The 112226-nt window shown below is 67.0% G+C and carries 113 protein-coding genes and 6 tRNA genes (1 of these 119 running past the window's edge); 58 read left to right on the top strand and 61 right to left on the bottom strand.

Features of this window, described 5'->3' with window-relative positions; genetic code table 11:
* The 3 genes from IBJ82_RS31575 to IBJ82_RS31565 form a co-directional block, all read right to left on the bottom strand.
* Positions 1-274 carry the 5' portion of a DUF2268 domain-containing protein gene (locus tag IBJ82_RS31575; protein WP_194829626.1) on the bottom strand. It extends 647 nt beyond the left edge of the window, so only the first 274 of its 921 coding nucleotides appear in the window; its start codon is at positions 272-274; its stop codon lies beyond the left edge, outside the window.
* A 35-nt stretch (positions 275-309) separates the two neighbouring features.
* A complete protein-coding gene (locus IBJ82_RS31570; RefSeq protein WP_194829625.1) occupies positions 310-768 on the bottom strand; it encodes an NUDIX hydrolase in 459 nt (152 codons plus the stop codon).
* Positions 769-935: 167 nt separating this feature from the next.
* On the bottom strand, positions 936-1772 hold the full coding sequence (locus tag IBJ82_RS31565) for an alpha/beta fold hydrolase (protein ID WP_194829624.1): 837 nt from the start codon (positions 1770-1772) through the stop codon (positions 936-938).
* A gap of 131 nt (positions 1773-1903) precedes the next feature.
* Between IBJ82_RS31565 and IBJ82_RS31560 the strand changes: the two genes are divergently transcribed.
* From IBJ82_RS31560 to IBJ82_RS31545, 4 genes are all read left to right on the top strand, one after another.
* Entirely contained in the window at positions 1904-2521 is a 618-nt protein-coding gene (locus IBJ82_RS31560) for a TetR/AcrR family transcriptional regulator (RefSeq protein WP_194829623.1), read from the top strand.
* Positions 2522-2701: 180 nt separating this feature from the next.
* Positions 2702-4273, top strand: a complete 1572-nt coding sequence (locus IBJ82_RS31555; RefSeq protein ID WP_194829622.1) for a cellulase family glycosylhydrolase — start codon at positions 2702-2704, stop codon at positions 4271-4273.
* Positions 4274-4681: 408 nt separating this feature from the next.
* Entirely contained in the window at positions 4682-5227 is a 546-nt protein-coding gene (locus IBJ82_RS31550; protein ID WP_228537947.1) for a hypothetical protein, read from the top strand.
* Between the two features lie 146 nt (positions 5228-5373).
* Complete coding sequence (locus tag IBJ82_RS31545; protein WP_228537946.1) at positions 5374-6939, top strand: MFS transporter; 1566 nt, start codon at positions 5374-5376, stop codon at positions 6937-6939.
* Between the two features lie 21 nt (positions 6940-6960).
* Here IBJ82_RS31545 and IBJ82_RS31540 read toward each other — a convergent pair whose 3' ends face one another.
* Both IBJ82_RS31540 and IBJ82_RS31535 read right to left on the bottom strand, forming a co-directional pair.
* Positions 6961-7407 (bottom strand): acetyltransferase, encoded by a 447-nt coding sequence (locus IBJ82_RS31540; protein ID WP_194829619.1) that lies wholly within the window; start codon positions 7405-7407, stop codon positions 6961-6963.
* A 222-nt stretch (positions 7408-7629) separates the two neighbouring features.
* The gene (locus IBJ82_RS31535; RefSeq protein WP_194829618.1) at positions 7630-8040 is read right to left on the bottom strand and encodes a hypothetical protein; all 411 of its coding nucleotides are present in this window, start codon (positions 8038-8040) and stop codon (positions 7630-7632) included.
* A gap of 208 nt (positions 8041-8248) precedes the next feature.
* On the opposite strand from IBJ82_RS31535, the gene IBJ82_RS31530 reads away from it, so the two are divergent.
* Positions 8249-8758, top strand: a complete 510-nt coding sequence (locus IBJ82_RS31530) for a DUF1269 domain-containing protein (protein WP_194829617.1) — start codon at positions 8249-8251, stop codon at positions 8756-8758.
* Here the strand turns inward: IBJ82_RS31530 and IBJ82_RS31525 are convergent, their stop codons facing one another.
* The 3 genes from IBJ82_RS31525 to IBJ82_RS31515 form a co-directional block, all read right to left on the bottom strand.
* On the bottom strand, positions 8759-9028 hold the full coding sequence (locus IBJ82_RS31525; protein WP_194829616.1) for a hypothetical protein: 270 nt from the start codon (positions 9026-9028) through the stop codon (positions 8759-8761). It lies immediately after the preceding gene.
* Between the two features lie 786 nt (positions 9029-9814).
* A complete protein-coding gene (locus IBJ82_RS31520) occupies positions 9815-10081 on the bottom strand; it encodes a hypothetical protein (protein ID WP_194829615.1) in 267 nt (88 codons plus the stop codon).
* Positions 10082-10815: 734 nt separating this feature from the next.
* The gene (locus IBJ82_RS31515) at positions 10816-11064 is read right to left on the bottom strand and encodes a hypothetical protein (protein ID WP_194829614.1); all 249 of its coding nucleotides are present in this window, start codon (positions 11062-11064) and stop codon (positions 10816-10818) included.
* 256 nt (positions 11065-11320) lie between these two features.
* On the opposite strand from IBJ82_RS31515, the gene IBJ82_RS31510 reads away from it, so the two are divergent.
* From IBJ82_RS31510 to IBJ82_RS31500, 3 genes are read left to right on the top strand one after another with little or no spacing between them, the layout of a single operon-like run.
* Complete coding sequence (locus tag IBJ82_RS31510) at positions 11321-11551, top strand: hypothetical protein (protein WP_194829697.1); 231 nt, start codon at positions 11321-11323, stop codon at positions 11549-11551.
* Positions 11535-12053, top strand: a complete 519-nt coding sequence (locus IBJ82_RS31505) for a DUF6879 family protein (protein WP_194829613.1) — start codon at positions 11535-11537, stop codon at positions 12051-12053. The genes IBJ82_RS31510 and IBJ82_RS31505 overlap by 17 nt, the downstream gene beginning before the upstream one ends.
* Entirely contained in the window at positions 12034-12888 is an 855-nt protein-coding gene (locus IBJ82_RS31500; protein WP_194829612.1) for a helix-turn-helix transcriptional regulator, read from the top strand. The genes IBJ82_RS31505 and IBJ82_RS31500 overlap by 20 nt, the downstream gene beginning before the upstream one ends.
* Here the strand turns inward: IBJ82_RS31500 and IBJ82_RS31495 are convergent.
* The 8 genes from IBJ82_RS31495 to IBJ82_RS31460 all read right to left on the bottom strand — a co-directional run bounded on the left by IBJ82_RS31495 (position 12885) and on the right by IBJ82_RS31460 (position 16912).
* Complete coding sequence (locus IBJ82_RS31495) at positions 12885-13193, bottom strand: putative quinol monooxygenase (RefSeq protein ID WP_194829611.1); 309 nt, start codon at positions 13191-13193, stop codon at positions 12885-12887. The genes IBJ82_RS31500 and IBJ82_RS31495 overlap by 4 nt on opposite strands.
* A 160-nt stretch (positions 13194-13353) precedes the next feature.
* Positions 13354-13557, bottom strand: a complete 204-nt coding sequence (locus tag IBJ82_RS31490) for a hypothetical protein (RefSeq protein ID WP_194829610.1) — start codon at positions 13555-13557, stop codon at positions 13354-13356.
* A 530-nt stretch (positions 13558-14087) separates the two neighbouring features.
* Positions 14088-14372, bottom strand: coding sequence for a hypothetical protein (locus IBJ82_RS31485; RefSeq protein WP_194829609.1), 285 nt, complete (start codon positions 14370-14372; stop codon positions 14088-14090).
* A 95-nt stretch (positions 14373-14467) separates the two neighbouring features.
* Positions 14468-14647: a hypothetical protein gene (locus tag IBJ82_RS31480; RefSeq protein ID WP_194829608.1), complete on the bottom strand. Its 180-nt coding sequence runs from the start codon at positions 14645-14647 to the stop codon at positions 14468-14470.
* Positions 14647-14937, bottom strand: coding sequence for a hypothetical protein (locus IBJ82_RS31475; RefSeq protein WP_194829607.1), 291 nt, complete (start codon positions 14935-14937; stop codon positions 14647-14649). The genes IBJ82_RS31480 and IBJ82_RS31475 overlap by 1 nt, the downstream gene beginning before the upstream one ends.
* 435 nt (positions 14938-15372) lie before the next feature.
* Complete coding sequence (locus IBJ82_RS31470; protein ID WP_194829606.1) at positions 15373-16116, bottom strand: hypothetical protein; 744 nt, start codon at positions 16114-16116, stop codon at positions 15373-15375.
* Between the two features lie 71 nt (positions 16117-16187).
* Positions 16188-16595, bottom strand: coding sequence for a hypothetical protein (locus IBJ82_RS31465; protein WP_194829605.1), 408 nt, complete (start codon positions 16593-16595; stop codon positions 16188-16190).
* A 235-nt stretch (positions 16596-16830) separates the two neighbouring features.
* Positions 16831-16912, bottom strand: a tRNA-Leu gene (locus IBJ82_RS31460).
* Positions 16913-17282: 370 nt separating this feature from the next.
* On the opposite strand from IBJ82_RS31460, the gene IBJ82_RS31455 reads away from it, so the two are divergent.
* Positions 17283-26609 carry a type I polyketide synthase gene (locus tag IBJ82_RS31455; RefSeq protein WP_194829604.1) on the top strand — a complete coding sequence of 3109 codons (9327 nt, stop codon included), beginning with the start codon at positions 17283-17285 and terminating at the stop codon, positions 26607-26609.
* A gap of 11 nt (positions 26610-26620) precedes the next feature.
* Entirely contained in the window at positions 26621-27049 is a 429-nt protein-coding gene (locus IBJ82_RS31450) for a holo-ACP synthase (protein ID WP_056821637.1), read from the top strand.
* Positions 27050-27062: 13 nt separating this feature from the next.
* Here IBJ82_RS31450 and IBJ82_RS31445 read toward each other — a convergent pair whose 3' ends face one another.
* Positions 27063-27683 (bottom strand): TetR/AcrR family transcriptional regulator, encoded by a 621-nt coding sequence (locus tag IBJ82_RS31445; protein WP_082844012.1) that lies wholly within the window; start codon positions 27681-27683, stop codon positions 27063-27065.
* A 319-nt stretch (positions 27684-28002) separates the two neighbouring features.
* Here IBJ82_RS31445 and IBJ82_RS31440 point away from each other — a divergent pair, with 319 nt between their 5' ends.
* The gene (locus IBJ82_RS31440) at positions 28003-29193 is read left to right on the top strand and encodes a hypothetical protein (RefSeq protein ID WP_194829603.1); all 1191 of its coding nucleotides are present in this window, start codon (positions 28003-28005) and stop codon (positions 29191-29193) included.
* Between the two features lie 48 nt (positions 29194-29241).
* Here IBJ82_RS31440 and IBJ82_RS31435 read toward each other — a convergent pair whose 3' ends face one another.
* Positions 29242-30030, bottom strand: a complete 789-nt coding sequence (locus IBJ82_RS31435) for an ABC transporter permease (protein ID WP_194829602.1) — start codon at positions 30028-30030, stop codon at positions 29242-29244.
* Positions 30031-30050: 20 nt separating this feature from the next.
* A complete protein-coding gene (locus IBJ82_RS31430) occupies positions 30051-31025 on the bottom strand; it encodes an ATP-binding cassette domain-containing protein (RefSeq protein WP_194829601.1) in 975 nt (324 codons plus the stop codon).
* A 110-nt stretch (positions 31026-31135) separates the two neighbouring features.
* Here IBJ82_RS31430 and IBJ82_RS31425 point away from each other — a divergent pair, with 110 nt between their 5' ends.
* Positions 31136-31861, top strand: a complete 726-nt coding sequence (locus IBJ82_RS31425) for a TetR/AcrR family transcriptional regulator (RefSeq protein WP_194829600.1) — start codon at positions 31136-31138, stop codon at positions 31859-31861.
* On the opposite strand, the gene bcp is transcribed toward IBJ82_RS31425, so the two are convergent.
* Positions 31862-32335, bottom strand: coding sequence for a thioredoxin-dependent thiol peroxidase (gene bcp / locus IBJ82_RS31420; protein ID WP_194829599.1), 474 nt, complete (start codon positions 32333-32335; stop codon positions 31862-31864).
* Positions 32336-32410: 75 nt separating this feature from the next.
* Between bcp and IBJ82_RS31415 the strand changes: the two genes are divergently transcribed.
* Positions 32411-32644: a DUF3618 domain-containing protein gene (locus IBJ82_RS31415; protein ID WP_370585565.1), complete on the top strand. Its 234-nt coding sequence runs from the start codon at positions 32411-32413 to the stop codon at positions 32642-32644.
* Positions 32645-32711: 67 nt separating this feature from the next.
* On the opposite strand, the gene IBJ82_RS31410 is transcribed toward IBJ82_RS31415, so the two are convergent.
* Together IBJ82_RS31410 and IBJ82_RS31405 are read right to left on the bottom strand one after the other, a co-directional pair.
* Positions 32712-33008, bottom strand: coding sequence for an excalibur calcium-binding domain-containing protein (locus tag IBJ82_RS31410; protein WP_194829597.1), 297 nt, complete (start codon positions 33006-33008; stop codon positions 32712-32714).
* Between the two features lie 136 nt (positions 33009-33144).
* A complete protein-coding gene (locus tag IBJ82_RS31405) occupies positions 33145-34122 on the bottom strand; it encodes a pirin family protein (RefSeq protein ID WP_194829596.1) in 978 nt (325 codons plus the stop codon).
* Between the two features lie 71 nt (positions 34123-34193).
* On the opposite strand from IBJ82_RS31405, the gene IBJ82_RS31400 reads away from it, so the two are divergent.
* The 4 genes from IBJ82_RS31400 (at position 34194) to IBJ82_RS31385 (ending at position 36600) form a co-directional block, all read left to right on the top strand.
* Positions 34194-34658: a MarR family transcriptional regulator gene (locus tag IBJ82_RS31400; RefSeq protein ID WP_194829595.1), complete on the top strand. Its 465-nt coding sequence runs from the start codon at positions 34194-34196 to the stop codon at positions 34656-34658.
* A 66-nt stretch (positions 34659-34724) separates the two neighbouring features.
* Positions 34725-35573 carry a hypothetical protein gene (locus tag IBJ82_RS31395; protein WP_228537944.1) on the top strand — a complete coding sequence of 283 codons (849 nt, stop codon included), beginning with the start codon at positions 34725-34727 and terminating at the stop codon, positions 35571-35573.
* Positions 35574-35632: 59 nt separating this feature from the next.
* A complete protein-coding gene (locus IBJ82_RS31390; RefSeq protein WP_194829594.1) occupies positions 35633-36439 on the top strand; it encodes an alpha/beta fold hydrolase in 807 nt (268 codons plus the stop codon).
* A gap of 23 nt (positions 36440-36462) precedes the next feature.
* Positions 36463-36600 (top strand): hypothetical protein, encoded by a 138-nt coding sequence (locus tag IBJ82_RS31385; protein WP_194829593.1) that lies wholly within the window; start codon positions 36463-36465, stop codon positions 36598-36600.
* Positions 36601-36612: 12 nt separating this feature from the next.
* On the opposite strand, the gene IBJ82_RS31380 is transcribed toward IBJ82_RS31385, so the two are convergent.
* On the bottom strand, positions 36613-37509 hold the full coding sequence (locus IBJ82_RS31380; protein WP_194829592.1) for a LysR family transcriptional regulator ArgP: 897 nt from the start codon (positions 37507-37509) through the stop codon (positions 36613-36615).
* A 71-nt stretch (positions 37510-37580) separates the two neighbouring features.
* Here IBJ82_RS31380 and IBJ82_RS31375 point away from each other — a divergent pair, with 71 nt between their 5' ends.
* Entirely contained in the window at positions 37581-38201 is a 621-nt protein-coding gene (locus tag IBJ82_RS31375; RefSeq protein ID WP_370585564.1) for a LysE/ArgO family amino acid transporter, read from the top strand.
* Positions 38202-38211: 10 nt separating this feature from the next.
* On the opposite strand, the gene IBJ82_RS31370 is transcribed toward IBJ82_RS31375, so the two are convergent.
* Complete coding sequence (locus tag IBJ82_RS31370; protein ID WP_194829591.1) at positions 38212-38550, bottom strand: hypothetical protein; 339 nt, start codon at positions 38548-38550, stop codon at positions 38212-38214.
* Positions 38551-38667: 117 nt separating this feature from the next.
* Entirely contained in the window at positions 38668-39300 is a 633-nt protein-coding gene (locus IBJ82_RS31365; protein WP_194829590.1) for a transglycosylase SLT domain-containing protein, read from the bottom strand.
* Positions 39301-39936: 636 nt separating this feature from the next.
* On the opposite strand from IBJ82_RS31365, the gene IBJ82_RS31360 reads away from it, so the two are divergent.
* The gene (locus IBJ82_RS31360; protein ID WP_194829589.1) at positions 39937-40428 is read left to right on the top strand and encodes an SRPBCC family protein; all 492 of its coding nucleotides are present in this window, start codon (positions 39937-39939) and stop codon (positions 40426-40428) included.
* Here the strand turns inward: IBJ82_RS31360 and IBJ82_RS31355 are convergent.
* A complete protein-coding gene (locus tag IBJ82_RS31355) occupies positions 40395-40991 on the bottom strand; it encodes a TetR/AcrR family transcriptional regulator (RefSeq protein ID WP_194829588.1) in 597 nt (198 codons plus the stop codon). The two genes, IBJ82_RS31360 and IBJ82_RS31355, sit on opposite strands and share 34 nt — an antisense overlap.
* Positions 40992-41127: 136 nt before the next feature.
* Positions 41128-41203, bottom strand: a tRNA-Lys gene (locus IBJ82_RS31350).
* A 316-nt stretch (positions 41204-41519) separates the two neighbouring features.
* On the opposite strand from IBJ82_RS31350, the gene IBJ82_RS31345 reads away from it, so the two are divergent.
* Entirely contained in the window at positions 41520-42728 is a 1209-nt protein-coding gene (locus IBJ82_RS31345; RefSeq protein WP_194829587.1) for an Ig-like domain-containing protein, read from the top strand.
* Between the two features lie 70 nt (positions 42729-42798).
* Here the strand turns inward: IBJ82_RS31345 and IBJ82_RS31340 are convergent, their stop codons facing one another.
* Both IBJ82_RS31340 and IBJ82_RS31335 read right to left on the bottom strand, forming a co-directional pair.
* Positions 42799-43140, bottom strand: coding sequence for a hypothetical protein (locus tag IBJ82_RS31340; protein ID WP_194829586.1), 342 nt, complete (start codon positions 43138-43140; stop codon positions 42799-42801).
* 109 nt (positions 43141-43249) lie between these two features.
* The gene (locus tag IBJ82_RS31335; protein ID WP_165610186.1) at positions 43250-43420 is read right to left on the bottom strand and encodes a hypothetical protein; all 171 of its coding nucleotides are present in this window, start codon (positions 43418-43420) and stop codon (positions 43250-43252) included.
* Positions 43421-43445: 25 nt separating this feature from the next.
* Between IBJ82_RS31335 and IBJ82_RS31330 the strand changes: the two genes are divergently transcribed.
* Positions 43446-43997 carry a CGNR zinc finger domain-containing protein gene (locus tag IBJ82_RS31330; RefSeq protein WP_194829585.1) on the top strand — a complete coding sequence of 184 codons (552 nt, stop codon included), beginning with the start codon at positions 43446-43448 and terminating at the stop codon, positions 43995-43997.
* A 94-nt stretch (positions 43998-44091) separates the two neighbouring features.
* Here the strand turns inward: IBJ82_RS31330 and IBJ82_RS31325 are convergent, their stop codons facing one another.
* From IBJ82_RS31325 to orn, 3 genes are all read right to left on the bottom strand, one after another.
* Complete coding sequence (locus tag IBJ82_RS31325) at positions 44092-45402, bottom strand: FAD-binding oxidoreductase (protein ID WP_194829584.1); 1311 nt, start codon at positions 45400-45402, stop codon at positions 44092-44094.
* An 88-nt stretch (positions 45403-45490) separates the two neighbouring features.
* Positions 45491-45563: transfer RNA gene (locus tag IBJ82_RS31320), tRNA-His, on the bottom strand.
* Between the two features lie 55 nt (positions 45564-45618).
* Entirely contained in the window at positions 45619-46257 is a 639-nt protein-coding gene (orn, locus tag IBJ82_RS31315) for an oligoribonuclease (RefSeq protein ID WP_062985152.1), read from the bottom strand.
* A 197-nt stretch (positions 46258-46454) separates the two neighbouring features.
* Here orn and IBJ82_RS31310 point away from each other — a divergent pair, with 197 nt between their 5' ends.
* Positions 46455-48143: a helicase HerA-like domain-containing protein gene (locus IBJ82_RS31310; RefSeq protein WP_194829583.1), complete on the top strand. Its 1689-nt coding sequence runs from the start codon at positions 46455-46457 to the stop codon at positions 48141-48143.
* Between the two features lie 43 nt (positions 48144-48186).
* On the opposite strand, the gene IBJ82_RS31305 is transcribed toward IBJ82_RS31310, so the two are convergent.
* Positions 48187-49494 (bottom strand): diaminopimelate decarboxylase, encoded by a 1308-nt coding sequence (locus IBJ82_RS31305; protein WP_194829582.1) that lies wholly within the window; start codon positions 49492-49494, stop codon positions 48187-48189.
* Positions 49495-49650: 156 nt separating this feature from the next.
* A complete protein-coding gene (gene cmrA, locus IBJ82_RS31300; protein ID WP_194829581.1) occupies positions 49651-50454 on the bottom strand; it encodes a mycolate reductase in 804 nt (267 codons plus the stop codon).
* 98 nt (positions 50455-50552) lie between these two features.
* Between cmrA and IBJ82_RS31295 the strand changes: the two genes are divergently transcribed.
* A complete protein-coding gene (locus IBJ82_RS31295; protein WP_194829580.1) occupies positions 50553-51677 on the top strand; it encodes a phosphotransferase enzyme family protein in 1125 nt (374 codons plus the stop codon).
* A 169-nt stretch (positions 51678-51846) separates the two neighbouring features.
* Here the strand turns inward: IBJ82_RS31295 and IBJ82_RS31290 are convergent, their stop codons facing one another.
* Both IBJ82_RS31290 and IBJ82_RS31285 read right to left on the bottom strand, forming a co-directional pair.
* Positions 51847-53877 (bottom strand): NADPH-dependent 2,4-dienoyl-CoA reductase, encoded by a 2031-nt coding sequence (locus tag IBJ82_RS31290; RefSeq protein WP_194829579.1) that lies wholly within the window; start codon positions 53875-53877, stop codon positions 51847-51849.
* The gene (locus IBJ82_RS31285) at positions 53874-54428 is read right to left on the bottom strand and encodes a PadR family transcriptional regulator (RefSeq protein ID WP_056821580.1); all 555 of its coding nucleotides are present in this window, start codon (positions 54426-54428) and stop codon (positions 53874-53876) included. The genes IBJ82_RS31290 and IBJ82_RS31285 overlap by 4 nt, the downstream gene beginning before the upstream one ends.
* A gap of 132 nt (positions 54429-54560) precedes the next feature.
* Here IBJ82_RS31285 and IBJ82_RS31280 point away from each other — a divergent pair, with 132 nt between their 5' ends.
* Positions 54561-55898, top strand: coding sequence for an MFS transporter (locus IBJ82_RS31280; protein WP_194829578.1), 1338 nt, complete (start codon positions 54561-54563; stop codon positions 55896-55898).
* Positions 55899-55949: 51 nt separating this feature from the next.
* Here the strand turns inward: IBJ82_RS31280 and IBJ82_RS31275 are convergent, their stop codons facing one another.
* Positions 55950-56597, bottom strand: a complete 648-nt coding sequence (locus IBJ82_RS31275; protein WP_056821578.1) for a TetR family transcriptional regulator — start codon at positions 56595-56597, stop codon at positions 55950-55952.
* A gap of 143 nt (positions 56598-56740) precedes the next feature.
* Between IBJ82_RS31275 and IBJ82_RS31270 the strand changes: the two genes are divergently transcribed.
* Genes IBJ82_RS31270 through IBJ82_RS34935 form a run of 3 tightly spaced genes read left to right on the top strand, consistent with a single transcriptional unit; the run spans position 56741 to position 59413 of the window.
* Positions 56741-57832, top strand: a complete 1092-nt coding sequence (locus tag IBJ82_RS31270) for a ferredoxin reductase (RefSeq protein ID WP_194829577.1) — start codon at positions 56741-56743, stop codon at positions 57830-57832.
* Between the two features lie 39 nt (positions 57833-57871).
* Positions 57872-59023, top strand: coding sequence for an acyl-CoA desaturase (locus tag IBJ82_RS31265; protein ID WP_194829576.1), 1152 nt, complete (start codon positions 57872-57874; stop codon positions 59021-59023).
* The gene (locus tag IBJ82_RS34935) at positions 59024-59413 is read left to right on the top strand and encodes a hypothetical protein (protein ID WP_228537943.1); all 390 of its coding nucleotides are present in this window, start codon (positions 59024-59026) and stop codon (positions 59411-59413) included.
* 3 nt (positions 59414-59416) lie between these two features.
* On the opposite strand, the gene IBJ82_RS31255 is transcribed toward IBJ82_RS34935, so the two are convergent.
* Positions 59417-59947, bottom strand: coding sequence for a DUF4254 domain-containing protein (locus IBJ82_RS31255; protein WP_228537942.1), 531 nt, complete (start codon positions 59945-59947; stop codon positions 59417-59419).
* 331 nt (positions 59948-60278) lie between these two features.
* Here IBJ82_RS31255 and IBJ82_RS31250 point away from each other — a divergent pair, with 331 nt between their 5' ends.
* A complete protein-coding gene (locus IBJ82_RS31250) occupies positions 60279-60599 on the top strand; it encodes a hypothetical protein (protein WP_194829575.1) in 321 nt (106 codons plus the stop codon).
* A 2-nt stretch (positions 60600-60601) separates the two neighbouring features.
* Here the strand turns inward: IBJ82_RS31250 and IBJ82_RS31245 are convergent, their stop codons facing one another.
* The 3 genes from IBJ82_RS31245 to IBJ82_RS31235 are packed head-to-tail and all read right to left on the bottom strand — an operon-like array spanning position 60602 to position 63245.
* Positions 60602-61594, bottom strand: coding sequence for an ATP-binding cassette domain-containing protein (locus IBJ82_RS31245; RefSeq protein WP_194829682.1), 993 nt, complete (start codon positions 61592-61594; stop codon positions 60602-60604).
* A gap of 3 nt (positions 61595-61597) precedes the next feature.
* Positions 61598-62431 carry an ABC-2 family transporter protein gene (locus IBJ82_RS31240; protein ID WP_194829574.1) on the bottom strand — a complete coding sequence of 278 codons (834 nt, stop codon included), beginning with the start codon at positions 62429-62431 and terminating at the stop codon, positions 61598-61600.
* A complete protein-coding gene (locus IBJ82_RS31235; RefSeq protein WP_370585563.1) occupies positions 62424-63245 on the bottom strand; it encodes an ABC transporter permease in 822 nt (273 codons plus the stop codon). The genes IBJ82_RS31240 and IBJ82_RS31235 overlap by 8 nt, the downstream gene beginning before the upstream one ends.
* 56 nt (positions 63246-63301) lie before the next feature.
* On the opposite strand from IBJ82_RS31235, the gene IBJ82_RS31230 reads away from it, so the two are divergent.
* Entirely contained in the window at positions 63302-63544 is a 243-nt protein-coding gene (locus IBJ82_RS31230; RefSeq protein WP_194829573.1) for a hypothetical protein, read from the top strand.
* An 8-nt stretch (positions 63545-63552) separates the two neighbouring features.
* Here IBJ82_RS31230 and IBJ82_RS31225 read toward each other — a convergent pair whose 3' ends face one another.
* Positions 63553-64092 carry an OmpA family protein gene (locus tag IBJ82_RS31225; protein WP_194829572.1) on the bottom strand — a complete coding sequence of 180 codons (540 nt, stop codon included), beginning with the start codon at positions 64090-64092 and terminating at the stop codon, positions 63553-63555.
* Positions 64093-64146: 54 nt separating this feature from the next.
* Positions 64147-65790, bottom strand: a complete 1644-nt coding sequence (locus IBJ82_RS31220; protein ID WP_194829571.1) for an MFS transporter — start codon at positions 65788-65790, stop codon at positions 64147-64149.
* Positions 65791-66081: 291 nt separating this feature from the next.
* On the opposite strand from IBJ82_RS31220, the gene IBJ82_RS31215 reads away from it, so the two are divergent.
* Together IBJ82_RS31215 and IBJ82_RS31210 are read left to right on the top strand one after the other, a co-directional pair.
* Positions 66082-66648: a nucleoside deaminase gene (locus IBJ82_RS31215; RefSeq protein ID WP_194829570.1), complete on the top strand. Its 567-nt coding sequence runs from the start codon at positions 66082-66084 to the stop codon at positions 66646-66648.
* A gap of 1 nt (position 66649) precedes the next feature.
* The gene (locus tag IBJ82_RS31210; protein WP_194829569.1) at positions 66650-67594 is read left to right on the top strand and encodes an antibiotic biosynthesis monooxygenase; all 945 of its coding nucleotides are present in this window, start codon (positions 66650-66652) and stop codon (positions 67592-67594) included.
* 100 nt (positions 67595-67694) lie between these two features.
* On the opposite strand, the gene IBJ82_RS31205 is transcribed toward IBJ82_RS31210, so the two are convergent.
* Positions 67695-67768 (bottom strand) — tRNA-Arg (locus IBJ82_RS31205).
* 137 nt (positions 67769-67905) lie between these two features.
* Between IBJ82_RS31205 and IBJ82_RS31200 the strand changes: the two genes are divergently transcribed.
* From IBJ82_RS31200 to IBJ82_RS31170, 7 genes are all read left to right on the top strand, one after another.
* The gene (locus IBJ82_RS31200; RefSeq protein WP_194829568.1) at positions 67906-69954 is read left to right on the top strand and encodes a cytochrome c oxidase assembly protein; all 2049 of its coding nucleotides are present in this window, start codon (positions 67906-67908) and stop codon (positions 69952-69954) included.
* Positions 69951-70928 carry a serine/threonine dehydratase gene (locus IBJ82_RS31195; protein ID WP_370585562.1) on the top strand — a complete coding sequence of 326 codons (978 nt, stop codon included), beginning with the start codon at positions 69951-69953 and terminating at the stop codon, positions 70926-70928. Before IBJ82_RS31200 ends, IBJ82_RS31195 begins: the two co-directional genes overlap by 4 nt.
* A gap of 126 nt (positions 70929-71054) precedes the next feature.
* On the top strand, positions 71055-71621 hold the full coding sequence (locus IBJ82_RS31190; protein WP_194829567.1) for a single-stranded DNA-binding protein: 567 nt from the start codon (positions 71055-71057) through the stop codon (positions 71619-71621).
* 69 nt (positions 71622-71690) lie between these two features.
* Positions 71691-73367 (top strand): energy-dependent translational throttle protein EttA, encoded by a 1677-nt coding sequence (gene ettA / locus IBJ82_RS31185; RefSeq protein ID WP_194829566.1) that lies wholly within the window; start codon positions 71691-71693, stop codon positions 73365-73367.
* Positions 73368-73598: 231 nt separating this feature from the next.
* Positions 73599-78485 (top strand): NAD-glutamate dehydrogenase, encoded by a 4887-nt coding sequence (locus tag IBJ82_RS31180; protein WP_194829565.1) that lies wholly within the window; start codon positions 73599-73601, stop codon positions 78483-78485.
* The gene (locus IBJ82_RS31175) at positions 78482-78952 is read left to right on the top strand and encodes an acyl-CoA thioesterase (RefSeq protein ID WP_370585561.1); all 471 of its coding nucleotides are present in this window, start codon (positions 78482-78484) and stop codon (positions 78950-78952) included. Before IBJ82_RS31180 ends, IBJ82_RS31175 begins: the two co-directional genes overlap by 4 nt.
* 4 nt (positions 78953-78956) lie before the next feature.
* Positions 78957-79628: a hypothetical protein gene (locus IBJ82_RS31170; RefSeq protein WP_194829564.1), complete on the top strand. Its 672-nt coding sequence runs from the start codon at positions 78957-78959 to the stop codon at positions 79626-79628.
* A gap of 15 nt (positions 79629-79643) precedes the next feature.
* Here the strand turns inward: IBJ82_RS31170 and IBJ82_RS31165 are convergent, their stop codons facing one another.
* Positions 79644-79964: an AzlD domain-containing protein gene (locus IBJ82_RS31165; protein WP_056821560.1), complete on the bottom strand. Its 321-nt coding sequence runs from the start codon at positions 79962-79964 to the stop codon at positions 79644-79646.
* Entirely contained in the window at positions 79961-80653 is a 693-nt protein-coding gene (locus IBJ82_RS31160; protein ID WP_194829563.1) for an AzlC family ABC transporter permease, read from the bottom strand. The genes IBJ82_RS31165 and IBJ82_RS31160 overlap by 4 nt, the downstream gene beginning before the upstream one ends.
* Before the next feature lie 67 nt (positions 80654-80720).
* On the opposite strand from IBJ82_RS31160, the gene IBJ82_RS31155 reads away from it, so the two are divergent.
* Positions 80721-81290, top strand: coding sequence for a helix-turn-helix domain-containing protein (locus tag IBJ82_RS31155; RefSeq protein ID WP_194829562.1), 570 nt, complete (start codon positions 80721-80723; stop codon positions 81288-81290).
* Positions 81291-81309: 19 nt separating this feature from the next.
* Here IBJ82_RS31155 and IBJ82_RS31150 read toward each other — a convergent pair whose 3' ends face one another.
* Positions 81310-82023 (bottom strand): HNH endonuclease, encoded by a 714-nt coding sequence (locus tag IBJ82_RS31150; protein WP_228537940.1) that lies wholly within the window; start codon positions 82021-82023, stop codon positions 81310-81312.
* 164 nt (positions 82024-82187) lie between these two features.
* On the opposite strand from IBJ82_RS31150, the gene IBJ82_RS31145 reads away from it, so the two are divergent.
* From IBJ82_RS31145 to IBJ82_RS31115, 7 genes are all read left to right on the top strand, one after another.
* Positions 82188-82601, top strand: a complete 414-nt coding sequence (locus IBJ82_RS31145) for a globin (RefSeq protein ID WP_056821556.1) — start codon at positions 82188-82190, stop codon at positions 82599-82601.
* A gap of 262 nt (positions 82602-82863) precedes the next feature.
* Positions 82864-84465, top strand: a complete 1602-nt coding sequence (locus tag IBJ82_RS31140) for an alpha-amylase family glycosyl hydrolase (RefSeq protein WP_370585560.1) — start codon at positions 82864-82866, stop codon at positions 84463-84465.
* Between the two features lie 75 nt (positions 84466-84540).
* Complete coding sequence (locus IBJ82_RS31135) at positions 84541-84819, top strand: hypothetical protein (RefSeq protein WP_194829561.1); 279 nt, start codon at positions 84541-84543, stop codon at positions 84817-84819.
* Positions 84806-85270, top strand: coding sequence for a DUF5130 domain-containing protein (locus IBJ82_RS31130; RefSeq protein WP_370585559.1), 465 nt, complete (start codon positions 84806-84808; stop codon positions 85268-85270). The genes IBJ82_RS31135 and IBJ82_RS31130 overlap by 14 nt, the downstream gene beginning before the upstream one ends.
* 201 nt (positions 85271-85471) lie before the next feature.
* Positions 85472-86338 (top strand): alpha/beta fold hydrolase, encoded by an 867-nt coding sequence (locus IBJ82_RS31125; RefSeq protein ID WP_194829560.1) that lies wholly within the window; start codon positions 85472-85474, stop codon positions 86336-86338.
* 111 nt (positions 86339-86449) lie between these two features.
* Positions 86450-87649, top strand: a complete 1200-nt coding sequence (locus IBJ82_RS31120; RefSeq protein ID WP_194829559.1) for a S9 family peptidase — start codon at positions 86450-86452, stop codon at positions 87647-87649.
* A gap of 215 nt (positions 87650-87864) precedes the next feature.
* Positions 87865-88266: a helix-turn-helix domain-containing protein gene (locus IBJ82_RS31115; RefSeq protein WP_194829558.1), complete on the top strand. Its 402-nt coding sequence runs from the start codon at positions 87865-87867 to the stop codon at positions 88264-88266.
* 67 nt (positions 88267-88333) lie between these two features.
* On the opposite strand, the gene IBJ82_RS31110 is transcribed toward IBJ82_RS31115, so the two are convergent.
* Positions 88334-88948, bottom strand: a complete 615-nt coding sequence (locus tag IBJ82_RS31110) for a TetR/AcrR family transcriptional regulator (protein ID WP_194829557.1) — start codon at positions 88946-88948, stop codon at positions 88334-88336.
* A gap of 60 nt (positions 88949-89008) precedes the next feature.
* Between IBJ82_RS31110 and IBJ82_RS31105 the strand changes: the two genes are divergently transcribed.
* The 3 genes from IBJ82_RS31105 to IBJ82_RS31095 all read left to right on the top strand — a co-directional run bounded on the left by IBJ82_RS31105 (position 89009) and on the right by IBJ82_RS31095 (position 92505).
* On the top strand, positions 89009-90007 hold the full coding sequence (locus IBJ82_RS31105) for a patatin-like phospholipase family protein (protein ID WP_194829556.1): 999 nt from the start codon (positions 89009-89011) through the stop codon (positions 90005-90007).
* Positions 90008-90161: 154 nt separating this feature from the next.
* A complete protein-coding gene (locus IBJ82_RS31100; RefSeq protein ID WP_194829555.1) occupies positions 90162-91637 on the top strand; it encodes an NAD(P)/FAD-dependent oxidoreductase in 1476 nt (491 codons plus the stop codon).
* A 34-nt stretch (positions 91638-91671) separates the two neighbouring features.
* A complete protein-coding gene (locus tag IBJ82_RS31095; protein WP_194829554.1) occupies positions 91672-92505 on the top strand; it encodes an SDR family oxidoreductase in 834 nt (277 codons plus the stop codon).
* Positions 92506-92615: 110 nt separating this feature from the next.
* Here the strand turns inward: IBJ82_RS31095 and IBJ82_RS31090 are convergent, their stop codons facing one another.
* The 3 genes from IBJ82_RS31090 to pepN all read right to left on the bottom strand — a co-directional run bounded on the left by IBJ82_RS31090 (position 92616) and on the right by pepN (position 96634).
* Entirely contained in the window at positions 92616-93206 is a 591-nt protein-coding gene (locus IBJ82_RS31090) for a ClpP family protease (RefSeq protein ID WP_056821542.1), read from the bottom strand.
* Positions 93207-93273: 67 nt separating this feature from the next.
* Positions 93274-93879, bottom strand: coding sequence for a ClpP family protease (locus IBJ82_RS31085; protein WP_194829553.1), 606 nt, complete (start codon positions 93877-93879; stop codon positions 93274-93276).
* A 163-nt stretch (positions 93880-94042) separates the two neighbouring features.
* Positions 94043-96634 (bottom strand): aminopeptidase N, encoded by a 2592-nt coding sequence (pepN, locus tag IBJ82_RS31080; RefSeq protein WP_194829552.1) that lies wholly within the window; start codon positions 96632-96634, stop codon positions 94043-94045.
* 185 nt (positions 96635-96819) lie between these two features.
* On the opposite strand from pepN, the gene IBJ82_RS31075 reads away from it, so the two are divergent.
* A complete protein-coding gene (locus tag IBJ82_RS31075) occupies positions 96820-97656 on the top strand; it encodes a phosphoribosylaminoimidazolesuccinocarboxamide synthase (RefSeq protein ID WP_194829551.1) in 837 nt (278 codons plus the stop codon).
* A gap of 59 nt (positions 97657-97715) precedes the next feature.
* On the opposite strand, the gene IBJ82_RS31070 is transcribed toward IBJ82_RS31075, so the two are convergent.
* Entirely contained in the window at positions 97716-98072 is a 357-nt protein-coding gene (locus IBJ82_RS31070; RefSeq protein WP_194829550.1) for a helix-turn-helix domain-containing protein, read from the bottom strand.
* Positions 98073-98197: 125 nt separating this feature from the next.
* Between IBJ82_RS31070 and IBJ82_RS31065 the strand changes: the two genes are divergently transcribed.
* Positions 98198-99016: an NAD(P)-binding domain-containing protein gene (locus tag IBJ82_RS31065; RefSeq protein WP_194829549.1), complete on the top strand. Its 819-nt coding sequence runs from the start codon at positions 98198-98200 to the stop codon at positions 99014-99016.
* 96 nt (positions 99017-99112) lie between these two features.
* Here the strand turns inward: IBJ82_RS31065 and IBJ82_RS31060 are convergent, their stop codons facing one another.
* Positions 99113-99853 (bottom strand): NAD(P)H oxidoreductase, encoded by a 741-nt coding sequence (locus IBJ82_RS31060; RefSeq protein WP_194829548.1) that lies wholly within the window; start codon positions 99851-99853, stop codon positions 99113-99115.
* Positions 99854-99976: 123 nt separating this feature from the next.
* Between IBJ82_RS31060 and IBJ82_RS31055 the strand changes: the two genes are divergently transcribed.
* The gene (locus IBJ82_RS31055; protein WP_194829547.1) at positions 99977-100933 is read left to right on the top strand and encodes an AraC family transcriptional regulator; all 957 of its coding nucleotides are present in this window, start codon (positions 99977-99979) and stop codon (positions 100931-100933) included.
* Here the strand turns inward: IBJ82_RS31055 and IBJ82_RS31050 are convergent.
* The 5 genes from IBJ82_RS31050 to IBJ82_RS31030 form a co-directional block, all read right to left on the bottom strand.
* Entirely contained in the window at positions 100917-101348 is a 432-nt protein-coding gene (locus IBJ82_RS31050; RefSeq protein ID WP_194829546.1) for a nitroreductase family deazaflavin-dependent oxidoreductase, read from the bottom strand. The two genes, IBJ82_RS31055 and IBJ82_RS31050, sit on opposite strands and share 17 nt — an antisense overlap.
* A gap of 20 nt (positions 101349-101368) precedes the next feature.
* On the bottom strand, positions 101369-101845 hold the full coding sequence (locus IBJ82_RS31045; protein ID WP_194829545.1) for an NUDIX domain-containing protein: 477 nt from the start codon (positions 101843-101845) through the stop codon (positions 101369-101371).
* Positions 101846-101898: 53 nt separating this feature from the next.
* Entirely contained in the window at positions 101899-103116 is a 1218-nt protein-coding gene (locus IBJ82_RS31040) for a sigma-70 family RNA polymerase sigma factor (RefSeq protein WP_194829544.1), read from the bottom strand.
* Complete coding sequence (locus tag IBJ82_RS31035) at positions 103113-103511, bottom strand: YciI family protein (RefSeq protein ID WP_062985225.1); 399 nt, start codon at positions 103509-103511, stop codon at positions 103113-103115. Before IBJ82_RS31035 ends, IBJ82_RS31040 begins: the two co-directional genes overlap by 4 nt.
* Before the next feature lie 94 nt (positions 103512-103605).
* On the bottom strand, positions 103606-104826 hold the full coding sequence (locus tag IBJ82_RS31030) for an NAD(P)/FAD-dependent oxidoreductase (RefSeq protein WP_194829543.1): 1221 nt from the start codon (positions 104824-104826) through the stop codon (positions 103606-103608).
* A 151-nt stretch (positions 104827-104977) separates the two neighbouring features.
* On the opposite strand from IBJ82_RS31030, the gene IBJ82_RS31025 reads away from it, so the two are divergent.
* The gene (locus IBJ82_RS31025) at positions 104978-105622 is read left to right on the top strand and encodes a DsbA family protein (RefSeq protein WP_194829542.1); all 645 of its coding nucleotides are present in this window, start codon (positions 104978-104980) and stop codon (positions 105620-105622) included.
* A 41-nt stretch (positions 105623-105663) separates the two neighbouring features.
* On the opposite strand, the gene IBJ82_RS31020 is transcribed toward IBJ82_RS31025, so the two are convergent.
* Positions 105664-106881 carry a M48 family metallopeptidase gene (locus tag IBJ82_RS31020; RefSeq protein ID WP_370585558.1) on the bottom strand — a complete coding sequence of 406 codons (1218 nt, stop codon included), beginning with the start codon at positions 106879-106881 and terminating at the stop codon, positions 105664-105666.
* A gap of 36 nt (positions 106882-106917) precedes the next feature.
* Between IBJ82_RS31020 and IBJ82_RS31015 the strand changes: the two genes are divergently transcribed.
* Positions 106918-107391 carry a ribose-5-phosphate isomerase gene (locus tag IBJ82_RS31015; RefSeq protein WP_062985232.1) on the top strand — a complete coding sequence of 158 codons (474 nt, stop codon included), beginning with the start codon at positions 106918-106920 and terminating at the stop codon, positions 107389-107391.
* Positions 107392-107395: 4 nt separating this feature from the next.
* Entirely contained in the window at positions 107396-108202 is an 807-nt protein-coding gene (locus IBJ82_RS31010) for an Fpg/Nei family DNA glycosylase (RefSeq protein ID WP_194829541.1), read from the top strand.
* Positions 108203-108244: 42 nt separating this feature from the next.
* On the opposite strand, the gene IBJ82_RS31005 is transcribed toward IBJ82_RS31010, so the two are convergent.
* The gene (locus IBJ82_RS31005; RefSeq protein ID WP_056821857.1) at positions 108245-109198 is read right to left on the bottom strand and encodes a GGDEF domain-containing protein; all 954 of its coding nucleotides are present in this window, start codon (positions 109196-109198) and stop codon (positions 108245-108247) included.
* Between the two features lie 682 nt (positions 109199-109880).
* Between IBJ82_RS31005 and IBJ82_RS31000 the strand changes: the two genes are divergently transcribed.
* Positions 109881-109951, top strand: a tRNA-Gly gene (locus tag IBJ82_RS31000).
* Positions 109952-109993: 42 nt separating this feature from the next.
* Positions 109994-110070: transfer RNA gene (locus IBJ82_RS30995), tRNA-Pro, on the top strand.
* 589 nt (positions 110071-110659) lie between these two features.
* Here the strand turns inward: IBJ82_RS30995 and IBJ82_RS30990 are convergent.
* Positions 110660-110890 carry a hypothetical protein gene (locus tag IBJ82_RS30990; RefSeq protein ID WP_194829540.1) on the bottom strand — a complete coding sequence of 77 codons (231 nt, stop codon included), beginning with the start codon at positions 110888-110890 and terminating at the stop codon, positions 110660-110662.
* Between the two features lie 865 nt (positions 110891-111755).
* On the opposite strand from IBJ82_RS30990, the gene IBJ82_RS30985 reads away from it, so the two are divergent.
* On the top strand, positions 111756-112115 hold the full coding sequence (locus IBJ82_RS30985; protein ID WP_194829539.1) for a hypothetical protein: 360 nt from the start codon (positions 111756-111758) through the stop codon (positions 112113-112115).
* Positions 112116-112226: the final 111 nt, after the last annotated feature.

Raw genomic sequence — 112226 nt, 5'->3', positions numbered from 1 at the left:
CCTCGACGCCGCGCTCGAGCGCGGACTTCACCCGGTTCCAGGCATCCGCGTCGACGAGCCGCCGGACTGCCTGACGCACTTCCTCGGTCGGCTCGTCCCAGGAGAATCCGAAGCCCTGACTGTGAATCCGAGCCATGTCGACCCCGCCCGGCACGAACCCGTACATGCCGTCCATCGGCGCCCACATCGCGCGCACCAGATCGGCTCGCTCAGATTCAGGCGCATCCAGTACGCCCGTCATCAGCTTCGCCGTGTCGATCACTGCAATTGTCATGATCGGGGACTGTAAACACTGTCGCTACGTCAGGGTCAACAAGCGCGGCCGTCGGACGGCCTTGTTCGCCACAGCTCGATCCCGATGTCCACCAGGTCGACTCGGTCGAGGTGGGCGACATCGTCGATCGGGTGCCAGGCGGCGAGGTCGGTCGAGCCGTTGGTTTCGTGGCGGAGTTCCCCGGCGGTGATCCGACCTTCGTACACGATCCGTAGGCCGTGGAAGTCCACGAATTCATTTCCAGCGCGCGGATATCGATGGTTGACCGAGTTGATGCCGAGAAGCTCGACGACCTCGACGGTGTATCCGGTCTCCTCCTCGACCTCACGCACAGCGGTGGCGATCGGATCCTCGCCGTGGTGCATTCCACCACCCGGCAACGTCCACTGTTTGGCGCCGTCGGGCGACACCCACCTGGCGAGCAGTATCTCGACGACACCGCCGACTTCCCGCACGCAGATGGCGTAGGCAGCGACCCGTAACTGTCTGCTCACTCCGAGAGGCTACTTCGTCCTGGTTCGCGGAGGTCGCGAATCCGGCGACGGCGAATCATGCGGTGGCAGTGGACTTCTCGAAAGCCGTGGTTACAGCGCCACCCTGCGATCGCTCGAGCCACTCGGTCGTGGCCGATGTAGTGACGCTGTGTCCGGCGAGTGCCCGGTCAACATGTGACGGCGCGGGCAGTCGAAGGGTCGAGTTGGTTGAGGATCCATTGTTCGACGACCGGATCCGCGGGCAGACCGTCGTGACCGGTTCGGGCGCCGGGACACAGGTCCTGGACGAACACATTCGTGACGCCGGGTTCGGCGATGAAAGACGCGTCACCAGGGGGCGTGACGGTGGTGTCGTATCGGGTGGCGATGACCGAGTATCGGATGCCCGGTTGGGTGATCGGGCCGTCGTTGAGAGCACGGACGAAGTCCGAGCCGGTTTCCATGTCCGCGCAGGCCGGGCAGGCGAGTGCGGCCATGGCGGCGTTGGCCGGGTCGCGCTGTGGGCTGCCGGGCGGGATCACCGAGACGACGCCGCTCAGGGTGGTTCCGTGGGTCGGTGGCGCGAGCAGTACCTCGGCGCCGATCCGGTCGGCGTTGCCCGATTTGGCGTAGTACTCGGCGATGGCGCCGCCCTGGGATTGCGCGACGATGTCGACCTGTTCGGCCCCGGTCGAGACGAGTACCCGATCGATGAACGCGGCGACCTGGTCCACCGATTCGAGCAGTGGGCCGAGCCCGCCGGATTGCAGGATCGGCCGTGCGAGGTACCCGTAGTCGACGGCGAACGCGCAGTAGCCCGCGGCGACCAGATCCGGTGTCAGTGAGTTCCACTCCGCGGCGGTGTTTTTGGTGCCGTGCACCAGCACCACCGGGTTGGGGTGCGCTGGTGAGGGGCGGCAGTCCCAGTCGTTGGCGATCGCGGTGGGCTGGGCCGCCGCCGCGGGGGCGCCGAGGATCGCCACGATCGCGGCCACGGTGGCCACCGGTGCGAGATGTCGAGGCATCTGTGATTCCTTGCTCATCAACCCTGCGGCGATCGCCCCGCAAGTGCATCGCTGCATTCAGATACATCGATGCATTTACGGTAGTGTGTTGGTCGCGCCCTGCCCTGTCAAGTCCGATGGAGAGATCAACGTTGCCGAGACTCACTCGCGCCGAAAGCGTCCAACGGACCCGTGCCGCGCTGCTGAGTGCGGCCGAGGATGTGTTCGCGGACAAGGGATTCGCCGATGCCGCACTGGACGACATCGCCGAACGTGCCGGATTCTCCCGCGGGGCGGTGTACGCGAACTTCGCGAATAAGACCGATCTGTTCCTGGCGCTGCTCGACGACTGGCTACAACGCGAAATCGACAACGGCACAAGGCTGACCGACCCCGACAACACCGCGCAGCAGGACATCGATGCACTCGACGGGCACGGCGGAAACCGATTCTCCGACCGTAAGCGGTTCCTTCTGTTGATCGAGTTCCGGCTCTACGCTCTGCGTCATCCCGAAGTGGCCCAACGCCTGCGCGACTACGACCGAGCCACGATGGACTGGTTCGGCTCCACCGTGGAACAGGTCGCCGAGGCGTCCGGCATCCGGTTGCCCGCGCCCACCGAGCAGATCGCGCTACTCGTGCTCGCCCTGGAGCACGGCATCGCTACCCTCGCCCACACCGACCCCGAGCGGATCCCGCACGACTCGTTCCTCGATGCGCTGACCCTGCTCAACCGCTCCCTCACTGCGCTGGCCGCCACCGACAACTGACGCCGCCCACGGGCGTTCGGCCGGCTGGTCGAGCCCGCCTCGGCCTCCGGCTGCGGTGATCGTCGGGTCTTGACAACTCGCTCCGACCTGCTCAAACTCATCAGCGATACGCGAGTGTATTCGGATGCCTTGGTGCATATATGCATGTCTCGCACTCATCGACCATTAGGAGTCGTGCAGATGCGCACAGGCCCGAAAGCCATCGATCGTGTCAGGTGCCGTAGCGCTCGTTTGCTGCGTCGGCTCGGGCTCGTCCTGTTCGTGTTTCTGTTGCTCTCGACCGAGGCGCGTGTTGTCACCGCGGCTCCCATGGAGGCCGTGCCTCAACTCCGTCGCGACGGACGGTGGCTGGTCGACAATTACGGTCGGGTCGTCATCGTGCACGGGGTCAACCTGGTCTGGAAGCAGGCGCCGTATGTGCCGCCCGACACCGCCGAGGGCTTCACCGCGGCCGATGCCGCCTGGCTGGCCGAGCACGGTTTCAACGGTGCGCGGATCGGAACCCTGTGGGCTGGAGTCACTCCCACCGCACCCGGGGTGGTCGACGACGACTACCTGGACAGCTGGGACCGCGTCGTCGGACAACTGGCCGCGAACCGGATCTGGACACAATTCGACTTCCACCAGGACCAGTGGCACGAAATCTACGGTGGTGAAGGCGTACCGCAGTGGGCGGTGCAACGGCCGGCTGCCTTCGGTCCCTTTCCGGTGACGACAGCCGAATTCCCCTGGGGTTACTGGATGCCCGAGCAATCCGTGCTCTGGGACGGCTTCTGGGCCAACCGCAACGGTCTGCTCGACGGCTGGGCTCAGGCATGGCAGGCGGTGGCCCAACGCTGGCGAGATCAGCCCTACTCCATGGGATATGACCTGGTGAACGAGCCGTGGGCCGGATCCGAGTTCGCCGAGTGCGCGATCACCGGATGCGCGCAGCACTACCGCACCGAACTACAACCGGCGATGGACCGCGTCCGCGCCGCGATCAGGCAGGTCGATCCGTCCGGCATCGTCTGGTACGAACCCCAGCAGCTCGCGGGCGGACGTGACGTCCCGACCTTCTTCGAGTCGATCGCCGACGATCCGCAGATCGGCTACTCCTGGCACAACTATTGCCCCCAGATCTTCCTGCAATCGCAAGGCCTGCCCGGCGCCGATGCCGAGGGCTGCCTCGCCTACAGCGGTCAGGCGCAAGAACGCGCCCTGCATCAGGCAGACCGCATGGGCGCGGTAGGGCTGATGACCGAATTCGGTGCGACAGACAATATTCGGGCGCTCGCCATCGACGTCGCCGCCGCCGACCAGGCCCTGACCGGTTGGATGCACTGGGCCTACAAACACTGGAACGACCCCACTACGGCCGACACCGCCCAGGGCCTATTCATCGCCGACGGTGATCTCGCCTCGGCCAAGCCCGACAAGCTGCGCACCCTTGTCCGTACCTATCCCCAAGCCACCGCGGGGATTCCGCGCTCGCTGTCCTTCGACGCGGCAACCGGAGAATTCCACTACGCCTACGACCCCGCCCCGATGCGAGCCCCGACCGAGATCTTCATCAGCCCCTTGCACTACCCGAACGGACCGGAGATCACCGTCGAGGGTGGACGCGCGAGCAGGGTCGGCCCGGACCATCTGGTGCGCATCGAGGCCGATACAACGGCGCCGATCTCGGTGACGATCCGCGATCGGGGAGAGGGTCCGCGCCGAGTCGACCAGCCGTCATCTATCGGCCCCACACAGAACAGTCCCCGGTAGTCTCCATCGAAACCATGAGATCAGTCGTCGCTGACAACTCCGGTATTCGACTGGCTTGCCGGGGGCTTAGCCAGATCCTGAAAACGAAGTCACTACGGTCGGCAAACGTCTCCGTCGGCAGTGTGGCTCATTTCCGGTGTTCCGGTATCTCTCCAGTGTTCTCCTATATTCTCTCGATGTCAATACCTTGGCACTACTGAATACGGCCGAAATTATCGGCGCAATGGCGACCATCCATCGCATTGTGCGGATGGTCGCTTCGGAGGACAGTAGATATGTCCGGTGGCGCCCACCGGGGCGCCGCCCTTCCTGAAAGTAGGAGGTGGCCCCGTGTACGCACGTTCCAGCACATTTGCCGCCCAGCGGTCGTCGATCGACCGCGGTATCGCATACCTCCATAATGCGGTGATGCCGAATCTGCCCGAGCTCCACGGGTGGGTGGGCATGTCGCTGATGGTGGACAGGGCGACAGGCCGATGCATCGCCACCACCGCGTGGGAATCCGAGACCGCGATGCACGACAGCAATATGCGCGTCCGATCACTGCGCGATGGTCTGGCCGAGGCGTTGAACGGCTCGGTCGGCAATATCGAGGAATGGGAAGTCGCGGTCATGCACCGCGATCATCTGGCCGGCGCGAGTGCCTGCACCCGGTGTACCTGGATCCAGGTCGACCCGGCCGGAGTCGACTTGGCGATTCAGACGTTCAAGTCCAGCCTGCTGCCGGAGCTGGAGAAGATCGAGGGATTCCGCAGCGCCAGCCTGTTCGTCGACCGGGCAACCGGGAGAGGAGTGGGATCGACCGTCTGGTCGAGCCGCGAGGAATTGGACAACAGTCGCCCCTATGTGGATCGACTGCGGGAAGCGACGACCCGTGCGATGAAAGCCGAAGTCCTCGAGGTGGCGGAGTTCAGACTCGGCTTCGCACACCTTCGGGTTCCCGAGCTGGTGTAAACCGCCAGACATCCGGCCGGGGAGCGGCACCTCCCGGCCGGCCTTCGGGCAATAGATCCGAGTCCGATCGCCGCGGCGGCCGTGGTCGAATTTCCAGGAGTACGTCACGACTGCCGGGACGGCGGGCTTCGATGAGCGATGGGTCGATGAACAACGCTTCGTCTGGTCAGGCGCGCACTCAACGTCTGCTGGCGGCGTTGCTGGCGATGGCGATGTTCGTGCTCGTCGTCGACACATCGCTGATGAACGTGTCGATCTCGGCGGTGGTTCGCGATCTCGACACCACTGTCAGCGGGGTCCAAGCGGCGATCGCGTTGGAAGCGCTGGTTTCGGCCGCGTTCATCCTGATCGGCGGCAAAGTAGGCGATCTGATCGGACGCAAGCGGGCCTATGTGCTCGGTCTGATCGGCTACGCGGTGGGGGCGTCGGCGATGGCGTTCGCGCAGAGCCTGGTAGCGATCGTCATCTTCTGGGCCGTGCTCGGCGGGATCGGCGCGTCGCTGCTGTTGCCCGCCATGCAATCGTTGATCCACGGCAACTTCGAAGGAGCGGCGCAGAAGAAGGTCTATGCCCTCGTCGGCGCCGCGGCTGCGATCGCGGCCGCCATCGGCCCACTACTCGGAGGCTTCATCACCACCTACCTGTCGTGGCGCGTCGGGTTCGTGTTGGAGGTCGTCGTTATCGCGATCGTGCTGTCCGGGATGGGAATTGTGCGCGATGTGTCCTACACCGGCCCCCGCGGCGTCGACATGGTCGGGGCGGCGCTGTCGGTTCTCGGCATGGGCGGGATCGTGCTGGGAATCCTGGTGTGGCAGGAAGGCGGCGAATCCGTCGGTGCGCTCCTGGCTGTCGGCGCGATCGCGCTGGCCGGCCTCGCCTATTGGCTCGTCCGGCGTAAGCGCGCGGGAAAGCCGACATTGCTCGACCCGGACTTGTTCCGATCCAAGATCTTCCGGCTGGGCATCTCGGGGCAGATGCTCCAGCAGATCGCCCTCGGCGGCACGATGATCGCCCTGCCGATCTATTTGCAGATGGTGCTCGAGTACAACGCGATGCAAGCCGGCCTGTCCATCGCACCCCTGTCCTTGAGCATGTTCGCCGTCGCGGTGCTCGCTGGCAGATACGCGGGCGATCGGCCGGCGAGCAACATCATCCGGCGGGGATTCGTGCTCCTCACGGTCGGGATAGTGGTGCTCGTTCCGATCGTTCCGCGAGCGGAATTCGGCTGGGGGCTCGTATTCCCGCTCATCATCGCGGGCTCGGGGTTGGGTCTGCTGGTGTCTCAGCTCAACAACTACACCCTTGCCCCGATCGAGGAGGAGCGGATCAGCGAAGCCGCCGGCGTCAATTCGGCGGCCGGGTCGTTCGGGTTGTCCTTCGGGCTGGCGTTCGCCGGTGCCATCATGCTGGCGACCTTGTCGATCACGTTCACGAGCATGGCGGAATCGAGCACGGTGCTCCCGCAGGCACAGCAACAACAGGTGGCGCAGGCACTAGAGGACGACGCCGAGGTCATGGGCAATACCCAACTCGATCAACTGCTCGTCGACGAACCTCCGGAGATCCGTGACGAGGTCATTCGCATCAACACCGACGCTCGGCCCTTCGCTTTGCAAGTGGCACTGCTGGTTCCGCTCCTGGCCGGTCTCATCGGGTTGTTCAACTCGTTGCGTATGCGGCGCGTTCCGGAAGGCCCGCCGACGCCATCCTGATTCAGGTCGCGATATCGGCCATCACGGCCGACGATGATCCCGAACTGGCTGCCAGGCGGTGACTGCCCAGATGACCACAACGCTCATCGCGATGATCAGGATGGACCACGCCGGATAGTAGGGCAGGGACAAGAAGTTCGCGATCATCACCAGTGCCGCGATACCCACTGCCGAGTATCGGGCCCAAGCGGCGCCCGACATCAAACCGATCGAGCAAATGATCGCGATCACACCGAGGACGACATGGATCCATCCCCAAGTGGTCGCGTCGAATTCGTAGACATAACTGATACCGGCGACATAGAACTCGTCTTCGGCGATCGCGGCGATTCCCTCAAGAATGGATGCTGCCGCGGTGATGAACAGCATGATCGCGGCCAGGATGGAGATCCCCGCGGCGGCGGCTTGCCGCTCGAAAGGCTCTTCCTCGGGGACGGGACGATTCACGGAAGTATTGCGCTGGGTCATGGTAAGCCCCTTGCTGCAGCGAACACCGGATGCGGGCTGTCGCGTTCTCGGGTAGGGACGGCAGATTGCGCGCACGAATCTGCGCAGCGCCGGTTAAAGGGTGGTGCTCGCGATCGGAGTCGATCGCCCACGATCCGTCGATCTCGACACGCAGCGAGCTTATCGGACACATTCCCGTCGACGCCGCGATGTTTCAGGTTCGCAACCGTCCCGAATGGCCGATCAGACCGTGCGCGGATTCCACGTCGTGACGGCCCAGATGACCACCACATCGAGCACGATGATCAGGATCGACCACGCCGGGTAGTAGGGCAGCCACAGGAAATTCGCGATGATCGACAGCGACGCGATGACGACGGCGACAATCCGCGCCCAGGTCGCGCCGGTCATCAGCCCCACCGCGCTCAGCGCGAGGACGATCCCGCCGACGATGTGGATCCAGCCCCATGTCGTGGTGTCGAATTCGTAGACGTAGTCGATGCCGACGACGAACAGATCGTCCTCGGCCACCGCTGCGATGCCCTGCAGAACGGACAACACGCCGACGACCAGAAGCAGGATCGCGGCGCCGATGGAAGTGCCCGCGGCGAAACCCTGCCGGACCGAATGCTCGGTTTCCGATACGTGAGCCATCATGAATCCTTCCGTAGAAGACCGACGTCCAACGTTTCTCACTGGGAGCCGTGATGGCCTCACCCGAAACGGATGAACCGGATCGACATCGACCGGTCCGACGACCGGTTTCGCGATCTCATCCCTTGCGGGTGACGACCGGCCTACGTCGGCGGGGAAGCCTTGCTCTGTGGTCGACCGACCGCGTACGCCGGAAACGGAGGATCCGATGGCAAAGACAGACGACGAAACATTCATCTATCTCGCGACCTATCCGAACGAGGCCGCCGCTCGCGAGGACTACCAGGTCGTCAAGGATCTGCACAGCGAAGGCTTGGTCGGCTCCTATGACGCGGCCGTGGTCACCAAAGACGCCAACGGCAAGGTTCACGAGAACAAGGACGAGACAGCCACCCGCCACGGTGCCTGGGGAGGTATCGCCGCAGGCGCGGTGCTCGGTGTGATCTTCCCGCCCGGGGTCCTGGTATCGGCGGCCGTCGGTGGCGTCATCGGAAGCGTCGGCGGCCACCTTGCCAAGGGCATATCGCGTTCGAAGGTCAAAGAACTCGGCGACTTCATAGATCCCGGCCAGGCGGGCCTCGTCGTCATCGGCGAGCTCAAGGTCAAAGAAGCTATCGAGAAAGCTGTGACCAGGGCAGAGAAGGAAACCGCCGAAGAACTCGGCGTCGCGCCCGAGGACATCGATCGGGTGTTGCGGGATGCTGTGAAGGGGCTGTAGTTACCTGGTCGGTCGCCGCGGGCCCGCCGAGGCGACGTCCACTTTCCCTGAGCTGCTCGCGCACGACACCGCTAGCCGGGTGCCAGGTAGCCAGCCCGGCGCCGGGAGCACCGTGCTCGTCGGCGACATGGCCAGCGTCACCCACGACGCGATGCCGTCGAAGATCTCCGGGTCGGTTGCGCGGGGAATGAAACGCACCGGCAGCAGGCCGTGGATGCGTTCCTGCAGAGGGGTTTGCGGCGGACGCCGGGCTCGATCACCGGCGTTCACCGCACCCTGCACCGAGGGTGCCGAACAAGCTGAAAGTGGCACGTATGCCACAAATCTGTGCGCGAGGGGACTCGCATACGGATCTCGGATCAGAACTCCGGGAATCTGTGATCGAGCACGATCGAATAATGTTGAGTGTACGGACTAAGGATACAAGGCCGGACCAGATGCCAGTCAGGGCGTAGCTAACGATCTTCGTACATGGAGGAGCCTAGGCGCGGGGGTGCTGTGATCTGCCAGCCCAGGGTGAGCTAGCAGTTCGGCGCAGGACGATCTTTGCAGTCACTGACGTTGCGCATGCCAAAATCCGTACCGGACAGTGTAGGCGCGCCGCAATCCCAAGCGTGACGACGAGAGTGATGGCGTGAAGCGGTGGAAGCGCTCGACGATCGCCGCGGCGATGGCCAGCCGCCGTCGGTATTCGCGAGGGTGATTTCCTGCGGGGACGATGTATCGTCGCACTTCACCTTTCACTGCCAGGTCTGAGAAGACGCCATCATTCTGCCGACGTCGACCGAGGCCTGCGACCACCAAAGGCGCGACGGTCGACCCCTACCAAAACTTGACGTTCGACCAGGTGAAACCGGCAGCGCCTCGGCCGCGTCAGAGTAGGTATGGACCTCAAGCCAATCACCCCGCACGAGCCTCCACGAAGACCGAGCACTCGGCCGTGGTCATCAACTATCGCCGACTACCTCGACCGCGTCGCCGAGGACCAGGAAGACACCACGGCGTAGCAGCAGAAAACCCGGCAGGGTCCTCCCTGCCGGGCTTTTCCGTCACTGATCAGCCGATGTCGAGTCGCTCCATCGCCCAGTCGGTCGCGGCGTCCTTGTCGCTGGCCGGGATCTGTCGGGTGTAGTGCAGCGGAGGAGTGATCCAGCGCAACGCCCGCCATCCGCGCTCAGGGCGAATAGCCCAGCCCCCGTACTCGCGACGCAACGGCCACACGCGGGCACCCGGGGAGCTTCGGTGCCGCCGCTGTTCGATCAGCACGTACAGCACGCGATGCCGCAGCCTGTCCCAACGGGTTGCGAGTTGGTCTTGCAGCATGGTGCCCGTCCTCAGCAGCCGATGATCGCGGTATCGGATTCGTCCTGGTACCGAGTGGTTTCCTGGTTCGAATACTCCCACATGTTCGCCACAATCCTCCAGGCTCCGGGCTCGCACGGTGCCCACGCGGCATGTTGAGGCGCGGGTCAGGGACCACGGTGTCGACTGACTCAGTGCCGGCGACCCTCCAGCTTCCTCCGCGAGCCTTGTGCTCCAGCAGGAGTGAGATTCCGAACTGTTCCGGGCGCTTCGAGCAGGTCACATATCCACCGCCGAGGACGGCCGCCGCGCCCTCTTTGAGGTACGGCATGTTGTTGTGGAAGTTCATCTGACAGGTCCGTGCCGCGATCGGTTTGAGTTCCGGTGTGGCAACAGCTATCCCGCTGGCCGAACACAGGAGCGCCGCGGTAGTGACCGGCAAGACGATCGTGTGAAGCTTCATCGTGTCCCCTTCGTAGCGACGCCGGTCGAGCGCGATCTCGACGTGAGCGACATCGACAGATCTGGTGCGAGAGCTTGGGGGAGTTCGTGACCTGCGCGCGCCGACCGCTGTCACTCTGGCAAGGTCGGGCAGCCGACGCGCGCAGGCTTCTATCCGTGACGCCCAGGTGTGCACCCCTGGACCGTCACGTCTGCCCCCGATAAGGTGCCGTCGGCGACGACCGACAGCACTGCGGTCACGTCGGTGTGCAGCTGCTCGAGCTGCGCCAGCACATCGTCGATGTGGTCGCCGTTCACAACTGCCCGAACCCGGGCGCGGGCTGGATCTTCCCAGCGGCGACGAGGATGTTGTAGGCGGAATTCAGGCGCGGGCACGTAGGCCGATCGCACGCGCGGTGGTCCTGCATCACGGTATGAGCGGCACTGACCGACAACAACTCTCGCGGTGCGCTGTGGTCGAGCAACAAGCACCGGCGGCCTTGGTCGGCGTCCTCGCGGGCCAGGCGGGCGATGATGTCGTGCACCGTCAGCGGCAGCGGCACTGGCGGCATCGTTGGTCGGCTGGTGTCCTGCCCCCACATGGCGGCCCCTCTCTCGCTTGAGGTGCCACCCCGCCGACAGATTCGGTGATCGGTATCGGCGGAGCGGCCTGCCACTGACGCTAGAAGCGGTGGTTGCCAAGCTGGAAGGATGTTGCGAAATGTTGCGCGCAGCTGGGCTATTGACCCGATCGCAGTTCGGCAACCAGGATGGGTGAGCAGTCGCAACTTCCCGCAACACGTTAGGCAGGGGGCCATCGTGAGCCGCAAACTCGAATTCGTCGCCAAGGATCCAGGATCCAACCCCAGCGGATCACCGACGCTGTACAAGACCGAGACCGGGTGGATCGTGCAGGGTTGGAACGTCACCGACCCAGAGATCCTCACGCAGATGGACATTCCCGAAGGGGAATCGTGCGTCGAGATCCCCGACCGGCTCGTCCCGTTCTTCTTCGAAGGAGCCCAGCCCGCCAGTGACAGCAATCAGTGACGCCGAATTCGACCGGTTGCTGACCGAGTTCCAGCACAGCGCCGTGCATCTGGAGACCCGCGACGCCTACGGCACCGAGACCGAACTGCCGTACATGGCGAAGTGGGCAGCGGGCGAGCACGACGACCTCACCTGGCTCGACGACTGGTGCGCGAACCTGCGCCGACACGCGGACGCTGGGCGCACGGTACGCCGCGCCCGGATCGTGTCCGAACCACTGTCGGCATACCAACGCTGGTCGCACTCGATCGCACAGCCGATGGTCGACGCGGGCGAGGACATCCGATGGGTACCGCGACGACAGCTCGACTCCGTCGCGATCACCGGCAACGACTTCTATCTCCTCGACGACCAGCTCGTGATCTTCCTGCACTACTCCGGCGCCGGCCTCGGCGTCGACAAGGTCGTCTCGACCGCGCCTGGCGATATCGAGCTATGCCGCAGGGCGTTCGAGGCGGTGTGGCAGTGGGCAATCCCGCACCGTGACTACAAGCCCGTCTAGCTCGGCCCAGGATGCCAGGCGCGCACTCGGTCTCCGGCTGCGCGACCTGCGCACCGGGGCGCGTCTGACGATCCGGGCGTTCGCCGACGCCACCGGGCAGCACTTCACGCGCGTGTCGAAGATCGAGAACGGCCGCCAGGTCCCGACCCCGCGCGACATCACCGACTGGTGCCGTCTCTCCGACGCGGCCGACCAGGAGGCCGACCTGCTCGCCACGCTGCGCGCGGTCGACTCCGCATACATGGAGCACCGGCGCGAGGCGCGCGCCGGAATGAAACGCGTCCTCGGCGCGCACACCCCACAGCGCTACCGCGCGACGAGCGTGTTCCGGATCTACGAACACAACGTGATCCCCGGCCTGTTTCAAACGCCGGAGTACGCGCGGGCGATGCTGCAGTTCTGGATCCGATTCCTCGGAACCCCCAACGACATCGACGACGCGATCGCCGTCCGGATGGAGCGCCAGCAGATCGTGCAGCGTGGCGGCCGCCGGTTCGTCGTCATCCTCGAAGAGCAGGCGCTACGCACCTGGTTCGGCACGGCCGAGGTTCAGGCCGGCCAACTGGGTCGACTGCTGGAAGTGATGGCCCTGCCACAGATCTCGGTGGGCATCGTGCCGCTGATGCGCGAGCGCGGCGGTGTCGGCTCGGCAGGATTCTGGATCTTCGACGATGACCTGGTCGCGCTGGAGACACCGACCGCGAGCATCCAAGTCACCGCACCGAGCGAGATCAATACCTACGCGCGGATGTTCGAGGAACTCAAGCACGCCGCGGTGTATGGGCGCGACGCGCGTCAGCTGATCGTCAGCACTCTCGACGACATCCGCGACTAGAGCGGCAGGCCTTTCGCGGGTCCATCTGACAGGAACTCGACGCGGGTGTCCTTCACGTACAGGTGACGGTTGTCGAGGAATTCGCGGGTCCAGGGTTGGGCTTCGTGCACGTCGAGCGCGGTGCGTGACTCATAGACCTCGTAGAAGATCCGGGCGAGCGGGTCGCCGTCGACGTGGTGTGTGGCGTAGACGAGGGTGCCGCGTTCGTTCGTGGCGATCTTGGTGACGAGCTCGGCGACGACTTTGTCGAACGCATCGGCGGCGGCCTGGTCGTGGAGGCCGAATCGAACGACGAGTGCGAACATGTCCCCGACGGTAGCGTGCGCCGGCCCGCCCGGGGGGAGAGTCGGGCCGGAGCACTGCCCTGGCCGCCTAGGGGCGACCTACCAGGGCAAGGGTTTCGGGCGGTGTACGGACGAAAGTGCCCCGGTCCGAGGGGGACGGACCGGGGCACCTCGCACGCTACTACTTGCGACTGCGGCCGTTCGGGTTCCAGGAAGCGCCCATCACCACGCCCCAGACCGTGACCGCCAGCATGTTGTCGCTGGTGAGCAGCATGGTCAACGTCGATACGCTGAACGCTAGCGCGAGCACCGCGACCAGATCAGTGTTCGGAGGGGTGGGACGGGGCATCGGCTCGGCGTTGTGGGAAGCGACAGGTACGCTCATCAGGCCGAACTCCTTTCGTGGTTGTTGTGAATTCGGTCGCCCCGCCCGACGCAACCGGGCGGGGTTTTTCGTACGTGGATAAGCAAACCATCCGTGTCCGACGCGACCTATACGCGAATCGCACACCTCGGTGCTCTTGCCCAGGTCGCTCGGATGTGCTGTCCACCAGGTGGATACAACCCGACGTGCGCAGGACATGGCTAGCCATGTCACACAGCAGGTGTGGATAGGAGTTGTGGAGAACTTCGCCGCTGTTGATGAACTTGGGGAATTCCGGGGCTGATCTGTGGAATCCACAGGGCACAACCTGGGGATTCCACAGGCGCGAGACCAGATCCTGTGTCCGAGAACACTCCCGAGTGCGGTGTTCTTGAGCGCCGTGTTGTCATACTCGTACGCGATGGAGTTGGTGTGCAGCCTCTCCTGCGGCTTGGTGAGGAAGTTCTTGTTGTAGCGCAGGTTCTTCAGTATGTGGAAGAAGAAGGTGTTCTCCCTGCCGATCTCTTCAGGCCTTGTTCTTGGGCACGCCGTCAGCGCGGATCGTCGGCGAGCTTCGGAACGACGGTGTCGAGCGCCGGCATGGTCGACACGCACGCGCAGGTGTCGACCAACACGGTGACCGACAGTGTCCCGCCATGGATTCCGCCCATCGGGCCGCGTGGCATCCACGACCCGACGACCATCGCGCCGAGCCCTGCGCACATCACGGCCCGGTGCATCGCCGCGGCGTCGTCGAGCGCGTCGCGGGTGTGGGAGTCGAGCACCCCGACAGGCGGCATCGAGTTGTCCTCGGGGGTGTAGTAGCAGCGGTCCACGCCGAGCTAGATCGTCGCGGCGAGCTGCACCTGCCTGCCTAATTGCACTGGTGCGGAAAGGATCTGAGGGAACGCGGTTGTCGAGGCGATCATCATCACCCGCGTCCAGGCCGCGCCGTCGCATCGCAGTCCTCGCCGCACCAGCCGTATTCGGGAGTCATGTTGCCGGGGTGGACAACCGCGGTGCACGCCGCGCCCGCTCGGGTGCCGGCGAGTTCGAGCACCAGGCGGTCGAGCAGTGTGCGGGCGGCGACGTAGACACCGGTGTCGACCATCAGCGCAACCTCGCTGTCCGGGGCGCGTCGGGGGAGTAGACCCGCGATGGTGCGCGGCGCAGCCCGGGATTGACCGAGGCCAGCCACCGGTCGACGGTTTCGACGCCGGTCAGGCCGGACTCGAACAGCGTGGCCGGGTCGATCAGCTCGATCGACACCCCCCTGGCGTGAGATCTGCTGTGCGCGTGACGGGATTGCGCACTTGCCGTTGCCGTTGCGGGCCTTGACAAACCGCACGCCAACTCGCCGAGGGCGGCCTTGCCCGCAGCGGGGATCGGGATGCCGCGCATGTAGGCGACGGTGAACGCGCCCGCGTCATGGTCGGCGATCGTGAGGTCCTGGCAGCGCGACGCGTAGCCGGTCAGCCGAGCAGTCGCACGCCGTGCTGCACCCGCACCCGCCGATGGGCCACCCGGATGTCATCTGCTGAGGCCACCAGCCCGCGTGGGCCACATCTCCTCGCCGTCTTCGTACTCGATGGCGTACTCAACCGAGACGAAGCCGTCGGAGACGAGCGAGTTCTTTGGCGCCAGCGACGGGCGCGGCGCAGGAGTTGTTGTTCTTGGTGTACCGCGCAACCTTGCCGCAGACGGATTCCCAGCAGAGCGTGGTGGGCCATCGGGGACCTCAACCGAAGTTGTGAGCTCGGCCCGAGGCCAGCAGCAGCTACATGCAGGATAGCCGCCCGAAACACGCTCCGGGCGACGCAACCAGCTAGCCGCGCGTCAGTTCGAGTCGCCCGAAGAACCACCGCGCGTGCTGTTCTGTCCGAAGAAGAACCCCAAGATCAATAGGAACCCGCTCGCGATAATGTCGGGCACTGTCGTGTTGGTGAACATCGCGACGATCAGTGCTACCGCGATGCCGAGCAATAGGATCGCACCGACCAACACAGCGGCAGGCTCGCGCTCCAGCATTGCCTTGCGAGCTTCCCATCTTTGCTTCATGAAGTTGATTCGCTTCAGGTCGTCGGCATCTGCGGACGCCTGCGCCTGGATTCTGTCGGCGAGCACTTGCTGCTGTCGCCCGATCTGAGCGACGAGATCAGAGAGTTCTCGACGGACATCCGGGTCAGCAACCTTCTCCTCGACAGCATCTTTGATCTCTGCCATCTGTTCTTGCTGCTTCAAGGTCCTGTAGCGGTCTATGTATTGCGCTCTCACCCTTGTGAGGTGCCGAACTGCAGCGTCCTTGGGTATCTTCGCGAATCGGCCGCCAGGACTGATCTCATCGGAATCAGACGACAGAACGTCGCCGATAACTCGTGCCAGGCGCTCGGCTTGCTCCAAGGCTGCCTCGGCGTCATTTATGGTGTGTGGCATCGGAGTGGCACCAGACATGCGCACAAACTGCCGCAGTGAGTCACGAATGTGGCGATCGAGCTGTACCGGCTGCGGCCCAGGTTGGGCGAAGGACTGCAGCCCTCTGTACGGGCTTTCATCATCGACTTCGTTTGATCCAGTGCTCAATCTGCCCTCCGTAGTTCCTCACCCTGTAGTGCAGCGTACGGCGGCGCAGGTCGGCGCACGACCCGACGACATCAAAGGTCCTGGGCTGTCCAGGAATCGATGGCGTAGCCGCGGGTGGTCTGGTTGATCGCGTTGGTCGAGCCGACGGTCACGATGCCGACACCGCGCGTGCCCGACCCGATCGCGATCAGCCCGCCGGTGTCGGTCCACGTCGCGGCCGCGGTTCCAGATAGCAGACCGACCCGACGATGTTTACGTACCGGAACGCGGAAGAACCCGGCGCGAGTCGCCTGGACAGAGCCATCGGTCGCCTCGCGCACGAGAGTCAGTCGGTCCTCAGGGCACGACACCGTCAGCCGAGTGCCCGGTAGCCAGCCCAGCGCCGAGAGCACCGCGCGGTCGGTGACACGGCCCGCATCACCCACGACAGCGAAGCCGTAGATGATCTCCGGGTCGGTTGTGCGGGGGATGAAACGCACCGGCAGCGGGCCGTGGATGCGTTCCTGAAGAGGGGTCTGCGGTGGGATGACGGGCTCGATCGCCGACGTTCACCGCACCCGGCACCGAGGGTGTCGAACGGGCTGAAAAGTGGCACAGCTGCCACCTGCGCTTTACGTACATACAGGTCAGAGGCGTGCAAGGTGGTTCTCCTTCGTGTGCGAGTGCACTCGAACACGCTGGCGCCCCGAAAGTGGCACATATGCCACAAATCTGTGCGCGAGAGGGGACTTGAACCCCTACGTCCGTGGACACCAGAACCTAAATCTGGCGCGTCTGCCAATTTCGCCACTCGCGCTTATGTGTACGACCGTCCAAACTCTACCGGGCGAATCGGGCTGCGCGAAGCGTTGGGGCGGCGTGGCGTACTCGTGGGTAACACGACCTGGGGTTATAACGATTCAGTAAACCTCAATGTGAGGGGCACTCATGTTTGAGAACTCGGGTAACAGGCCGGACCTGCGCGTTCAAACATGAGGCTGCATCATGTTTCGCACCATTCTGGTACGGACGTACGAAAATACTGGGCGGTAGCTCGCTACCGGGCTGGAAACGTGAGGCTTTCCTCATGATTTTGTGCGAGTGTGGCTTCAACAGGCCCAAAGGGCTGCCGGATACGTGTGCGTGCCGTCGGTGGGCGACACGCCAGGAGAAGGAAGTCGAGCGTCTTGACGATCAACGAGAGCACCGAAATCGGCACGGAAGCGACCACGAAAGCGAATGGTCGCGGCCAGGCCAGGGGTGTCCGCGCGGCGCTGCTGGAGCAGCTGCGCACCGGAGCGGGATACGCGTTGGCGTTCGGCGGACAGGGTGCCCAGTGGCTGCGCGAGCTCGAGGAGATCGGGCGCGACAGCGCGCTGGAGTCCGAGCTGGCCGCGCTGGTCAATGACGCGGCCGCGCTGATCGAGCCGGTTGCGACGCAGTTGCTGGTGGTGCGCCCCGGTGGATTCGACCCGATGGGCTGGGTGCTCGAGAGCGAGCTCGACGAGCCGGAGGAGCCCTCGTCGGCGCCCGCGGACTCGGTGCTGCGGTCGGTGCCCATTTCCATGCCGGGTGTGCTGTTGACCCAGATCGCCGCGACCAGGGCGTTGCGGTTGCAGGGTCTCGACCCGGCCGAGCACGCGCCGGTCGCGATCGTCGGACACTCGCAGGGGCTGTTCGCCGCCGCCGCGGTCGAAGCGGGCGGCACGCGTGACGCGGAGCTGCTGGCCATCTCCCAGCTCGTCGGTGCGGCCGCCGGGCTCGTCGCGCGCAGGCGTGGACTGATGCCGGTGGGCGAGCGCTCGCCGATGGTGGCCGTGTCGAATGTGGATCCGGAACAGCTGCGGGCGATCGTCACCGAGGTCGCCGAGGGAGTCGATCCCGCGATCGCCGCGGTGGTGTCGATCCGCAACGGACGCAGGCGCGTCGTGATCTCGGGTGCGCCCGCGCAGATCGATCGGGTGCGCATTCGTTGCGCGCAGCTGCATGACGAGCAGACCCGTGAGCGCGACAGCAAGGCGCGCGGTGGCGCGGTATTCGCGCCCGTATTCGAAGACATCTCCGTCGACGTCGCCTTCCACCACCCGGCGCTGGCCGAGACCGTCGAACTGGTCGCAGGCTGGGCCCGTCAGTGCGAGATCGACGCCGACCTCGCCGCCGCCCTGACCCAGCAGGTGCTCGTCGACCCGATCGACTGGGTCGCCACCGTCGACGCCGTGGTCGAAGCGGGCGCGCAGTGGATTCTCGACCTCGGCCCCGGCGACCTGCTCTCGCGGGTGACCGGCGGTTCGCTCAAGGGCACCGGTGTCGGCGTGGTCGCCGCCGCAACCCGCGCCGGTCAGCGCAGCCTGCTCACTCCGGGTGCCGCGCCGGAGCCGTCGACGCCGTGGTCGGACTTCGCGCCGAAGCCGGTGCGTCTGCCCAACGGCCGCATCGTCGTCGAGACCGCGTTCACCAAGCTCACCGGCCGTTCGCCGATCCTCCTCGCGGGCATGACCCCGACGACCGTCGACGCGAAAATCGTCGCGGCCGCGGCCAATGCGGGCCACTGGGCCGAGCTGGCCGGTGGCGGACAGGTCACCGAGCAGATCTTCGCCGACCGGGTCACCGAGTTGCGTCAGCTGCTGCAGCCGGGTCGCGCCGTGCAGTTCAACTCGCTGTTCCTCGACCCTTACCTGTGGAAGCTGCAGCTGGGCGGTAAGCGCCTGGTGCAGAAGGCGCGGGCGGCGGGTGCGCCGATCGACGGCGTGATCGTCACCGCGGGCATCCCCGAACTCGACGAGGCCGTCGCGCTGATCGGTGAGCTGTCCGAGGCGGGCATCAGCCACGTCGCGTTCAAGCCGGGCACCGTCGCCCAGATCAAGGCCGTGCTGCGCATCGCCGACGCCGTTCCGGACTACCCGGTGATCATGCACATCGAAGGCGGCAAGGCCGGCGGGCACCACTCCTGGGAAGACCTCGACGACCTGCTGCTGGCCACCTACGCCGAGCTGCGCGGCCACGCCAACGTGGTGATCTGCGTCGGCGGCGGCATCGGCACTCCCGAACGCGCCACCGACTACCTCACCGGCACCTGGTCCACCGGCCACGGCTACCCGCTCATGCCCTTGGACGGCGTGCTCGTCGGCACCGCGGCCATGGCTACCCTCGAGGCGACCACCGCCCCCGCGGTGAAGCAGCTGCTCGTCGATACCCCCGGCACCCCCGACTGGGTCGGTGCGGGCACCGCCAGCGGTGGAATGGCCTCCGGGCGCAGCCAGCTGGGCGCCGATATCCACGAGATCGACAATGCCGCCTCGCGCACCGGCCGTCTGCTCGACGAGGTCGCGGGCGATGCCGACGCCGTGGCGAGCCGTCGCGCCGAGATCATCGCGGCGCTCGACGCCACCGCCAAGCCCTACTTCGGCGATGTCGCCACCATGACCTACCAGCAGTGGCTGGAACGCTATGTCTCCCTGGCCGTGACGAGTGAGGTGCCGATCTCGTTCGATTGCGGCAGCGATATCGGTGACGCGATCCGCGACGCCACCCGCTCGGACTGGCTCGACATCAGCTGGCGCGACCGGTTCGCGGAGATGATGCGCCGCACCGAGTCCCGGCTCAACCCGGCCGACAGCGGTGAGATCGAAACTCTGTTCGCCGACGACGAAGCCTTCGAGCACCCGGTGCAGGCGCTGTGCGCGCTGCAGAAGCAGTACCCGACGATCGCCGACACCGTGCTGCACCCGGCCGACGTGCCGTTCTTCGTCTCGCTGTGCAAGACACCGGGCAAGCCGGTGAACTTCGTGCCCGTCGTCGACGCCGATGTGCGCCGCTGGTGGCGTTCGGATTCGCTGTGGCAGGCCCACGATCCGCGCTACTCGGCCGATCAGGTGTGCGTCATCCCCGGCACCGTCGCCGTCGCCGGTATCACCCGCGTGGACGAGCCCGTAGGTGAGCTGCTCGACCGCTTCGAACAGGACACCGCGTACAGCCTGGTCAGGGCCGGTGTCGTCCCCGAGCCGGTGGACGCGCGCCGCGTCGCCGGTGTGGTGGCGGGACCGATCGACACCGTGCTCGCCGCCCCCGACGTGCAGTGGGCCGGTCGCACCACCGTCAACCCGGTGCATCGCCTCGGTCACATCTCGGAGTGGATCGTCGAGCAGGGGAGTGCGGTGCATCGCGCCACCGGCGCCACCCTGACCGAAACCACCGGTCCCGAAGCCGAATTCGGCTACGTGGAGCTGACGGTGCCGCTGGTCCGTGATTCCGTACGGATCCGCATCACCGTGCCCGCGAGCGTGTATTCCGGCGGCGCGCCGGTGATCACCGACGCCGATGCCGAGACCGCGATGTCGGCCCTGCTCGGCGTCGCCGCCGGGAAGTCGCTGCCCGAGGTGAAAGCCGGTGTGGCGCACCTCAACCTGGCATGGATGCCGGATCTGATCGCCGACCACGCCGGTGTCACGGGCTCGGGCCTGCCCGACACCCTCAGTACTCTCGGCCGCACCGCCCCCGATGTGCTCGTCGGCGCCTGCTGGCCCGCGGTCTTCGCGGTGCTCGGCGCAGCGCGTACGCCGGCCGGCGGTTCCGTTATCGAAGGCATGCTCGACCTGGTCCACCTGGATCACCAGATCGACCTGCTGAACGAATTGCCCTCGGAGACAAGCATTCTTGTCGTTCGGGCCGAAGGCGGCGCGGTGGTCGACACCGACATGGGCCGTGTGGTCGAGGTCGAGGTGAACATCGGCCTGATCCTGGATCAGGGACTCGACGCCACTCCGCTGGCCCGGCTCGTCGAACGCTTCGCCATCCGCGGACGCAACGGCGCGGGCGAGCTCACCGATCCGCCGCGCGCGGCCGGTGCGGTCTCCGACGACGCCACCGACACCCCGCGCCGCCGTCGCCGCGATGTGAGCATGGCCGCCCCGCGCGCCATGCACGCGTTCGCCGCGGTCTCCGGCGACCACAACCCGATCCACACCTCCGATGCCGCCGCCAAGCTGGCCGGCCTCGGCAGCCCGATCGTGCACGGCATGTGGCTCTCGGCCGCCGCCCAGCACGCGGTGGTTGCGGTGGATCCCGAAAGCTCCGCTCCCGCACGCACTCTCACGGCATGGACCACCCGGTTCCTCGGCATGGTGCGCCCCGGCGCGACCGTGGACGTGCGGGTGGAGCGGATCGCGGTGGACGCGGGCGCCGAGATCGTCGAGGTCTCCTGCCGCGTCGACGGTGACCTGGTCATGACCGCGACCGGGCGCACCGCCGCCCCGAAGACCGTGTACGCCTTCCCGGGCCAGGGCATCCAGCGCAAGGGGATGGGCCTGGACGCGCTGACCCGCTCGAAGGCGGCCAAGCGGGTATGGGAGCGTGCCGACGCGCACACCCGCGAAGCCCTCGGTTTCTCGATCCTGGCGGTGGTGCGCGACAACCCGACCTACCTCAAGGCGCGCGGTGTCGAACACCGGCACCCGGACGGCGTGCTGCACCTGACCCAGTTCACCCAGGTCGCGATGGCCACCCTCGGCGTCGCCCAGGTCGCCGAGCTGCGGGAATCGGGCGCGTTCGTCGAAGGCTCGATGCTGGCCGGTCACTCGGTCGGTGAGTACAACGCCCTCGCCGCCGTTGCCGGTGTGCTGCCGCTGGAAGCCGTGCTCGAGGTCGTGTTCCAGCGTGGCTCGGCCATGCACGAACTGGTGCCGCGTGATGCGCAGGGTCGCAGCAACTACCGGATGGCCGCCATCCGCCCGTCGCAGATCGGACTGCCCGACCCCGAGGTGATCGACTTCGTCAACGGGATCGGCGCGGAGACCGGCGAATTCCTCGAGGTGGTGAACCTCAACCTGCGCGGCTCCCAGTACGCCATCGCGGGCACGGTCGCCGGGCTCGAGGCACTCGAAACCGAAATCGACCGTCGCCGTGCAGAGTTCGGCGGCAAGCGGGCCTTCATCCTGGTGCCCGGCATCGACGTGCCGTTCCACTCCTCGGTGCTGCGCGACGGTGTGCCGGAGTTCCGGCACAAGCTCGAGCAGCTGCTGCCCGCCGAGGTGCACCCGGAGGTTCTGGTCGGACGCTACATTCCGAACCTGGTACCCCGTCCGTTCTCGCTGGACCGCGCGTTCCTCACCGAGATCGCCGAACTCGTGCCGTCGGAGCCCCTGGTGGCCGTGCTGGCCGACTTCGACAGCTGGGCCACGCGCGATGCCGAACTGTGCCGTGTGGTGCTGATCGAGCTGCTGGCCTGGCAGTTCGCCAGCCCGGTGCGCTGGATCGAGACCCAGGACCTGCTGTTCGCCGACACCGCCCACGGTGGTCTCGGCGTGGAACGGTTCGTCGAGATCGGCCTCGGCGCCACTCCCACCGTGGCGAACCTGGCCTCGCAAACGCTGAAGCTGCCCGGGTTCGGTGGGGTGACCGTGGAGGTCGTCAACGTCGAACGTGACGCGGCGGTCGTCTACTCCACCGACACCGATCCGGCCCCGGTCGACGACATCGACGACGCCCCGGTCGAAACCGCGGCCGCGCCGACTGCCGCGGCTCCCGTCGCCGCCGCCGCTCCGGTGGCGACCGGTGGCCCGCGACCCGACGACATCGCCTTCAGCGCCGCCGACGCCACCCGCGTGCTCATCGCGCTGTGGACCAAGCTGCGGATGGACCAGATCGGCCCGGTCGACACCATCGAGGGCCTCTGCGACGGTGTCTCCTCGCGGCGTAACCAGCTGCTCGTCGACCTCGGCGCCGAACTCTCCCTCGGAGCCATCGACGGCGCCGCCGACGCCGACATGGGCGCACTGGCCGCCACCGTCGAACGCCTTGCCCGCACCTACAAGCCCTTCGGCACCGTGCTCACCGATGCCATCGGCGACCACCTGCGCAAGGTCTTCGGCCCCTCCGGCAAGCGGCCCGCCGCCATCGCCGACCGGGTCAAGAAGGTCTGGGAACTCGGCGACGGCTGGGCCAGCCACGTCACCGCCGAGGTCTCCCTCGGCACCCGCGAAGGTGCGAGCGTGCGCGGCGGTGACCTCGGCGGTCTCGCCGGCGGTGCGCTCAGCGATGCGGCTTCGGTCGACGCCGCCATCGACGCCGCTGTGCAGGCTGTGGCCGCACGGCGCGGTGTCGCGGTCTCGATGCCCTCGGCGGGTGGCGCTACCGGCGGCACCGTCGACGCTGCCGCGCTCGGCGAGTTCACCGAGCAGATCACCGGACGCGACGGCGTGCTCGCCACCGCGGCCAGGGTCGTGCTCGAACAGCTCGGCCTCAGCGAGAAGATCAGCGCACCCGAGGCGACTCCCGATACGCTCGCCGACCTCGTCTCGGCCGAACTGGGTTCGGACTGGCCGCGTCTGGTCGCTCCGACGTTCGACGCCCGCAAGGCCGTGCTCATCGACGACCGCTGGGCCACCGCCCGTGAAGACCTCGCGAAGATGTGGCTCGGCGACGATGCCGCCACCGCGGAGCAGTCGATCGACGGTTTCGTCGGTGCCGGTGAAGCTGTTGCCGCCCAGGCGAGCTGGTGGCGTCAGCGGGCCATGCACGAGGCCCGTTCGGTGCTGGCCGGGGTGTACGCGCAGATCGCCAAGGCCGCGCTCGACACCACCGAGCCGGGTCTGTGGTCCGACGACCTCGCCGTGATCACCGGCGCCAGCAAGGGTTCCATCGCGGCAGCCGTCACCGGCAAGCTCCTCTCCGGTGGCGCGACCGTGGTGGTCACCACCTCCGGTCTCAACGACGAGCGGCTGCGGTTCTACCGCTCGCTCTACCGCGACAACGCCCGCCACGGTGCGGCGCTGTGGGTGGTCCCGGCCAATATGGCCTCCTACCAGGACCTCGACGCGCTGATCGAGTGGGTCGGCACCGAGCAGGTCGACAACGCGGGTGGCGCCAAGATCAAGGTCAAGGACGCCATGACCCCGACGATGCTGCTGCCGTTCGCGGCACCGCGCGTCGCCGGCGACCTCGCCGACGCGGGCGCCCGCGCCGAAATGGAGATGCGGGTCCTGCTCTGGTCGGTGGAACGGCTGATCGGCGGCCTGTCCGCCCTCAACGCCGACCACGACGTCGACGCGAAACTGCATGTGGTGCTGCCGGGTTCGCCCAACCGTGGCCTCTTCGGCGGCGACGGCGCCTACGGCGAATCCAAGGCCGCGCTCGACGCGGTCGTCACCAAGTGGAAGGCCGAGAAGTCCTGGGCCGCACGGGTGACGCTGGTACACGCGCTGATCGGCTGGGTGCGCGGCACCGGGCTGATGGGTCACAACGACCCCATGGTCGAGGCCGTGGAGAAGGCGGGCGTGCACACCTGGTCGACCACCGAGATGGCCGACGAACTGCTCAAGTGGTGCACCTCGCGTGCTCGTCAGGTGACGCTCACCGGCCCGCAGCAGATCGACCTCACCGGTGGTCTGGCGCGTGCCAAGCTCGACCTGCCCGCGCTCGCCAAGCAGGCGCAGGAGGCCGCGGCCGAGCAGATCGAAGAAGCCGCCACCGCCGCGACCATCGCCGCGCTGCCCGCACCGCCCACCCTGAGTTCGGCGCTGCCCGTTCCTGATTGGGCTCCGGTCACCGCGGAACTGAGCGACATGGTCGTCATCGTCGGCGCCGGTGAGCTCGGCCCGTACGGCTCGTCGCGTACCCGTTTCGAGATGGAGGTCGAAGACCAGCTCTCGGCCGCCGGCGTGCTCGAACTGGCCTGGACCACCGGTCTGATCCGCTGGGAGAACGAGCCGAAGCCCGGCTGGTACGACACCGAATCCGGTGACTTCGTACCCGAGGCCGAGGTCGCGGAGCGCTACCACGACACGGTCGTCGAACGCTGCGGTGTGCGCCGCTACGAAGACGACGGCGCCATGCTCGACAACGCGGCCCCGCTGCTCACCTCGGTGTTCCTCGATCAGGACCTGACGTTCACGGTCGCCAACGAGGCCGAGGCACGGGCATTCGCCACCGCCGATCCCGAGCACACGGTGATCAGCCCGGTCGAGGGCGCAGGCGACTGGACCGTCACCCGTCAGGCGGGCACCGAGATCCGTGTGCCGCGCAAGGCGAAGCTGTCCCGCGTGGTCGGCGGCCAGATCCCGACCGGCTGGGACCCCACCATCTGGGGCGTCTCGGCCGACATGGCCGCCTCGATCGACCGGGTCGCGCTGTGGAACATCGTCTGCACCGTCGACGCGTTCGTCGGCGCGGGCTTCAGCCCCGACGAGCTGATGAGCTGGGTGCACCCGAGCCTGGTGGCCAACACCCAGGGCACCGGTATGGGCGGCATGTCCTCGATGCGCTCGCTCTACGTCGACAACCTGCTCGGCGAACTGCGCCCGAACGACATCCTCCAAGAAGCACTGCCCAACGTCGCCCTTGCGCACGTGGTGCAGTCCTACGTGGGCAGCTACGGCGCCATGGTGCACCCGGTCGCGGCGTGCGCCACGGCGGCGGTATCGGTCGAGGAAGGCGTCGACAAGATCCGGCTCGGCAAGGCCGAAGTCGTGGTCGCCGGTGGTTTCGACGACCTGGGTATCGAAGGCATCGTCGGCTTCGGTGACATGTCGGCCACCGCCGACTCGGCGAGCATGCGCGCCAAGGGAATCAGCGACCGCTACTTCTCCCGCGCCAACGATCGTCGTCGCGGCGGGTTCGTGGAATCGCAGGGTGGCGGCACCGTGCTGCTGGCCCGCGGTGACGTGGCCGTGCAGATGGGTCTGCCGGTGCTCGGCGTCGTCGCCTTCGCCCAGTCCTTCGCCGACGGCGTGCACACCTCCATCCCGGCACCGGGTCTCGGTGCGCTGGGTGCGGGGCGTGGCGGCAGCGAGTCGCGACTGGCGGCCGAACTGCGCAAGCTCGGCGTGACCCCCGACGACATCGCGGTGATCTCCAAGCACGACACCTCCACCGCGGCCAACGACCCCAACGAGTCGGAGCTGCACGAGCGGCTCGCCGGCGCGCTGGGGCGTACCAGCGGCGCACCGCTGTTCGTGGTCTCGCAGAAGAGCCTCACCGGCCACGCCAAGGGCGGCGCGGCGGCATTCCAGCTCATCGGCCTGTGCCAGGTGCTGGAGAACGGTGTGGTGCCGCCGAACCGCAGCCTGGACTGCGTCGACGAGAAGATGGCCGCCTACCCGCACCTGGTGTGGGCGCGCGAGCCACTGCGTTTCGGCGAGAAGTTCGCGCTCAAGGCGGGTCTGGTGACCTCGCTCGGCTTCGGTCACGTGTCCGGTCTGCTCGCGGTGGTCCATCCGCAGGCGTTCCTGGCCGCGATCGACCCGGCCGCGCGGGCGCAGTACCAGGAGCGGGCGCAGACGCGTCAGCTCGCGGGCAGGCAGCGCTTCGCCGAGGCCATGTGCGGCGGCTCGGCACTGTACGAGAAGCCCGCCGATCGTCGCCTCGGCGCCGACGGCACGCCGGCCAAGCAGATCCGTCAGCTCGAGGCCGACATGCTGCTCTCGCCGCAGGCCCGTCTCGACAGCGACGGTGTCTACAGCGCGAACGGATGGGGCTGCGGCACCGGGCAAATCGCCCCGCAGTCGACCGAAGCGTCGTAGGCTGCCGCTTCGTGACGATTCTCGGTATCGGCTTGGACTTGGTGACCATCTCCGAGTTCTCCGAACAGCTGCAACGGCCCGGGTCGACCATGCTCAGGGAGACATTCACCGCTGGTGAACGTCGCTACTGCCAGAGCAAGCAAACCGACCCGGCCCGCAGCTTCGCCGCGCGGTGGGCCGCGAAGGAGGCGGTGCTCAAAGCCTGGGCATCGTCTCGCTTCGCCCGCAGCCCACAGATCGGCGACAATCCGTACCCGCTCATCGAAGTCGTCAACGACGCCTGGGGCAGGCCCAGCATCAAACTCCACGGCCTCGCCGCGGAATTCCTGCCCCGGGTGCGGGTACACCTGTCCCTGACCCACGACGGCGACACCGCCGCTGCGATGGTGGTGCTGGAGGACCCGGGCGAACTGGCCGATTTGATCGAAGGCCGAAACTAGAACTCGCGAACCGTCATTTTTCTTCGGCGGTTCGCGATTCTTTTTCCGCGACAAGCAGATACGCCACCATCAGCCGCTTGAGTTCGGCGACGGCGTCGGTGTTCGATTGATCTTCCTGCACCGAGAAATTCAGCATCGAATACACGACGTGCACCAGCACTTCGGCCATCATCGTGCGCCGGGCGCGCGGTGTGCGCGGTGTCAGCGGACGCAGCATCTGCGAGACGACCGCGGCGAATTCCTTCTCGTGCAGTGCGCCCGTAGCCCGCGTGGAGGGGGTCGACTGCATCGCCAACCACACCTCGCGCCGCGACGGGTCGGTGGTCCACAGGTTCGCCATGTGGTCGACGAACTGGTTCATGTGCCGCAGCCAGTCCAGCGAGGGCACTTCACCGTGGAAGTCGGCCAGCTCGCGGGAAACCGCAACCAGGTCTTGTCGATTGAGTTCGCAGACGATCACGTATTTGTTGGCGAAGAACTGGTACAGGGTGCCGATCGGCACCTCGGCGCGCTGCGCGACCTCTTCACAGGTGAACGATTCGAACCCGACCTCGACCAGCAGCTCGCGCGAAGACGCCAGCAGCGCGTCGAATTTGCGCTTGCTGCGCTCCTGTGTCGGCCGCTTGCGCGGCATCAACTCTTGCGGGTCGTCCTGCAATTCCAGCGCAGGGTCCGGACGGCTCTGCGGTGACCGGGCCTGCGCGTGTACTTCCACCCATTCAGGCTAGCGGTATACGCACATCCGCGACACGCCTCTACCGACAGCGTGTCAACAACTGGTTGAAATCCTGACCCATCCATACCCTGACCGGTGACGAATCATCAGATAAGTGTGCGTCTATCTGCACGCTTATTCGCGGCTAGCCAGCTCACGCCGCACCAGACCTACCGCGAAGTGACGGACCCCGTGTGGTCCCGTCCCGCACCGTTTCGCACAGGGGAAGGCAAGACTTGTGGCAACAGGATCTGTGGTAACCCTCGGCGTCAGCACCGAGCGTGGAGCCGTGCACGCGGTCGCGTTCGCCGAATCGGGCGTCACTCTCACGGATCGGATGCTGCTGCGGCGCACCGTCCGTGCCGGTGGCGACGGCAAGGCCGAAGTGGCGGCGGCGGTGCTCACCGCACTCGACGCGATCGCGGCCGAACTCGACAACGAGCACGAGATCGCCGGGGTGGCAGTGAGTTACCGCGACGCGAACGAGCGGCGCGCGATCGTCACCCGACTGGCGGAGACCGAATGGCGTACCGCCTCGCTGGTTTCGGCGAAGTCGGCGCATCTGTTCGTCGCGGGCGCGATGACCTGGCTGGACGAGTTCGACAACCTGCTCATCGTCGAGGCCGTGCCCGGATACCAGGCGATGACGCTGGTCGACCCGGGTCGCCATCGCGTGCTGGCCGCCTACTCGCAGACCGGCGCGCCGACGCCCGATGCCTTGCGCGCGGGCGTATCGGCAGCGTGGGATCAGTTCGAGGCGGCGTCGGTGAAGCCCGGCGCGGTGGTGCTGGTCGGTTCGTCGTCGGACGCGCCCGCGGTGCGCGACGCGGTCGCCGGGTTCGGTGTGCCGGTGCTGCCCTGCCGGTTGGCGCCGTTCGCGCCCGCCGCCGGTGCCGCGCTGGTCGCGCTCGGTGACACGGTCGTGGTGCCGATCTCCACCGGCGCGCGCTCCAAGCGGGGGACGGCGATGGTCGCCGCGGCGGCGAGTGTGCTGGTCGGCGGGCTCGTGGCCGGTGGTTCGTATGCGGTGATGAACGGCGAGCCGCCGGTGGTCGACAACACCGCCGTGTCGTCGGAGCCCGGCGCCGCGTCGGCACCGGTTATTCCGCAAGCCCCCCAGACACACGAGGCCGCCTCGGTCGAGAGCGAGTCGACCGGCGGTGTGACGGAAGACTCGACCACCTCGCCATACGAGACGGTGTCGCCGAATCCGCAACTGGTGAACCCGGGCGAATTCCCCCTCGACTACCCGACCCAGCTGTACGGAGACGCGCCACAGGAGGATCCGCTGCCGCTCGAGCCTGTCGTGCCTGCGGTGCCGCAGATTCCCGCCGCCGCCCCGACCCTGCCGGGGACGGGCATTCCGCTCAGCATGCAGCCGGCGCAGGCTTTCACGCCGGAAGGTCCGCAGACGGAATCCGCCGACTGATCGTCTCCACACAGAAGGGGCAGCGCGTGCGCTGCCCCTTCTGTGGTTTCAGACGCTGGTGCGACGGCGGAACAAGACTCCCGCCGCGACATATCCGACCAGTGCGATACCCGCGCACCACAGCACCGCGAGCAAACCGCTGTCGCCGATAGGCGTGCCCATCAACAACCCACGCATCGTCTCGATCACTGGGGTTACCGGCTGATTCTCGGCGAACCAGTGCAGCCACACCGGCATCGAATCGGTCGGGACGAACGCGCTGCTCACATACGGCAGGAACATGAACACAAACGTGAAGCCGTTTGCCGCTTCAGGATTTCGCGCGAGCAGACCGAGTGCGGCGGACAGCCACGACAGCGCGAACACGAACATCGCCAGCAACCCGAGGACGCCCAGCCAGCGCAGCGGCTCGGTGGTCGGTCGGAAACCGATCGCGACCGCGAGCCCGATCACGATCCCCGAGGTGAGCAGATTGCGGATCACGCTTTCGGCGACGTGGCCGGTGAGCACCGCCGAGCGGGCGATAGCCATGGCTCTGAACCGGTCGATGATGCCGTCGGCCAGATCGGTAGACAGCGCGACGGCGGTCGTCGACGCACCGAAACCCGCGCACAGCAGAATGATTCCAGGGACCACGTAGTCGATGTAGGCCCCGGGGCCTACATCCATCGCGCCGCCGAAGACGTAGACGAACATCAGCAGGATTATCACGGGCAGCGCGATCGTCATGATCATCGTGTCGGGACTGCGCAAGGTATGCCTGATATTGCGGTCCAGCATCGTGGCCGAATCCTGGACGGTGCGCAGCGTGCGCTGCGCGGGAGACAGGGTGGTCATCGTGTGTCTCGTTTCGATGTTCAGGCGACCGAGGCGGCGCTGCGGGGTTGACCGGTCAGGGCGAAGAAGACGTCGTCGAGGTCGGGGGTGTGCACCGTGAGCTGCTGGATCGCGATGTCGAGGTCGGCGAAGCGGTCGAGCAGCTGCTTGATCTCGGCCGCGCTGCCGTCCGACGGCACCTGCAGGGTCAGCTGCTCGGGATCGACGTGGGAGCCGGTGGCGGAAACCGACACGGCGTCGACGGCCTTCGCGCCGGCCGCGAGCAGGTGGTGGTCAGCGAAGCTCAGCCGGATGTGCCCGCCAGGGACCAGGCGCTTGAGTTCGGCCGGTGTGCCGTCTGCGACGATGTGGCCGTTGTCGAGCACAGCGATCCGGTCGGCCAGCTGATCGGCTTCCTCCAGATACTGGGTAGTGAGGAAGATCGTTGTCCCGTCGGCCGCGAGTTCCCTGATCCCCGTCCACAGGTCGCGTCGGCTGCGTGGATCGAGACCGGTGGTCGGCTCATCGAGGAACACGATGCGCGGTCGGCCCATCAGGCTCATGGCCAGATCAAGTCGCCGCCGCATACCGCCGGAGTAGGCGCTGACCGGTCGATCTGCGGCGTCGACCAGCTCGAAACGGTCGAGTAGCTCAGCGGTGCGGCGCTTGGTCTCGGCCGCACCCAGATGCAGCAATCGGCCGGTCAGGCGCAGGTTCTCGGTGCCGGTCAGCACCAGGTCGACGGCGGCGTATTGGCCGGTGACACCGATCAGCCTGCGCACGGTGTCGCCGGCGTGGACAGGGTCGTGGCCGAAGACGCGCACCTGACCGCCATCCGGTCGGATCAGAGTGGCCAGAATGCGGACCAGTGTCGTCTTGCCCGCACCGTTCGGGCCGAGCAGCGAGAAGACCGTCCCCGCCGGTATGTCGAGTTCGAGGTCGTCGAGGACGACGTGGGTGGCGTAGGCCTTGCGCAACCGGCTGACGGTGAGCGCGGGCACTGAATCGGGTGACATTGATTTCTCCGCTCAAGAAACTGTTTATGGTGTAGATATAGTTTATATGGTAATCAGTTCTTTGGCGCAAGGGCGGGCACCGCTAGAGTCGACGCGAGCGGAGGAGGACGATGACGACATCCGGCGATCCGGCGCTGCCGAAGACTGTCCAGTTGATGTGGGGTCTAGATGAATCGGGCGGTCGTGGGCCCAGGCGGGCGCTCACCATCGACCAGATCCTGGATGCTGCCATCGAGGTGGCCGACGCGGAGGGCTATGCGGCGCTGTCGATGAACAGGGTCGCCAACCAGCTCGGCTTCACGGCCATGTCGCTGTACCGCTACGTCGACAGCAAGACCATGTTGGTGAATCTGCTGGTCGACCGAGTCGTCGGGCAGCCGCCCACCACCGTGGCCGGTGCCACGTGGCGAGCAGGACTGCAACAGTGGGCGCTGGCGGAGTTCGAGGCCATCGGCATACACGAGTGGTGGGTGGACATCCCACAGAGTGGACCTCCGATGGGTCCGAACAACATGGCCTGGGTCGAGGCCGGTCTACGGGTACTCGGTGCGGTGCCGCTGCCGGAACCTGTCAAACTCCAGCTGGTGATGAACCTGTCGATGTTCGTGGTCGGCAGGCGACGAGCGGCCAGGGATCTGCGGATCGGCGAGGGCGACGACTTCGGCGCGATCATGGCCAGGGTGCTCGACCCTGTCCGCTTTCCCGCGATGTCGGCCGCCCTCGCCGGGGCGGCCTTCGAGAACGAGGAAATCGATTGGGAGAAAGCTGATTTCGAGTTCGGCCTGGCGCGGCTGCTCGACGGTTACGAGATCTACATCAGCTCGTTCGGCGACTGACTACACCGACAGATCGCGGCGCAACTTAGCGACGTGGCCGGTGGCTCGGACGTTGTACTGGGCGAGTTCGATCTTGCCCTTTTCGTCGACCAGGAAGGTCGAGCGGATCACGCCCGTCACGGTCTTGCCGTACATCATCTTTTCGCCGAAGGCGCCCCATTCTTTGAGCACCTCGCGCTCGGGATCCGACAACAGCGGGAAGGTCAGGCCCTCGTTGTCGCGGAATTTCGCCAGCTTGGCGGGCTTGTCGGGCGAGATGCCGATGACGTCGAGGCCCGCGCCACCGAGGTCGGCCAGGTTGTCGCGGAAGTCGCACGCCTGCTTGGTGCAGCCGGGGGTGCTGGCGGCCGGGTAGAAATAGACGATCACCTTGCGGCCGCGGTAGTCCGACAGCGATACGTCGTTGCCGTCGGCGTCGGGCAGCGTGAACTCGGGGGCGGTGTCTCCGGGGGAGAGGCGATGGTTGTCGGTCACCACCGCACGGTAACCGACCGGGTCGGCGAGGCGCATGGATAGACTCGGTGACGAGCAGCAGACATATACCTGGAGGTGACGGTGGCCAAGGACGACACCGACCGGATTGAACGCGAGATCGAGATCGCGCGTACCCGGTTGGCGACCACGCTCGACGAACTGGCGGTGCGCGCGGATCCGCAACGGATCGCGGACGACACCAAGAATATGGTGGTCGCCAAGTTGAACGAGCCGAAGGTCAAATACACGCTGATCGGAGCGGGCGCCCTCGTGGCCGGCCTGGTCCTGATCAAGATCTTCCGCGGCTGAATCAGCCGGCCGGACAACAAAAAACACCCGATGTGCCAACGAGTCACATCGGGTGTTTTTTGTGCTTCTACTGCGTGGGGCAGGCCAGGCCGTCGCCGTCGGGATCGAGGTGCGGGGAGTAGCCCGCCTCGCCGCGGAACAACGGCGCGCGGCCGGCGGCCATCGCATCGTCGCAGCTACGGAACGCGCCACCGGCGGAACCGGACTGGACCAGGTTGGCCGAGCCGGTCGCTCCGAGAATGGAGTCGAAGCTGGACGAACCGGTGCCCGCCGAGCCCGCGAACGGGTTGGCATGGGCGACCGGTGCGGCGATCAGGGCGAGCCCTACGGAGGCAAGGCTGACGGTGAGCCGACGAACGTTCATGAATTCCTCTATGTCTGCTGCGGTTCGGGTGTGGTCACGGCCACGATGATGGCCGGTAGGCCCCGTCCACCTTGGTGACGGGGCGACCGATTGTCAACCGCACGCGACCCGAGGATTCGCCGCGAGTAGCGGTCGGTTATTCCCCCAGTCTGCGCCCGGTCAGGTGTTCGGCCGGGATGGTGCCCATGCGACCCGCGTTGAAATCCTCCATCGCCTCGATGATCTCCTTGCGCGTGTTCATCACGAACGGCCCGTATTGAATCACCGGTTCGCGCAACGGGGTTCCGCCGAGCAGCAGTACCTCGAGATCGCCGGTGGTGCTGCGCTGGGTGAGGTCGGCGGTCAGGGTGACGGCGTCGCCCGTGCCGAAGACGGCCAGTTGTCCGGCGCTGATCGGCCTGCGATCGACGCCGACCGTGCCGCTGCCGGAGAGCACGTAGGCCATCGCGGTGAAGTTCTTGGGCCACGGCGTTTCCAGCTGGGCGCCGGGCACGAGCGAGGCGTGGGCGTAGGCGATCGGGGTGTAGGTGGAACCGGGGCCGGTGAAACCGGCGACCTCACCGGCGATGACGCGCACCAGAGCTCCGCCGTCGTGCGAGCTGACCAGGGTCAGTTCGCCGGCGCGCAGGTCCTGGTAGCGCGGGGTGGCGAACTTGTTCGCCCTCGGCAGGTTCACCCACAGCTGGATTCCGTGGAACGTGCCGCCGGAGATGACGAGCTTCTCCTCGGGTAGCTCGTCGTGGAGCATGCCGGAGCCCGCGGTCATCCACTGCGTGTCGCCCTCGCCGATGACACCGCCACCCCCTTGGGAATCGTGGTGGACCATGGTGCCGTCGAGCATGTACGTGACAGTCTCGAAGCCGCGGTGCGGATGCCACGGCGCGCCCTTGGCCGCGTACGGCTCGTAGGCCACCGGGCCCATCTGGTCGAGCAGGATGAACGGGTCGGCCGCGCGCAGGTCGACGCTGGGGAACGGCCGGGTCACCTCGAACCCGGCGCCTTCCTGCTGGCGCGCGGCGGTGACGATCTGGCGAACCGGACGCTGGGTCTCGGTGACATCGGGGCGGGGCAGCCGGGGCAGCACCATGATGTCGTCGACGGTGATAGCTGGCATGGGGTGCCTCCTGGGAGCTTCGCGAGTCAGTTGGTTTCCATGTCAACCAACATGGCCCTAGAATCATTCCCGTGCCCCGATGGTTGTCCGAAGAAGAGCAGAAGACCTGGCAGTCCTACATCCTCATGCGTCAGCGTCTCGACGCCGTCCTAGCCGCGGGCCTGGGCGAACACGGACTATCGATGGCCGACTACGAGCTGTTGGTGCCGCTGTCGGCGGCGCCGAGCGGATGCCTGCGAGCCAAGGACCTGGCCGCCGAGGTCTGCTGGGACAAGTCGAGGTTGTCCAAGCAACTGGCCCGGATGGCGACGCGCGGACTCGTCGATCGAGTACCCGCCGAGGACGACGCGCGCGGAATCGTGGTGTCGCTGACCGAGGCCGGGCGCAAGATCTTGCGCGAGGCCGCGCCCGAGCACGTCGAGCTGGTGCGGGAGTTGTTCATCGACCGGATGACCGACGCGGAAAGCACGGCGATCCGCTCGCTGGCCGAGAAGGTGATAGCGGCAGGCGAGGCCCGAAACGATTCGGCCGGTTAACGATTCGTGCCCGCAGCCCGATGCGTTGTAGACAGGGCTCGAACTTCGCACGCAGGGGGTGGTGGCATGAAGGCAGCCGGGTTCATCGTTTCAGTGGGCATGCTGTGCGCATTGTCGGTCGCGGGATGCTCGACGGACAGCGGCACCGCGCAGCCGGCGACGACCACCGCTCGAGGTGGGTCGTGGGGTTCCGGCACACCCGTCACCGAACTGCCCGGCGCCGGCGGTGCGACGATCGTGCCGGATCAGTCGCCACCGGTCACCGTCGCCCCGACGACGCCGGGCCCGCGCCCGACCGGTTCGGGCGAACCGAGCGGCGCGCCTGCCTCCACCGTGCCCCGACCGCCGGTGGCGACCGATGTCGTCTCGCTGGTCGCCGTCGATGCCGCAGGCCAACCGGCCAACGGCTTCTCCTTGACCAGTCCGACCCCGGTCGGCACCCTCGACTGCTCCTACATGTCGCCGAGCCGCTCGGCGACCACCGCGGGCATCTACGAATGCGGTGCTTCCGCCGACTCGGCCAATGTGTGCTGGGCTGCTCCAGACAGGGCCTCGCTGCTGTGTGCGAATGACCCGTGGCAGCGCGGGCTGCGCCTGTATACCGTCGACCCGCCGGTCACCGACATCGGCAAAACCGCGTCGCCCGAGCCGTGGGCACTCGAACTCGCCGACGGCCGCCACTGCCGTATCCGCGTCGGCGGCGCCTGGGGTGGCCGCTCCGACGGTCTGGTCGGTGCCTACTCCTGCGACGGCGGAAACGACGTGGTCCTGCAGCCGTCCGCCGCCCGCACCGCTATCGATACCTCCACCAGTACCTGGCTGGTCAAGGTCGGTCCGCTGGGCTCCGGCGCACCCGACTTCCCGGCCCCCGCGACAGTCGCAGTTCGCACCGCCTATTTCGCCGCGACGAGCTGAGTCGGCCGCGTGGTTGTCCTCACTGGCGACCCCGTCCTACCGTGGCGGTAGTTTGAGATATGCCCATCGCCTCGCTCAACGGCATTCAGCTCAGCTACGACGTCACCGGTTCGGGACCTCTTGTCCTGCTCGTGATGGGTAGTGGAAGTCCTGGACGTGTCTGGCGCACCTATCAGGTGCCTGCCCTGGTCAAGGCGGGGTTCACCGTCGCCACTGTCGACAACCGGGGGATCGCGCCGTCGTCGGAGTCGGCTGCCGGGATCACCATGGCGCAACTGGTCGGCGATACCGCCGCGCTGATCGAGCACCTCGGTGCCCCGGCGCATGTGGTCGGTACCTCGATGGGGTCGCGGATCGTCGCCGAACTCGCGCTGGTTCGACCGGAGTTGCTGCGCAAGGCAGTGATGTTCGCCGCTACCGCGCGTCCGCATCCGGTGACGAGCACGCTCAGCAAGGGCGAGCAGGCGTTGTTCGACAAGGGAATTCAGTTGCCGCCGGAGTACGCGGCGGCGGTCAAGGCGATGGTGAATCTGTCGCCGCACACCCTGGCCGATCCGGCCAAGGCCCAGGAGTGGCTCGACATCTTCGAATTCACTTCGGGGAAGGGAACTCCCGGCACTCGGGCGCAAGCGGGGATGGATCGGTCGCAGGATCGGCGGGCGGCCTATCGGGCGATCTCGGTGCCCAGCTTGGTGGTCGGATTCGCCGATGATCAGATGGTGCCGCCGCGGTTCTGCCGGGAGGTCGCCGAGGCGATCCCGACGGCCGCCTATACCGAGATCGAGCGGTGCGGGCACTACGGGTATCTGGAGCGGCCCGATGAGGTCAATCGGATCCTCATCGAATTCCTCTCCGCCGCTCGATAATTCACGACTCACAAGGATCTGTCATGAACGATTCGTCGAACTGCCCCGCCTGCGACAACGAGTACACCTACAAGGAGATGAACGGAACGTGGGTGTGTACCAACTGCGCCAATCAGTGGGGGCTGCGAGTGGTTCCGGATCTCGACGAGACGCCCAGCTGACGTGACGGGTATCTAGCCCGGCATCGTCAGTGCCGATGCCGCGGCCGCGCCGATCGCGGCGGCGACCGCAGCGAGCGCGGGGGAGTGCAGTTTCCACTGCTGCCAGTACAGCGGGACATCGATGTGGGAGTCGCCGTCGATGTTCACCAACGTGCCTGCGGTGCGGTCTCTCTCGATTTGCAGGTCGGGCAGCATGCCCCAGCCGAGTCCGAGCCGCACCGCATCGGCGAACGCGCTCGACGACGGCACGTAATGACCGGGCGGGTCGACCCGGCGACGGGTGCGGCGGCGCAGTTGGCGGAGCTGGAGGTCGTCCTTGCGGTCGAAGTGCACCACCGGCGCGTGGGTGTAGGCGGCCGGGGTCGGGCCGTCGGGGAACCAGGTACGGACGAACTGCGGTGTCGCGGTCGGGCGGTAGCGCATCGCGCCCAGCGGAGTGACGGTGCAGCCCTGTACCGGCGTCGCGGTCGCGGTGATCGCGGCCGTCACCGTGCCGTCGCGCAGCAACCGGGTGGTGTGTTCCTCGTCTTCACGGTGCAGGTCGAAGGTGATCCCGGCGGGCACGCGCGCGAGCGCGGGCACCACCCACGATTCGAGGGAGTCGGCGTTGACGGCGATCGGGATGCGGATCGGCCGGTCGGCGGGGCGGTCGGCATCGCCGAGTTCGCGCGCGGTGTCGCCGGCGAGCAACTCCACCTGCCTGGCCAGACGCAGCACCGCGAGCCCGGATTCGGTGGGGCGCACCGGTTTCGAGCGTTGCACGAGCACGCGCCCCGCTGATTCCTCCAGTGCCTTGATCCGCTGACTGATCGCCGACGGGGTGAGGTCGAGTCGGCGCGCGGCCGCGTCGAAGGTGCCCTCGGTGAGGACGGCGTTGAGCGCGCGCAACTGGTCCAACTGGAGATCCACGTAAGTTACTCTAATGGTTGTTAAGAATCATTAGCTGGACTGAAGGTGGATGGGCTCTTAGCGTCGATGGTGTGACGGCATCATCGGCGGCACTGGCCGCCCTCTCCGGATTGGGCTTCGGGCTCTCGCTCATCGTGGCGATCGGCGCGCAGAACGCGTTCGTGCTGCGCCAAGGGGTGCGTGGGCAGCACGTGCTGCCGGTGATCGCGGTGTGCGCGGTGTCCGACATCGTGTTGATCGGCGCGGGAGTGGCCGGGTTCGGCACGGTCGTCGAGTCGTTTCCGGCGGTTCTGACCGTTGCCAGGTACGCGGGGGCGGCCTTTCTGGTCGGCTACGCGCTGCTGGCGGTTCGTCGCGCCCTCGGTTCGTCGACCCTGATCGCCGAAGCGGCGGGCGCCTCGGTGGCCGTCGGCGCCTCCGTGCTCACCTGTCTGGCGCTGACCTGGCTCAATCCGCACGTGTACCTGGACACACTGGTCCTGCTCGGCTCCTTCGCCAGCACCTACGCGACGCCCGACCGCTGGTTCCTCGCCGCGGGCGCCATGCTCGCCAGCGTCGTCTGGTTCGCCGCCCTCGGCTACGGTGCGCGCCGGCTCGGTCCGCTCTTCGCGCGCCCGATCGCGTGGCGGGTCCTGGATTCACTGATCGCCCTGGTCATGCTCGCGCTGGCCATCGGGCTGCTGCTCGCCTGAGGTGCGAGCGCTAGGACTCCCACGGCTTCACCGGGGGCTTGACCCACAGCAGTTTCTCGTCGGCGTGGGTGCGCACCGCGGCGGCGTGCTCGGGGTTGCGGGCTGCCCAGGCGTCCTTCTGGTCGAGCAGGTCGGCGACCACCTGCCAGGTCTCGCCGGTGCTCGGCGGGTTGGTGTCGGCGGCCCGGGCCAGCTTGCGCAGGGTGGTCGTGGGCAGGGCGAGCAGTTCGGCGCTGCGGATATCGCGCGACCAGGCGTAGGCGGCCATGCGGCGGGCCTTGGCGACGCGGCTGGCGGTAGCCGCGTCGGAATGCGCGTGATCGGATGCCTGATCGGCGCTGTCTGGCACGACGGTGATTCTACGACGAAACGCCCGCGCTCCGGTCGGCGATGACCGGGGCGCGGGCGTTCACCCGTCAGGCAGTTCAGAAGGCGCTGTCGACGTCGAGCGCCTGGTGACGGTGGATCAGTACGCGCTGTTGACGTTGTCCATCGAGCCGTAGCGGTTGGCCGCGTAGTTGCAGGCCGCGACGATGTTGGACACCGGGTTCCAGACGTCGAAGGGGGTGCCCTCGACGTGGAAGGAGGCGAAGGTGGGGTCGATCACCTGGAGCAGGCCCTTGGAGGGGATGCCATTGATCGCGTTGATGTCCCAGAGGTTGATCGCCTGGGGGTTACCGGTCGACTCGCGCATGATGTTGCGGTGGATGCCCTCGTAGGAGCCGGGGATGCCCTTCGCCGCCATGATGTCGAGCGCCTCACGGATCCAGCCGTCGAGGTTGTTCTCGTAGGCGCGGGGGGCCGGTGCGGGCTCGGGCATCGGGGCCGGAGCGGCCTCGGGGGCCGGTGCGGGGGCAGGGATGGCTTCCGGCGCGGGCGCCGGGGCAGGGATGGCCTGGATGGCAGGTGCGGCGGCAGCGGGGATGTTCTCCGCCTGCTCGACGACCATGGCGGCACGCTCGGGAACGCTGTCGTCGGCGAACGAGACGGCGGAGGACGCGGCTACGGCGACCAGACCGACCGCGGCGACTGCCACGGTGAACGCCTCACGGCGCGAGCGACGGCCGATAACGGTGCTGAGCTTGTCTTTGTTGAGCATTGCTTTTCTGTTCCTTCATCTCTGTCTGGCGACGCAGGCCCTGGAGTAGGGCGCGATGGATCGCGCAGCGCGCACGGGAGTACACGCCGGTCAGGCGATGCGTTGTTTCTGTCTGTGTATGGGAAGGTGCGACACTGTCGGGGGACGAACGCTCGATGGCAGTTCATCGCTGGCGCCGCACGGTGCTCCACAGCTGGCTGCGGGGAGACCACGCGCTGTTCGGTGCTATCGGAGGTTGGATACTTCCGGGCTAACCAAACCGCAGGTCCGTTTGTGACCTGATGACAGAATGGTCACGACGGGTTAACGCAAGGTAAACGAAACCTGAACAGCAAACGTTGCCGATCTTGGTTCATTGCCGGGCAGTTGCAGAATCGTTATGTATGCAGGAGGTTTACGAGCCTGATCTGCGTGGCGGCCGTCACAAAAAAAGTTTGCCCGAATCAGGTTTCGCGGGGGTTTACGCAGCTCGGGGCAGTTCGAATCGGGGCCTGAGCGCACTAGCACGGCTTTGTCCATGGCGGTCCGATAACGAGACCGTGACCGTTGTCCGGCAGGCGGTCGAGGGGGAGATAGGCCTGGACGCGCTCCGTACGCATGCGTATGGTTGGCGGACGGTTGCTGAGAGGTCGGATCATGATCGAGAACATCCACGAGCGAACGATCGGTGCGCCCGCCGCGCAGGTCGGCGAGCTGATCGACAAGGTCGCTATCGCGGGCAATGCGTTGTGGCCGAGCCCCGCCTGGCCGCCACTCGAGCTGGACGGACCGTTGGCCGCGGGCGCGGCGGGCGGCCACGGCTCTGTGCCGTACACCTGCACCGCCTATCGCCCAGGTGAGTTCGTCGAGTTCACTTTCGCGCCGGGATTCATGCTGGACGGCACCCATGTTTTCGAGGTGATCGACCAGGGTGCGGTCAGTTCCCTGCGCCACGTGATCCGCGCCGAGACGAGGGGTTTGTCAGGTTTGCTCGGCTGGCATCTGGCTGTTCGCCCACTGCACGACGCGCTGCTGGAAGAGCTGCTGGACAACGCGGAGACTGCCGTCGGCACCCCGCCCGAGCCGTATCGCCGGCCGATGCGGGCTCGGCTGCTCTACTGGGTCTCGCTGCGTCTCGGGCTCGACTGATCGGACTCGAGCAGCCGTCCGACGATGTCGTCCACCAGTTCGCCGGTTGCGGGCAAGGTCTCGGGTGCGACACGTGCCAGCTGGTTGATGCCGTGATAAATGCCGACGGCCACCGTCGCCCGCGTACTCGCTTGCGCCGCGGGCACCGCGAGCAGCCGTAACTGGGCGGCCACGTACTCGATCCGCCGCGCCGCGACCCGTCGCATGGCGTCTGCCACCACGGGCTGGTCGATGGCGGCCAGCAGGGCGAGTTCTTCCCTACCCTCGGTCGCGTACTCGATGACTTCGGTGAACAGCAGGCGCAACCGCTCGACGGGGTCCGACAGCTCGTCGAGCCGGGCGATCACCTCGTCGGTGCCCAGCTGTTCCCATCGCGCCAGCACTGCGTCGACGAGGGCGCCGCGGTCTTTGAAGTGCCAGTAGAAACTGCCCTTGGTGGCTCCCAAGCGCTTCGCCAGCGGTTCCACGGCGACCCCGGTGAGCCCGCTCTCGCCGAGCGCCACGATCGCGGCGATGACCCAGTCCTCGGCGTTGAGCCTGCGGGACGGCTTCCCTGTCGACATCACCGCCGTACGCTACCGAATGGTCGTGCTGGGTGTCGGCCTCGATGCGCGGGTAGCGAACTATTGGTAACGGTCCGATCCGGTAGCCGAAACAAACGAGGCCCTTGACCGTGTTACCTGGTCAAGGGCCTCGTTGTGGTGCGCCATCAGGGACTTGAACCCCGAACCCGCTGATTAAGAGTCAGCTGCTCTGCCAATTGAGCTAATGGCGCGTGTTTTTGTTCTTTGCCCCGTCTCCGGTGCGGAACAAACATTAGCAGGCGGTGGGGCGGAAAGTGAAATCGGGCGCTGACCAGCAACAATGCCGCATACTGGGCGTTGTTAACACCGACGACCTCCGCACGTATCTAACGATTGTGACTTGGTCGTGTCGCGGGGGCTTTCCCGTTGGTACCGGCCGGAATAGCTGGCAGAATGGGCGAGACGTCGAGTTCGTAACGCCCCCCGCCTACACGGATGGCTCTAGCGATTCGGGTCGGTGGGATCTGCGGCGCACTGTAATCGCGTCGGTACGGAAACGGGGTTGACATGGGTAAGAAGCGGGGGCGACCTCGGTCGCTACGGACGATCGTTCCGGTGGTGCTGTTGGCGGTGTTCGCGCTCGGCGCGTCGGCGTGCTCGGCCGCGGAGGGCACCGGGGTGGAGGTAGCGATCGATCGCAACCCCCTCGCCGAGCTCATCAAGCCGAAGCTGGTCTCGACCATCAAGGACGGGCAGGTCGGCGTCTCGCCCGGCATGCCGATGGCCTTCCAGGTCGAGGACGGCAAGTTCACCGACGTCACGCTGACCAATCAGCAGGGCACCGCGGTCGCGGGTCAGCTGGCAGCGGACGGGCGTTCCTGGTCGACCGCCGAGGTGCTCGGCTACGGCAAGACCTACAAGCTCACCGCCGCGGCCATCGGGCTCGGTGGCGCGAACTCCTCGACGCTGAGCTTCACCACCAGCTCGCCGAAGAGCCAGACCAAGCCGTACCTGCTGCCCGGCGAGGGTGAGGTGGTCGGTATCGGTCAGCCGGTGGCGATCCAGTTCGACGAGAACATCCCCGACCGTCGTGCCGTGCAAGAGGCCATCAAGATCACCACCGAGCCTGCTGTCGAGGGTGCCTTCTACTGGGTGAACAATCGCGAAGTGCGTTGGCGCCCAGAGCATTACTGGGCACCGGGTACCAAGGTGACCATCGATGTGAACGTCTACGGCAAAGACCTGGGCAAGGGCCTGTACGGCCAGGACAACCTCCATTCGTTCTTCACCATCGGTGACGCGGTGGTCTTCACCGCCGACGACAACACCAAGCAGGTGGTGGTCGAGAAGAACGGTCAGGTGATCATGACCATGCCCACCTCGATGGGTAAGGACAGCACGCCCACCGACAACGGCGTCTACATCGTCAGCGACCGGCACGAGAAGATCGTCATGGACTCCTCGACCTACGGTGTGGCGGTGAACTCGTCCGACGGGTACCGCACGCCGGTCGATTACGCGACGCGAATCTCCTACAGCGGCATCTTCTTCCACTCGGCGCCGTGGTCGGTCGGGCAGCAGGGCTACTCCAACGCGAGCCACGGCTGCCTGAATCTCAGTCCGGCGAACGCGCGCTGGGTGTACGAGAACGCCAAGCGTGGCGACATCACCGTGATCAAGAACACGGTCGGCGGCACCCTGTCCGGTGTCGACGGGCTGGGTGACTGGAACATCGCGTGGCCGGAATGGAAGGCGGGCAACGCCGACGCTCCGTAGTCGCGCAACGCACGAACAACGAAGGGGCACCGGAAGTTTCCGGTGCCCCTTCGTTGTGTCCGTGACTGTCTCAGCGCGGGGTGGGGAGCTGGCTGCAGTCCATCATCGCCTCGCCCGCGACGGCGAGCGCGCTGCCGAGGGCGCCGCACAGGATGCGTCCGCCGAACAGCATGCGGTCGAGGTTGGGTAGGCCGGCCGAGCCGGTGCCGGAGGACCCGGTGGTCTCGAGGCCGGTGGTGGAGCCACTCTGCGCCGAACCGGATTCGGGCTGATCGCTCGGCAGGCCGAAGTCGCCGATCTGGGTCTCCGCCGCGAAGTCGGTGAGGGGCAGGCCGGGCGAGGCTGTCGCGGTACCTGCGACGGGGCCGAGCACGGTGGCGGCGAGGATGGCGACGACGGTGGAACGCTTCATCAAGGGGTCTTTCCGGTCGAGCGCTGACGCGATGGCGAGATCTGCCCCACATCTGGGCAGCGGTCCAAAGTGTAGCGGGCAAACGTGACCTTCGTCATGGTGGTGCGGGTTATCCGGCCTCGGCGAGGTCGGGTTCGTCGCGATGGATCTCGGACGCGACGCTCAGGTGGTCGACGACCACTCTGCGGGCGCCGCAGCGGCAGCGCTGATAGGCCACGAGGCCCTCGCTGGTCCGGTGGCGCGACTCGATCTGCCAGGTGTGTGCGGGGTGGCTGCTCATGGTTCGAGTCTGATGTAATGGCATTGTGCATTACAACCATTACGGCCGGGAGCCGGTGCTGCTGGGCGTCGGTTTGCTCAACGATCCGTGTGCGAGCGCCGCGGAGTTGGCGCGGCGCTGTGTGGACGCCGGTTTGGTGCTCAGTGCGCCGGTGTCCGAGGGTGATCTCGCGGCGGTGACGGCCTTTCTGGGGCGTTGGCGCGGGGTGGTGGAGTGCGCGGACCGCGCCGAGCGGGCGGAGCTGCTCAATGTGTTGTTGGCCGAGTACGCGTCTCCGCCTCGCCTGACCGACCATGTGGGCGACGGCTGGCATCTGCACTTCCGTGATCCCGGGGTGGCGACGGATCGTCAGATCGCCGCGTTGATCACCGTCGGCACCGCACTGCACCTGACCGGGCTCGGGATGGACCGCCTCGGCGCCTGCGCGGCGGACGGTTGCTCGCAGGTGTACGCCGACACCTCGCGCAACGGCAGGCAACGGTTCTGCAGCCCGGCCTGTGCGAACCGGTCCGCGGTTCGAAGGCACCGAGCAAGCCGAGTGGTCGCCGACGGCCGTGCCGCCGAGGTCGGGCCCTAGCCGCAAATCCCTGTTCGTCGCACGCGACGATCTGAGCCGAGTCCGTGGTGGCGGGGGCGTGCCGCCAGGAGGACTCGGCTCGCGCCGCGGTTCGTCAGCCTTGAACGGGAAAATTGGCGCGCAAGATGTTTCGGGGGTCGCGGGCCTGCTTGATCTCGCGCAGGCGGGTCAGCGTGGCCGTGTCGAAGGCGGCTTCAGCGGATTCGCCGGGGGCGAGGAAGGTGTACGGCTTCCTGCCGGTGATGTGGGTGCCCAGGTCGTCGACGATCGTGGCGAAGGCGGTCTTGACGTCGTCGATGAGGTGCGGAAGGCCGAGGCCGAGTAGATACAGGGCGTAGGGCTCGGTGACGGGGCCGCGGGCGCCGTGTTCGCGGGTGGTGTCGGCGAGAGCGCCGCCGAGGCCGCGGATCTGGATGTTGAGCAGGGGCGCCACCGGTGCGTCGATGAGCGTCTTGATGACCACGTCTCCCAGGTCGGTGAGGAGTTCGCCGCGCGACAGTGACGGGCCGGGCTCGGTGGGCTCGGCGGTGATGGTGCCGATCCGGTCGGGGGTCATGGTGGTGCGGGTGTCGGCGAGCACGCCGGTGACGGTGTCGAGGCGGCTGGTGAGCTCGCGGCCCCGCTCCTCCTCGCCGAGGTAGGCGAAGTCGATGGCGACAGTCGGTGCGGCGCCGGGGATCTGGTAGCGCTGCAGCCACACCGAGAGCTCCGGCGGTGCGTCGGTGGTCAGTTCGGTGAACACGTCGAACACGTCGCGGGTGCGCTCGGCCGACCAGCTCACCCGGCCGCCGTAGAGCTGTGGCAGTTCGAACAGGTCGATCTCGAGCGCGGTGACGATCGCGAAGTCGCCACCGCCGCCGCGCAGCGCCCAGAACAGCTCGGGATCGGAGTCGGCGCTCACCCGGCCGCGGCGGCCGTCGACGTCGACGATCTCGAAGGCCCGGACCGCCTGGGCCGCCCAACCGTGTTTGCGGGCCAGCCAGCCGAAGCCGCCGCCCAGGGTGTATCCGGTGACACCGACCACGGGGTTGCTGCCTGCAAGACCGCTCAGGCCGTGCGCGGCGGCGGCGGTCTGGACGGCGCCCCACTGGGCGCCGGAGCCGATGCGGGCCACCCGCTGGGTCGGGTCGACAGCAATGGTGTCGAGGCGGCCGGTGCGCACGAGGATCGCGTCGGCGATGTCGCCGGTCGCGCCGTGGCCGGTCGGCTGGGTGACCACGGTACGGCCCGCGCGGTTCGCGTAGCGCACGACGTTCGCGAGGTCGTCGGCGTCGGCGACCTCGACAACGGCGGCGACGGACTGGGCGATCGCGGTGTTCCAGGGGCGGGCGGCGACGTCGAAAGCGGTATCACCCGGCAGGAGAACGTTTCCCCGGATGTCGGTACGCAGATCGTTGATGCTCATAATCAGTAGACGACGCGGGGGCGGCGAGTGTGACATGTGTCCGGATAGCAAAGAAGGCCCGGTCCTGGGGACCGGGCCTTCTCTTCGGGGTGACCGACGGGACTCGAACCCGCGACATCCAGGATCACAACCTGGTGCTCTACCAACTGAACTACGGTCACCATCACCGGTGAATCACCGGCGCCGTCGATACTAGCGTGACTTTGGCGTCAGGCCCTAATCCGCTGGTAGGTGGCTCGAACCGGTGACATCCACGGCATCGGTGGCGGCCTGTGCGGCGGCGGCGATCTCGGTGGTGGTCGGTCCGGGCAGCGGCACGAACGCGGTACGACGGTAGTACTCGAGCTCGCGGATGGATTCCTTGATATCGGCCAGCGCGCGGTGGGCCAGGCCCTTCTCCGGCTGACCGAAGTAGATGCGCGGATACCAGCGCCTGCACAGTTCCTTGATCGAGCTCACGTCGACCATCCGGTAGTGCAGGTGCGCGTCGAGTTCGGGCATGTCGCGAGCGATGAAGCCGCGATCGGTGCCGATGGAGTTGCCGCACAGCGGCACCGTGCGCGCGGTGGGCGCGTACTCGCGGATGTAGTCGAGTACCTGCTGCTGGGCCTGCTCGAGGGTGACGGTGGAACGCCGAACCTCTTCGGTCAGACCGGATTTCGCGTGCATGGTGGCGACGACCGGTGGCATGCAGGCCAGGGCGGCGTCGTCGGCGTGGATGACGATGTCGACACCGTCACCGAGAATGTTGAGGTCGCTGTCGGTTACGAGCGCGGCGATCTCGATCAGCTTGTCGCTGTCGAGACGGAGCCCCGTCATTTCGCAATCCATCCAGACCAAGAGTTTGTCTGACACGGGAGTCACCCTAATGGTGGGTCCGTGAACCTGGTCGGCAGGTGTGTCGTGTGGGCGAGGCGCACGAGGTTTGCCGACGACATCGGCCGATGTCCGCGACCCTGGTGACCGGCCCGGATACAGTTTGCCTGGAATTGACCGCAGACGTTTCGAGCATTTCTTGCGTACGTGCCAGTGAGCAGACGGAGGACGCGCGAATGACCACCCCCCAGGAGAAGGCGGCAGCGGCACGCAAGGCGGCCGAAGACGCGGCACGGGTCGCCACCGAGGCGATGGCAGCCGCGGAGGCCGCCGAGCAGGAGGCCGCGGCGGCGAGCACGGAATCCGCCTCGAAGCCACCGTCGTCCGGCGAGCCGAGCGCATCCGGTGCGGCCGCGCAGATCGCCGAGGGCTACGCCTTCAGCGGACCCGCGTTGGAACTCGGCACGGTGATGGTCGACGGCACCGCCGATCCTGGTGCGCGCGTGCGTATTCCGCTGCGGATGATGAATCGGCACGGCCTCGTCGCGGGTGCGACCGGCACCGGCAAGACCAAGACCCTGCAGGGCATCGCCGAACACCTGTCCCGCGCGGGCGTTCCCGTGGTGATGGCCGACGTCAAGGGCGATCTGTCGGGCCTGAGCGAGCCCGGTGCCGACACCGAGAAGATCCGGGCGCGCGCGGCCGAGACCGGCGCGACCGACTGGGCTCCGGGAGCGTTCCCCACCGAGTTCGTCTCGCTCGGTACCGGGGGCATCGGGGTGCCGATCCGGGCGACGATCACCTCCTTCGGCCCGATCCTGCTCAGCAAGGTGCTCGGCCTCAACGACACCCAGGAATCGACGCTCGGCCTGATCTTCCACTGGGCCGATCAGCGCGGCCTCGCCCTGCTGGATCTGAAGGACCTGCGCGCGGTCATCACCCACCTGACCAGCCCCGAAGGCAAGGAAGACCTCAAGGGCATCGGTGGCGTGTCCTCGCAGACGGCCGGGGTGATCCTGCGGTCGCTGGTGAATCTGGAAGCCGAAGGAGGCGATACCTTCTTCGGCGAACCCGAACTCGACCCGGCCGATCTGCTGCGCACCGCGGGCGGGCTCGGTGTGATCACGCTGTTCGAGCTCGGTCAGCAGGCGGCGCGACCCGCGCTGTTCTCCACGTTCTTGATGTGGGTGCTGGCCGATCTGTTCCAGACGCTGCCCGAGGTGGGTGACGTCGACAAGCCGAAGCTCGTGTTCATCTTCGATGAGGCGCATCTGCTGTTCGCCGAGGCGTCCAAGGCATTTCTGCAGCAGGTTGAGCAGACGGTGAAGCTGATCCGCTCCAAGGGCGTCGGTGTGTTCTTCTGCACCCAGTTGCCCACCGACATCCCCAACGCGGTGCTCTCCCAGCTCGGCGCCCGCGTCCAGCACGCCTTGCGCGCCTTCACCCCTGACGATCAGAAGGCGCTGTCCAAGACGGTGCGCACCTACCCGAAGTCGTCGGTGTACGACCTCGAAGAGGCGTTGACCTCGCTCGGCACCGGTGAGGCGATCGTCACCGTGCTCTCCGAAACCGGTGCGCCCACACCCGTCGCCTGGACCAAGATCGCGCCGCCGCGCTCGCTGATGGACACCGTCGGCGACGAGGCGATCAAGTCCAAGGCGCTGTCGAGCGTGCTGCAGGGCAGGTACGGGCAGAGCGTCGACCGGGAATCGGCCTACGAGATGCTGCTGGCCAGCGTGGCGGCCGCCGAGCCCGCACCCGAATCCGCGCCGCCGACACCGGGGCGTTCGGCGTCGCAGCAGGAAGAGGACTCGGCCGCCGAGCGGATCATGGCCAACCCAGCGGTGAAGAGTTTCCTGCGTTCGGCGGCGAGTGCGGCCGGGCGCGAGATCAGCCGCAGTATTTTCGGCACCCGCCGCAGGTGATCGGCCGCGGTCCGTGATCCACGACGGGCCGCGTGTCGGCAAGTCAGTCCACGAGCTCACGCATCAGCAGGTCGGCGGTGGTCTCGCGGCGTAACAACTGCTTGGTGCGGCCGTCTGCGACGGCGACGATCGGTGGCCTGCCCGCGGTGCTGTAGGTCGTCGCCAGCCCGTGGTGGTAGGCGCCGGTGCACGGTAGAGCGAGCACTTCGCCGGGGTGCAGATCGGCGGGTAGACGCACCTCGGTGGCGATGAGCGCGCCGGACTCGCTGTGTTTGCCCGCGATGGACGCGGTCATCTGCGGGCCGGTCGGGTGTCGGTTGACCACGAGCGCGCCGCCGCCGTGTCCACGGCCCTGGCCGCCGCAGCCGCCGCCGTCGACGATCACGCGGGTGCCGCCGTCGGCGGTCTCGTTGACGGCGAGCACCCGATACAGGGTGACGCCCGCCCTGGCGACGATCGCGCGCCCGGGTTCCATCGCGAGTACAGGACGAGGGAAGCGGTGGCGCGCGCAACCGGCGTCCAGCGCATCGTCGAGGACATCGGCGAGTTCGCGCAGGTTCAGTTCCGCGTCGCCGCCGCGCAGGGCCACCGCGTGTCCGCCGCCGATGTCGAGGTGGGAGAGCAGCAAGCCGTATTCGTGGTCGATCCAGGACATCTCGCCGATCATCCGGCGGATCGCCTCGCCGTAGTGGTCGGGGTCGTGGATCTGCGAGCCGAGGTGGCAATGCAGGCCGACGAGTTGCAGGTTGCACCGGCCCGCGATCCGGGCGACCGCTGTCTCGAACGATCGACTGCCGAGCGGGAAGCCGAACTGGTCGGCACCGGGAACGTCGATGCCGGTCGCGACCCGGAGCAGCACCTGCTGCGGTTGGGTCGCCAAGGCAGTGAGCAGGGTGATCTCGGTGAGCGAGCCAACCACGACGCGGCCGACGCCGCAGCACACGGCGGTCTTCAGTTCGTCGAGGGTCTTGCCGTTGCCGTGCAACACGATCCGGCGCGGATCGATGCCTGCGGCGAGCGCGACCGACAACTCACCGCTCGAGCCCACTTGCACCGACAGACCCTCGTCGGCGACCCAGCGCGCCACCGCGCCGACCATCAACGCGGTGCCCGCGTAGACGATCTCGGCCTCGGGGAAATGCTTGCGGTAGGCGCGGCAGCGCTCGCGCACTTCGGCTTCGTCCACCACCTGGACCGGGGTGCCGAACTGGTCGGCGACATCGGCGAGCGCCACCGAGCCGAGGGTGATCCGGCCGTCGTAGTCGTAGTGGGTATCTGTCGGCCAGACCGCGGGATCGAGCCGCGGCACGGTGGTCGCGCGCAACGACGGGAAGATGTCGAGCAACGTCACTGTGGTCTCCTGAGGACGCCCCCGCATTTCGGAATGGCGGGGCATACTCCAGGATTACGCTCTGCGCGGCCCGCTGAACTCGGTGTTTACGGGTCCCTGACCGCCTACGAGCTCATCCTGACGGGTTGCTGACGGAGGCGACGCTTCAGGTGGTGCTCAGCTGCCCAGCTTCTTGTAGAACGCGCCCGCGATCGGGGCGGTGAACGAGCGGGGGCCGTAGTTGCCCGCGACGCTCATGCCCTTGCTGATCAAGCCGGGGACGATGCGCATCTTGTTGCGGGCCAACGCGTCGATGGAGACCTTGGCGGTGTATTCGGAGGAGACCCAGAGGAAATCGGGGACCATCCTGTCGACGATCGACTGGTCCTCGGGGGCGGGGGTCTCGGTGCGGACCGGGCCGGGAGCCAACAGGGTGACGTGCACGCCGGTGCCCTTGAGCTCGCCGCGCAGCGACTCCGAGAAGGTATTCGCGAACGCCTTCGACGCCGCGTAGGTCGCGTTGTTCGGGATCGGCATATTGCCCGCGGCCGAACCGCTGATCAGGATCCCACCCGCTTTGCGCTCGATCATGCCGGGCAGCACGGCCAGGGACAGGTCGTGCACGGCGGTGGCGTTGAGCTCCATCTGCATGCGCTCGTAGGCGAAGTCGAGCTCGGCGACCGGGCCGAAGGTCGCGATGCCCGCGTTGTTGCAGAGGACGGCGATATCGCGGGCCGCGAGCTCGCTGACGAGGCCGGCCCGCTGGGTGCGATCGGCCAGGTCGACGGCGCGGACCTCGGCGGTGATGCCGTGGGCCAGGGTCAGCCGCTGGGCCAGCTCGGTGAGGATCTCACCGCGGCGCGCGACCAGGATCAGCGAATAGCCGCGCCCGGCCAGTTCAGCGGCCAGCGCGGTGCCGATGCCGGAGGACGCGCCAGTGACGACGGCACGATTGTCTGCAGTGGGGGAGGGCAAGCTCACGAGGGGGAGCTTAAGGGATCGGCTCAGGCCGTGCGGTGCCCGCGTCGACGGGTGGCAGCGCGGGAAACCGGGCACCCGGCAATAGCATGAGTGGCGATATGGCAACTGACTCGAGGCCGCAGGTGTTCGGCATGGGTGACGACCCGCTGGCCGAGCCGACGTGGCCCGCGCTCACCGAAGACGAGATCGCCCGTGCGATCGCCGCGACCTGGGACGGATCGGCGCTCGCGGAGATCGAATGGCGTGGTGCGCGACCGCTGTCGTCCACGGTGGGGGTGCGCTCGGACGACGGTTCGCGGCTCGTGGTGAAGCGGATGCCGGTGCGATTGCGCGACGAGGTGGCGCTGGGCGAGGAGCATCGGTTCATGGCGCATCTGCGTGACCGGGGGATTCCGGTGCCCGAAGTGCATGCCGCCGTAGGTGACTGGGCGCAGCTCTCTCACGTTGACAATCATCCTGTGCCGGAGTTCGCGTACGAGGTGCATCGCGCAGGGGTGGGGGAGGACCGATATCGCGCGGACTTCTCGTGGTCGCCCTATCGCGATGTCGACGATGCGGTGGGCGCGGGAGTGATGCTGGGTCGATTGCATCAGGCCGCAACGGGTTTCGACGCTCCCGCTCGACCCGCTCGACCGTTGCTGGCGAGCATGCACGGTGACGTGGTGAGCGCGTTCGAGTGGCACATCGCCCGCCGACCGGCCGTCGCTCGGTTCCTCGGGGAAAGAGACTGGCGCACTGAGGTTCCCCAGTTCCGGGCCGAGCTCGCCGATGTCGAACCGCTGTGGACCCATGGGGATTGGCACGGGACCAACCTGCTGTGGGATGACCACGAGGTGACCTCGGTGATCGACTTCGGACTGGCAGATCGGACGACGGCCGTCTTCGACCTCGCCACCGCCATCGAACGCACGGCGGTCGACTGGGTTTCGCTGCGCGACGGCGGACCCGCGCACGTCCGCGCGGACCAGATCGCCGCGCTGATCCAAGGATATCGATCGGTGCGACCCTTGACCGCCGCCGAACAGAACCTGCTCCCAGACCTGCTCCCGCTGGTCCACATCGGCTACGAACTCTCCGAAATCGACTACTTCCTCACCGTTTCCCACGACCCACACAACGCCGAAATCGCCTATCACGACTGGCTTCTCGGACATCTTCGCTGGTACGAAGCAGGGGAGGGCCGCGAACTACGCGCCGCGATACGCGACCTCGCAATGCGCTGACCGCATTCCCAGCCCCGCACGACCCGACCTCGAGGAGGGTCCCGCCGCGCAGCGGCGGCAGCGGCCCGGCCGCGAGTTAGCCGCCGTTGCGTCCGCGGCGCAGCCGCCAGCAACGGTGGCTAACTCGCGGCCCCCAGGGGCCGCGCTCGAGCGCGCCAGCGCTCCAAAATCACATGCGTGCGGCCAGGCGGGTGCCCTGGTCGATGGCGCGCTTAGCGTCGAGCTCGGCGGCCAGGTCGGCGCCGCCGATGAGGTGCAGGTCGACCCCCGCTGCCCGCAGCGGCTCTTCGAGTTCGCGGACGGATTCCTGTCCGGCACAGACGATCACGTTGTCGACCTCGATCACGCGGGGGTTCTCGTGCTTCTCGCCGAAGCTGATGTGCAGGCCCGCGTCGTCGATGCGGTCGTAGTTCACGCCGCCGACGTGCTCGACGCCCTTGGCCTTGAGCGCCGCGCGGTGTACCCACCCGGAGGTCTTACCGAGGTCCTTGCCGAACGGGGTCGACTTACGTTGCAGCAGAACGACATCGCGGGCCGCGGGGGAGGGCTTGGGCTTGCGGAGCTGGCCGGGAACCTGCTCGTTCTCGGAATCGACGCCCCATTCCTCTTTCCACTCGTCGAGCTTGAGCGTGGGATGCCCTTCGACAGTGAGGTATTCGCTCACGTCGTAGCCGATACCGCCCGCGCCGATCACCGCGACCTTCTTGCCGACCGGCTTCTCCTCCTTCACCAGTTCGGCGTAGGACAGCACCATCGGGTGGTCGATACCGGGGATGTTGGGGATGCGCGGGCGCACACCGGTCGCCAGGATCACCGAGTCGTACTTGCCCGCGATCAATTCCTCGGCGCTGACCCGCTTTTCGAGATGCAGGGTGACGCCGGTGAGGTCGATCTTGCGGCGGAAGTAGCGGATCGACTCGTCGAACTCCTCCTTGCCGGGGATGCGGCGGGCGATGTCGAACTGGCCGCCGATCTTGTCGTCGGACTCGAACAGGTCGACGTGGTGGCCACGCTCGGCCAGACTCACCGCCGCCGACAGGCCTGCCGGGCCCGCGCCGACGACGGCGACCCGCTTGGCCCGGCGAGTCGGCAGCAGGTTGAGGGTGGTCTCGCTGCCCGCACGCGGGTTGACCAGGCACGACACCTTCTTGTTGCCGAAGGCGTGGTCGAGGCAGGCCTGATTGCAGGCGATGCAGGTGTTGATCTCGTCGGCGCGGTCGCCCTCGGCCTTGTTGGCCCATTCGGGGTCGGCCAGCAGCGGGCGGGCCATCGAGATCAGCGCCGCGTCGCCGCGGGTGAGGATCTCTTCGGCGATCTCGGGCATATTGATGCGGTTCGACGCGCAGACCGGGATGTTCACCTTGCGCGCGATCTTCGCGGTGAACTCCACGAACGCCGCGCGCGGCACCGAGGTGACGATGGTGGGCACCCGCGCCTCGTGCCAGCCGATATCGGTATTGAGGATATCGACGCCGACGGACTCCAATTCCTGTGCCAGAGCGACGATCTCGTCGAAGGTCTGCCCCTTCTCCACGAGCTCGGCCATCGACAGCCGGAACACGATGATGAAATCGGGACCCACCTCGGCCCGGATGCGCCGGGCGATCTCGACGGGCAGGCGACGCCGGTTCTCCGGGGAGCCGCCCCACTTGTCGGTGCGCTTGTTCACCCGTGGCGCGAGGAACTGGTTGAGGAAGTAGCCCTCACCGCCCATGATCTCGCAGCCGTCGTATCCGGCGAACTTGGCCAGGCCCGCGCAGCGCGCGTAATCGTCGATGGTGCTCTCCACACCCTTCGACGACAGCGCCCTCGGCTTGAACGGGTTGATCGCCGACTTGATCGCCGAAGCCGAAACACTGGTCGGCATATAGGAATAGCGTCCCGCGTGCAGGATCTGGATGGCGATCTTGCCGCCCTCGGCGTGCACTGCCTTGGTGATCGTGCGGTGCCGGTAAGCCTCGGTCTTGTTGGTGAGCTTGCCGCCCAGCGGTAGCAGCCAGCCGGTGCGGTTGGGGGCGTAGCCGCCGGTGATGATCAGGCCGACGCCGCCGCGAGCGCGTTCGGCGAAGTAGGTGGCCAGCTTGTTGGTGTCCCAGGCGCGGTCTTCCAGACCGGTGTGCATGGAGCCCATGACCACGCGGTTGCGCAGCGTGGTGTGGCCGAGGTCGAGTGGCTCGAACAGATGGGGATAGGCAGTCATGGGCGGTCGTCACCTTTTCGCGGTCGCAGGGCCTGCAGTACTTCGTCGCACCATTCGAGGTAGCCGGACTCCGCGCGGATGCCCGCGCGAAGCACCAGATACTGGTGCAGAGCGGTGCCGGAGAGCTGGTCCGGCACCGGGAAGAATTTCTTTTCGCTGAGGCGGTACTCGTCGAGGCGCTGGGCGTGCTGGCCGCGATGGCGCTCTACCTCGGCGCAGATGGCATCGATGTCGCCGTACGCGGCCGCGCGGATCTTTACGCCGAGTTCGTCGCGAGCGGGGGTGGCGTCGGTGGGCTCGGCGAGCCAGCGGGCTATCTCGGCCTGACCGGCCGGAGCCACCGAGTACACCTTCTTGTCGGGTTTTCCCTGCTGGTTCACCGATTCGACGGTGACCCAGCCGGAGGACTCCATCCGCTTGAGAACCCGGTATATCTGCTGGTGGGTGGCACTCCAGAAGTAGCCGATCGACTTGTCGAATCGGCGTGCGAGCTCATACCCCGAGCCGGCCCGCTCGGTGAGCGAAACCAGTAGCGCGTGCTCCAGTGCCATGGTACGAGAGTATCCGGAACGCTGGGTACTATGCAACCAGGTTCATATGCATTGACGGCGCCGATGCGGTGATGGCGTGGGTGCACGCGTTATAGGCGGCGTGTCTGTTCGTTCGCCGTTACTCTTCGGCCTATGACCGAGGTGAACGCGGCCGAGACCGTCGGCGAGGCGGCCGGACGCGGGCAGGTACTGGCATGGGGGCTGTGGGACTGGGGGTCGTCGGCGTTCCAGGCCGTGACGCTGACCTTCGTGTTCTCGGTGTACCTCACCGACAAGGTGGGCAAGGATCTGCCGGGAACGACACCGGCGAGTGCCTGGCTGGGTTGGGCGCTGGCGGGGGCCGGGTTGGTCGTCGCGCTGACGGCGCCGGTCTGCGGGCAGTACTTCGACGCGGTCGGCTCACGTAAACGGGCCTTGGCGACCTTGACAGCGCTGACGGTCGGTGCGATGTCGCTGATGTTCTTCGTCCGCGACGACTACAACGATCTCTGGCTCGGGCTGGCGCTGCTCGCGTTCGCCTCGGCCACTTTCGAGCTCGCCGGCGTGCCCTACAACGCGATGATGCGGCAGGTGTCGACACCGGCCACGGTCGGCCGGGTCTCCGGATTGGGCTGGGCGATGGGCTATTTCGGCGGCATCGTGCTGCTGCTGATCTGCTATGTGGGATTCCTCGCCGGTGACGGCGACACCCGCGGATTGCTCGCGATGCCCACCGATCAAGGCCTCAATGTTCGGCTCGTCATCGTGCTCGCGGCGGTGTGGTTCACCGTGTTCGCGCTGCCGGTGCTGTTCGCGGTGCCCGAGATGCCACGCACCGGCGCCGACCCGGGAGCGGCGAAGGTCGGCTTCCTCGGTTCCTACCGGGTGTTGTGGCGTGACGTGCGGGCGCTGTGGGGTCAGGATCGGCACACGGTGTACTTCCTGCTGGCCAGTGCGGTGTTCCGGGACGGGCTGGCGGGCGTGTTCACCTTCGGCGGGGTGCTCGCGGTGACGGTGTACGGGTTCGCCGACGCCGATGTGCTGCTGTTCGGGATCGCCGCGAATGTCGTGGCCGGGCTGGCCGCGGTGGTGGCCGGACGGTTCGACGACCGGATCGGGCCCAAGCGGGTGATCGTGTCCTCGCTGGTCGGGATGCTCATCTGCGGCGTCGCGCTACTGATGGTGTCGGGCTCGACGATGTTCTGGATCTTCGGGCTCGCGCTCACCGTGTTCGTCGGTCCCGCGCAGGCCTCGGCGCGGTCGTTCCTGGCGCGCCTGGCACCGCCGGGACGGGAAGGTCAGTTGTTCGGCCTGTACACCACGACCGGTCGGGCCGTGTCGTTCCTGGCGCCCGCCCTGTTCGGCGTTTTCGTCTCCGTTTTCCACAGCGACCGCGCCGGAATCGCCGGACTTCTGGTCGTGCTGGCGGTGGGCCTGCTGGTCCTGCTCCCGGTACACGCGCCGTCGCGCGCGGTATCCGCCGATATGTGACGTATCACCGGCGGGATGCCGCCGAGTTGTGTGAACGCCCGTGCTCTGAGTTCAGTCCGCGTTTTTGGGTACCCAGCCAGCGATGCCCAACGCGATCAGGCGCATCTGCATGACGGTGCGCTCCACGATCGCCGATTCCTCACGGGAGGTGGACGCGACGAAAGCGGCAATACCGTCGGTAACAGTGGTAACGAGCAGATCTGCGGCGATCTCCAGCTCGGTGGTGCTCCACGAATCCAGCGCACGCAGGCGAGAGAGATCGGCGACGATCTCGCGCACGATCAGCTGCATCTCCATCGCGATCGCCTGACGTAGTGGGGCAGGCCCACCGTGACGCTCGCGAATCAGGAAACCGAACAGAGCGCGTTTGACGCGTACCTGCTCGAAGACGAAGCGGACCGTATCGGCCAGATGGGCGTCGGGCTTGCGCCTGACCTCTCGCAATGCCAAGCGCAATGCGGTGACACCCTCATCGACGATCGTCGCGCCCAGGTCGTCGAGCGAGGCGAAGTGGCGGTAGAAGGCCGTCGGCACGATGCCGGCCGAACGGGCGATCTCACGCAGGCTCAATGCCGCGAATCCGCGCTCCGAGGCCAAGGCCAAGGTGCCGTCGAGGAGGGCTGCCCGGGTATGCGCTTTGCGCTCGTTGCGGGTTCCTGCCTGCTCAGTCACATCGGTGAGCATACATCCGTTCACCATAGCGGCCTTTGTCATTATGTTGTCCGCCTCACATTATTGCCGGTTGACAGTGGCCCGGGGTCATCGGGCACACTGGTGAGTGTACAGACGTGCACTGAAAATTGAAGCGCACATCGAAGGACTTCTCAAAGGGGCAACGCGACATGGTGGGACTGATCGACCTGGTGCAGACGTTGACGACGCCGCACCCGCTGGACCGGTACCTGGAACTCGTCAACCCCGGGCTCACCGCTCGGGAGCTGCGCGCCGAAGTCACCCATGTCTCGCACGCGGTGCCGGGCTCGGTGACCCTCACCCTGCGCGCCTCACGGCAGTGGCGCGGTCATTCCGCCGGTCAGTACGTGCAGATCGGCGTCTCGATCAACGGCGTGCGCCACACCCGCTGCTACTCGCCGATCGACCCGGAGAGCCGTGGTGAGCGCTACCTGCAGCTCACCGTCAAGGCACACCCGGGTGGGCTGGTGTCGAACTACCTGCACGCCAACGCCAAGCCCGGCATGGTCGTCGACCTGGCGCCCGCATCCGGTGTGTTCCACCTACCACAGCAGCGGCCCGACAAGGTGCTGCTGGTCAGCGGCGGCAGCGGCATCACGCCGGTACTGTCGATGCTGAGGACCCTCGACGCGGAGGGGTACACCGGGCAGGTCACGTTCCTGCACTACGCCCGTCAGCCGGAGATGGTGCCGCACCGGGCAGAGTTGTCCTCCATCGCGCAGCGTCGCGCCAACTTCACTATCGAATACCGCTACCCGGTCGAGCCGGGCACGGTGATCGACGGTGAAACCTCCACCGGCAGTGGTTTCTTCGACTACGACGAGCTCGAGCGGGTCGCACCCTGGTACGCCGATGCGCAGACCTTCGTGTGCGGGCCGCCGCCGCTGATGCGGGCGGTCAAGACGATCTTCGAAGCCGAGGGTCTCGAAGATCGGGTGCTCAGTGAGGAATTCACGCTCACCACGGTCCCGACCGATCCGTCCGAGGCCACCGGCACCATCACCTTCTCCGGCAGCGACGTGGCCGCCGACAACACCGGAGCAACGCTGCTCGAGCAGGCCGAAGCATCCGGCCTGACCCCGGAATACGGCTGCCGCATGGGGATCTGCTTCTCCTGCACCGCGACCAAGGTCTCCGGCTGCACCCGCAACGTCCGTACCGGCGAACTCGACGCCGACCCCGACAAGTCCATCCAGATCTGCATCAACGCCCCTGTCGGCGACGTCGACATCGCGCTCTAGACAACCGATTACCCAGAACCAACAAGGGGAGATACAGCCATGACGATCCTCACCGAAGGCAAAGACGGTCCGGTCATCCTGAGCCCGGATCAGGTCGAAGAACTCGGCGCTGCGCTCGACGCGCTGCGCGCCCGTGTCGTCGACGACCTCGGCGAACGCGACCGTGACTACATCTACAACATCATCAAGACCCAGCGTGGCTTCGAGATCGCCGGCCGCGGTCTGATGTACCTGGGCTTCCTGCCGCCGTTCTGGCTGGCCGGCGTCGCCGCGCTCGGTGTGTCGAAGATCCTCGACAACATGGAGATCGGCCACAACGTCATGCACGGCCAGTACGACTGGATGCGTGAGCGCGGCATCAACTCCCGCGAATTCGACTGGGACACGGTCTGCCCGGCCGACCAGTGGAAGCACTCGCACAACTACATGCACCACACCTACACCAACATCGTCGACATGGACCGCGACATCGGTTACGGCGTCCTGCGCATCGACGAGGCGCAGAAGTGGAACCCCTACTACCTGGGCAACCCGCTCTACGCGTTCCTGCTGATGACCTTCTTCGAGTGGGGCGTGATGCTGCACGACCTCGAGGCCGACAACATCATCAAGGGCAAGCGCAAGTGGTCCGACATCAAGCCCCTGCTCAAGGGCCAGGGCAAGAAGGCGGGCAAGCAGGTCCTCAAGGACTACGTGATGTTCCCGGCGCTGACCGGCCCGCTGTTCGTCTCCACCCTGGCGGGCAACGTGGCGGCCAACCTGGTGCGCAACGTGTGGACCTACTCGATCATCTTCTGCGGCCACTTCCCCTCGGGCGTGCAGACGTTCTCCAAGGAGGAGACCGAGGTCGAGACCCGCGGTGAGTGGTACGTGCGCCAGATGCTCGGCTCGGCCAACATCACCGGCTCGCGGCTGTTCCACATCATGTCGGGCAACCTGTCGCACCAGATCGAGCACCACCTGTTCCCCGATATCCCGGCCAACCGGTACCCGGAGATCGCGCCCGAGGTGAAGGCGCTGGCAGAGAAGTACGGCCTGCCCTACAACACCGGTCCTTTCTTCAAGCAGATCGGCTCGGTCTGGGGCAAGATCTTCAAGCTCGCGCTGCCTGATCGTTTCACGAATAGTGACCCCAAGCCCGGTGTTATCGTTATGCGTAATCAGCCGGAATCCTCCACTGTGAGCGGGTAAATGGTCGGGAAATTCGAAAGCAACAAGGATCTGGTCCAGGACTTGACGGCTTCCGGTGCGCAGCGGGTAGGCAAAATCGCCTCGCTGATCACCGGGACCGTCGCCGAGGTTGCTCGTGAGATCGGTGAGTTCGTCACCGATGTGATCGAGATGCGTGAAGCCGCGGCGGCCGCTCGTCGAGATGCCGAGCGGGATGCGGCTTTCGTCGAAACCGAGACCGAGTTCGTCGATCTCGACGCTCCGGTAGCGGACGACTTCGGCGCGCGGGCCTCGTTCACGGAGCCGGCCGCAGGCGACAAAGCCCCGGTTGACGACGACGAAGCCCCGGCTACAGATAACAAAGCCCCGGCTACAGACAACAAGACCCCGGTTACGGGCGAACAGGCCTGATCCTCACCACACCGGCAATCGCCTGCGGTGCTCGGTGACATCGGTGATCAGATCTCGATAGCCGTCGGTCAGTTCGGCAAGACGACACCATTGCAGATGGGTGCGAGCCTCCCGCTGCCGTGGTGTCGTCTTCGTTTGTGCCGGTCCGGCCATGGCCTGCTGGGCGGCGATCCATTTCGCGGCCATCCGGTCGATCACCGCGCCGAGGGTCTCGGTATGCAGCGAAGCGCCGACGCGGTGTTCGACGTGAGTGGCGACCCACTCGTCGATGTGGGCGATCAGCGCGATGCGGTCGTTGTCGATGTCGTCGACGAGGCGTCCGCACGCCGCGCCGGTGCTGCTCGACGCGGCGGGGTCGCGTGCCTGCTCCAGGGCTCGGCGGCGGCGATCGTGGCAGCTCGCGAGGTCTCGGGCTGCGTCGAGAACGCGGTGTCGCGTCGGGTCGGGGTGGTCGGTTCCGAGGAAAGCCCGCATGAGTGCCGAGGGTGTCGGTAACTGCGTGGCGTCCATACGGTGGCCGTGATCGATCGGCATGGTGGCTGCCCCTGACAACGCTGTGTACATGGATACGCCAGGGCCGAGGAGGAGGTGTTGGGGTGCTCTCCCCGGCACCGGCGTAGCCCCGCCCGGACGTCGACAGATATCCGCGACGCTGCGGGTGGAGAAGACGGCCCGGGGAAAATCGGGACCCTCTCAGGAAAGCGCGATCCGGCGGCGACGCGCAATAGCACGGTGGACAAACCCGGCCGTCGGCAGAAATTGTTATCCACCATTACGGCCGGGTCTCCCCGTGAGTACTCCCCGATAACCCCGGGGCACATTTCCGGCAATCATTTCGGCGCTGCATGCACTAACCTCGATAATTGTGCCCGCCTACGTGTCCTCGCCTGAATTGACCTTCGGGTTCCTGTTCGCCCTGGAGGCACCGGAGCGCATCGCCGATGTCGTGCGCGGCCTCATGGAACGTCGTGCGGTGTCGGTGTTCCGGCTCGCTCGCCTGTCCGACGACGACGGCCCACCCGAGCGCTACGTCGTGAACTGGGCGGCCATCCCGCAGATTTCGATCACCACCGGAGCCCCCGCCGACGAGGAACTACGCGCGCAGCGGATCATGCTGGTCAACGCCTTCCTGGGGGAGGGCGGCGAGGTGAGCATGTACGCGGGAAACCCGGACGGGCCGAGCTGAATTCAGCGGGTCGACTCGTAGATCCGGCGGACCACGTCCTCTATATCGGGTTCCTCGATCGACAGATCGCGCACCTGCGCCCGGTCCGACACCGCCGCCAGTAAAGCCGCCGCGGTGGTCTTCTCGGCGTCGAAGGCCAGGCGCTGGCGCATGCCGCCAGCCTCGCTGGACAGCAACTGTGCCCCGCACGGCAGATCATCGAGATCCGGTGTGGGAGCGGCCAAGTCGACCACAAGTACCCGGCGCGCGCCGACGGTGGCGCCGAGCCCGGCCAGTGAACCGTCGTACACCAACCTGCCGTAATCGACGACGAGCACCCGATCGCAGAGTCGTTCGATATCGCCCATATCGTGGGTGGTGAGCAGCAGCGTGGTGCCGCGCTCGATCCGTTCGGCGCGCAAGAACTCACGTAATCGTTGTTTGGACAGCACATCCAGGCCGATCGTCGGCTCGTCCAGGATCACCAGCTCGGGCGAATGCAACAGTGCGGCCGCCACTTCCGCGCGCATCCGCTGACCGAGCGAGAGCTGGCGGACCGGGGTGTGGAGGGTGTCGGCCATTTCCAGCTGTTCCACCAGTTCGTGGGTCCGCTTGTCGGCGATATCGGGATCGAGGCGGTGGATCGCCGCCAGGATCGAAAACGACTCGTGCAGTGGCAGATCCCACCACAGTTGCGATCGCTGCCCGAACACGACCCCGATGCGCGAGGCGAGTTCCTTTCGCTGACGCACCGGCTCCAGACCGCAGGTGCGCACGGTTCCGGTGGTCGGCACGAGGATGCCGGTGAGCATCTTGATGGTCGTCGACTTGCCCGCGCCGTTGGCGCCGATATAGCCGACCGCCGAGCCGCGTTCGATCCGGAAACTCATGCGGTCGACGGCAGTGATGGTGTCGCGATGTCGGCGCCAGCGCCGGCCGTTCTTGCGGTAGACGGTGAATTGCCGGGTGAGGTCATCGATGTCGATGATCGGTTCCCGGTTCTCGTGCTCGTCCATCATCTATCCCCCTCCTCCCTGATAGTGCCTCGTACCGATCCGCCATGCCGCCGATGCGAGCAGCCACACCCACGCCGCGGCGAGTGGCGTGAGCCACGCCGACCACGCGGGCAGCAGCGGCGGCCCCGGCAGTCCGAGTAGGGCGATGGTCGGCACGTACGCCGTGAACGCGACGGGAATCGCGAACCCGAACAACAGTTTCAGCGGTGTCGGGAACACAGAGGCCGGCTGCATCGCGGCGAACGAACCGCCGTAGGTGAAACTGTTGGTGAGCTCGGCACCGTCGATCAGGAAGAACTGTAGTCCGGCTGCGCATACGAAAAGGCCACAGAACAGCGCAATTCCACTGAGCAGGGTGATCACGATCAAGGTAACCGGGGCGATGCCCCAGTCGATATCGTTGCGCCACAGCCCGATCCCGAGCACGATCACCGCGACCGCGGCCCGCGCGAGTCTGCGTAACGAGATGTCACTGGTCACCAGCTGCAACAGCAGTGGTTGCGGGCGAAGGTGATACGCGTCGAGGGTGCCCATCCGAATCATCGACGGCAGCGAGTCCAGGTGCCCGACCGCGACCTGGGCCAGCGCGAACGAGGTGTTGGACAACCCGAACAGCAGCAGCGCCGCGTCGACATCGAGGCCGCCGAGGGTGCCGACATTGTGGAAGATCACCCACACCTCACCGAACTCCACCAGCCCGATCAGGAAGGCGCTGAACACCTCGGTGGCGAACGAGAGTCGGTACACCTGCTGGGCTTTCACACGCGAACGCAATACTGCGAGATAGGGCGTGAACCAGGTCCCGGCAACAACGCGCGCGGAAACCGGTTCAGCCACCCTGTACCTCCAGCCTGCGTTGTCCCGCCCGCAGCAACACCCTGCCGAGCAGTCCGATCACCAGCACCCAGAAGCCTTGTATCGCAACGATGATCAAGGCCTCCCACCCAGCGGCCCGCCCTGACAGCGTATCGATCGGGGCCTGCAGGATGGAGGGAAACGGCGTAGACATGGCGACGACACGCAGCCAGTCGGGGAACATGTGCACCGGGACGAAAAGCCCGGCCAGGAACGTTCCGACGATCTGGTACAGCACCCGGATGCCGCGGATCTCGACCACCCAGAACCCGATCAGCGCCACCGCGAACAGACAGAGGAACGACAACGCCACCGCCAGCAGCACACTGATCAGACCGAGTATGTAGGCCACCGGCGTGCTCGGCATCGACAGGCCGAAGGTGGCAGCGCCGATGACGATGCTCGGTACTCCACGCGGCAGGATCGTGCAGGCGGCGCGGCCCATATCGGTGGCCAGGTAGCCGAGTTGCACATCGATCGGGCGCAGGAAATCGATCGCCACGTCACCGGACTTGATCCGGTCGACCAGGTCGATCTGCGGCCCCATGAACTGGGTGGCGCCCAGCAGCGCCTGCGACAACCACACATAGGCGCCGATGGTTCCCTCGTCGTACCCGCCGAAATCACCGGCGGCACGCACCGCCGCGACCATCACGGCCGCACGAACGAACCCGAACACACAATTGGTGAACAGCCCGGCGAACATCGCCAGTTTGTATTGCGCCTGTCGCTTGAACCCCGCCCGCGCCAGCGTCCAATACACCCGGAAAGCCCCGGGCTTGCGACGACGCCGCACTGCGAAAGCAAGCCCACCATCCCCCACCACATTGCCCCGCACAATCAGTCAATTCTATGCCGATCGCCACGACCCAGGACGAAAACGGCACGGATCACTGGCGCTCGCCGCGCGTGGGGCTATCGGGACATGCTCAGTCCTTGGGGAAGCCCGTCGCGAACAAGATCGCGATGGCGACCGAGCTGACCACGGAGATGGCAAGGATGATCCACATGGGGCCAAAGATTACCCGGCCCCGGACCCTGTCCCGGCATCGCACCACCGTGGCCGGCATCGGTGCAGGTCACGACGATATGTGAGGGTGCGGCTATTCGTCGACCACCGTGATCGTGGCCTCGTTGGCATCGACCTCCGGGTCGGAGGGATTCGCGTCGGACTTCACCGTGATGCGCGACTTGTCGACGCCGGCGCCCTCGAGCGCGGCCGCGATGTTGTCACCGCGGGCCTCGGCCAGGGTTTTGGCCGCCGCGACATTCGAATCCTGGGCGTAGGTCGTGATCTGGATCTCGGTGTCGTTGCCCTGCAACGGGAGCGCTACAGCTTGGAGGGTCGCGGCAGCGACTGCGCCGAGGTCGGAACTGCCCTCGTCGAAGGTGATCGGTGCGGCGGACAAGACCGTGTTGATCGCGTCTTGAACCGCTTGTTGCGCGGTGGCGCGCACGGAGCTGACGACCGAGGACGCGGTCGAGGCGATGCTGCTGCGCATGGGGTCGGTGTCGGTCGTCGTCGAGGTGACTGTCGAGGTGGTTGCCGGGGCGGATGCGTCATCGTCGGAGCTGCACGCCGCGGTCATCAACACGACCACCGCGATCGATGCGATCCCACAGATGCTGTTTCTGACGTTCATCGGATTCTCCTGGTCTGTGAATGGCGGACAAGTGGGCCTTGCGTTGTGCTTCGATCAACCGCCCGGAGCATGCGGCTGCGAACTCGCGGGAGCGGATCCGACTTGCGGGTGCCGGGGGATCCGCCCGGTGCCGAACAGTGCCGCGATCGCGAGAAGGGCGGTCAGGGAGAACGCGACGCGCAGCGCATCCAGTCGGGCCTGCTCGTTGACCTCGAGGATCTCGGTGGCCTGCGGCTCGGGGACTGCGTTGTCGCGCAACGCCTCCCGCAGTTGGGTGTCGGACAGGAAAGGGACGCCTGCGGCCAATTCGGTGGTGGCTTGTTGTTTCACCGAGGGCGGCACATCGGGGTCGTCGTTGATCCCGGCGACGACCGAGGTACTCAGCGTCGCGATGAGAACCGATCCGACCAACGCCGTTCCCAGGGACGCACCGAGATTGGACGCCGTGTTCTGCAACCCGCCCACCTCGGGGCTCTGCTCGTCCGGCACGGCCGACACGGTGACCGCGCCGAGCTGGGATGCCAAGGCCCCCAATCCGATTCCCATCAACACCATGGGAATGGCGACCACACCCGCGTCGGCGCCTGGATCCATGCCTGCTACGAGGAAGAGGATGCCGACGATCATGGCGGCCATTCCGGCCCGGACGACGCGGCGAGGGTTGGCGCGCGGCCAGATCTTCGGTATTCCGGCCGCGGACAGCAGCAATGCCACCGACAGCGGAACCAGGCGCAGTCCGGTCTGCAAAGCGCTGAGTTCCAGGACAACGGTCAAGAACAGCGGGACGGTGAAGAACACCCCGGCTTGCACCGTGTATTGGCCGAGGAACATCGTGAGCCCGCCGGTGAGCTGCCGATTGCGGAACAGCGCCGGGTCGACCAACGGCTCGCCACCGGTCTCGGCGAGGTGGCTCTGCCAGCGCGCGAACACGTACAGCAGCAGCATTCCGCCCAGCAACAGCCAGACGACAGGCGAGAGCCCGGCGAGGGCGGCGCCACCGGGTTTGGGTTGGACCCAACCCCACTCACTCGACCGCAGCACGCCGAAGACGAGCATGCCGAGACTGAGGACGGACAGCACGGAACCGAGCAGGTCGATCCGTACCTTCGCCGGCTCGACGTCGTTGATCCGGCGTAGCGCCAAGAGGATGATCACGACCAGGACCGACTCGCCGGCGAACACATACCGCCACGACGCGAACGTGGTCACGGCGCCACCGATCAGCGGCCCCGCGGCGACGGCCATCGCACCGGCCGCCGCGACCAGGCCGTAGGCGGCGCTGCGGCGCTCGGGCGGAAAGTTGCCCGCGACCAGGGCGACGATCGCGGGCATGATCAAGGCGGCGCCGATGCCCTCCAATAGTGACCAGCCCAGCAGCAACACGGGCAGGCTCGGCGCCAACGAGGTGGTCAGCGAACCCACCCCGTAGATGACGAGACCGATCGCGAACGCTCGACGTCGGCCGATGATGGTGCCCACCTTGCCGCCGGTGATCATCAAGGTCGCCATGACGAGCGTGTACAGGGTCATGGCCGTCTGGATGCCGGTGATGGTGGTGTCCAGGTCGTCGGCGACCTGCGCCATCGACACGTTCATCACCGAGGTGTCCAGCGTCATCAGGAACTGACCGGACGCCAGCACCAACAGCACCACCCCGGATCCGGCGGCCACCGCACGCGACGGGCCGCTCGAACTCATGAGCCGGGGCTCTCGGGCATCAGGGCCTCGCTTCTGTGACCAGAGGGCCGAAGGTAGGGACGATGCCCAGATTCACACACCGGCAGCGTGCGCGACTCACCCGAAAAGGGTGAGTCGGCAGAACCCGACGTCAAAGCCTCGCTAATTCACGGCTATTCCGCAGCGGTCCGGCCGGAGGTAGATTCGATGTGCGGCAGAGGCCGAATTATGTGTGTGTGGTCGGAGCCGCGACGGCATCGAACAGCCGTCAGGTCAATGACGTCCGAACCACACTGCGAGGTGCAATGTCCGATGACACCGGATCAACTCATGGAAGAGGCCTGCAGACTGGCCAAAGAGTCTGTCGACAACGATTGGGGCGGACCGTTCGGCGCCGTCATCGCGAAGGACGGCGTGATCGTCGCGCGAGGGCAGAATCGAGTGTTACTCACTGGTGACGCCACCGCGCACGCCGAGATAGAGACCATCCGCAAGGCTGCCCTGGTACTCAACGACGAGGCCCCGACCATTTCCAAGGACCACCAGAACGAGGCGACCCTAGAATTGGTCCCGCGACCCGAGGGATCGGCCGACAAGGTTCCGGAACGCGCGAAAATGTTGATGGGGATGGAGATATTCATCAGCGGCGCACCCTGTCCCATGTGTATGAGCGCAATCTATTGGGCGCGACTCGATGCCGTGCATTTCGCCAGCGATCTGGCCGACACCAGCGAAATCGGCTTCGACGACGCGTATCAATACGAGGACTTCACGAGGCCGCTGCCCGCGCGGTCTGTGAAAATCGAGCAGTTCCGCAGGGATCTGGGCGCCGAAGCGTACAAGACCTGGGCCGAAAAACCCGATAAGCACCCGTACTGACATGTCGGCCTCGGCGACGGTGGTCATCACTCAGCAGCCTCGAGTCGGCCGCGAGGTCGAGTTTCGACGGTGGCAGGCGGAGGTCAACGACGCCGCGGCGGCCTTCCCGGGATTCCTCGGCGCCGAGGTGACGCCACCGGGTGACGCTCAGTCCGACTGGTCGGTCGTGTATCGGTTCGACGGCATCATCAACCTCGAGCGCTGGCTCGCCAGCGATACGCGCGACGAACTCATCGCGAGGGGAACGGCGCTGTTCGAGCAGCCGTCGACGCAGCATGTGCTGGTCGACGAGCCGGACGACGAGGTAGTGACCGTCGTCGTCTCGCATCCCGTGGCGGCCGAACGTGAGACGGAATTCATCGCCTGGCAGGACCGCGTGACCGAGGTCGAGCGGACCTTCCGAGGCTTTCGCGGATCCGGGCTGCATCGGCCGATTCCCGGTGTCCAGAGTGACTGGACGATCATCTATTCCTTCGCATCGGCCGAGCATCTCGACCATTGGCTCGAATCGCCCCAGCGCAAGGCGCTGCTCGAGGAAGCGCCTGACTTCAGCGAATTCGAGGTTCACCGAATCGCCAACCCCTACGGGTCGTGGTTTCCGCCGAGCCAGACCGGCGAGGAAGGCGGTCCCGCGGCGTGGAAGACGGCGCTCTCGGTCCTGGTAGGGCTGTATCCGACGGTCGTGATCCTGACCGTGGTCATCGCCGAGATCTGGCCGGGCGCACAGCTGTGGATCAGCCTGTTGGTCGGGAACATCCTGTCGGTCAGCCTGCTGACCTGGGTGGTGATGCCGATCGTCACCCGCGCGCTGGGATTCTGGATGCGATCGAGCCCACGCCCCGATCCCCGCACCGACATGGTCGGGCTCGCCTGTTCGGTGGGTTTCCTGACCTTCGCCGCGATTTTCTTCTACTTGGTGACGAGGGTGTTCTGGACGCTTCCATGAAGTCGTCTCCGCTGATGCGATAGTTCCTTGCTGGTAGCGCGTCGCGCGCGGAACCTGCGGCGGCCCTGACCTCATGTTCATGCAGGTCAGGGCCGCTGTGCGCCCCCGGCAGGAATCGAACCTGCGACCTAGGGATTAGAAGGCCCTTGCTCTATCCAACTGAGCTACGGAGGCAGTCGCATCCACCTTGGCCGAAGTCGGCCATGCTGTCCAGCTCGAAAAGTATAGCGACTGACCGGATCGTCGAGCGGGGGCTCGGGTGTGACGCCCCATGAGGGCGTGGTCGGGCACACCGAACTACCCTCGTTGTCATGTCGTTATCGCAGGACTCCTCCGCGGGACCCGCCGTCGACGGCGGACCACCGGCGGAAGCGGGTCCGGCGGCGTCGTTCGGTGTGCTCAGCGTTGTGGCCGGGTGTATCGCCGCGGTGGTCGCGGCCATGGTGGTCGGACTGTCGGCGGCGCACGCGCTCAGTTTGCTCGGTATACCCGATCCGGGGGCGTTGACAACATATGGACTGCCCGCGTTGCGCGCGGTGGCCGATCTGGCCGCCGCGGTGACCGTCGGGTCCCTGTTGTTCGCGGCGTTTCTGCTGCCCCCGCGGGACGGGGGTCTGCTCGACGTCGGTGGATATCGGGCGGTTCGGCGGGCCTCGGACGCCGCGCTGGTGTGGGCCGCGTGTGCTGCGCTGCTGGTGCCGTTAACGGTGTCGGATACGACCGGTCAGCCGGTGAGCGCCCTCTGGCGACCCGAAGTGTTGTGGCCGGTGATCACGCAGGTCGAGGTGGCGGGCGCCTGGCGGACAACGGTGTTGTTCGCGCTGATCGTGGCGATCGGCTGCCGCTGCGCGCTGCGGTGGGGCTGGACGCCGGTGCTGCTGGTCGGCGCGTTCGTGACCATGATGCCGCTGGCGCTGACCGGGCATTCGTCCTCCGGTGGGTCCCACGATGTGGCGACCAATTCGCTGATCCTGCACATGGTGTCGGCCTCGGTCTGGGTGGGCGGCCTGGTCGCGGTCCTGGCCCACGCGATGCGCGGTGGCGCGAATACCGATATCGCCGCCCGGCGATTCTCGGTGGCCGCGACCATCTCGATCGTGGTGATCGGCATCAGCGGCGTGGTCAACGCCTGGGTGCGAGTGCCGGTGTCGGACCTGTTCACCACCACCTACGGCAGGCTGGTCCTCGCGAAAGCGGCCGCGCTGTTGGTGCTCGGCGCCATCGGCTACCTGCAGCGCCGGGCCTCGCTGCCCGCGCTGGCCGCCGACCCGCGCGACCGCGGCGCGCTCATCCGTTTCGCGGGCGTGGAGATGCTGATCTTCGCCGCGACCATCGGGCTGGCCGTGGGCCTCGGCCGTACTCCGCCGCCGCCACCGACCACGGTGCCGACGCCGGTCGAAGTGGAACTCGGCTACAACCTCGCGGGCCCGCCCACGGTGAGCCGCCTGCTGTTCGACTGGCGCTTCGACCTGATCTTCGGAACCTTGGCGATCGTGCTCGCCGCGCTCTACCTGCTCGGTGTCCATCGGCTGCGCAAGCGCGGGGACGCCTGGCCGGTCGGACGCACCATCGCCTGGTGCAGCGGCTGCCTGGTGCTGTTGCTGGCCACGTCGTCGGGGGTCGGGCGCTACGCACCGGCGATGTTCAGCGTGCACATGGGCGCGCACATGGCGCTGTCGATGCTGGGACCGATCCTGCTCGCCCTCGGTGGCGCGGTGACCTTGGCACTGCGCGCGCTCCCACCCGCCGGACGCGGCGGTGTGCCGGGCCCGCGCGAGTGGATTCTGGCGGCCGTGCACAACCCGGTCTCGCGCTTTCTCACCCAGCCCGTGGTGGCCTCGGTGATCTTCGTCGCCGGGTTCTATGCGCTGTACCTGGGCGGCATCTTCGACACCTATGTCGACTCGCACGCCGCCCATCTGATGATGAACACGCATTTCCTGCTCAGCGGCTACCTGTTCTACTGGGTGGTGATCGGCATCGATCCCAAGCCGCGCGAGGTGGCGCCGCTGACCAAGCTCGCGATGGTGTTCGGCACGCTGCCGTTCCACGCGTTCTTCGGCATCGCGCTGATGAGCATGACGACCGTGCTCGGCGACTGGTTCTATCGCACCCTCGACCTGGGCTGGAACATCGACCTGCTCGCCGATCAGCGCAACGGCGGCAGTTTCGCCTGGGCCAGCGGTGAGGTGCCGCTGGTAGTGGTGATGCTCGCGCTGCTGATCCAGTGGTCACGCAGCGACAGCAAGCTGGCCAAGCGCACCGACCGGGCCGCCGACCGCGACAACGACGCCGACCTGACCGCCTACAACGCGATGTACGCCGAGCTGGCGCGTCGCGACGGCGAGGTCCGCCGGTGAGCCGATCCGGTGTGTCGGCGAGTGAATCGACCGAGCGAGCCGAGCCGGAGCGGGTGCTGCGCACCGATGTGCGAGCGGCGCGACGGCGGCTGGCCGGGCGGGTGCGCAAGACACCGGTGTTCCACACGAGTGTGGACGGGCCGAACGGGCCGGTGCCGGTCTCACTGAAAATGGAATTCCTGCAGCACGGCGGCACATTCACGGTGCGTGGTGCGCTCAACGCCCTGCTGACCACCGAGAGCGGCGCCGACCATGTGGTTGTCGCCTCGGCGGGCAATGCGGGTATCGCGGTCGCGTTGGCCGCCGCGCAGCTGGGCAAGGAATGCACGATCGTCGTGCCGGAGTCCGCGCCGCACACCAAGGTGGCCGCGATGTGGGCGCACGGCGCCGAAGTGCTGTGGCACGGAACGAGCTATGCCGAGGCACAACGTCGGGCCCTCACCCTGGCCGCCGAGCGCGGGGCCGACCATCTGCACCCCTACGACATGCCTGCCGTGGTGGCCGGCGCCGGTGTCATCGGACTGGAGCTGGAAGAACAGGTACGCGGCAGGCCACCGGTGCTGGCCGCGGTCGGTGGGGGAGGGCTGATCGCGGGCCTCGGCGCTGCGTTGGGCAAGCGCAGGGAGATCGTCGGCATCGAATCCGAGCACATCCCGGTGCTCTCGGCGGCCCTCGCGGCGGGCAGACCGGTCGATATCGACGTGCCGTCGCGGGCTACCGAGCTGCTGTGCGCGACCCGGGTCGGCGATATCGCCTTCGATATCGCCCGGCGACACCAGATGCCCGCTCTCGCGGTCGCCGACGACGCGGTCGCCGCCGCTCGCGAATACCTCTGGCGTGAGTTCCGCGTGGTGGTCGAGCTCGAAGGCGCCGCCGCGCTGGCCGCAGTGCAGAGCGGCGTGTACCTACCGGAGCCCGGAGTACGCCCGATTGTGGTCCTGTGCGGGGCGAATACCGAGCTTCCCGTCCTCTGACACGGTCGATATCCACAACCGCCCGATTCATCCACAGATGCACTCGGCGCCTCCCACACCCCCGTTCGCCACGTCATTGTTGGGTGGTCAGAGCAACAACGGTGGATTCGAGCGGGGGCGAACACGATGTACGAGGCACACGCGACGGTGGTCGGGACCGTCATCACCCATCCGATGCGGCGCGATCTCCGGAACGGCGAACAGATGCTGACGTTCCGGATGGCGAGCAATTCGCGCCGCTTCGACGCCGAAACGGGGGAGTGGACCGACAGCGGCACGCTGTATCTCACGGTTTCGTGCTGGCGCAGGCTGGTGGCAGGGGTGGATCGATCGTTGCACCGGGGCGACCCGGTCATCGCCTACGGGCAACTCCGCTCGCACGAGTACCGCGGCAAGGACGGCACAGAGCGGCGGGATCTGGAGATGCGCGCGATCGCGGTCGGGCCGGATCTGGCGCGATGCCACGCGAGCGTCGTTCGCCGGTCCGAAGGCATGCGATCGCTGCCGCACGCGGCGGTGCGGAATATTTCCGACCCGCGCGGCGCTGCCCTACCGGAGGCCGACGACGCTGCCACCGGGTATGCGTCGACCGAAGCCGTTGCCGTAGCGTGTACGACCGTGGCGGATGCTGTCCCCGCGCGATCGCCGGACGTGGTGTCGAGCACCAACGGTGCCGAGCAGGTCGACGCATGAGGGTCGTTTCCGCGGCACTCGACCCTTCCGTATCCCGTCCCCGTTTCTCCCACCGATAGGCTTCCGCGTATGGCTGAGTTCATTTATCAGATGATCAAGGTTCGCAAAGCACACGGCGACAAAGTCATCCTCGACGACGTGTACTTGAACTTCCTTCCCGGCGCCAAGATCGGTGTGGTGGGTCCCAACGGCGCGGGTAAATCCAGCGTGCTGAAGATCATGGCGGGCATCGACCGGCCGAACAACGGTGAGGCGTTCCTCGGCGCGGGCGCCACGGTCGGCATCCTCATGCAGGAACCGAATCTGAACGAGGAGAAGACCGTCCGCGGCAACGTGGAGGAGGGCCTCGGCGAGGTCAAGGTCAAGCTGGATCGGTTCAACGAGATCGCTGAACTGATGGCCACCGACTACTCCGATGAGCTCATGGACGAAATGGGCAAGCTCCAGGAGTTCCTCGACCACTCCGACGCCTGGGATGTCGACTCCCAGCTCGAGCAGGCCATGGACGCGCTGCGCTGCCCGCCGCCGGACGAGCCGGTCACCAACCTCTCCGGTGGCGAGCGTCGCCGCGTCGCACTGTGCAAGTTGCTGCTGAGCAAGCCCGATCTGCTGCTGCTCGACGAACCGACCAACCACCTCGACGCCGAGAGTGTGCTCTGGCTCGAGAAGCACCTCGCCGATTACCCGGGCGCCGTGCTGGCCGTCACCCACGACCGGTACTTCCTCGACAATGTCGCCGAGTGGATCCTGGAGCTGGACCGCGGTCGCGCGATCGGCTACGAGGGCAACTACTCCACCTACCTGGAGAAGAAGGCGCAGCGCCTCGAGGTCCAGGGCAAGAAGGACCAGAAGCTGCAGAAGCGCCTCAAGGACGAACTGGCCTGGGTGCGGTCCGGCGCCAAGGCCCGCCAGGCCAAGAACAAGGCTCGACTGGGGCGCTACGAGGAAATGGCGGCCGAGGCCGAGCAGCACCGCAAGTTGGACTTCGAGGAGATTCAGATCCCCGCGGGTCCGCGACTGGGTGACATCGTGGTCAACGTGTCGCACCTGGACAAAGGCTACGGCGATCGTCAGCTCATCAAGGATCTGTCGTTCACGCTGCCGCGCAACGGTATCGTCGGCGTCATCGGACCCAACGGTGTCGGTAAGACCACGCTGTTCAAGACCATCGTCGGTCTCGAATCGCCCGACAGCGGTGAGGTGAAGGTCGGCGAGACGGTCAAGCTGAGCTATGTCGACCAGAATCGCGGAGGCATCGACCCGAAGAAGAACGTCTGGCAGGTCGTCTCCGACGGCCTGGACTTCATCCAGGTCGGCAACCAGGAGATGCCCTCGCGCGCCTACGTCAGCGCGTTCGGCTTCAAGGGACCGGATCAGCAGAAGCCGGCCGGTGTGCTCTCCGGTGGTGAGCGCAACCGCCTGAACCTGGCGTTGACTCTCAAAGAGGGCGGCAACCTGATCCTGCTCGACGAACCGACCAACGACCTCGACGTCGAAACCCTCGGTTCGCTCGAGAACGCGCTCGACCAGTTCCCCGGCTGCGCCGTCGTGATCTCCCACGATCGGTGGTTCCTCGATCGCACCTGCACCCACATCCTGGCGTGGGAGGGCGACAACGACAACGACGCCAAGTGGTACTGGTTCGAGGGCAACTTCGAAGCGTACGAGGCGAACAAGATCGAGCGTATGGGCGCCGAAGCCGCTCGCCCGCACCGTGTTACGCACCGCAAGCTGACGCGCGACTGATTCGCGCGGCCGACACGACGGCCCGGTGGAACGATCTGTGAACGGTCGCTCCGCCGGGCCGTCGGCGTTGTGCCGATCGGAGCCCTGGCGTTCACCCCGCATTCCGCAAGTTACCGGCGCGGCAAGCCCGAATTCCCTGAGCATGTTCGAGTAGCCGGAGCTAGTCTCGAAAATGCGTCACCTGAGTTGCGAAATCGAAGCGAACCACAATCCATGGGAGTGGGCTAAACGATGACGGTCTCGTCGGAAATCTCCAGCGCGGCGTGGGCTGCGGGGATGCCGCAGAGTTTGCGCGGCGATCTCGCGACTCTCGAGGAGGCGTATTTCCGACACGTCGACGCCGGTGACGTGGACTTCCCGATCCCCGGAATCACCCAGATCTTCCGGCACCACATGGAATTGGCCGCCGTTCGTCGCCCCGGCAAGGCCACGGTGCGAGTGCACCACCCCGACGACGGGACCGGGATGGGCGCGGCGGTACAGGTCGTCACCGACGACATGCCGCTGCTGGTGGAGTCGATCACCGCGGCACTCGGTCGGATGCAGGTGAGTGTCTCCGAGGTGATCCACCCGATCTTCGAGGTCACCCGCGACGAGAACGGTCACCTCACCGGCGCCGCGGCGCACGAGGTGGACGGCCACGGCGCGACCGGGCTGACCGAATCGTGGATGCACCTGCAGCTGCACCCGTCGACGAGCAGGGCCCAGCTCGATCACATCGAACGCACCATGCCCGAGGTGATCGACGACGTCCGCCAGGTGATCGACGACACCGAGGCCATGGCCGCGGTGCAGAGCTCGCTCGCCGACGAGCTCGACCGTGCCGCCGCAGCGGGCTCCACGCCCTTCCCCGGCGTCGATGTGGCCGATTGCGCCCAGCTGCTGCGTTGGCTGGCCGCCGGCAACTTCACCCTGCTCGGTTACGCCCGCTACCAGCGCGGCGTCGAGGCGGGCCACACGGTGTCCACCCCGGTGCACGGCGCGAGTCTCGGCGTACTTCGCCCCGATGTCGGGACCGATTTCCAGGTGCCCATCAACGGTGAAGACCGCCCGCTGCTGCTGCTCACCCAGGGCCTGGTGCGCGCGACCGTGCACCGCTCGGTGTACCCGTACTTCGTCGGCGTCGCCGATATCGACGCCGCGGGCGTCGAGGTGGGTGTGCACCTGTTCATCGGGGTGTTCACTGTGAGCGCGGTGCACGAGAACGTACTCGACATCCCGGTGATCAACCGTCGGGTGCGCACGGCGATCGAGGGGGCCGGGTTCGACAAGGATTCGTACTCCGGGCAGGCGATGCTCGAGGTGATCGAGTCCTTCCCGCGCACCGAACTGTTCTCCGCGGACATCGAGACCATGCGCCGCACCGCCGTCGCAGTGCTCGGCGTCGGATTGCGCAGGCAGGTACGGCTTTTCCTGCGCAGCGACGGCTACGGCCGCTTCGTGGCCTGCATGGTGTATCTGCCGCGTGATCGCTACACCACCGCGGTACGCCTGGAGATGCAGGAGATCCTGGTCGCCGAACTCGGCGGTGTCGATATCGACTATTCGGCGCGGGTGAGCGAAAGCGAGCTCGCCAGTGTGTATTTCACGGTGATGCTGCCCGGCGAAGCTACCGGCGGGGCCGCTCCCGACACCTCCGAGGACAACCGGCTGCGACTGCAGAACCTGCTCAACGCGGCCAGCCACACCTGGGACGACCGGATCGGTGACGCGGTCGCCTCCTCCACCGTGCTCGATCCCGCTGTGGTGAAACGGTATTCGGACGCACTGCCCGAAAGCTACAAGGAAGACTTCGAGCCCGCTCGCGCGTTGGCCGACATCGGTCGCCTCGAACAGCTCACCGAGGGCGGTATCGACCAGTACCTGTACCGCAGGCCCGAAGCGGAGCCGGGTTCGTGGCGGTTCAGCCTCTACATCGCCGGCTCCGGCGTATCGCTGAGCCAGGTGCTCCCGGTGCTGCAGAGCCTGGGCGTCGAGGTGGTCGACGAACGGCCCTACCAGCTCGAACACGAGGGCGGCACCGAGCGCTGGATCTACGATTTCGGCCTGCAGGCCCGTCCCGAACTGGTGCGCAACGCACTCGGCGGCGACCTCGACGCCGCACTGCTCGAAGCGCCGAGCCAGGTCGACGCCTTGCGCACCCGGTTCACCGATGCCTTCGAAGCGGTCTGGTACGACCGGGCCGAAGCCGACGGTCTCAACGAACTCGTGCTGCGTGCGGGCCTGCCGTGGCGGTCGGTCGCGATCCTGCGTGCGTACGCGAAGTACCTGCAGCAGGCCGGGTTCCCGTACTCCCAGGTCAATATCGCGCGGGTGCTGCTGGCTCATCCCGAGGTCGCGCGCGATTTCGTCGACCTGTTCGCCGCCCGATTCGACCCGGAAACGGTTTCCGCCGACGCCGCCGTCGAGCTCGAGACACGGGTGCGGGCCGGGATCGACGAAGTGGTCAGCATGGACGCCGACCGCATCCTGCGCGCCATACTCGGCCTGATCAAGGCCACACTGCGAACCAACAACTACGTCCTCGACGCCGAAGGTCGCCCGCGCGAATACCTGGCGCTGAAGGTGGAGCCGCGCGAGATCGCCGAATTGCCCAAGCCGCGACCGCAATTCGAGATCTTCGTGTACTCGCCCCGCGTCGAAGGCGTGCACCTGCGCTTCGGCTCGGTGGCGCGCGGCGGTCTGCGCTGGTCGGACCGGCTCGAAGACTTCCGCACCGAGATCTTGGGTTTGGTCAAGGCGCAGGCGGTGAAGAACGCGGTGATCGTGCCGGTCGGCGCCAAGGGTGGTTTCGTCGTGAAGCGTCCGCCGACTCCGGTCGGTGACCCGGCCGTCGACCGCCAGGCGAGCATCGCCGAGGGCGTCGCCTGCTACCGCACCTTCATCTCCGGGCTGCTCGACGTCACCGACAATGTCGACATGGCCACCGGCGCGGTGCTGCCGCCCGATCGGGTGGTGCGCCGCGACGGCGACGACACCTACCTGGTGGTCGCCGCCGACAAGGGCACCGCCAGCTTCTCCGATATCGCCAACGATGTGGCCATGCGCTACGGCTTCTGGCTCGGCGACGCCTTCGCCTCCGGCGGCTCGGCGGGCTACGACCACAAGGCGATGGGCATCACCGCCAAGGGCGCGTGGGAAGCGGTCAAACGCCACTTCCGTGAGATGGACATCGACACCCAGAGCCAGGAATTCACCGTTGTCGGCGTCGGCGACATGAGCGGTGACGTATTCGGCAACGGCATGCTGCTCTCGCCGCACATCCGGCTGGTCGCCGCGTTCGACCACCGGCACATCTTCCTCGACCCGACCCCCGAAGCCGCGAGTTCCTTCGCCGAACGTGAGCGATTGTTCGCGCTGCCGCGATCCTCGTGGGCCGAGTACGACCGGAGCCTGATCAGCGAGGGCGGCGGCGTATTCGAGCGGACCGTGAAGTCGGTGCCGATCTCGCCGCAGGCACGGACCGCGCTCGGCCTGCCCGACTCGGTGCAGACGCTCTCGCCGCCGGAGCTGGTGCGCGCGATTCTGCTCGCGCCGGTGCAGTTGCTGTGGAACGGCGGCATCGGCACCTATGTGAAGGCGAGCACCGAATCCAATGCCGAGGTGGGCGACAAGTCTAACGACGCGGTGCGGGTCAACGGAAACGAGTTGCGGGTCAAGGTGATCGGTGAGGGTGGCAACCTGGGCGCCACCGCGCTCGGCCGAATCGAGTTCTGCCGTGGCGGCGGCAAGATGAACACCGACGCCCTGGACAACTCGGCGGGCGTGGACTGCTCCGACCACGAAGTCAATATCAAGGTCCTGCTCGACGGCGTGGTCAGCGCCGGTGACCTCGCCCCCGCCGACCGCAATCCGCTGCTGGCCTCGATGACCGACGAGGTCGCCCGAATGGTGTTGCAGGACAACGTCGATCAGAACGTGCTGATCGGCATCGCGCGCACCGACGCGCCCCAGATGCTCAATGTGCACGGCCGGGTGATCGCCGACCTCGAACAGCGCCGCGGCCTGGATCGGGAGCTCGAAGCGCTGCCGTCGAAGGCCGAACTGGCTCGCCGCGACGAGGAGGGCGCCGGGCTCGCCTCGCCCGAACTGGCCAACCTGCTCGCGCACGTGAAGCTCGGACTCAAGGCCGACCTGCTCGATACCGACATGCCCGACAGCACCTATTTCGCGAGCAAGCTGCCGCTGTACTTCCCGACACCGCTGCGCGAACAGTTCGGGGCGGCGATCAAGAAGCACCGACTGCGTCGCGAGATCATCACCACGATGATCGTCAACGAGGTCGTCGACTACGGCGGCATCACCTACGCCCATCGCCTCAACGAAGAGGTCGGCGCCACCACCTCCGACACGGTGCGCGCGTTCGCTGCCGCCTCCGAGATCTTCCAGCTGCACGACGTGTGGTCGCGTATCCGCAGCGCCGACGCTCCCGCCGGGGTCTGTGACCTGCTGGAACTGGAATCCAAGCGGACGTTGGATCGGGCATCGCGCTGGCTGCTGAGCAACCGGCCACAGCCGATCGCCGTCGGCGCCGAGATCAACCGGTACCACCGCCGGGTGCAGAAGCTGGCGCCGCAGGTACCGGGGTGGTTGCGCGGGCACCACGTCACCTCGCTCACCCAGGGCTCCGCCGAGTTGATCGCCCACGGCGCACCGACCGACCTGTCCACCGAGGTGTTCGGGCTGCTCGGAATGTTCCCGCTGCTCGATATCGTCGATATCGCCGATATCACCGATCGCGACGGCGCCGAGGTGGGCGCCCTGTACTACGCGCTCAACGACCATCTCAAGATCGACTGGCTGCTCGAGGCGGTGAGCCACCTCGAACGCGGCGACCGCTGGCACGCGCTGGCCCGGCTCGCCCTGCGCGACGACATGTACGGTTCGTTGCGCTCGCTCACCCTCGATGTGCTGTCCGCGGGTGACCCGGAGGAAACGCCGGACGAGAAAATTGCATACTGGGAGTCGAAGAACCAGTCCCGGCTGGGCCGTGCGCGCGCGGCACTGTCGGAATTGTTCGAGTCCGGGACCCACGACCTCGCCACACTGTCGGTTGCCGCACGACAGGTGCGGAGCATGGTGAGCGGGGTGGGCGCCCAATCGGAGGTACCACGGTGACGAGTTCGCCGAACGGCAACACCGCCACGCCCGCACCGGATCTGGTGTTGCCGCAGCGTTTTCACGCGAAGGTCGAGATCCGCTGGTCGGATATGGATGTGTTCCAGCACGTCAACCACGCTCGGATGGTGACCCTGCTGGAAGAGGCGCGGATTCCGTGGCTGTTCGACGACGACAAGCCGACGGCGTCGATGGGGCGGCAGGGCTGTGTGCTGGTCGACCTGCATGTGAAGTACCGCGGGCAGTTGCGTCACGAGGACACCCCGCTCGACATCGCCATGTGGGTCAAGCAATTGCGCGCGGTCGATTTCACCATCGGCTACGAGGTGCGTGCCAACGGCGCTGCCCCCGATTCGCCGCCCGCGGTCCTCGCGACCACCCAGCTCGCCGCGTTCGACATCGACACCCAGCGGCTGCGCAGACTCAGCGAGTCCGAACGCGACTACCTGGCACTGTGGCGGGCCTGATTTCGTGAGCTCCGAGCAGCGGGTGCTACACACGCCCGACCCGGCCGAACGCGAGAACCTGGCCACCTTCCTCACCCGCGCCATCCGCCTCGACCCGGCCGCTGTCGTCCGGTTGCGGCGGCGAGGATCCAGCCTCGTATCGGCTTGGGTGGCAACGGGGTTCGAGACTCTCGCGGTGCGCACGATCACCGCTGAACTCGGCGTCGACGATGTCACTGTCGGTGCGGACGCGGTCCTCGCGGGCCTGGGGACCGGCCACCCGATAGACCTCGGTTACTCGATGGATTCCGCCTGGCGTGGCGCCCTTCCGCCCACCGACGGCTTCACGCATGTCGACGACGTCCCGGCGCGAACCCTGGTCGAACTGGCCGAGCGCGGCGCGGATGTGGCCCGCGAACACGGCGGTCCCAAGGGCCCGCCCGCCTCCCTGCTCGACCAGTCGGTTCTCACCGTCACAGGCCCCGGAGATATCGAGGTCCAGGTACCGATGCGCGTCGTCTTCGCGCTCACCGCGATGGATTTCATTCCGCACGCGGGGGAGAAGACGGAGTCGCGTCGGATCCAGCCTTCGGAACTGGTTCGTGTCCGTGCTACCCGCACATGGTTGCGGTTGGATGCCCGGTACGGGTCCGTCGCGCGACGGCTCGGTGGGGGAATACCGTTGTCGCCCAGCTGAATCCCGCGGTCGGGGTCAGTGCACGCCGACCAGTCGCAGCAGCGCGGTTGTCGTGGCGGCGGCGAGCACTGTGACGAGCAGGGGAGCGCGCCGCCAGGCGAGGACTCCGCCGACGCCGACGCCTGCGGGCAGGGCGATGCCGAGGTGGCCGGAGCCGGTCGGCAGCGTCGCTGTCGCGACCAGTGCGGCGAGCAGGATGAGGGCCCCGGTGTCCAGGAGATGGATTGTCCTGGGGGACAGTCGCAGTCGATGGCGCATCGCGGGGCCGGTCCATCGCAGGGCGTACGTTCCCACGGCCAGCGCCAGCATGGCGGGGAGCAGGTACGGCGCGTTCATGCCGCGACCGGCTCGGCGGTAGGCGTCGGCGGGCGCAGTGCGAAGACCAGCCCGCCCAAGGCGATCAGCACCGGAAGTCCGGCCGGGACGTACGGCGCGACCACCACTGCCAACCCCGCACCGACCAGCACCGGCCGCAACGTCGCCCGATCGCGCAGTGCGGGCAGGATCAACGCCAGCAGAATCACCGGGAACACCGCGTCCAGTCCGAGCGCCGACGTGTCGGGCACCAGCGAACCCAGCGCCGCCCCGATGGTCGCCCCGAGCGGCCAGCACAGCGCGACCCCGATCCCGCACGCCCAGTACGCGGCGCGTTTGCGTTCCTGATCGCCCGGCGCGGCGGCGAAGGCCACCGACTCGTCGTTGAGGACGTGGATGCCGAGCGCCCGTTTCCAGCCGCGGCCGAACACCTCCGGCGCCGACAACCCGTACGGCAGGTGCCGCGCGTTGAGCAGCAGTCCGGCCACCACCGCCGCCAGCGGACTGCCCCCGGCCGCGACGATCCCGAAGAACAGCAGCTCCGACCCGCCTGCCAGCACCGTCACCGCCATCACGATCGGCATCCACATCGGGAACCCGGCCGCGATCGTCGACGCGCCGTAGGACACACCGAACAGGCCGACGGCAAAGCACGCCGCGGCTACGGCAGCCACGGTTCCTCGGTCGAGTGTTCGCCAGATCGAACGCATGTTGTTTATATTGAACGCACGGGGTGGGTAAAGTCAACGTGGTATCGCCAGCCCTCAGGAGGCGTAGATGGACCGGCAGGACCCCGTCGTCGGACCGCCCCAGGCGGTGATCGCCGCGGCGCTGCGCCGCGAACGCGCCCGCGCCGGCTTGTCGCTGACCGAGGTCGCCAATCGGGCAGGCGTCGCGAAATCCACACTGTCCCAACTGGAATCGGGTACCGGCAATCCCAGCCTGGAAACCCTGTGGGCACTGTGCGTTGCCCTGGAGATGCCGTTCTCCCGGCTGCTCGACCCGCCTCGATCCAACGTCCAGGTGATCCGCGCAAACGAGGGTTCGCCGGTCCCGGCGGCCGACGCCGACTATCGGGTGACATTGCTCGCAGCGGGCCAGTCACACACCCGCTGCGACGTTTATCGCATCGCGGCCGAACCGGGCCACACCCGGCGCTCGGAGCCGCACACTCCCGGCGTCGTGGAACACGTCGTGCTCGCGGCAGGCCACGCCATGGTCGGTCCGGCCGACGAGCCCGTGGAAATGCGACCCGGCGACTACATCCGCTACCTGGGTGATCTCCCACACATTTTCGAAGCCCTCGAACCAGGGACCTGGGCGACGATGGTCATCGAGAGCGCCTGAACTGCACGCGCGCGGTGTGTCAGGCGGCCCCTTCGCCGAGGTACTGCAACCAGATCGGGTCCAGATCGGCGGTGGTGGACAGCAGCCGCCAGTGCGGGCCCTTGGGGGAGACCAGCGGGTGGCGCAGGTGCCAGCCCAGGTCGGCCAGCATCTTGTCGGCCTTGCGGTGATTGCAGGGGGCGCAGCTGGCGACGCAGTTCTCCCACGAGTGCTCGCCGCCGCGACTGCGGGGGATCACGTGATCGATGGTCTCGGCTTTGCCGCCGCAATATCCGCATCGGTAGTGGTCGCGATGCATGAGCGCGGCGCGGGTCATCGGCACGCGGGCGCGGTAGGGCACCCGCACGTAGGTGCGCAGGCGGATGACGGACGGAATCGCCACTTGGGAGCCCGCGGAGTGCAGGACCGGGCCTTCGGGATTGTCGTGGACGGCGTCGGCCTTGGCGCAGATCAGCAGTACGACAGCGCGACGCGCGGACAGCGCGGTGAGCGGCTCGTAGGTGGCGTTGAGGAGGAGGACCCGGCGTTTGCGCCATGCGGCGGCGTCGTGGTCTCCGGCGAGATGCAGCGGCGCGGGGATATGCGGCAGGTCGTGAAGACCGTGTGCGCCCGGATGGTGATCGGACAGGATATGCAGCGGAACAGCCCCCGAGCCACGATTGTGGACGTCGGCGGGCTGGAGTTGTCGGTGCGTTCGCGCCTCGTGTGAACGGGCGCCCGGTCGCTGCTTCATCCTCTTGACCTCAATTTCATGATTGGCAGGATCATGTGGTATCTGGGGCCGATACTGCCCTCAGTTGACCATGGTTCCGGCGGTATTGCACGGCTATTTTTCAAACTTCCGGATGAACTGTGGTTGAAGGGCAGCGCGTTCGTGACCGTGGTGATCGGGGCACAATGGAACGCGTGACTTCCGGTGAGCAGACAACGACCTCCTTCTACGAAGCCGTGGGCGGCGCGGAGACGTTTCGCCGTCTGGTGTCGGTCTTCTATCGCGAGGTCGCGGCCGACGAGATCCTGCGTCCGTTGTACCCGGAGGAGGATCTCGGTCCGGCCGAGCGCCGGTTCCGGATGTTCCTCGAACAGTACTGGGGTGGTCCGCGCACCTACTCCGACGAGCGCGGACACCCGCGCCTGCGCATGCGCCACAACCCGTTCGTCATCGGGCCGCTCGAGCGCGACGCCTGGATGCGGTGCATGCGGATCGCCGTGGGCGAGATCGAACCGTCGATCCTGGACGACGAACACCGCAAGGCCCTGCTGGACTACTTCCAAATGGCCGCAGCCTCCCTGCAAAACGCCCCGATGTGACCCAGGCGTACACCGAGTTTCCCGCAGCCTCCCTGCAAAACGCCCCGATGTGACCAGGCGTACACCGCCTTTCCGGTCTCGCCTGAGCCTACGGGTGCCCGCTGTTCGCTGATGACCGGCGGATGGCGGGCCGGTTTCGCGCTCATGCCGCCTTTTACCATGATGTTTCGTCATGGCGTGGCGAACGCTGGTGATTTGCCAGATTCGCAGAAAGTCTCGCCCCACATGAATATTGCGGGCGATCTTTGGCAATATTGCGGGTGTGACACAGACACCTGCCTCGCCGGTGCCGGGGGAAGCAAGCACCGCTCCGTGGTGGAAAACCGCCGTGTTCTATCAGGTCTATCCACGTTCGTTCGCCGACTCCGACGGTGACGGTGTCGGCGATCTGGGCGGTGTACGCGAGAAGATGGGGTACCTGGAGCTATTGGGCGTCGACGCGCTGTGGATCTGTCCGGTGATGCGGTCACCGCAGGCCGACGGCGGCTACGACGTCTCCGACCCGCGCGATATCGACCCGCTCTTCGGCGGGCTGGCGGCGCTGGACGAGTTGATCGCCGAGGCGCACGACCGCGAGATCAAAGTGACGATGGATCTGGTGCCCAACCACACCAGCATCGAACACGCGTGGTTCGCCGAGGCGTTGGAGGCGGCGCCGGGCAGCCCCGAACGCGCCCGATACATCTTCCGAGACGGTCGCGGCGAGAAGGGGGACGAGCCACCCAACAACTGGCCCAGCATCTTCGGCGGCCCCGCCTGGACCAGGATCGCCGAGCCCGACGGCACCCCCGGGCAGTGGTACCTGCACATCTTCGCGCCCGAACAACCCGACCTGAACTGGGACAACCCCGAGGTCGCCGACGATTTCGAGAAGACCCTGCGCTTCTGGCTCGACCGTGGTGTCGACGGGTTCCGTCTCGATGTCGCGCACGGCATGGCCAAACCCGAGGGCCTGCCCGATATGGACAAGGTCGACACCAAGATGCTGGTGCACGACGACGACGATCCCCGCTTCAACAACCCGGGTGTGCACGCCATCCATCGCCGTATCCGCACGGTCCTCGACGATTACCCGCACGCGGTGTCGATCGGCGAGGTGTGGGTCGACGACAACGTCCGCTTCGGCGAATACGTCCGCCCCGACGAGCTGCACCTGGCGTTCAACTTCCGCCTCGCCGAGACCCCCTTCACCGCGCAGGGCGTCCACGACGCGATCACGCACTCGCTCGAGGCCGTCGCCGACGCGGGCGCCCCACCCACCTGGACGCTGTCCAACCACGACATCGAACGCGAGGTGACCCGCTACGGCGGCGGCAATACCGGCGTCGCGCGGGCGCGGGCGATGATGATGGTCGAACTCGCCCTGCCCGGTGCGGTGTTCATCTACAACGGCGCCGAACTGGCCCTGCCCAACGTCGACGATCTGCCCGACGAGGTCTTGCAGGACCCGGTGTGGGAGCGCACGGGTCACAGGGAACGCGGTCGTGACGGTTGCCGGGTCCCGATGCCGTGGGAGGGCCCCGCCATGCCGTTCGGTTTCACCGAGGGCAAGCCGTGGCTGCCGATCCCCGCCGACTGGGCCGACCGCACCGTCGAAGCGCAACTGGAAACCCTGCACTCGACGTTGTCGCTGTACCGCCTGGCGATCGACCTGCGCGCCACCCGGCCGGAGTTCGCGGGCCAGCGGATCGAGTGGTACGGCAGCCCCGACGGCTGCCTCGCGTTCCGTCGTCCGGGCGGGCTGATCTGCGTGCTCAACGCCTCCGAGGGGCCGATCCAGCTGCCGCCGGGGGAGGTGCTGTTGTCGAGCGCGCCGGTCGCCGACGACCGGTTGCCACCGAACGCGGCGGCCTGGTTGGTGTAGCCGCGGCCGGACACGCGGTGCGGGAACTGCCAGCCGGAGGATGAACTACTACACAGCATCGTCTACCGTTGGTGCGTGAGCATTCTCGAGACAGTGCTGATCTTCGTCGGCATCCCGGCCGCGATCTACTTCGCGATCGCGGGTTTGTCCTATCTCGGTAAGCCATTCCCCGGTGAGAAGCCGGCCCACTTCGCACTCGGGCAGAAGTGGACCCACCGGCCGGTGCTGTGGAGTGCTACCGATGAGGTGACCGCCGCGGCGGGGCACCACACCGCCGAGCCGCATGGCAGTCATGCGGCTCTCGAAACCGCGCATGCGGAGCTGATCGGAGGCCGGGCAAGTGGCAAGTTCTAATTGGCCCGCTGTGGTCGAGGCCGACCTGGCGCACGGGTACGCCCTGACCAGCAGCGGCCGCGTGTCCGGCGTGCACGAGCCAGGCACCGTGTTCGACGAGGTGCCGTTCACCGATCGTGAGCGCATCTCCCTCGACAACGCGCTCACCGAGGCGACCCGCGCCACCAAGGTCCGCTTCAACATCTACCTCGGCGACCTCGGTTCCGATCCGGCGGCCGGTGCCGACGCGATCCTGCCGAACACCCCGGAGTCGGCCGATTCGGTGCTCATCGCCGTGTCCCCGAACCAGGGCGCGATCGAGGTCCGCTCCGGTGCGAACGTGACCGAGCGCGCCAACGACCGCATCTGCCAGCTCGGCGTCACCGCCGCCCTGGCCTCCTTCCGTCAGGGCAACCTGATCGACGGCCTGATCTCGGCCACCCGCGTGATGGCCGCCGCGATCGGCCGCTAGTTCGTTCTCCACCGTCCGGCGCGTTCACCTCCTGGTGAACGCGCCGTTCGTGTCTGCGGCGTAGGAGACCTGCTCGCCGCTGAATCCGAGATTGCCGGGCTGCGAAGCGATTCCGCGCCGATGACTTTCGTGACGAAGGAATACGGGTCCCGACCGTCGTGTTCTAACCGCTGAAATCTATTTAACAAGTTAGGATCCACGATGAACCAGATCAGCCACCACACCCTCGAGATCCAGGGCCGCTCGGTCTTCTACCGTGAGGCAGGCGACTCGAACAAGCCGACTCTGCTTCTGCTGCACGGCTTCCCGTCCAGCTCGGCCATGTTCCGCAACCTGATCCCCGCGCTGGCCGACGACTACCACGTGATCGCGCCCGATCATCTCGGCTTCGGCCAGTCGGCCATGCCGGCGGTCGACGAATTCGATTACAGCTTCGACGCGCTCACCGCGATCACCCTGGAACTGCTCGATACCCTCGGCGTCGACCGATTCGCGATCTACATTCAGGACTACGGCGCCCCCATCGGCCTGCGCATCGCTTCGCGTAACCCCGAGCGGATCACCGCGATCATCACCCAGAGCGGAAACGCCTACCTCGAAGGGTTCACCCCGTTCTGGGAGGTGCTGTTCGCACATGCGAACGACCGCGTCGCCCACGAGCCGAAGGTGCGCGAGCTGCTCGAGCTCGACGCGACGAAATGGCAGTACACGCACGGTGTTCCGGCCGACCGGCTCGCGCTGGTCAGCCCGGATGCGTGGACCCTCGATCAGGCCTACCTCGACCGCCCCGGCAACAAGGAGATCCAGCTGCAACTGTTCTTCGACTACAAGAACAACCTCGACGGTTACCCCGCCTTCCAGAAGTACTTCGCCGAGCACCGGCCGCCGACGCTCATCGCCTGGGGTTCCCACGACGAGATCTTCGGCGCCGATGGTGCCCGCGCGTATCTGCGCGACCTGCCCGATGCCGAACTGCACCTGCTCGACGCGGGTCACTTCGCGCTGGAGACGCACGGACCCGAGATCGCCGCGCTGATCCGCGACTTCCTCGGCCGGGTCCTGCGCTGAGCCCGGTGGACGGCTGGGCGTCGTGTGGTGCCCGGCCGTCCGGACGGCATCGAGTAACCTGGTCGGCGGTTTATCGGCCACGTCATGGGCCGTCGGTATATCGGGGGAAACTTGCACACACGCATTGCTCGGGTGATCGCGGCGGGTTGCCTGGCGCTGTCCGTGTCGGCCTGCGCCCAGGACAGTGAGCCTGTCGAATTCACTGCGGCCGCACCGCTTTCCGCGTTCTATAACCCGAGTGCGGAATCGATTCCGGGACAGCGTGGTTCGGTGGTCCGCGCGCAGGCGCTCGCCGGTGCGCAGGCGGTGCCCGGCGCCCGCAACTACCTCACGTTGTACCGGTCGCTGGACGCGCAGGAGAAGCCCGTCGCGGTGTCGGGGACGCTCGCGGTGCCCGAAGGGGATGCGCCCGAGGGTGGTTGGCCGCTCATTTCCTGGGGGCCCGGTAGTACCGGAGTCGCCGATGTCTGCGCGGCCTCGCGCTCGGAAGGGTCGTCCCCGAGCCGGGACGAACAGGCTCGCTGGGTGGCCAAGGGGTACGCGATCGCCAGGACCGACTATCAGGGCTTGGGGACACCAGGCGGTCACGGGTACATGATCGGCGAGACCGAGCAGCGTGCGATGGCCGATCTCGCCACGGCGGCAAGGGAAGTCGACAAATCCATCGGCTCGCGCTGGGTGGCGATGGGGCATTCGCAGGGTGGCCACGCGGCCCTGTTCGCCGCTGTCGACGCCGCGGGGTGGTCGCCGAACACGCCCCTGCTCGGCGCCATCGCGCTGGCGCCCGCCTCACACCTCGGCGAACAGGTGCGCATGGCGAAGTGGGCGGCGTCGAATCCGCTGGGCAAGCTCGGTACGGGCGATGTGTCGGTGTACCTGCCGCTGTTGGTTCGCGGTGCACAGACGGTGACCGATGTGGACCCCGCCCGGTTCCTCACCGGCCGTGCGCAGTCCCTGCTGACGGTCGCCGACTCCGAATGCACCGGTGGGCTGCGCGACAAGAGCAAGTGGGGCGGCCTGTCGCCCAAGGATGTGTTCACCGCCGACGGCGATGTCTCCGGGTTGTTGCGAGTCCTCGACGACAACGACCCGAGCGGCCTGCGATTCACCGTCCCGGTTCTCGTTCTCCAGGGCCGTTCCGACCTCACCGTCCCGCTGCAGGCGACCGACGCGATGGTCGCCGAACAGCAGGGGCGGGGTGAGTCGGTCGACTACCGCAAATACGACAACGTTGACCACAGCGAGATCGTCTCCGCGTCCTTCGCCGACGCGCTCGGCTGGGCAGACACCCGCTTCGGGATCACCCGCTGAATTGTTGGAGCGCTGGCGCGCTCGAGCGGGGCCCTTCGGGCCCCTGATCTTCCCTCCCTCCGGGTACTCCTTCGTCGCACCCTCCACGACTCGGTTTCGACTGACTTCGCGGCGGAATGGGGCTCAGTCCAGATCAGGGCGGGCCCCTTTTCCTCCGGTTACGCCGAGAGCAGAAGAGTCGGGTGTTTCGGTCCGGGCATCCCTACGCTCGGAGTATGGGCGAGCACAACGGGTTGCGGGTGATTCCAGGCGGACGCGGCGAACAGCAGTCGCGGCCGGAACCACTCTGGCGTGAGGCGCTGGGCGAACGCCTGCGGGCGCTGCGCCTGGAAGAGCGCTCCACGCTCGTCGACACCGCGGGGCGCGCTGGTATCTCGCCGCAGTACCTCTCCGAGGTCGAGCGCGGTCGCAAAGAGCCGTCGAGCGAGATGATCGCTGCCCTGGCCGGCGCTCTCGGTACCTCGCTGGGCGACCTCGTGGCCCAGGTGGCGGAATCCATGCGCAGGCACGCGCTGGTGCCCACGCGTGCGGTGGTGCTCGGCGGCAACCGTCAGATCGCCCCCTCCCACTCCGCTCCCATCGCGCTGGCCCCGAACGCCGTCCTGCTCGCGGCCTGATCCGCCTGCTCGCCGGCCGATCAACCGGCCTTCGCGCTCGGGCGATGTTCGCGTGAGGCCCTAGCGATCAACTGTCCGCTGACGCGCTCGTCCGCGCGGCGGCGATCTGGCTGCGGAGTAGATCGACGATCGCGCTGACGGGGAGTTCGGGGTCGATCGCGCGTTGTACGCCGAGGCCGATGCCGAGCGAGAGTAGTTGCAGCGCGGCGTCTTCCGCAGGCAGTGGGAGTTCGAGGCCGAGCTGGTCGGCCTGTGTCTGAATCACGGTGGCGAGCATCGTCGTCAGGGTGCGTCTGCGATCGGCGAGCTCGGTGCGGATCTCGGGCATGTGCCGGGTGCTCGTGGCGAACTCGACTTCCAGCGCGGTCCAGCCGACATCACCGATGTTCTCGTCGGCCCATCGTGCGAAACCTTCGATCCGCTCCGCCATGTTGTCGTGCGGCAGCATCGCGTCCACGAGCGACTGCGCGCGCTCCACGTGGACGACGTCGAGCACGGCCAGGCCCAATTCGTGCTTCGTCGCGAAGTTGGAGTACACCGCGCCCTTGGAGAACCCGGCCTCGGTGGCCACCTTCTCCAGCGGGGTCACGTTGTAGCCGTCGGCCATGAACAGCCGCTTGGCTGTCTCGACCAGTCGTTCACGCGTGAGAGCGTGCGACTCCTTGCGCGTCATCCTGGCCATGTGCAGGAGTTTAGCAAGATGGGCTACCGCTGGAATTCAAATACCGTTAGTATTCGAAATATGACAACACGACGTGGCTTAGCGATCGGCTGCGGTGGCCTCCTCGGCTTCGCCTGGACCGCCGTAGCCCTCGACGCCGTCGAACGCGCGATGAACTGGGACACCCGCACCGCCGATGTCCTGATCGGCACCTCCGCGGGCGCGGAACTCGTGGCGGCGCTCGGCTCCGGGCGCACCCCCGCCGACCTGCTCGCCGCCCTCGACGCGGCTCCCGACGCCGACCCGGTCCTGGCCGCGCACGTCGCCGTCGACCCCGGAAAATTTCCCCCGCTCCCCGGGCTCGGATTCCCCGGTCTCGGGCTGGTCGGCGCCGGTCTGCGCGCTCGTTCGCCCTACACCGCGATGGCCGGCCTCCTTCCGCGCGGCCGCGGTGACGCTGGATGGTTGCGTTCCTTCGGTGAGGCGCTGAGCGGGCCGAGCGGCTGGGTGAGTCACCCCGCGACCTGGGTGGTCGGCGCCGACGCGGCAACGGGCGCGCGAGTCGCCTTCGGCGCGAACCGAACGGCCGATGGCATCGTGACGGCCGGGAAATCAGGCCGGTCCGGTGCGGAGCCGGTCGATCTGGGTGACGCGATCGCCGCGTCCTGGGCCATTCCCGGGTGGTTTCCCCCGGTGCGGATCGGCGGCAACGACTACGTCGACGGTGGTTCGGTGTCGTCGGTGTCGGCCGCTCTGCTGGTGCCGCTGGAACTCGACGAGGTGGTGGTCATCGCCCCGATGACGTCGGAGGGCGGCGCACCGGCCACCGGCCTGAACCGGATCGAACGCCTGCTCCGCACGCAGATGACCCGCGGCCTGGATCGCGAAGTCGCTCTGCTGCGCGCCGCGGGCACCCGGGTGATCCGCGTCGAACCCGGCCCCGAAGAACTCGCCGCCATGGGCCCGAACTTCATGGATTCGGCCCGCCGCCCGGCCACCATCGCCGCTGCCCGCCGCAACATGGCAACCCGAGTCGCCGATGCGCTGCGCAGTTCCGGTTCCGCGGGCCGACTCGCGTGAATCGCTCTCCCACGAAGCGCCTGCCGAGTCCTCTCAGTAGCGGTCGGATGGGCCGACGCCGTCGCTGCGCGGGCCCCTCGTGTCAGGTAGTCGGTTCCGTATCTACTCGCGCCGTGATCGGCGCGCTGCTCGTTTCGTTCGAAGGAGAAATCGTATGAGCCCCCACCACGAGGTCGTTGTGATCGGAGCGGGAGTTTCCGGGATCTGTGCGGCGATCAAGTTGATCGAGGCCGGGGTCGAGGACGTGCTGATCGTCGAGAAGGCCGAAACCTTCGGCGGCACCTGGCGGGCCAACACCTATCCCGGCTGCGCGTGCGATGTTCCGTCCGGTCTGTACTCGTTCTCCTTCGCGCCGAACAGTGAGTGGTCGCGGCTGTTCGCGCCCCAGCCCGAGATCCTCGACTACGTCGACCGGGTGGCGCGCGAGCACGGGCTGGCCGCGCACACCCGCTTCGGCGTGACGGTCGAGGGTTCGCAGTTCGACGATGCCGAGCAGCTGTGGCGGCTGGAAACCAGCGAAGGCCCGCTGAGCGCCCGGTTCGTCGTCTCGGCCGCTGGTCCGTGGAACGAACCGCGCCTACCCGAGATCCCGGGTCTGGCCGAATTCCCCGGCGAGGTCTTCCATTCCGCGCGCTGGAACCACGACTACGACCTGCGCGGCAAGCGGGTCGCGGTGGTCGGGTCGGGTGCGTCGGCGGTGCAGTTCGTGCCCGCGATCGTGCCCGATGTCGCCGAATTGCACCTGTTCCAGCGCACCGCGCAGTGGGTGCTGCCGAAACTCGATCACCGCGTGCCCGGCTTCGAGAAGAAGGTGATGCGACGATTCCCGTTCGCGCACAAGGCCTTGCGTGCGGTCGAATACGCGATGATGGAAGGTCTCGGGGTCGCCTTCCGGCATCCACGACCGCTGATGCAGGCCGTCCAGACCGTCGGTTCGGCGTATCTGCGTGTCGTGGTGCGTGATCCGGCGGTGCGGGCGAAGCTGACGCCGAACTATCTGCTCGGCTGCAAGCGAATCCTGTTCTCCAACAGCTACCTCCAGTCGCTGACCAAGAGCAACGTCGACGTGTACGCCACCGGATTGGCCGAATTCCGCGGCAACACCGTGGTCGGCGCCGACGGCACCACCGCCGAGGTCGACGCGGTGATCCTCGGCACCGGCTTCCACATCCTCGACACCCCGCTGGCCGACATCGTCCGCAGCGCCGACGGCCGCACGCTGGCCGAGCATTGGGAGGGCTCGCCCGAGGCCTACCTCGGCACCGTCACTACCGGTTTCCCCAACGCGTTCACCGTGCTCGGCCCCAGCCTCGGCACCGGCCACTCCTCGGCGTTCGCCATCCTCGAAGCCCAGGTCGCCTTCCTCGTCTCGGCGATCGAGAGCGCCCGGCGCGAAGGCTGGGCGGGGCTGGACGTGCGTCCCGAAGTGCAGGCGCGCTATGTCGACCAGGTGCAAGCCGCGCTGGCGAGCACCGTCTACAACGCGGGCGGCTGCCACAGCTACTACATGGACGCCAACGGCCGCAACAGTTTCAGCTGGCCATGGTCGACCGGTGAGCTCACCACCCGCGTCAGTGCGTTCGACCCCACCGACTTCACCATCACCCACGACGCGACGGTGCCCGCATGAGCGCCCGCGCCGACAACCGACGAGAGGCCACGACATGAGCTACCCACGGATCGACCTCGAAGGGGCCACCGTCGCGATCACCGGCGCCGCGCGCGGCATCGGACTCGCCACGGCCAAAGCCTTCGTCGAGCAAGGCGCGTACGTCGCGCTCGGTGACCTCGACGAAGCGCTGGCCGTGCAGGCCGCCGACGAGATCGGCGACCACGCGATCGGCCACGCGCTCGACGTCACCGACAAGGCCTCCTACGCGGCGTTTCTCGATGCGACTGCCCAGTGGCGCGGCCCGCTGGACGTGCTGGTGAACAACGCCGGCGTGATGCCGAACGGCCCGTTCCTCGACCAGTCCGACCGCATCGACCAGCTCACCATGGACGTCAACGTCTACGGCGTCATCCACGGCATGCGCCTCGCCCTGCCCGCGATGGTCGCGCGGGGCTACGGCCACGTCGTGAACGTGGCCTCGCTGGCGGGCAAGTTCCCGATCAAGGGGCTGGCCGTGTACAACGCCAGCAAGTTCGCGGTGGTCGGCCTGACCGCCGCCACCAGGCTGGAGATGGATGCCACCGGAGTCAGTGTGAGCGCGGTCCTCCCGTCCGCGGTGCGCACCGAACTCAGCTCCGGTATCGACTACGGCATCCTGCCCGCCGTCGAGCCCGAAGACATCGCCGCCGCCGTGGTCCGCACGGTCAGGACCCGCGCGGCCGAGACCGCGGTGCCCGGGTACGTCGGCGTGCTGGCCAACGCCTCCGGTCTCGTGCCGGAGCCGGTGATGCGGGCCTTGCGCAAGGTGGCCCACGACGACGCCGCCATCACTCGCGTCGACGACAACGCCCGCCGCGTGTACCTGGACCGCATCGAAAAGCAGTGAGGTAACCACAACTCGGGTGTCCGGTACGCGAACCGGAACTACCGCGCCGGCCGGTCACTGGTCGAAATCCGGTGACCGGCCGGCGTGGTCGGCGAAGCGGGAGCGGGCGATCACTCGCGCTCGTGCAGGACCTGGTCGACCAACCCGTATTCGAGCGCGGTCTCGGCGGTGAAGACACGGTCCCGGTCGGTGTCGCGGCGCAGGGTTTCCGGAGTCTGGCCGGTGTGCTTGGACAGGATCGCCTCGATCGCCGCGCGCATCCGGACGATCTCGTCGGCCTGCAGGATCAGGTCGGGAATGGTGCCCTGGCCGCGAGTCGCCGGTTGGTGCAGCACGATTCGTGTGTGCGGGAGCATCGCGCGGTGGCCGGGCGCGCCGCCGGCGAGCAGGACGGCACCGACGGCGATCGCCTGGCCGACGCAGGTGGTGTGCACCGGCGCCTTGATGAATCGCATGGTGTCGTACACGGCGAGCATGGCGGACAGATCGCCGCCTTCGCAGTTGATGTAGAGGCTGATCGCCTGGCCGGGGCTGTCGGATTCCAGGTGCAGCAGCTGGGCGATGAGCGCGTTGGCGACGCCGGAGTCGATGGGGGTGCCCAGGTAGACGATGCGTTCGCTGAGCAGGTGCGAGTAGATGTCGGTGATCCGCTCACCGCCGCCGCGATGTTGCGACACGACATTGGGAATCGTGTAGGTCATGACAACGCCTTCCTGACGATGATGAACGACGTGGAGCAGGGCGGCCGGGTGGTATCGGCAGCGGCTCTCACGCGGTGATCCCGATGCGGTGGCGGTTGGGAACGACCTGGTCGAAGGATTCGACGATGTGGTCGATGAATCCGTACTCGAGTGCCTGGGGCGCGGTGAACCAGCGGTCGTGCAGCGAGTCCTCGTAGATGCGGTCGAAGGGTTGCCCGGTGTCGGCGGCGATGAGGCCGAGCACCGTGTCGACGGTGTGGCGCAGATCGTCGGCCTGCACCTCCACTTCCACCGCGCTGCCGCCGATTCCCGCCGACCCCTGGTGCATGAGGACCCGGGCATGAGGCAGGGCGTAGCGCTTACCCGGCGTGCCGGAGGAGAGCAGGAACTGTCCTGCGCTGCATGCCAATCCCAGGGCCAGCGTGGAGACCTCGCAGGGAATGAGGCGCATCACATCGCGGATCGCGAGCATCGAGGGGACCGAACCGCCGGGGGAGTGGATCCACAGCGATATTCCGGCTTCCGGGGATTGCGCTGCGAGGGTGAGTAATTGGGTGATGAGCAGGGTGCCGTTGTCGTCGTCGAGGGGGCCGTCGAGGACGAGGATTCGGCGGCCGAACAGTTGCTCGCGGGCTCGCCAGCTGAACATCGGGGTCTTGTCGTCGTGTGCCATGAGTCAACGGTGCCCCGCGCACACCCCCTCGCGCCGCCGTTGCTGCCCCCAGCAGATCTGCTCACAGCAGCAAGATCGTCCAGCGCAGGCGCGGTCCTCAGGAGGCTACGGACAGGGCAAGGGCCCGGTGCGGCGACATCGCGCACCGGGCCCTTCGGTCGAACTACTTGGCGTCGAATTCCCGTGCGCGCAGGGAGCGTTCGATGCCCGCTCGGCCCTCGGAGACGAGGCGGTACAGGGCGGGCGGATGGTCGCCTGCCAGGAACTCGTCGGCCTTGGTGACCGCTTCCTCGGTGATCGCCCAGTGCGGGTACAGGCCGATCACGACGGTCTGCGCGACCTCGCTCGAGCGGCGGTCCCACACCGCGGGGATCTCGGCGAAGTACTTGTCCACGTACGGCGCGAGCACTTCACTCTGACCGGCGGGGGCGAACCCGCCGACGATGGCGCGGGCGGTGATGTTGGGCACCGAGTCGTCGGCGATCACCTTGTCCCAGGCCTGTGCCTTGACCTCGGCAATCGGGCGCGCGGTGGCCGCGGTGGCCGCCTGACGCTTGCCCGCCGCGGTCTGATCGCCCTGCAGTTCGGCGTCGATGGTCGGGGAGGCCAGACCGTCCGCGTCGATCTGACCCGCCGCGGCCAGTGCGGTGATGACGCGCCAGCGCAGGTCGGTGTCGACGGTGAGACCGGGCAGACCGGCCGCCGCCGGGTCGGCGTCGAGCAACTGCGCCAGCGCCTCGATGTGGCGTGTTTCCAGCTTCGCCCCGGTCAATGCGTTGACGAAGGCGAGCTGATGATCCGAACCCGCCTCGGCGCCGCGGGCCAGTTCGAGCAGCCGGTCGGCGTATGCCGCCCAGCCTTCCTGGTCGGCCCACGCCGGGTCGGCGTAGCTGGAGATGGCGGTGTTGGCCTGCATGAGCAGCCGCTGCACCACTCCGATCTCGGATTCGGAGCCGATTCCGCGCTGCACGAGCGCGACGAAATCGCGGGCCTTCATCTCGGCCTGACGGGTCATCTCCCAGGCCGCCGACCAGGCCAGCGTGCGCGGCAGCGAATCGGCGATGTCACCGACGCGCTGCACGACCACGTCGAGCGAATCGGGGTCGAGGCGCAGCGAGCAGTAGGTGAGGTCGTCGTCGTTGACCAGCACCAGCGCACCGCGCGGCACGCCGACGAGCTCGGGTACCTCGGTGCGCTCGGCGGCGTCGAGATCGAGTTCGACTCGCTTGGTGCGCACCAGCTTGCCGTCGACATCGTCGTAGACGCCGATCGCGATCCGGTGCACGCGGTGCTCGCCCGCGCCCGGCGCGGCGCCTTCCTGCACGACCGCGAAGCTCGAGAACGTGCCATCGGCCGCGACGACGAAATCGGGGCGAAGGATATTGAGCCCGGTGGTCTTGAGCCACTGCGCGCCCCAGTCCGACAGGTCACGCCCCGACGCCTTCTCCAGCGCCGCGAGCAGATCGTCGAAAGTGGCGTTGCCGTAGGCATGTTCGGCGAAGTAGTCGCGCAGACCGGCCAGGAACGGCTGCAGCCCTACGTAGGCGACCAGCTGCTTGAGCACCGAAGCGCCCTTGGCGTAGGTGATGCCGTCGAAGTTCACCTCCACCGCGTGCAGGTCGGGGATGTCGGCGGCGATCGGGTGGGTCGAGGGCAGCTGGTCCTGGCGGTAGGCCCAGGACTTCTCCACATTCGCGAAAGTGGTCCAGGCGCTGGTGTATTCGGTGGCCTCGGCCTGGCACAGCACCGAGGCGAAGGTCGCGAACGACTCGTTCAACCACAGGTCGTCCCACCACTTCATGGTGACCAGGTCGCCGAACCACATGTGCGCCATCTCGTGCAGCACGGTCTCTGCACGACGCTCGTAGGACGCGCGGGTCACCTTGGACCGGAACACGTAGTCCTCGAGGTAGGTAACAGCGCCCGCGTTCTCCATCGCGCCCGCGTTGAACTCCGGCACGAACAGCTGGTCGTACTTGCCGAAGGCATACGGCACGCCGAAGTTGTTGTGGTAGAACTCGAAACCCTGCTTGGTCTCGGTGAACAGCCGCTCGGCGTCCATGTGGTCGGCCAGCGACGCACGGCAGTAAAGACCGAGCGGGATCTCGCCGCTCGCGTCGGTGAAGGTGTCGGACCACTTCGCGTACGGGCCCGCGATCAGGGCGACCAGGTAGGTGCTCATCCGCGGGGTGGTGGCGAACGTGTGGCGCACGACCGCGCCGATGTTGTGCTGTTCGATATCGGCGCCGTTGGAGATGACCGCCCAGTCCGCGGGCGCGGTGGCGACGATGTCGAAGGTGGCCTTGAGATCGGGCTGATCGAAGCAGGCGAACATCCGCTTGGCATCAGCGGTCTCGAACTGCGAGTACAGGTACACCTTGTCGTCGGTCGGATCGACGAACCGGTGTAGGCCCTCACCGGTATGCGAGTACTCGCAATCGGCCTCGACGACCAGCTCGTTGTTCTCGGCCAGTCCCGGCAACGCGATGCCGGTCGACTCGTCATAGGCGCTCACATCGAGCGCGACCCCGTTGAGCACCGCCGACCGCACTCGCTGCGCCACCAGATCGATGTAGGTGCTCGCACCAGGGGTCGCGGTGAAGCTGACAGTGGTCTTCGACCCGAAGGTGTCCGACACCTCGGACCCCGCTCCGCGCGGCTGATCGGTGAGGTCGAGTTCGATCCGGTAGTTCTGCACGGCCACCACGGCCGCGCGTTCGACCGCCTGGTCGCGGGTGAGATTCGGGGCGGACATTGATCTCCTTCGTCGTCGACGAACACGGCACGGTAGTTCGGCGTCCACAATGCCACTTGCCGTCGGCGCCCGCTCACGAGTTTCCGGCGACGGGTGGGCCGGGTAGGCCTGATAGCGGCTACGGGTGGGCCGGTAGAGTTCGGGGAAACCCGCAGGTACCGCACCGGAGATTCGGAGGCTCGACGTTGAAGCATGTGCACGCCGGGAAAGTTCGCGACCTCTACGAGGACGGCGACACCCTGCTGCTCGTCGCGTCGGACCGGGTTTCGGTCTACGACGTGGTGCTGCCGACGCCGATTCCGGACAAGGGCGCGTTGCTGACGCAGCTGTCGAACTGGTGGTTCGAGTATTTCACCGGGATTCCGAATCATGTGATCTCGGCGACCGACGTGCCCGCGGAGTTCGCCGGGCGTGGGATTCGGGTGAAGCCGCTGAAGATGCTGGCTGTCGAGTGCATCGCGCGCGGATACCTGACCGGGTCGGGGCTCAAGGAGTACGAGCGGTCGGGGACTGTGTCGGGGATCGCGCTGCCCGCGGGTCTGCGCGACGGCGACAAGCTGCCCGAGCCGATCTTCACGCCGTCGACCAAGGCTTCCGAGGGGCACGACGAGGCGATCAGCTTCGCCGATGTGGTGAACCAGGAGGGCCGCGAGGTCGCCGAGAAGTTGCGCGATCTGACCCTCGAGATCTACTCGCGCGGGGCCGAGCACGCGGCGAAGGCGGGCGTGATCGTCGCCGATACGAAAGTCGAATTCGGGTGGGACGGTGATGTGCTCACCCTCGGAGACGAGGTGCTGACCTCGGACTCCTCGCGCTTCTGGCCTGCCGACGAGTGGGAGCCGGGCCGCGCTCAGAACTCCTTCGACAAGCAGTTCGTGCGCGACTGGTCGACCTCCACCGGCTGGAACAAGGAATACCCGGGCCCGGAGATCCCCGCCGAGGTCGTCGAAGGCACTCGCCGCAAGTACGAAGAGGCCTACGAGCGCATCACCGGTCAGAAATGGGTGGGAATCCAGGCGTGACCTGAGCGGCGCCGGTCGATGTTGCCGGCGCCGCACGACTTCTGACCGGGAATGTCGCGTCAGTGCACGGGTGCGTCTACGCCCTTGACTGCACAGATATGCACCATGTTCTCGTTGCCCCAGGCGCCGAGGGTGGACAGTGCGCCGTTGAGTGAGAGTCCGCGTTCGGTGAGCGAGTACTCGACCTTCGGGGGTACCTGCGCGTAGACCTCGCGGTTGACGATGCCGTCGTGCTCGAGTTCGCGCAGCTGCTGGATCAGCATCTTCTCCGTCACGCCGGGGACCAGGCGTTTCAGGTCGCCGAAGCGTTGAGTGCCGGTGGACAGGGCCCACAGGATCAGCGCTTTCCACTTGCCGCCGACGACGTCGAGCGCGGCATCGATACCGCAGGAATACGGGCGCTCTCGCTGCCTCATGCTCGCCTCACTTACTTTTTGGTGAGTATTGCACTTGATAGTCGGTACTTGTGAAGTCCACCGTAACCCACGAATCTAGGAGGACGCTGCCGATCGGCAGTGAAGGCTCTAGAGCAAGGGGAATCGTGACTGATTCGGCAGCAGCACAACATGTTTCGTTGATCGGCCTCGGCGCGATGGGCAATGCGCTTGCCAAGGCGCTGCTGGCAGGCGGCCATGAGGTGACGGTCTGGAACCGCACCCCGGCGCGCGCCGAAGCGCTGGTGGCCGACGGCGCGAAGGTGGCGGCGAGCTCTGCCGAGGCGATGGCCGCGGCCGATCTGGTGATCCTGTGTGTGCTCGACGATGCCGCGGTACGTGAGCACATCGAGCCCGCTGCAACCCGGTTGCGGGGGCGCACGGTGGTGAACCTGACGACCACCACACCCGAGCAGGCGCGGTCGCTGGGCACGTGGGCCGAAACCCACGGAATCGAGTTGGTCGACGGCGGCATCATGGCGGTGCCCGCGATGATCGGCGGGCCCGGCGCCTTCGTGCTCTACAGCGGCGCGACCGCGGCAGTCGAGCGCTACCGGTCGGTGCTGGAACTGTTCGGCCGAGCCGAATTCGTCGGCGACGATCTCGGCGCCGCGGCGATGTACGACGTGTCGATCCTCGGCGGCATGTACGCCATGTTCGCCGCATTCGCACAGGGCGGTGCGATGGTCCGCACCACCGGCGGCTCCGCGGCGCGCCTGGCCGAGTTGATGACGCCGTTCCTCCACGCCATGGCCACGATGCTCGCCGCGCAGGCGCCCGGCGTCGACACCCCTGCCGACTTCGTCCAAGTCCAGAGCGACGAGTTCACCGCCGCCGCCATCGACCTGATCGACCAGGCTGCGGTCGAATCCGGCACGCCCACAGAGCTTTACGGCGTGCTGCGCCGCACACTCACCGGGCTCTGAGTCGAGCCGCTGTCAAGACTCGTGCCGGGTATGTTCGGCCCCATCGCCGTGTGTTCGGCCGACCGGAGCAGGTTCCCGGTCGGCCGAACGGTCGGTTCAGGCGGCGACGCGACTCGCGCTGAGCAATGCGTCGACGAAGCCCTCGGCCTTCGCGTCGAAGGCGGCGTAGTGGGTCGTCCGCGCGTCCCCGCTGATCGCCTCGCCGATCACGAGATTGCCCTCGTTGTCGAGACTTTGGGGCTGCTCCTCGGCGTCGGGAAGCAGACCGACCCGGGAGTCCGCGAAACCGCTGTAGTAGGCCAGGCCCTCGTTGAGCTGTGCTTCCAGCAGTTGCTGCATGCCGGGGACGATCGCGTCATCGGCTGTCGCGCCGGCCAATCCGAGCCACAGGATGCGCTTGCCCGCCAGTTTCGGCTTGCTGCGACCGTAGGCGAAACCGTAGTTCCAGACGGCATCGATCCACCCCTTGAGCAGGGCGGGCACACTCTGCCAGTAGACCGGGAACACGACGACCACGACGTCGGCGGCCAGCATCCGCCGCATATGCGCCTCGGCGGTGGGGGAGTAGACCTTGTCGCGATTTCCCCACTCGGGCTGGTCGGCCACGGTCATCCTCGGGTCGAAATTCTCGGCATGCAGATCGAGGAAATCCACCGTGTACCCGGCGGCGGTGAGGCGGCCGACGGCGCGGTCGGCGACATGGGCCGACAGCGAGTCGGAGCGGTGGTGACCGAGCACCACGAGCGCTGTCGCGCCCGGGGTGACGGTGTCGGCGACGCTCGATCCGGTGGTGACGAGTTCGGCGGTTTCAGTCGTGGTGGCGACAGACTGCGGCACGGGGAGCTCCTGTTCGATCGTGGTGCGGGCTGGTCGGCCCGGTCCATTGAGTCAACCGCGAATCATGTGGACGATCTATGGGTGATCATCTCCACTCGATAGGAATTCGTCTACGCTGGTGGCGTGGATCCATTGAGTTCGTTGCTGAGTGGCATTCGTGCCGAGGGGTCGATCGTGGCCCATACCGTGTTGCGCCCGCCGTGGACGATTCGCTTCGCCGACCGCGCCCCACTGATCATGGTGACGGTGCTGCGCGGCGGTGGCACGCTGATTCTCCCCGACGGATCACGGAGTTGCCTGGTCGCCGGTGACACCGCGCTGGTACAGGCGGGCGAAGCGTTCCACCTGGCCGACACCGCCGCCGCGCTCGATCGACCGCACACGCGTTACGAGCTGTCCTGTTTCGTGCCCGACGGCTTCGGACCCGCCGATATCAGTTGCGCGACACCGGAACTGATCGTGACACCGTCGACAACCGGAGCGCCCGAAGAGACTTCGCTTCTCGTCGGCGCCTACCGGGCAGCCGGACGCCGCCACGAACGTCTGCTGCGGGCGCTACCGCAGGTGATGGTGGTCCACGAAGACGCCGAAACATGTCTGTGGCTGGAGCAATCCGCCGCTGATGCCGTCCGGCTGAGCGCGGGCTCGCAGGCGCTGATGGACCGGCTGCTGGATTGGGCGTTGGTCTGCACACTGCGCAGCTGGCTCGCCGAACAGCAGCACTGCGCCCCGGCCTGGTATCGGGGAATGTCGGATCCGGTGGTCGGCCCGGCGCTGTCGGCCATCCACGACAGACCGTTCGACCGCTGGACCGTGGCGAGCCTGGCCACCGAGGCGGCGGTCTCGCGCGCCCTGTTCGCCCGGCGGTTCACCGAGGTGATGGGCGAACCCCCGCTGGCCTACCTCACGGAATGGCGCATGGCCGAGGCCGAGGAACTACTCGCCGATCCCGCGCGCAGCGTCGCGCAGGTGGCGTCGACCGTCGGCTATTCCGATGCCTTCGGTTTCAGCGCTGCGTTCAAGCGGTTGCGCGGCACCAGCCCGACCGAGTTCCGGGTGGGGCTCAGCTCCTCGGCGTGAGCAGGACCAGGGGGATCTCGCGGGTGGTTTTGGTCTGGTAGTCGGCGTATCCCTTGTAGGACGAGGTGACCCGTGGCCACAATGTCGCGCGTTCGTCGGGGGTGGCTACGCGGGCGGTCATCGGGCGCTCGGGGCCGTTGCGCAACGACACCTCGACGTTCGGGTTGTCGCGCAGGTTCAGGAACCAGGCCGGGTGGGTGGGATCGCCGGCGCGCGAGGCGACGATCACGATCATGTCGCCGTCGATGATCGGCGCGGTCAGCATGACCTTGCGCGGATCCCCGGATTTGCGGCCGATCGTGGTGAGTTGCAGTGACGGCATCCCGAAGAACGAGTTGCCGAGGCGGCCGCCGCTCACCGTGAGCAGCGCACGGTGAACTCTGTTCGTGATCTTCAGCTGCAGGTCAGTGGGCATAGTCGGAATCTACTCCGATCTCAGTCCAGCTGATCGGTGAGGCGGGTGAGAAAGGGCCGCTGGCCTTTGCCGAGTTTTTCCGCCGCGGTGGTGGGGTCGAACCAGTCCGCCCGGTCGATCTCGGGGAATTCCGCGAACCGGCCCGACCTCGGCGGCCACTCCATCTCGAAGGTTCCCGGCACGACCTCGGCCGGGTCGAGCTCGCCCTCGACCGCCCACACGGTGAGGAACTTGCGCTTGGTTCCGCTGCGATAACTCACCTCGCCGAGGTCGATCCACTCGCCCTGAGGCACCGGCAGCCCGAGCTCCTCGGTGAACTCGCGCCGGGCCGCATCGCGTGCGGACTCCTCCTCGGCCACATACTCGCCCTTGGGAATCGACCATGCCGACGCGTCCTTCTTCGCCCACAGCGGCCCACCCATGTGCCCGAGCAGCACTTCGATCCCGGCCTCGCCCCGGCGGTACACCAGCACGCCCGCGCTGAAAACGTCCGTCATCCGAGCGAGTCTGCCAGGTGTCGGCCGTGGGCCGCGCTGCTCGATCGCCTGTGTCACTTCGCGTCGCCGACGCGCAGGCGCGCGGCACGCAGCAGCAGATAGTCGCGTTCGGGCACGCTCGCCGTTTGCTGTGCGGCGCGACGATATTCGCCGACAGCCGCAGTGTGCTCACCGGCCATCTCCCGCAGGTGCCCACGAACGGCTGCGAGGCGGTGCGAGCGGGACAGTGGTTCGGCGACGCTGTCGGCCACCGACAGCCCTGCGGCCGGACCGTGCACCATCGCGGTGGCGACGGCCCGGTTGAGGGTGATCATCGGGTTGGGGGTCAGGCGCTCGATCATGGTGTAGAGCTGCAGGATTCGTGCCCAGTCGGTGTCTTCGGGGCGGCGGGCCTCGGCGTGCAGACCCGCGACGGCGGCATGCATCTGGTAGAGCCCGGTCAGCCCGGCAGACATGGTCGCGGTGAGCAGCCGCAAGCCCTCGGTGATCTGCGCGCGGTCCCAGCGGGAGCGATTCTGTTCGGTGAGCGGGATCAGTTCGCCGTGCGGTCCGGAGCGGGCGGCCCGGCGGGCGTCGGTGATCAGCATCAGCGCGAGCAGGCCGGTGACCTCGGTGTTGTCGGGCAGGAGTCGGCGCAGCGCGCGGGTCAGCCGGATCGCCTCGGCCGACAGATCGCCGCGCCGCAATCCCGCACCGGAACTGCTGGTGTGGCCCTCGGTGAAGATCACGTACAGCACCTGCAGCACCGCGTCGACCCGAGTGCTGTCGTGCGCGCCGTCGGCGAACGGTCGGTCGGATTCGGCCAGACGTCTCTTCGCCCGCGAGATCCGTTGCGCCATGGTCGATTCCGGTACCAAGAAGGCGGTGGCGATCTCGGCGGTGCTCAACCCGCCGACCGCGCGCAAGGTCAGCGCGACAGCCCCGGCGGGTGGCAGGTCGGGGTGACAGCACAGGAAGTACATGTCGAGGGTGTCGTCCCGTTCGATCGCATCGACCGGCACATCCCGCACGAAAACCGTTGTCTCCCTGCGTCGCCGCGCCACCTCGGCCCGCACCGCGTCGGCCATCCGCCGCTGCGCGACCTGGATCAGCCAGCCACGCGGATTGTCCGGAAGTCCGTCGCGATCCCACTGGGTCGCCGCCGCCAGCAGCGCATCCTGCACCGAGTCCTCGGCGAGGTCGAAATCGCCGAAGCGGCGTACCAATACGCCGAGGACCTGCGGCGAGAGTTCACGCAGCAGGTCCTCGATACGCGGCAGGGTCTCGGTCACGCGACGTCGGGCGCGCTCATGATCTGGCGCACCTCGATGTATTCACCGATCGGCTTGCCGCCGGGGCCGGGCGCCGCGGAGGCCTGCGCGGCGATCTCGACCGCGCGCTCGACCGAATCGACATCGACCACCCAGAAACCGGCGAGAAACTCCTTGGTCTCCGGGAAAGGCCCGTCGGTCACGACCGGTGCCGAGCGGCCGTCGGAGCACACGATCATCGCCTGATCGGGCGCGGCAAGGCCCTGCGCGTCGACGAGTTCTCCCGCGGCGGCGAGCTGTTCGCCCAGTGCCCGCTGGAAGTCGATGTGAGCGGCGATGTCCTCGGGTGCCCAATCCGGCAGCGCGATGTCGCAGTAGGCAGCTTCGGAATAGGTCTTGACCAGCATGAATTTCATGGTTCGGCTCCTGCTCGGTGCGCCCGTGTGGCGCGTTCGGCTGTTGGTCGGAGCTGATGCGCGGTCTTCGACACCATCGTCTATGTGAACTGAATCACAGGGGTATGTTCGTGTCCGCCAGCCGGTCGGGATCGACGGGTTGCGCCGATCCGATCAACTCCTTGATCCGGTCGGTCACGTCCCAGACGTTGACGTTCATCCCCGCGCGCACCTTGTTCTGCGCGTCGAGCCAGAACGCGACGAACTCGCGCTCGTCCAGATCGCCGCGCACCACCACCCGCACGTCGTCGCCGCGCCCGACATAGCCGGAGTACTCCATCCCCACGTCGTACTGATCGCTGAAGAAGTAGGGCAGCCGGTCGTAGACGGCGGCTTTGCCCAGCATCGTCTTCGCGGCGACGGCGGGCTGGTTCAGCGCGGTCGCCCAGTGCTCGACCCGGACCGGCCGGTGCAACAGCGGATGGTTCTGCTCGGCGATATCGCCCACCGCGACCACATCGGGGTTGCTGGTGCACAGCGCGGCGTCCACCAGCACGCCGCCGTCGCTCGCCAGTCCGGCCGCGGTCGCCGTCTCGATATTGGGCTGCGCCCCCACCGCGACCAGTACCGCCTGCGCGGGCACCACTGTGCCGTCGCCGAGCCGCACGCCCGTCGCCTCACCGTCGTGGGTGAGGATCTCGTCGACGGAGGTGTTCATGCGCAGGTCGACGCCGTGCGCGCGATGCAGATCGGCATAGAACCTGCCCATCTCCGGACCGAGCACACCGACCAGCGGCAGCTCGGCCGTTTCGATCACCGTCACGTCGACGCCCTTGGCGCGGGCCTGCGCGGCGACCTCGAGTCCGATCCACCCGGCCCCGATGATGACGAGGCGTCGATCCGTGTGCAGGATCTCGAGCAGCGCGTTCGAATCACCGATGGTGCGCAGCGTGTAGACATTCGGGGCGTCGGCGCCGGGAATATCGAGCGTGCGGGCTCGCGAACCGGTGGCAAGGGCCAGCTTGTCGTAGTCGAGTGTGGAACCGTCGGGCAGCGTCACCGTCTTGGCGATCGGATCGAACGCGGTCGCGGTGGTACCGAGCCGCAGATCGATGTGGTGATCGCGGTACCAGGCGGCCGAGTCGACGGTGAAATCGGGCAGTTGCTGGGTGCCCGCCAGATGCTGTTTGGACAGTGGCGGGCGCTCGTACGGCAGCTCTTCTTCGGCGGCCAGCAGAGTGACGCGACCGTCGAAATCGTTGGCGCGTAAGGCTTCGGCGATCTTCGCTCCGCCCAGACCTCCACCGATAACGACGAAATGCTGATTCGAGCTCATGAACGGACCCCTTCTCGCGGACGACCCGGACTCCTCGCAACCCGAGCTTAGTGCGCGTTTTCGCCCACGGGAACGATTCCAGCGGTGATGCGGTTGCACCAGTCGGTGGGGCAGACCCGACCCGCTACAGCTGACCCGAGAGGAACCCATCGTGAGCGAGCAGGCCACCAAGGATGTCGCCGATTTCTGGTTCGACCCGCTGTGCCCGTGGTGCTGGATCACCTCCCGGTGGATCCTGGAAGTCGAGAAGGTGCGCGATATCGAGGCGCGCTTCCACGTGATGAGTCTGGCGGTGCTCAACGAGGGCAAAGACGACCTGCCGCAGCGTTATGTCGACATGATGGCCGCCGCGTGGGGCCCGGTTCGGGTTGTCACCGCCGCTGGTCAGAAGTACGGCGACGAGATCCTGTCGCCGCTCTACACCGCGCTGGGCACCCGGATCCACGACCGCAAAACCGAGTACGAGCGCGAGACGCTGCAGGAGACCTTCGACGCGGTCGTCGCCGACTCGCTCGCCGAACTGAACCTGCCCGCCGAACTCGCCGAGGCCGCGAACAGCACCGACTACGACGAGGCGCTGCGGGCCAGCCATCACGCGGGCATGGACAAGGTCGGCACCGATGTCGGCACGCCGACCATCCACATCAACGGGACCGCCTTCTTCGGGCCGGTGCTCTCGCGCATTCCGCGCGGTGAGGACGCGGGCCGGGTGTGGGACGGCGTGGTCGCGCTGGCCTCGTACCCGCACTTCTTCGAGCTCAAGCGCACCAGGACCGAGGACCCGGTCTTCGACTGATCGTGCGGGTCGGGGGCGCCGCTCACCGCACCCCCGACCGATCAGACCGGCTTCGGCGGCAGCGGGGGCGGCGCCGAGTTCAGCGGATATCCGCCCTGCGGCGGGATCATGCCGGGGTGCGGTGCGCTCGGTCGCCAGAACAACGGCCCCGGCTTGCTGCGATCGCGCAGCGCCCACATCCGCCAGGTGAGCACCGGGTGGCTGGCCATGGCATTGACCAGCCAGATGAAACCGCCTCTGTCGAGTGCGGCCCGGTCGGCCATCTCGTCGACGCCGACATCGCTGTTGAGGTACTTGCCCGCGGCGAGAGTCGCCATCGCGCTGGGCGCGCCGTGCGGTCGGAAGCAGAAGCCGTGATTGTCGGCGGTGTACTCCTGGGCGCGGATCAGCGACGATCCGAGCACCGGCAACCACGGTGCGACGAACATGCCGAGCTGACGCCAATAGGACACGTGCCCCGCAGCGATATGGCCCACTTCGTGGCCGATGATGAATGCGAGTCCGTCCGGTTCGCGTGCGGCGCCGCCGATCTCGAACAGGTCGCTGTAGACCACGACGAACCGGCGGAACCCGTGCCCGGAGGCGAAGGCGTTGATCTGGCCGTTGCCCAGGATCACGTAGGCGTCCGGTGCCTTGTGCATCCCGAAGCGCGCCGCCGCCTCCTGCACGAGGCGGTACCCCTCGGGGAACTGGGTGGGCGACATCTTCACACCGTTCACGCGCTGGGTCGAGTAGTTCAGACCACGACCGGCCCACAGCAGCACCGGCGCGAACAACAGCAGCAGCACATACGGACTGGTGACGAGGGAACTGGTCTGCTCCACACCCTTCTCGTCGACGATCGGATCGGTGAACAGCTCGACCGTCATGAGCAGGAGCGCGAGCAGGTACGCGACCGCGGTGCTCATGATGACCACGATCAGCAGCGGGATCTCCCACGGATGCCGAGCGGGGCGATCCCACGGCATCAGTCCGCGCGGTCGGTGCTGCGGCGGCGCGGGCGGACCGCTCGGCGGGTAGTAGCCGGGGGCGTACTGGCCCGGGGCGTACTGACCAGGGGCGACCGGCGGATACGGGCCGGGCGGTGGCTGCGGTGGGCTGTCGTGCGCGGGGAAACCGCCGGTCCGTGGATCAGGTTGTGCCCACGGCGACGGCGGCGCGGTGTCGGAGTTCGGTGACGGTGTTCGCTCGGGCCGCCGGCCCGTGTGCTCCGGCTGGGAATCGGCCGAATGCGGGGAATGCGGTTCGTGCGGGTGCATGAAACGACTCTAAGCGGGCCTGCGACAATCGCAGCCATGCGCGTTTACCTGGGTGCCGACCATGCCGGTTTCGAACTGAAGAATCACGTGAAGGCCCATCTGCAGGAGGCCGGAGTGGAGGTCGTCGACTGCGGCGCCCTCGAATACGACGCTCTCGACGACTACCCCGCCTTCTGCATCGAGGCGGCGCGGCGCACCGTCGCCGACCCGGGCTCGCTCGGCCTGGTCTTCGGTGGCAGCGGCAACGGCGAGCAGATCGCCGCCAACAAGGTCGCGGGCGCCCGCTGTGCCCTGGCCTGGAGCGTCGAAACCGCCGTGCTGGCCCGCGAACACAACAATGCCAACCTGATCGGCATCGGCGGCCGCATGCACTCCACCGCCGAAGCCCTCGCCATCGTCGACGCGTTCCTCGCGGCGGCGTGGTCGGATGAGGCACGTCACCAGCGTCGCATCGACATCCTCGCCGACTACGAGAAGACCGGCATCGCCCCCGAGATTCCCGCGTACTGAGGTAGTGCCAGAAGGACATACCCTCCACCGGATCGCCGACCTGCATCAGCAGCGGTTTTCCGGTGGGGTGGTACGGGTTTCGAGTCCGCAGGGGCGGTTCGTCGAGGGCGCCGCGCTGGTGGACGGGCAGGTGCTGGAGCGGGCCGAGGCCTACGGCAAGCATCTGCTGCATCACTATGCGTCCGGGCTGACGGTGCATGTGCATCTCGGGTTGTACGGCATCTTCAGCGAGGTCGAGTTGCCGATGGCGGCGCCGGTCGGGCAGGTGCGGATGCGAATGCTCGGTGCCGCAACGGATTTCGGTACCGATCTGCGCGGACCCACGGCGTGTGAAGTGTTGTTGCCGCCCGAAGTGGACGCGCTCACCGCGCGCCTCGGCGCCGATCCGTTGCGTGCCGACGCCGACCACGAACGAGCGGGCGTGCGAATTCGGCGCTCCCGCAGGGCGATCGGCGCGTTGCTGATGGATCAGGCTCTGATCGCCGGCGTCGGCAACGTCTACCGCGCGGAAGTCCTCTTCCGCCACGGCATCTCACCGTTCCGTCCCGGCACCTCGATCACCGCCGACGAATGGGACGCCCTCTGGGCCGACCTGGTCGAACTCATGCCGATCGGCGTCACCACCGGACGCATGCACGTGGTCCGCCCCGAACACGACACCGGCGCCCCGTCATACAACAAAGACCGTCCCCGCACCTACGTCTACCGCCGCCAGGGCGAACCGTGCCGAGTCTGCGCGACCCCCGTCGCGCACAAGGTCATGGAAGGCCGAAACCTCTTCTGGTGCCCCACCTGCCAGCCCGCAGCGTAATCAGCTGAGCCGGACCGCGAAGTGCAGGCTTCGCGATCCGACTCAGCCGGCGACCGCCGTTCCCAGTTCGGGGTCGCCCGATTCAGCGAGCGCGAAACGCCGCCCGCCCGCCGACTTCGCCGAGTACATCGCGCGGTCTGCGCGACGCAACAGGTCGGTGAAATCGCACGTCTTTCCCGGTGGGCAGAAAGCGGTGCCCACGCTGGCCGAAACCGGTACGGGGCCCGCGCTCGACCACACCGGGTCGCGCAATGCCGCGACCACACGGTGTGCCAGCTCGCCGAGGGTGTCGCGGCGCGGGTTGGCCGCCACCACGAACTCGTCGCCGCCGTATCGGCAGATCACCGTGTCCGGCGGGCACACCTCACGCAGCCGGTTGGCCAGTTCGACCAGTACCTCGTCGCCGATTGCGTGTCCGTAGCCGTCGTTGATCTGTTTGAAGCGGTCCAGGTCCACCACCAGCACACCGACACCGCGGCTCGGGTCGGCGGCGAACGCACGTACCCGTTCCTGCAGCAGCGTGCGGTTCGCCAGATCGGTGAGTGCGTCGTGGGTCGCCTCGTGGCGCAAGCGGTGCTGCAGCGCGGCGATCTCCTGTACGCGCAGTGACACTTTCGCCGAGATGTTCTGTTCCTGTTGCGCCAGAGCGCGTTCCTGTAGTGCCTGTGCGTAGCTGTCGATGGCCTGGCTGGCCACCAGCGGCCAGCGGGTCGCCACCAGCGAGCCCGGAACCCCCGAGGGGAAGCCGAGCAGCCAGCGACTGGCATGGGCCAGCATCCTGGTGCGTTCGAAGGGCGCCTCGGCCAACCGCGCGCCGAGCTTGCGCGCCTGTGGTACCGGGAACGGTTCGGTCCGAGCCAGATGCAGCAGCCGCTCGACGATGTCGACGAGCACCGGCTCCAACTGGTGCGGCGCCGTGGAAGAGCCCGGTTCGGCGCATACCGCGCGGGCCCAGGCGCGGGCCATCGCGGCGACCGGTGGCTCGATGTGGGTCATCGAGATCACCGGCGATAGGTGGCGACGGTCTTGCCACCTCGATCATTCGCACTGCTACGCGGTTGGGTCCACCGAGTTCGGCACACGCTCACCGCCCCCTTTCCAGATACCCCCGTCCGGCAAAAAGGATCCTAGCAAGCCACCCGAGACCGAAAATTCACGTTCTGGAACGCGTTCTCTGGTCTCTCGCGAATGGCGATCGGCTATGACATCGCTGCAGAGCCTTCGGCGTTACACATTTCCCGAAAAAATTTTCGGGAGCCCGAAACGTGCAGCGTGATGCCCTCCGCTGGGCGGTGGACGTTGTGTCGCCATGGGTCCCTCCTGGCACGGGGTGCGAGTTGTGACGATGTGGCAGTAGTCGTCACGCGCACTCTCATGGTGGCCTACTCGCCGCCCCCGTGGCGGGTTTTTAAGGATAATTCTCCTATTTAATCCCCCGGTGGAGCAGGCGCCGGTCCCCATGGGCGCACGAACCATCGTCGCCGGGAAGACGTTTCGGGGCTAGGGTCATTAGGCCCTAATCGGGCATAGCGGCGATTGATCGCAGGGAAGTCGGGTACACCGTCGGCCGAGGCGCATCAATCGGGCAGGCAGGGGCCGGATTGGCATTTTTCGCGCGGGGTTCGGTACAGTCGTGGCGCACACGACATCGTGGCGATCCCATCGATGTCGTATGCCTGCGGGTGTAGTTCAATGGTAGAACCTCAGCCTTCCAAGCTGATGGTGCGGGTTCGATTCCCGTCACCCGCTCAAACATGTATTGCCTCGACGGTGCTCTCGCCGGTGAGGTATCGGGGTGTAGCGCAGCTTGGTAGCGCATCCGCTTTGGGAGCGGAGGGTCGCAGGTTCAAATCCTGTCACCCCGACCATCAACACGATTCGTTCGCCCAGTTCAGGGCCTGATCGGCCTCTTGGCGCCGCCGGGGTGATGTGCTGTTAATCACTCCGATTGACCGGGATTGACCGCCACTAGTTGCACGTACATCGCACGCGGATGGTTCACGCCATCTGCGGCTTTCGTGTGTCTGGACCACGGTTGGCCCTGCTCTGGGTTGGGGTGCACACCTCGGGGCTGGCTCACCGCCTGCCCGATACGGCCTGCCGTTCACGCGCAGAGGCTCACAGGTCAAGGGGTGCGAAGCAATCAGCGAAGCTGACGCCATCGGCGCCCTTGAGGTGTGAGGGGCGCGGGATCACAATGCAGGCCAACCCAGAACAGGGCCACGCGGCCACCGGTCGCGATACCACCAACCTCACCGCGGATTCTGTTCAGCAACTCGCCTGAGGGGTTGGTGCCCTGCCGTCCCGCATGGGGAAGGCGTCGCCACGCGGGCGGCAGGGGGTCCGGCGAATCAGTGCGCCGGGTCCGGGCTGGGATCGACCTCGTTGGCGATCCGCTGCCGACGTCGTTGTCGGTGCCCAGAAGGGTGAGAAGGGGCCGAAGCCCCCTCGGGCGGGTTAGGTGCCGTCGATGCCGCAGCCCAGGCAGATTAGGACGTAGCCGTCGAGGTACCAGGCGGTGGGCATGTCCCAGGGGCACTTGCGGGGTTCGTAGGGCCATTCGTGGTCGGGGAACATCGCCCGGCCGACCTTGACCGGAGTGCCATAGGCGCAGTCGGCAACGGTGACGGTGGTCCACTCGCCGCCGAGGCTGGAGAGGTCGGGGAGTTCGTGCAGTGCGTAGCTCATGATCGGGTGCCTTCCTGCTGGGGTGGTCTGATTGAGGGCGTCTCGAGCACGGCTGTGGTGGGTGTCAAGGGTTGCGATAGCAATCACGTAGTGACGCCGCTAGGCGCCCTTGATGCCCGCCGCAGTCGTGCTAGCCCTGGATCGATCAGACCGCCACAGCAGGAAGGTGCCTGGGCGACCACTGCACGAACTCCGCGAGCACGGTGGTGAGTGGACCCACAACCCGCAACCCCGATGAGGTGCACCCCTCCCGGCTGGGCAGTGGGCCCCGACCACGAATGGCCCTACGAACCGCCCAGGCTGGGATGTGCCCGGTGTCTGGTACCTCGACGGCGAACCCGGACCAGCAGAAGCGCCCCGCGGCACCTGGGACCGTCCGAGGGGGCTTCGGCCCACCACGCAAAGGACCGATTCGTCGTCGGCTTCGTCCATCCGGGCCGGAACCACAACCGGTCGACCGGGCAGAGTGCCGGCGGATTCGTCATCGACAGCGGGAGGTCAGTCGGGGACGGCTGGTGTCGTGCCCAGCTCTGATCGGTTGATCGAAGAAGTGAGCCAGAAAGGAATGGCCGCCTTCGGTATGCGCGTGCTCGTCGCCGACGTGCCGACGCGCCGGGCGGTGAGGTACGAGCAAGCCCGCTGCGCGTCGTAGCGCGGCGGCGGCGCGCACGCGCCGCCGCAGGCGCCTTGACTCTATATAGCGAAATTCAGCAATCACTCCGTGAAAGTGACTGGCGTTGAACAACTCGGGACGTTCACCGGCTGCCCTGGGATGCGATCGACCTCAAGCTGCGACCGCACATTCTGCGGTGGAGCGATGAAACCAGGGTGCGGCCCGACTGACTGCCCTGGCAGCATGGCCGGAATGTCGGATCTGCTGTGGAATGAGGTCAAGAACTTCTTCGACCCGAACCTGATGGGTACGCTGCCGGATCTTTGGGTGCCCGACGCCACGGTCGAGGACTGGCAGGCGGTGTTCGACCTGGTCCGGTCCACCGGGTGGGCATGGGACTATGCGGAAGACGACGCCGTGCGACCGCTACCAGCTGCGGCGAAGGTGCTGCCACGCCCTGTCGATGCGGAGGAGGGCCTCAGACTGCGGGTCTGGCCCACCCCTGGCGTGCAGGTGAACTTTTGGCTGATGTCCGCCACAGAGATCGATTTCGACGTAGACCTCCGTGAGCTGCAAGGCCAGGCGGGAGCGGACACCTGTCCCTGGCCATGAGAAAGTCCCCACTGGTGGCCACGTGTAGGTCACCACTGGTGGCCACCTAAAAGTCCCCACCCCCTTCGGCGGGTTGACCGTGTGTCGACCCGGAGCACAGGCCCTGGGCGG

Source organism: Nocardia sp. XZ_19_231, from assembly GCF_015355705.1.
GTDB classification, from domain to species: Bacteria; Actinomycetota; Actinomycetes; order Mycobacteriales; family Mycobacteriaceae; genus Nocardia; species Nocardia salmonicida.
This window is presented reverse-complemented; position numbering and strand designations above follow the sequence as displayed.

Coding starts and splice junctions, on each gene's coding strand:
- IBJ82_RS31565 (WP_194829624.1), bottom strand. CDS start 1,772: ATGCCTCGACATCTCGCACCGGTGGCCACCGTGGCCGCGATCGTGGCG.
- IBJ82_RS31555 (WP_194829622.1), top strand. CDS start 2,702: ATGCGCACAGGCCCGAAAGCCATCGATCGTGTCAGGTGCCGTAGCGCT.
- IBJ82_RS31550 (WP_228537947.1), top strand. CDS start 4,682: ATGCCGAATCTGCCCGAGCTCCACGGGTGGGTGGGCATGTCGCTGATG.
- IBJ82_RS31545 (WP_228537946.1), top strand. CDS start 5,374: ATGAACAACGCTTCGTCTGGTCAGGCGCGCACTCAACGTCTGCTGGCG.
- IBJ82_RS31540 (WP_194829619.1), bottom strand. CDS start 7,407: ATGACCCAGCGCAATACTTCCGTGAATCGTCCCGTCCCCGAGGAAGAG.
- IBJ82_RS31535 (WP_194829618.1), bottom strand. CDS start 8,040: ATGGCTCACGTATCGGAAACCGAGCATTCGGTCCGGCAGGGTTTCGCC.
- IBJ82_RS31530 (WP_194829617.1), top strand. CDS start 8,249: ATGGCAAAGACAGACGACGAAACATTCATCTATCTCGCGACCTATCCG.
- IBJ82_RS31520 (WP_194829615.1), bottom strand. CDS start 10,081: ATGCTGCAAGACCAACTCGCAACCCGTTGGGACAGGCTGCGGCATCGC.
- IBJ82_RS31495 (WP_194829611.1), bottom strand. CDS start 13,193: ATGTTCGCACTCGTCGTTCGATTCGGCCTCCACGACCAGGCCGCCGCC.
- IBJ82_RS31490 (WP_194829610.1), bottom strand. CDS start 13,557: ATGAGCGTACCTGTCGCTTCCCACAACGCCGAGCCGATGCCCCGTCCC.
- IBJ82_RS31480 (WP_194829608.1), bottom strand. CDS start 14,647: ATGGTCGACACCGGTGTCTACGTCGCCGCCCGCACACTGCTCGACCGC.
- IBJ82_RS31475 (WP_194829607.1), bottom strand. CDS start 14,937: ATGCGCGGCATCCCGATCCCCGCTGCGGGCAAGGCCGCCCTCGGCGAG.
- IBJ82_RS31445 (WP_082844012.1), bottom strand. CDS start 27,683: ATGCCGCGCAAGCGGCCGACACAGGAGCGCAGCAAGCGCAAATTCGAC.
- IBJ82_RS31435 (WP_194829602.1), bottom strand. CDS start 30,030: ATGACCACCCTGTCTCCCGCGCAGCGCACGCTGCGCACCGTCCAGGAT.
- IBJ82_RS31430 (WP_194829601.1), bottom strand. CDS start 31,025: ATGTCACCCGATTCAGTGCCCGCGCTCACCGTCAGCCGGTTGCGCAAG.
- IBJ82_RS31425 (WP_194829600.1), top strand. CDS start 31,136: ATGACGACATCCGGCGATCCGGCGCTGCCGAAGACTGTCCAGTTGATG.
- IBJ82_RS31410 (WP_194829597.1), bottom strand. CDS start 33,008: ATGAACGTTCGTCGGCTCACCGTCAGCCTTGCCTCCGTAGGGCTCGCC.
- IBJ82_RS31405 (WP_194829596.1), bottom strand. CDS start 34,122: ATGCCAGCTATCACCGTCGACGACATCATGGTGCTGCCCCGGCTGCCC.
- IBJ82_RS31395 (WP_228537944.1), top strand. CDS start 34,725: ATGAAGGCAGCCGGGTTCATCGTTTCAGTGGGCATGCTGTGCGCATTG.
- IBJ82_RS31390 (WP_194829594.1), top strand. CDS start 35,633: ATGCCCATCGCCTCGCTCAACGGCATTCAGCTCAGCTACGACGTCACC.
- IBJ82_RS31385 (WP_194829593.1), top strand. CDS start 36,463: ATGAACGATTCGTCGAACTGCCCCGCCTGCGACAACGAGTACACCTAC.
- IBJ82_RS31365 (WP_194829590.1), bottom strand. CDS start 39,300: ATGCTCAACAAAGACAAGCTCAGCACCGTTATCGGCCGTCGCTCGCGC.
- IBJ82_RS31360 (WP_194829589.1), top strand. CDS start 39,937: ATGATCGAGAACATCCACGAGCGAACGATCGGTGCGCCCGCCGCGCAG.
- IBJ82_RS31355 (WP_194829588.1), bottom strand. CDS start 40,991: ATGTCGACAGGGAAGCCGTCCCGCAGGCTCAACGCCGAGGACTGGGTC.
- IBJ82_RS31345 (WP_194829587.1), top strand. CDS start 41,520: ATGGGTAAGAAGCGGGGGCGACCTCGGTCGCTACGGACGATCGTTCCG.
- IBJ82_RS31340 (WP_194829586.1), bottom strand. CDS start 43,140: ATGAAGCGTTCCACCGTCGTCGCCATCCTCGCCGCCACCGTGCTCGGC.
- IBJ82_RS31335 (WP_165610186.1), bottom strand. CDS start 43,420: ATGAGCAGCCACCCCGCACACACCTGGCAGATCGAGTCGCGCCACCGG.
- IBJ82_RS31325 (WP_194829584.1), bottom strand. CDS start 45,402: ATGAGCATCAACGATCTGCGTACCGACATCCGGGGAAACGTTCTCCTG.
- IBJ82_RS31310 (WP_194829583.1), top strand. CDS start 46,455: ATGACCACCCCCCAGGAGAAGGCGGCAGCGGCACGCAAGGCGGCCGAA.
- IBJ82_RS31295 (WP_194829580.1), top strand. CDS start 50,553: ATGGCAACTGACTCGAGGCCGCAGGTGTTCGGCATGGGTGACGACCCG.
- IBJ82_RS31290 (WP_194829579.1), bottom strand. CDS start 53,877: ATGACTGCCTATCCCCATCTGTTCGAGCCACTCGACCTCGGCCACACC.
- IBJ82_RS31285 (WP_056821580.1), bottom strand. CDS start 54,428: ATGGCACTGGAGCACGCGCTACTGGTTTCGCTCACCGAGCGGGCCGGC.
- IBJ82_RS31280 (WP_194829578.1), top strand. CDS start 54,561: ATGACCGAGGTGAACGCGGCCGAGACCGTCGGCGAGGCGGCCGGACGC.
- IBJ82_RS31275 (WP_056821578.1), bottom strand. CDS start 56,597: ATGGTGAACGGATGTATGCTCACCGATGTGACTGAGCAGGCAGGAACC.
- IBJ82_RS31270 (WP_194829577.1), top strand. CDS start 56,741: ATGGTGGGACTGATCGACCTGGTGCAGACGTTGACGACGCCGCACCCG.
- IBJ82_RS31265 (WP_194829576.1), top strand. CDS start 57,872: ATGACGATCCTCACCGAAGGCAAAGACGGTCCGGTCATCCTGAGCCCG.
- IBJ82_RS34935 (WP_228537943.1), top strand. CDS start 59,024: ATGGTCGGGAAATTCGAAAGCAACAAGGATCTGGTCCAGGACTTGACG.
- IBJ82_RS31255 (WP_228537942.1), bottom strand. CDS start 59,947: ATGCCGATCGATCACGGCCACCGTATGGACGCCACGCAGTTACCGACA.
- IBJ82_RS31245 (WP_194829682.1), bottom strand. CDS start 61,594: ATGGACGAGCACGAGAACCGGGAACCGATCATCGACATCGATGACCTC.
- IBJ82_RS31230 (WP_194829573.1), top strand. CDS start 63,302: ATGCCGATCGCCACGACCCAGGACGAAAACGGCACGGATCACTGGCGC.
- IBJ82_RS31225 (WP_194829572.1), bottom strand. CDS start 64,092: ATGAACGTCAGAAACAGCATCTGTGGGATCGCATCGATCGCGGTGGTC.
- IBJ82_RS31220 (WP_194829571.1), bottom strand. CDS start 65,790: ATGAGTTCGAGCGGCCCGTCGCGTGCGGTGGCCGCCGGATCCGGGGTG.
- IBJ82_RS31215 (WP_194829570.1), top strand. CDS start 66,082: ATGACACCGGATCAACTCATGGAAGAGGCCTGCAGACTGGCCAAAGAG.
- IBJ82_RS31210 (WP_194829569.1), top strand. CDS start 66,650: ATGTCGGCCTCGGCGACGGTGGTCATCACTCAGCAGCCTCGAGTCGGC.
- IBJ82_RS31200 (WP_194829568.1), top strand. CDS start 67,906: ATGTCGTTATCGCAGGACTCCTCCGCGGGACCCGCCGTCGACGGCGGA.
- IBJ82_RS31190 (WP_194829567.1), top strand. CDS start 71,055: ATGTACGAGGCACACGCGACGGTGGTCGGGACCGTCATCACCCATCCG.
- ettA (WP_194829566.1), top strand. CDS start 71,691: ATGGCTGAGTTCATTTATCAGATGATCAAGGTTCGCAAAGCACACGGC.
- IBJ82_RS31180 (WP_194829565.1), top strand. CDS start 73,599: ATGACGGTCTCGTCGGAAATCTCCAGCGCGGCGTGGGCTGCGGGGATG.
- IBJ82_RS31165 (WP_056821560.1), bottom strand. CDS start 79,964: ATGAACGCGCCGTACCTGCTCCCCGCCATGCTGGCGCTGGCCGTGGGA.
- IBJ82_RS31160 (WP_194829563.1), bottom strand. CDS start 80,653: ATGCGTTCGATCTGGCGAACACTCGACCGAGGAACCGTGGCTGCCGTA.
- IBJ82_RS31155 (WP_194829562.1), top strand. CDS start 80,721: ATGGACCGGCAGGACCCCGTCGTCGGACCGCCCCAGGCGGTGATCGCC.
- IBJ82_RS31150 (WP_228537940.1), bottom strand. CDS start 82,023: ATGAAGCAGCGACCGGGCGCCCGTTCACACGAGGCGCGAACGCACCGA.
- IBJ82_RS31145 (WP_056821556.1), top strand. CDS start 82,188: ATGGAACGCGTGACTTCCGGTGAGCAGACAACGACCTCCTTCTACGAA.
- IBJ82_RS31125 (WP_194829560.1), top strand. CDS start 85,472: ATGAACCAGATCAGCCACCACACCCTCGAGATCCAGGGCCGCTCGGTC.
- IBJ82_RS31115 (WP_194829558.1), top strand. CDS start 87,865: ATGGGCGAGCACAACGGGTTGCGGGTGATTCCAGGCGGACGCGGCGAA.
- IBJ82_RS31110 (WP_194829557.1), bottom strand. CDS start 88,948: ATGGCCAGGATGACGCGCAAGGAGTCGCACGCTCTCACGCGTGAACGA.
- IBJ82_RS31105 (WP_194829556.1), top strand. CDS start 89,009: ATGACAACACGACGTGGCTTAGCGATCGGCTGCGGTGGCCTCCTCGGC.
- IBJ82_RS31100 (WP_194829555.1), top strand. CDS start 90,162: ATGAGCCCCCACCACGAGGTCGTTGTGATCGGAGCGGGAGTTTCCGGG.
- IBJ82_RS31095 (WP_194829554.1), top strand. CDS start 91,672: ATGAGCTACCCACGGATCGACCTCGAAGGGGCCACCGTCGCGATCACC.
- IBJ82_RS31090 (WP_056821542.1), bottom strand. CDS start 93,206: ATGACCTACACGATTCCCAATGTCGTGTCGCAACATCGCGGCGGCGGT.
- IBJ82_RS31085 (WP_194829553.1), bottom strand. CDS start 93,879: ATGGCACACGACGACAAGACCCCGATGTTCAGCTGGCGAGCCCGCGAG.
- pepN (WP_194829552.1), bottom strand. CDS start 96,634: ATGTCCGCCCCGAATCTCACCCGCGACCAGGCGGTCGAACGCGCGGCC.
- IBJ82_RS31070 (WP_194829550.1), bottom strand. CDS start 98,072: ATGAGGCAGCGAGAGCGCCCGTATTCCTGCGGTATCGATGCCGCGCTC.
- IBJ82_RS31050 (WP_194829546.1), bottom strand. CDS start 101,348: ATGCCCACTGACCTGCAGCTGAAGATCACGAACAGAGTTCACCGTGCG.
- IBJ82_RS31045 (WP_194829545.1), bottom strand. CDS start 101,845: ATGACGGACGTTTTCAGCGCGGGCGTGCTGGTGTACCGCCGGGGCGAG.
- IBJ82_RS31035 (WP_062985225.1), bottom strand. CDS start 103,511: ATGAAATTCATGCTGGTCAAGACCTATTCCGAAGCTGCCTACTGCGAC.
- IBJ82_RS31030 (WP_194829543.1), bottom strand. CDS start 104,826: ATGAGCTCGAATCAGCATTTCGTCGTTATCGGTGGAGGTCTGGGCGGA.
- IBJ82_RS31020 (WP_370585558.1), bottom strand. CDS start 106,881: ATGCACCCGCACGAACCGCATTCCCCGCATTCGGCCGATTCCCAGCCG.
- IBJ82_RS31015 (WP_062985232.1), top strand. CDS start 106,918: ATGCGCGTTTACCTGGGTGCCGACCATGCCGGTTTCGAACTGAAGAAT.
- IBJ82_RS31005 (WP_056821857.1), bottom strand. CDS start 109,198: ATGACCCACATCGAGCCACCGGTCGCCGCGATGGCCCGCGCCTGGGCC.
- IBJ82_RS30990 (WP_194829540.1), bottom strand. CDS start 110,890: ATGAGCTACGCACTGCACGAACTCCCCGACCTCTCCAGCCTCGGCGGC.
- IBJ82_RS30985 (WP_194829539.1), top strand. CDS start 111,756: ATGTCGGATCTGCTGTGGAATGAGGTCAAGAACTTCTTCGACCCGAAC.